Raw genomic sequence first — 111323 nt, 5'->3', positions numbered from 1 at the left:
GTGCAGTTCGCCGCCGATCACTTCGAAATGGGACACTGAAAGACTTCCTGTAGGAGCTTAGCGCGGCGGCAGGTCGAACGTGTCGGTGCGCCGCTGATCAGAGCTTTGGATGAGGTCGTCGCTGCGTGCCGGACGCGTCTGGACGGGGGCTTGGAGAAGGTCGCTCGGCGACGGCGTCGCTTTCGCACCATAGGGCGCGGCCGGCAGCGATGCCGTCGCCGCGGGTTTGAGCCCCTCGCGCGCGCCGCAGCCTGCCAGGGCGAGCCCGCCCATCAACGCAAATGCCAGCACCACCAGTCGCTTCATCGCCCTTCCTCCTGACGGCTCTTGCGCGCCGCCGCGATCGCCTCGCGCACCCGCTTGGGCGACGTGCCGCCAAAGCTGGTACGGCTCGACACCGAAGCGTCGACGCTGAGAACGCCATATACGCGCTCGTCGATCCGCGAGTCGATTTCCTTGAGTTGGGTGATCGATAGCTGATCGAGACGGATGCCCGCCTGTTCGGCCATCGCCACCGCGCGCCCAGTGATGTGATGCGCCTCGCGGAACGGGATACCACCCTCGCGCACCAGCCAGTCGGCCAGGTCGGTCGCGGTGGAGAAGCCCGCCTCGGCCGCCGCGCGCATCCGCTCCAGCCGGAAGGTCGCACTCTCGACCATGCCGGTCATCGCCGCGATCGACAGGCCGAGCAGGTCGTGCGCCTCGAACACCGGCGGCTTGTCGTCCTGCATGTCCTTCGAATAGGCGAGCGGCAGGCCCTTCATCGTGATCATGAGGCTGACGAGCGCACCGGTGATCCGCCCCGAATGCCCACGGACCAGCTCGGCCGCGTCGGGATTGCGCTTCTGCGGCATGATCGAGCTGCCGGTCGACCATTGGTCGCTCAGCGAGACGAAACCGAAGGGCTGGCTCGCCCAGATCACGAACTCCTCGGCCAGCCGGCTGAGGTGCAGCGCGGTCTGCGACGCCGCGGTGAGATATTCGATCGCGAAGTCGCGGTCGGAAACCGAATCGAGCGAGTTGCGCGTCGGCCCGTCGAAGCCGAGCGCCTTCGCCGTCGCTTCGCGGTCGAGGTTGAAGCCGGTGCCGGCCAGCGCCGCCGAACCGAGCGGGCAGAGATTGAGCCGCGCCCGGGCATCGGTGAAGCGCGAGCGATCGCGTCCGATCATCTCGAAATAGGCCATCAGGTGATGGCCCAGCGTCACCGGCTGCGCGACTTGCAGGTGCGTGAAGCCCGGCATCACGCTGTCGGCATGTTCCTCGGCGCGCGCCAGCAGCGCGTCCTGCAGCGCACCCAGCGCCGCCTCGGCCTGGTCGATCGCGTCGCGCACCCAGAGGCGGAAATCGGTCGCCACCTGGTCGTTGCGCGAGCGGGCGGTGTGGAGCCGCCCCGCGGTCGCCCCGATCTTCTGCGCCAGCCGCGATTCGGCGAGCATGTGGATATCCTCGAGCGCCAGGTCCTCGGGCACGCCCTCGGCCTCGAAATCCGCCGCGACCTCGCCCAGGCCGGCATGGATCGCCGCGGCATCCTCGGCCGCGACGATGCCCTGCGCGCCCAGCATGGTCACATGTGCCTGGCTCCCGCGCAGATCCTGGCGCCACATTCGCTTGTCGAAGGGAATGGATGCGTTAATCTCGCGCATGACTGCAGACGGGCCTTCGGCGAAGCGCCCACCCCACATGGCATTGGAGCTGTCCTTGCGCTCGGCTATCTCACTTCTCCTGCTCGGCACCCTGATGATCGCGGGGTGCGATAAGCGCTCCGGGCCCGGAAGCCAAGCAAACGAAACTATGCCGGCGGCCAATGCGGCCGCAGGTGCCCCTGCGGCGGCGGAAGCGCCCGCCGACAAGGGCAAGGTCGACCGCAGCCACAAGGGCGAGGCGGCGCCTTCGACGCCTTTCACCGATCCGGACGGCAAGAAGACGACGCTGGCCGCGTTCAAGGGCAAGCCGGTACTGCTCAACCTCTGGGCAACCTGGTGCATCCCCTGCCGCGCCGAGATGCCGACGCTGGACGCATTGGCCGGGCAGAAGGGCGATGCGCTGCCGGTGATCACGTTGAGCCAGGACTTCAAGGGACGCGAATCCGTCGATCCCTATTTCGCCAAGGCCGGCTTCAAGCATCTGAAGCCCTGGACCGACATCGACGCGGCATTCAGCCTCGGCATGGAAGCCAATTTGCCCACCACCATACTTTACGATTCCGCCGGCAAGGAAGTCTGGCGCGTCTCGGGCGAGATGGACTGGGCGGGTGCCAAGGCGGCGGCGCTGCTCGCGGAGGCGAGCTAGCTCACCTCACATCCAACCGTCATCCCCGCGAAAGCGGGGATGACGATGGTCGGTGTGGCTCTCTGCCAGTTCGACCTTGCAATGTAGGATTTCGCCTGCTCGGCTGCCGCGGTCGGAACCAATGCCGACCGCTCTTTGATACCGTAGGAAAAATAGGACCCCGCCCGCGCAAGGAAGTTGCGAGATACGCAGCGTTTGCGGGAAGTGTGTCAAATTTGGCGCCGCGAAACCCGCTCCAGGGATGAACTCTGGCGAGTCGGCGTGGCATCCGATGTAGGACTTGTGCGCCGCGCCATTCTCGGGAACACTCCCCGAAATGACAGGCGAACCCACGGTAGGCCGCGACCTTTCCGGCCCGCGCATCGTCACGCTTCCCGCCCGGCCCGAGCCGATCCGGGTCAGCGCCGATGAAACGGCGATCGTCGTGATCGACATGCAGAACGCCTATGCCTCACCCGGCGGCTATGTCGACCAGGCCGGGTTCGACATCTCCGGATCGGCGGGGACGATTCACAAGATCGCCGCGGTGCTCGACACTGCCCGCGCGGCGGGCATGCCGGTCATCTACCTCCAGAATGGCTGGGACCCCGATTATGTCGAGGCGGGCGGCCCCGGCTCGCCCAACTGGCACAAGTCCAATGCGCTGAAGACGATGCGCGCCAGGCCCGAGCTCAGCGGCAAGCTGCTCGCCCGCGGCACCTGGGATTACGAGCTGGTCGATGCGCTGGCGCCGAAGCCCGGCGACATCCGCCTGCACAAGACCCGCTACAGCGCCTTCTTCAACTCGCAGCTCGATTCGACCCTGCGCGCGCGGGGCATCCGCAACATCGTCTTCGTCGGCATCGCGACGAACGTGTGCGTCGAGAGCACGCTGCGCGACGGCTTCCACCTCGAATATTTCGGGGTGATGCTAGAGGATGCGACGCATCATCTCGGTCCGCCGATGATGCAGGAAGCCACGGTCTACAATGTCGAGAAGTTCTTCGGCTGGGTCTCCACCACCGCCGACTTCTGCGGCAGCTTCGGCCAATTGCCCCGGGAGTAAGCGCGATGCCGTTCGAACCGATCAACCCGCCCCAGTTCCCCACCCCGATCGCGCCCTATTCGGCCGGCGCCAAGGCGGGCAACACCGTCTATGTCTCGGGTGTGCTGGCGCTGGGCGAGGGCGGCATCGTCCTCCATGTCGGCGACGCCGCCGGGCAGACGCGGCACATCCTGGAAGTGATCAAGACCACGCTCGAGGCGGCCGGCGCCAGCCTCGAGGACGTGGCGATGAACCACATCTTCCTCAAGGACTTCGCCGACTATCCGGTCTTCAACCAGATCTATGCCGAGTATTTCCCCGGCGCCAAGCCGGCGCGCTATTGCATCAAGGCCGATCTGGTGAAGCCCGATTGCCTGGTCGAGATCGCCTCGGTGGCGCATATCGGCTGATGCCCGAGGCGGCTGGGCTCTATTATGAAAACCACGGCAGCGGCCCGCCGCTGATCCTCTCCGCCGGCATGGGCGGGTCGGGCAATTACTGGCGGCCCAACCTGCCCGCCTTGGCCGAGCGGCACCGGGTCATCCTCTACGATCACCGCGGCACCGCCCGTTCCGATCGCACCGTCACGCCGCGGATCGAGAGCATCGGCGAGGATATCGCCCGGCTGATGGACGAACTCGGCATCGAGAAGGCCTCGATCCTCGGCCATGCGATCGGCGGTATGGGCGGATTGAGCCTTGCGCTCGATGCGCCCGAGCGCGTGGAGAAGCTGGTGGTGGTCAATGGCTGGGGCAGGCTCGATCCCTATACGCGGCGCTGCTTCGATGCCCGGCTGGCGCTGCTGCGCGCCTATGGACCCGGCAAATATGTCGATGCCCAGCCGATCTTCCTGTTCCCGCCCCGCTGGATCTCGGAGAATCACGAGCGGCTGGAGGAAGAGGCGAGGCACCATGTCGCAGGCTTCCCCGCCAAGATGGTCGAGGCGCGCATCCTCGAGGCGCTGCAGTTCGACCTGATCGATAGGCTCGAAGCCACGCCGCTCGCCACGCCCGTGCTGCTGCTCGTCAGCGACGACGATGCGCTGGTGCCACCGGGCTGCTCGGAGCAGCTTGCGCAAGTCATGCCGCGGGCGCAGCTTGTCCGCATGCCCTGGGGAGGGCACGCCTGCAACGTCACCGATCCAACGGGCTTCGAAGCCAGGGTACTCGAGTTTCTGGGGGAATAAAAATGGAAGTCGGCGTCTTCGTTCCCATCAACAACAATGGCTGGCTGATCAGCGAGAACGCCCCGCAGTACATGCCGAGCTTCGATCTCAACAAGGAGATCGCGCTGCGGGCCGAGAAGCACGGCCTCGATTTCCTGCTCTCGATGATCAAGCTGCGCGGGTTCGGCGGCAAGACCGAGTTCTGGGAATATGGTCTGGAGAGCTTCACGCTGATGGCCGGCCTCGCCGCGGTCACCGAGAAGATCAAGATCTACGCCACTTGCCCGACGCTGGTGATCCCGCCGGCCTTTGCCGCGCGGATGTGCAACACGATCGATTCGATCAGCCATGGCCGCTTCGGCCTCAACCTGATCACCGGCTGGCAGCGCCCCGAGTACAGCCAGATGGGCCTGTGGCCAGGCGACGAGCATTTCCGCAACCGCTACCAGATGCTCGACGAATATGCCCAGATCCTGCGCGAGCTGTGGGAGACCGGTCGCAGCGACCTGAAGGGCGAATATTACCAGATGGACGATTGCCTCGTCCGTCCCACGCCCCAGGGCGAGATGAAGATCATCTGCGCCGGCTCGTCGGACGAGGGCCTCGCCTTCTCGGCCAAATGGGCGGACTATGCCTTCTGCCTCGGCAAGGGTGTCAACACGCCGACCGCCTTCGCCTTCAACAATGAACGCCTGGCGGAAGCGACGGCCAAGACCGGGCGCGACGTGAAGGTGTTCGTGCTGGTCATGGTCATCGCCGACGAGACCGACGAGGCGGCGATGGCCAAGTGGCAGTCCTACCGCGACGGGCTCGACATCGACGCGGTGCGCTGGCTGATCGACCAGGGCGCGGCCGACAAGAACAACCCGACCACCAATGTCCGCCAGCTCGCGGCGCCGGAAGGTGCGGTGAACATCAACATGGGCACGCTGGTGGGCAGCTATGAGAGCGTCGCGCGGATGCTCGACGAAATGGCCGAAGTGCCCAATACCGGCGGTGTGCTGCTGACCTTCGACGACTTCCTGGAAGGGGTCGAGAATTTCGGTACGCGCATCCAGCCGCTGATGAAGAGCCGCGCCGGGCGCTGAGCGCGCAGCCTTTCGGGCGGCAGATCGTTTCGGGGGTGGGATTTTCTCGAAGTCGGAGAAGCAAGCATGAAGAAGCTGACTTCCCTCGCCGCAATGGCGATTCTCCTCGCACCGGCGATCGCCGAGGCGCAGCAGCACCGACCGGGCGATCGTCCGCCTGGCCAGTCCGGCCAGCGACCGCCGTCCGGCGGCCATCATGGCGGTCCCGGTGGCCCCGGCGGCGGTCCGGGCCGGCCCAATCCGGGCCAGCCGGGTGTCCGCCCGCCCGCGCCGCGCCCGCCGGTGGTGCGTCCGCCGAACCCGCGCCCGCCCGTCGCACGCCCGCCGCACCGTCCCGGCATCGGGCGCCCGCCGCAGTTCCGGCCGATCCACCGCCCGCCGTTCCGCTATCCGCCCGGCTACCGCTACCAGCGCTGGTCGATCGGCGGGCTGCTCCCGCTGCTCTTCCTGTCGAACAGCTATTATTATGACGGCTGGTACGATCTCGGCCTTGGCGCGCCGCCGCGTGGGTATCGCTGGGTGCGCTACGGACCGGACCTGCTGCTGGTCAATGTCCGCACGCGCCGCGTGGTCGATGTGATCTACGGCGCCTTCTACTGAGACCCGAAAGGGCGCGGTCCGGGAGGAAACCAGGACCGCGCCCCTCTGGCACCGCGTGAACGCAGCGCGGTGCTCAGAATCGGATCGAGACGCCGCCGGTGAAGCTCTCGCGGCGGGTGCCCGAGAATTCGCCGGTATAGCCACCCTGGACGTGCACGCCCGGGGTGACGTCGAGCCCCAGGCCGAGCGCGACCCGGCCGGTGGTCGCCTTGCGGGCGACGCCATATGCTTCGATGCCGCCCGGCGCGTCCTTGAGCCCACCCCAGGCGATGACGTCGCCGCCGTTCAGCCGCTGCTGCACGCCCAGCTCGGCATAGGGAGTCACACCAACACCGCCGGCATCGAAATTGCCCGATACGGCCAGCGAGGCGCGGCCGAACAGGCTGTCCTTGTTGAGCCTGGCGACGTCGAGCGCGAAGCCATTGCCTTGCTCGCGCAGCCCCTCGCGGCTGGTGCCGACATAGAGCAGGTCGACCCGCGGGATGACCGAGAGCCTGCCCGTCCGCAGCTTGTAGTCGACGCCCACACCGGCAAGCCAGCTGGTCAGGTCATAGCTCGACTTGGCCGCGGTCGGCGCGGCTAGCAGGTGGCGCTTGGTCTCGGCCGTGCCCTTGCTCAGCGCGGCCACGCCGTGCAGCCCAAGGCCATATAGCTCGCCATCGGCGAAGATGCCGCCCGACAGATGATCCCATTCGGTCTTCGCACCCAGCCCAGCAATCGTCTGGCGAAGCTCGCCGCCGCCGAAGAACGCGCCAAGCTGCAGGCCCTGGCCAAAGCCATAGCCGATCCCGCCCTGGAAGCCCTGGCCGGCGCTGTGCGCCCTGGCCGCGCCGGTGGTGGCGTTGCCGTCCAGGTCGGCGGTACCGCCGGTGAAGCGGGCGAACGAGAAGAACCCTTCGCGCCCGATATTGGCCGCGCTGTCGGTCGACAGGCCGTCATAGAGCGCCAGGCTGTTCTCGATCCCGAGCTGCAGCGCCGAGGCATAGGCTTCGGGCGTCAGCTGGGCGAAGGCCCGTTGGTTCACCGCGCCCGCCGCATCGACCAGCACTGGCAGCGCCGCCGTATAGGCCTGTACCCCCTTGCCGGCGCCGAGCGTGGCGTTGGCATAGGCGATGCTCGCACGGGTGTTCAGTGGATAGGCGTCGCTGTTCAGGAACTCGCTCTGGATCTGCAGCTTGTTGCCGCTGGCCACGACGAAGCCGAAGATGTCGGTCGACTTGTTGATCGTGGTGAAGCGCCCCGAGATGCCGCCCGATGCCACCACCAGGTCCAGCCGCGCCCCGGGCGTGCCGTGCAGCGCGCCGGTAATGTCGATGGTGGCGCCATCGGCGATGACCAGCTTGCCCGCGATGTTGAGCAGGTCGCTCGCGGTCGGCGAAACTTCGAGCAGCAGGTTCGAGCCGGTGAGGAAATGCACGTCGCCATTCACCGTCATCGTCCCCGGCGATGCGCCCGGCGAGAGCGTGCCCCCGACCAGGATGTTGCCGTTGACCGTGCCCGCCGATCCGAAGGTGGCACCCCGGCCCACTTCGATCCCGCTGCTCGCATTGATCACGCTGCCGGCCTGGCCGATCAGGCGCCCGCCGGTCAGCGTGACCGCCGACCAGCTGCTGGTCCCGGTGGTCGAGATCACGCCACCAGCGACGTTGAGCGCCTCGAAGCCGAGATAGGCATTGGGATCGAGCAGGGTCGGTGCGGCATAGGTACCGGTGGTGTTGAAGATCAGCGTATCGGTGCCGGCGCCGCCATTGCGCATGCCGGTGATCAGCCCGGCGCCCGTGATGGTCAGATAATCATTGCCCGCACCCAGATCGAGACTGCCCTCGATCCGCCCCGCAACCACCATGCTGTCCCGGTTCGCGCCACCCACGACATTGGCCGTGAGCGTGTTGCCCGCGGTCACGTTCAGTACACCGCCGTCGATGCCGACACCATTGGCGAAGCCGGCATTCTGGTCGATCCGCAGTTCGCCCGAGATGCCGCCCGATGCCTCGAGCTGCTCGAAGCCGGTCTGGTGCAACGAACTCAACAGACGCACACTATTGTCGGCCTGGACGAGGACGAGCGTGTCGTTGCCCGCGCCGCCATCGACACCGCCCGTCACGGTCGCACCGCTGCCCAGGGTGAAGCGGTTGTCCGCACCGTCAAAGGTCACGCCGCTTGCCGAGCTCAGATGCGTGTTCGCGCCCAGCTCGAAATTGCCGCCATGCACCGCCACCGCATCGAAGCTGTAGTCACCACCGGTGAGCGCCAGCGTACCCGCGCCTTCGGAGACAAGCTTCTCGAACGAGACGATCTGCGAGGCGACCACGGTGCGGCTGTCCGCCGCGCCCGACTGGACGCGCAGCGTGTCGGTGCCCGCGCCGCCATTCACGGTGCCCTGGAACTTCACCCCCGCCGCGACGATCAGCTCATTGTCGATGGTACCGGTGAAATTGACCTGCTGGTTGGTGCCCAGATCCCCGGTCAGGGTCAGCGGCGAAGAGCCGGCGATGTTGGCGATCTCGAAACCGTACATACCGCCGATCGACGCAGCACCGTCCAGCATCAGGTTGAGCGTATCCGTGCCTGCCCCGCCATCCAGCGCCCCCTCGAGCAGACCGGACAGGTGCATCGACAACGCGTCGTCACCACCGCCCAGCGAGACGCCGCCGGTCAGCATGCCGTCGATGGTGACCGACTGGCTGCTGTCGTCGCCGATCACATTGGCGACCGAACCGTTGGTGCCCGAGAGCACCAGGTTCGCGCTCTCGAGGATCTCGATATTGTGATAGGTCTGGCCCTGGTCGAGGTTCACCGTCAGCGTGCCCGGCCCATAGGCGCCGAACGAGTTGAAGTTGACCACCGACCCCGGAATGTGCCCGTCCGCGCCGGCCAGGTTGAAGATGAAGCTGTTGTTGCCCGCGCCGCCATCGATCGTGCCGGTGACCAGACCGCCCGAGCGGGCGATGTAGCGGTCGTCGCCGTCCCCCAGCAGCACGTCGCCGGTGATCGTCCCGGCATTGATCACCGTGTCATCGCCGCCGCCCAGATCGACGGAGCCGTTCAGCTTCGCGCCGCTGTCGAGGGTCAGCTTGTCGGCCTGCCCGCTTCCATGCACCGGCGCGGTGAGCGTCACACCCCTCGCAATGTCCAGATTGCCGCCCTCGAGCAGCACCTGCTGGTAGGTCGCGTCCTGATCGACCACCAGCGCACCGGCCCCCGAGGTCGCCAGCTGCTGGAAGTTGGTGACGTTGCCCGCACTGCTCAGCGTCCGGTTGTTGGCATCGAGCTCGAAGGCGAGCGTGTTGGTGCCGCCGCCGCCATCGACCGGGCTGCCGATCTTGCCGTTGCCGCGCAGCGTCAGGCGATTGTCGCCTGCGCCGAAACGAATGCCATCGTCCGACGTGAGCGTGGCACCGGTGCCGATCGAGAGATCGCCCTCCACCTGTACGGTCTGGAAATGATAGGCTTCGCCCTGGAGCGCGAGCGTGCCCGCACCGCCGGCGACCAGCTTCTCGAACGACGTCAGCTGGCCCGCCACGATCGTGCGGTTGCTCGCCGCGCCGGTGTTGATCTCCAGCGTGTCGGTACCGGCACCGCCATTGGCGCTGCCTTCGAACACCGCGCCGGTATCGATCACGAAATGATTGTCGGCGGCATCGAAGTTGACCTGCTGCCCGGTGCCGAGATGGCCGGTCAGGGTCAGCGGCGCGGCGCCTGCCGCGTTGACGATCTCGAAGTTGAACAGGTCGTTGATCGTCGCGGCGCCGGTCAGATTCAGGTTGAGCGTGTCCCTGCCCGCGCCGCCGTCCAGCGCGCCGGCGAGCGGGCCCGACAGGTTGAGCGACAGCGTGTCGTCGCCGCCACCCAGCGAGACGCCGCCGGTGAAATCGGCATCCTCGATCGTCACCGCCTGCGCGGTGTCGTCGCCCCTGATCTGCCCGACCGTGCCCGCGCCGTCGCGCAGCGTGAGATTGGCGCCTTCCCACAGCTCGATCGTGTCATAGTCACGGTCGAGGCCGAGAGTCAGCGTGCCCTGGCCATAGGCGCCGAACGACTCGAAATTGGTGAAGCCGCCGGGGATGGCGCCGCCATTGCCGTTCATCCGGAAGACGAAGGTGTCGATACCGTCGCCACCGTCGATCGTGCCGGTCACGAGCCCGCCGTCCAGCGCCTCGTACCGGTCGTTGCCGATGCCGAGGTTCAGGCTGCCATTGATCGTGCCTGCATTGACGACATTGTCATTGCCCTCGCCCATGTCGACGTCGAAGCCGATCGTGCCGGTGTTGACCAGCGTGTCGTCGCCGCCGCCCAGCGCCACGCCGCCGACGATCGTGCCGTGGTTGGTCACCGATTCGACGCCGTCCTCGTTGCGGCTGTCGAAGGTGAAGCCATTGCTGCCCGAAGCCGAACCGACCGTGTCGCCGCCATCGATACGCAGCGCGATCGCGCGCAGGCGCAGCGACAGCTGGTCGATCGTGCCGAAGATCGAGACCGGGCCGATACCCGTGCGGCCCTCGAGCCTGGTCAGCACCTCGAAGCCGCGGAACTGGCTCATGTTGAGCCTCGGCGCGTTGCTGCCGTTCAGATCGGCCTGGATCATGTCGTCGCCGGCACCGCCATCGACGATGCCGGTGATCGTGGCGCCCGCGTCGGTGATGTAGATGTCGTTGTCGCGGCCGAGATCGACATTGCCGTCGAGCGTGCCGTAATTGGCGAGCGTGTCTTCCGCGTCGCCCAGATCGATGCTGCCGATGATCGTGCCGCGATTGGTAATCGTGTCCGCCGAGTTGCGGGTGTGGATCGCCCCGGCGATCGCCCTGTCTCCGTCACGGAAAAGGCGTAGGTTGTTCAGCCATTCGTCCTCGCCGAGCGCATAGCCGCTGCTGCCGCGGATCGTGCCGGTATTGATCAGGTTGAGGGCCGATTGCCGCTCATAGCCGCCACTGACGGCGACCGCGACGCCGCCCGCGCCAGCCTCGATCGTGCCCGCATTGGCGAGATTCGCATCGCCGCCCAGCGTCGAGCCCGAGAAATCGAACAGCACGCCATAGGATAGTCTGGTGCCGGTCTCGCCACCGATGAGCGCGCCCGAGCCGCCGGAGATCGTGCCGCGATTGGTGAGCGTGGCGCTGGTACGGGTGCCCGAGGCGACAAGGGGGAGATAGCGGTCATAGCTCGCCTGCAGGCGCACCGCGCCGGAACCCAGGTTGGTGCCGCGGATGATGTGCTCGTTCACCAGCTCGGTCTGCGGGCCGCTCATCTGCACGCCGGAAAGCCCTGCGCCCGTTGCTTCGATCGTACCGCTGTTGGTCAGCCGGATCAGGGCATTGTCCCCGCTTTCGCTGTCGAGGTTCGCCGTCATCGAGAGCGCGTAATTCTCCTCGTCATTGGCGTAGCGGACATGGCCGCTATGGCGGATCGTGCCCGAATTGACGGCATTGGCCATCACCTCGTCCGGGCCGGGACGGTAGAACATCAGCGACACGGCCGAATAACCGGCTGCGCTGCCTTCGATCAGGCCGGAATTCGCGAACTCGAATGGCCCCCGCTCTTCCCCGCCGGCCAGGATCGATATGGCGTAGGCCTCGCTCGCTCGGACTTGGCCTTCATTGACGACGCTGGAAAGGCCATCGCCATAGATGCCGATATAGCCGGCGACATTGCCCTTGTTGACGAGGCGACCGCCCGTGGGGAAATCATCGAAGCTGCGAATCCAGATGGCGATGTCGCTCGGATTGTCGATGTTGGCGGTATTCACCACCGTGCCGTCACCGATCATCATCAGCCCGTTGGTGAGCGTTTCGGGGCTCGCGAAGGTGACGACGGTATCCTTGCCCCGCGCTTCGACCCCGTGCAGCTCGAAGCCGGTGGTGTTGCCCTGGTTCAGGATCGAATTGCTGACGGTATAGGTCGCGCTCGCGCTGAATGACTTGCCATAGACGTCGTTCCCGTCGCCACCGTCGATAGTGCCGGTGACGCCATTGGTCGCCTCGGTATAGAAGAACATGTCATCGTTTTCGCCCAGCAGGACGTCACCGATGATCGTGCCCGAATTGACCACCACATCGCTTACGAAATTGTCGCTCTGATAGGCGATCTGCCGGTCTGCCACCGTTCCGCCCACGATCACCCCGGCCTGCGCGCCGCCGCCCTGGCTGAAATGGTGGATGGCGTTGCGGGTGAACAGGAAGCTGCCGGTGTTCCGGATCGTCGGCCCCACCACCGATTCGAGCCGGCCGACATTCTCGATATAGCCATATCCCTCAACGGCACTGCCGCTGGCGAGGACCGTGCCCAGGCCGCCTGCGGCCACGCCATCGCCCGTGTCGTTCTCGGTCAGCATGTTGTAGAGCTTGGCGCCTTCCAGATAGATGCCCCTGCCGCCCGCCGTCGATCCGCCATTCTCCGAGCCCACCCAGATCCTGGTCGAGTTGTAGACGCGGCCTCGGCTGGTGATCAGCTGGACCCCGCCGACCGACGGATCGGTCGAGGCGACGAGGGTGTTCCGATCGAGGAAGATGTCGCCGAGGCCTCCGACGATACCGACTCCGGTCTTGAACCGCACACGCGCGCCATCGGCGAGGCGAAGCGCGGCAGCATCGGATGCGTAGATCAGGCCGTAGCCCGCAGAGATTCCATCGACATCGGCGCCCACCACGATGTTGAGCCGCCCGTCGCCATTGCCGCCTTGCTCCAGCAGCGTGGAGCCCGGCGTCACATGGATGGCCCGCTGGCTCGCGCTATGCTGATTGCCGGCATCGAGCGCCGCACCGATATAGATCGTGCCATCGCCCGCCAGCACCAGCGGACCGGACTCCAGGTCGACCGGAGGATTGCCGCTCGAACGACCCCGGTTCTCCAGCCGCAATTCGGTGTCGTTGCCCGAGGCTTCGTAGACGGTGCCGCCCCGGAACTGTACGCCATCCGCGTTCACATATTGCTCCCCCATGCCGCTCGGCGGCGTGGTGAACACCAGGTTCGCGGTTCGATTGCGGGTCGCGCGCAGCCACACGGAGTCGTAGCCGCCGGCATTGGTGAGGGGGCCGGTGACCAGGCCGCTCAGATCGAGCCTGCCGGTATCGGCGTTGACGCGGCCGATATCCACCACCACCCGTTCGCTGCCCGCGCCGAGATGCACTTCGCGTGGCGCCTGGCCTTCCTCGAGGACCACCAGCTCGGGGCTGGACTGCGCATGGGCCGTACCGGCCAGGACGAGCGGCAGCAGGGCACTGCCGAGTAGGAGCCCCGCGCGACCCTGAAACCGGCGCGCGGACGTGCGATTCTGCAAGCTGTGGATCGATTTCACGAGATAAGCCCCTCTTTACTGGTTCGGACGGCCGGGCGCGGACGCGGCGCAGCGGCGGCTCCGTTGGGGGCTGGACGGCGCGAGAGCCCGCCCTTTGCGATCAAGCTGGATAACCGGGAGACGGAAGCGGCGATCCGGACGATGCCCGGTGATCCTGCGACGAAATGGCTACGACGAAAGCAATAGTCGGGATCGAAACTGCACGACTTCGCTCAGCCAGGCGCGCCCTGTTCAGGATTCTCGCCATGAGATCGTGCGCACCGGCACGCGTTCGAATGCGCGAATCCCTGCGCGTCGTTGCGGACTATTGCGCATGGGCGAATCTATTCTGTGCGGCGTGGGAAGATCGACACGCCAAGCGGCATGCGAATGGCGCGTCCCGCGCAAACTTCCGGTGCTGAAGGGAGAATTGGATGCCCCGTGAGGATTCGAACCTCAATTGACGGAGTCAGAGAACGTTTCTGACGCTAGGGCTCACAGGCTTTCTCGGCGTCATGTGCCATCCATGTGCCAATCAGCTTGCCAACTCAGCCTCGATCGCGCTGGCCACAACCGCATCCTGATCGATCGCTTCGAAAAGATGCCCATAGGTGTCGAACGTCACCTGGATTGAGCTGTGACCCATCCATGCCTGAACCCGCTTGGGCGGGACGCGCTGCTCAATCCATAGGGAGGCCGCCGCGTGGCGAAGATCGTGCAGGTTGTAGCCGGCGCCTTCGAGCTGGGCTTCCTTCAGCACTGGGGCGAGGATGTTGAGCGCCACGTAACGGTGCGGCATCGGCTTGCCGCCCTGTCCCTCGCGCCGGCCGACTGAAGGGAAAACCAGCCCGGCCTCTGTGGGCGGGCAAGCGAGCTTCCAGGCTTTGAGTGCCTTCACCGCGGAGGGCGGCAGAGGCACGGTGCGATGGCCGGCAGCGCTCTTCGGGTTGCCGATTGTGCCCGCCGCGTCCGCGCGCTGGTTCACGCTCACCGTCGCTGCTCTGAGATCGACAGCACCCCAAGCGAGCCCGCGAAGCTCGGACGCACGCAGACCAGCATAGAGCGCCAGCATGACCATCGGCAGCGCCATTGGCTCGGCACTCGCCTGAGCGGACCGCAGCAGCGCCTTGAGGTGCGCCTTCGAAGGGATGACAACCTTGGGCTTGTCTCGCTTCTGGCGCGCGATCCTGACGCCCTGTGCGACGTTCTGCGCGACATGACCGCGGCGCTGGGCTTCGGCCACGATCGCGGTGAAGGATCTCAGCACCCGCGCTGCCATAGGGCGCGATAGCGTCTCGACCCAATGGTCGCGGTATCCCTCGACCATCGGCTTGGTGAGCTGCGACAGCTTTCGCGCTCCGCAGTGCGGGACGATGTGCAGGCGCAGGTGCTGGCCATAAGCGGCAAGTGTCGTTGGCTCGAGCTGTTCGCGCTGGCCCCTCGCGATCCAATGGTCGCCGGCCTTTGCGATCGTGATCGACTGCGAATCGGGGGTATGGGTGCCCTGCGTCACGTCAAACGCCGCGCGCGTAAGCCACGCCTCCGCGTCTCGCTTTCGGTCGAATTGCTTGCGCCGGCGCTTGCCCGCAGCGTCGGAGTAATCGACCTGCCAGGCTGACTTTGCGGAACCGTCCGGCGCGACCCAGCTACGCTTCCGAATCGTCGCCATCGCGATCCTCGGGATAGCTTTCGAGCCACTCGCTCAAATCAGCGATGAACGGGACCGCAAGCTCCCGCCCGGTCCGCCGAAGCCAGATGTAGACACGGTTTATCACAGCGGAAACGTTGATGAGGGCGAGCCTAGAGAGGCTGAGCCCGAAGTGTTCAATGTGCTCCTTGATGACGCCGGTTCCGCCGTAAAAGAACGACTCGATTGCCGCGTCAGGAGCGTCGGGGGCCGATAGAATCTCAAGTGCGGACGGATCGAAGTACAGAAATGAGAGAAGCGGCGGGTCTTTTTCATTGATCGTTGAGAGTGCTAGCCGACCACCACTGGCAATCGGTAGCATGCCATCTTTCACGACGCCGATTGCGCGCTCTGGCGTTAGGCCGAGTTGCAGCAGCTCCAACGCGATTCCAAGCATGTAGACGTCACCAGCGCCATAGGCTGCCGTTCTGCCGCGCCCTTGCATGATTCCAGGCAGCAAGCCGAGCCGCAGCAGGGCTTTGATTCGGCCTTGGAAGGCGACGCGTTTGTCCGACGCGACCCCGTGCAGCTCCGCGAATATCGCTTCAACTTCCGAAAACCGCAGCGAAAAGGTCAATTGAGTGCCTCCGTTGAACGATATCATTCAATGCTTGACGCCAACCGGCGACAATCGTAGCAAATAGTTGAACGATATCGTTCAACGCTGTCAATCTTTGGGAATACACGAAAATGGAAAAGCTGTCAGAAGACTTGCTCAGCGGCGCCGAAGCCGCTGCTGAATATGCCGGCGTAAGCCGCAACATCATCTATCGTCTCACAGCATCCGGCGAGATCCCGGCGATCCGCAAGGGGCGACGCATCTACTATCGTAAGTCGGCGATCGAGCGAGCCTTCAGCACTGACGGCGGTAACGCCGTGCCGGCCAATGTCTGAAATGGGGGCCGAGGCAGCGGGTGGAGCCGCGCCCCGGCCATGTTCGAGAGGAAGCAATCCAATGAACATCACCACTCATACACCGCCCGCTCTCGAGCAGCAATCGGTCAGCGGGGCCGCTTCGCCGGCTGCGCAGTGGCAGAAGCTTCATGTTTAGGCCGTGGCCCTCAATCCTCGTCGCGCCTGAGCCCTTCGGTTGCGGCATCGACGTGCTTGTGATCCCGCCCCCTAGTGGAGTGGGGCACGACCGGGAGTTCCCAACCGCGATGCAGGCGCGGGCATACGCGGCGGATCTTAGCGCAGCTATGGGTTGGCCTGTGGTCGATCGCTGCGAAGCCGACGATGGCCAGGGCTAGGCCCAAGGCCGATAACCGTGCCGACACTCGTGGGGGAGGCTGGGCTGGCATCCCCCACGTCGTGATAGACAGCCTGGCGTACCGCCATCTGAGCATATGGGCGCGCGCGGTGCTGGTCGAGATCGTCCGCGAGTTCAACGGCTACAACAATGGCAAGATCGGGCTGAGCCAGCGTCAGCTTGCCGAACGCCTGCATACGACGAACTTCGGCAAAATCGGCAACGCGATCGCTGAGCTGATGGAGCATGGTCTCGTTGACGTTTCGACGGAGGGCAAATGGAAGCAGCGCATGGCGCGCGAATATCGTCTGACGTTCGTGACGAGTGGCGACCGAAACCACCTGCGCGCCGCGACGAACGAGTATCGCGACTGGGTGCGGGATAAATCTAGCGCTGACGACGTGTCAGCAAGAAGGCGCGTCTCTGCTGATGACGTGTCAGCAGGTAAGAGAACCCCTGCTGACGACGTGTCAGCAAAGATCGCTGCGCACCGACGCAAAACCATCGTTTCCCAAGATCTTCCTGCTGACGACGTGTCACCGCTTATAAGTAAGCCATCCCATGGCCCGGCAACGGGCAGCTCGAATGAGCACAAAACACCCTCAAAAGACCCTGAAAACACGGGCGGCGATTTTTCGGCCTCCGACCTGACCCCTCAAGGTCGGGCCTTTGCTGCGCGCGTCATGGGACGATGAACCTCATTTTCCTGACAGAGGATTGACGAAAGCTATGTCTCGCTCACAGCTCGGCAAAGACGTACAAGGCCACATTGTCCGCGGGCTTGCGTGCTTTGATACGCCCACAGAGGTCGCCAACTCCGTCGAAAAAGAGTTCGGCATCAAGCTCACGCGCCAGGCTGTCGAGGCGTATGATCCGACCAAGCGCGCCGGCGCGCGGATGGCGAAGAAATGGCGGGCGGTTTTCGAAGAGGCGCGCGCCAAGTTCCTCTCCGATGTCCGTAGCGTGCCGATCGCGTCCCGGACGTATCGGCTTCGCTCGCTTCAACGGATGCTTGAACGGTGCGAAGCGTCTGGCAACTTCAAGATGGCAGCCGAGCTGCTCGAGCAGGCAGCCAAAGAGGTCGGGGGCTGGTACCTACACCGCTGCGAGCCCTCGGGCCTCGGTGGGGGTTCATTCAACCCGCTACCGCAACCGAGCTACGTTCTGGTCCCCGCTCGGCCAGGGGTTCTCGCTCTTCCTCACAATCGACCGGATGGGCAACCGGCGTTGATCGACGTCTCATTGCCCACCCCACCTGTTAGTAAATGTTAGCATCCAAGCGGCGGTGCCTGCCAAGCGAGAGTCGGCCGGAGACGCCGACCTCGCCCATGGGCACGATCACTTGGCGACTGCGACCGGCACCGGCTCACGAGTAAACGCTTTGAACTCCGCACCCTGGCGCCACACCGAGTTCCTAGAAGCGCCCGTGATCATAGTCCGTGTCAAGTTCGCCTGCGGCTTGCTCAAACTTGTCTAGTTGACTCTTCGCACCGGTTTCAGATGTTGCGGTCATGTGGTTCGCCTACATCGATGAGTCGAAAGACGACGGTAAATTCTACATCTACACCGCCCTCATTATTAAGGGCGAACGGTGGGCCGACACCTTCGACAAGGTGAAAGATTTTCGCCGGCAACTCCGCGATGAGCATGGGATTTATATCGCCCAAGAGCTTCACGCTTGGAAGTTTGCCGCCGGCAAGGGCCAGATTGCTGACCATCCGATTCTGAAGCCAGAAAGAGCCGAAATTTTCCGTAAGGTGCTCCGGTTCATCGCGGACAGCAAGCGTTTCAATGTCATGAGCAGCTGCAATACGAATGAGCAGTATGCTTTCGAGCGGCTTATGAACCGACTGAACCGCACGGCGCAGGCGAAAAGAGAAAACGTTTTACTGTTCTTCGATCAAGGCGAAGAAGCGGAAATGACCCGTCGCATCCGGCGGATGCGTGTTCACAATCCTATCCCAAGCCGATTTGGAAGTTGGCTAGGGACGAACAAGGCGATGAAGAGCATCCCACTATCGAACTGCGTCGAAGATCCAATATTTAAGGATTCCAAGGCCTCATTCTTCATTCAGCTAGCAGATTTCTGCGCCTACGCGTTGCTCCGCATGGAGCGGCCAATCGCCAGCAGAACGGCTTTGGGGTACGATTCGATGTACGAAGAATTGAAGCCGTGCAGTCGGCGGATCACCAACGTTGCAGACCCGCGAGGCATGGGCATTATTAGATAAAGGGTGCCAGACCTACCCCAGCCTTCGCCGGATCAGACTGGCACGCATCTGCTAACATGAATCCCCAAGAGATTCAAAATCTTCGCGCAGATCCAAATTTCAGCTGGCCCCATCGCCGATCGGGCGGCCCATCTGCACAAAACAACAATATTGCTAAACGGCGCAATTTTATGTTGCTTAGTTGCGTCAAAAGCTTAGCCTCGATCTCGTCAGGGCACGGTTTGCCGGTGCCTGGACGCACCTCTCGCCGGTGACCCCGAACGGCGAGGGGTGCTGACCACGAGAAGCGCAACGGCGCCGATGCGCCGGCCAACGGGAGCTATCCATGAATATCCTTCAGCAATTCATCGCTGTGCGCGAACAACGCGCAAAGCAGGCGATCACCAACGAAGCCCAGCCGGCGATTACCCGCGCGGAGTTCGCCACGCTGGTCAAAGCCGTCGAAGGCCTCGTCCAAGACATGGAGGTGCTGACGTCACCGGAGAAGCTTGCCGGCGTATTCAACGCCGCTCTCAAGGAAGCGATGCCGGCCACGAACGGTCGCAGGCCTCTGGCGCTTCCTGCTGACCGACACGCCTACCTCGCGCCCCCGGGTGACGAACCCGAGCTGCGCACGAACGGGGGGCCCGCGGAGCGCAAACCCCTCGCGCTGTCCGCAGATCACGGCTTTCTCGCGCCGGCTGGGGAGTAACCAGCAATGTACCAGCAGCACATCCCCGTTGGCCCGGACGCCGGCAAGGCCCCCACCAGCAAGATCGATCGCACCCAGCTTCTCGACCCTGCCCAGTATTGGCCGGACGCGACGAAGTGCCCCGATTGGCCCCTCCTGACCGGCACCATGCGCTACGACGGCGAACGCGGGCAACGTGGCGCTGAGCGGCGCCTGGAGACCATCGGCCAGTACCTGAACCGTGCGCCCGGCGAACTTCGCTCCCCGACCGCTGAGGAGCGCGAGGAAGCGTTCGCCAAGATGTTCCGGCGCACCGGTTCGAACTGGCATGCGCTCGGCATTCTGAACCTCTCGCCGCTCGGCATGATGGTCGAGGCAGAGGCCGGCCTGATCGTCGAGGCCTGTCACCTGCGCGGCTATCTGCGGAAGCTGCAGGTGGCGGCTGACCACGCCGTGGAAGCGGCGCGGCGCGCCAAGCAAGCCGAGGCACGCCGCACGCTCGAGGATTACCGAGCCACGGCGCCGGCTGAGATCGAGGAATTCAGATCGCTGGCCGAAGCGGTCGCCAGGCACCAGCAGCGGCTCGACGACGAGCGGGCGTTCGATCGCTCTCGCGCGCTTCGCCAGCATGTGGAGACGCTGCACAGCGCTGCGGTGCAGGCAGCCCACACGCTCGGACTTGGCGTCCCTGATGCGCCGGACTTCCTCTGAGGTCGAAGGCCATGGACCTCGCCGCCCTCAATTTGTCGATCGACTCCAGCGATGTCGTCAAGGCGACGGAGAACCTGGACAAGTTCTCCGCAGCGGCGGCGAAGGCTGGGGCGTCGACAAAGCAGGGCAGCATCGCCCGCCTGGCGCAGGACTATACTCGGGCGGCCGAAAAGATCGGGCAATACTCGAACGCGGCGATGCGCGCGGCTGCGGCAAACGACAACGTGGCGGCGGCGTCGAAAGCCGCTGCTGCCGCGAACGATCAGGTTGCCGCCACCACGGCTCGGGCAACATCGGCGGCCAATCAGGCCGCAGCTGCTACCGAACGACACGCATCATGGCTCGACCGCCTGATCGCCAAGTTGCGAGGCATCAGACCAGCGGCAGATTCCGCGGCGGCGGGCATTCGAAGTACCGTCGTAGCAGCGAATGATAGTGCCGGCGCACTGAAGGCCAACGTCGGCAACATCGCATCGCAGTTCCAAGACGTCATTGTAACGGCAGGCATGGGCATGAACCCGCTCATGATCGCGCTTCAGCAGGGCACCCAGCTCGCATCCGTCTTCGCGCAGGCCGGCGGGAATGCGTTCAAGACGCTAGGCGGCGCGATCCTGTCGGTGATCAGCCCGACGAGCCTTCTCACGATCGGTCTGGTCGCACTGACAGCCGCAGGGCTTCAGATGGTCAACTGGACGAAGCTGGCGCAGTTCGGGCTTAACGGCCTGGCCAATGCGCTGCAGGCCGCGGCGCCATATGCTGCGGGTCTCGGAGCCGTCCTGACTCTCGCGTTCGCGCCGCAGATTCTTCGCGCTATCGTGACCGTCGCCGTGGCGATCGGTACGACGCTCTATGCGGCCATTGTCAAGGCGACCGCCGCGATGGTGGCCTTCGCACTCGCCAATCCTTTTACCGCGGTCGTCTTGGCAGTCGCCGCCGTAACTGCGGCTGTCGTGTTGGCCGGAAAGGCGTTCGGAAAAGATTTCGTCACTCCCATCCGAGACGGGATTAACTTCATCGTCGGTGGCTTCGTCGGCGCGTTCCAGGCCATCCAGAAGACTTGGAAGCTCCTGCCCGCCGCCATCGGCGATGCCGTGATTCAGGCCGCCAACACCGTGATCCGCACCGTTGACGACATGGTCAACAAGGCGGTGGACCGATTGAATGGTCTCATCGGCGGCCTGCCTTTCGGGATCGGTGGCAAGCTGCAGATCGGCTTTCGCGCCAACTCCGGCCAACTCAACAACCCCTATGGGGGCTCATTGACCAATGTGGGCGGCATCGCGAAGGACAGCATCACCGCGGCGCAGAAGATCGACTATGTCGGCAAGGCGATCGCCGGAGTAAACTCGCTCGCCGCTTCTGGCGCGGCTCAGTTGCGCGAATGGGCGAAGGCCCTCAGCGCCGGCGGAGACAAGAGCAAGACGGGTGGCGCCGGGGCAGACGCTGCGAAGATCAGCGAGGAAGCCCGGGCACTGCAGGAGCGCAATCGCGCGACCGAGCAGTACATCGCCAACCTCACGGAAGAGGTCGCCAAGATCGGTCTCAGCGACCAGGCGCTGCGTCAATATGAGGTCACCCAGGCTCTGGCCCGCGCGACGACGGACGCTCAGCGCGAGGCCATCACCAAACTCAGCGAAGCCCGGGAGAAGGCGCTCAAGACCTTGCGCCAACAGCAGGAGGTGGAGGCCGCGCAGAAGTCCTTGGACGATGCTCGCAGGAACATGGCGAGCGGCATCGACGTCGAGCTGCGCGTCATGGGCCTTGTGGGCGCCGAGCGTGAGCGCGAGATCCTGCGGATTCAGCGCCAGATCGCGATGTCGGATCTACTGGCCAAGATCAAGAAAGCGGAGGCGGACGGAAATATTGCGCTCGCTGATACCTACCGCCAGCTCGCCGAGGTCACGGACCAGGAGTTCTCGAAGCGCGTACGGGCGGTGGATGGTGCCGAGGCTATCGACCGGCAGCGGAAAGCCATCGAGTCCGCGCGCGAGGTGACGAAAGGCTTCTTCACGGATTGGTTCAACGGTGTCCGCGAGGGCGAGAACGTCTTCAAGTCGTTCGAGAGGGCCGTCACGAATGCCCTCAATCGCATCATCGACAAGCTGATCGAGGCCGCGATCGAGCAGATGTTCTTCAACTCGATCGCGGGTCTCTTCGGCGGCGGGGGCGCTGCGTCGGGGCTCGGCGCGCTGGGAAGCACTCTCGGAAAGCTCTTTGCCGATGGTGGGGCATTCGGCACCGCGCAGCGATATGCCCACGGTGGCGCGTTCGATCACGCCCAGCGTTTCGCGAACGGCGGCACTTTCACCAACCGCGTCATCACTGAGCCAACGCTGTTCCGCTTCGCCAAGGGCGCGAAGCTTGGCGAGATGGGCGAGGCCGGCCCTGAGGCCGTCATGCCGCTATCGCGCGACGGGAATGGGCGTCTCGGCATCGCCGCGCACGGTGGCGGGGGTAAGCCGGCGATCCGGATGGGCGACATCCATATCCACAACAGCCTCGCCGGCGCGATCGGTCCGGAGGGTCTGGCGGTCGCGCTGCGACAAAGCGGGGAGCACACCGTCGCGCAGATCAGACGCGACTTGGAGTCCATGCTCCACGAGCTCGACCAGAATGGCGTGTTGCGGTGAATCAAACTTTCGGGAGATGAACAATGGCCGATGACGATCTTCATCAGTGGCAGCTATTGGCTGCGCTGCGGGCGTTCAACACGAGCGCCATGAACGGCATCATCCTCCTTGCCGCCAGGCTTCGAGGCGCGGGATTGCTGGACGACGAACACCTTCGCGAATTTCATGAGGGTCTGTCGCTCCCGCTCGAGCACGCGGACGTTGCCGACAATCCGTTCATCGTTCCCATGCAGGAGATTATCGACAGCCGCCTCGCGGCCTTGGCGACCCTGACGAGATAGCGCGGTGGACCCGACCGCCGTGCAGGAGCCGGGAGGGATCTGCCTTGTCCCCCTCTCGGCTCCGAATCATTTACGCGGCGGCAGGAGCCCTGCGAACATCTGATCGAGGTAGCTCTGCGCCAGTTGCACGCCGGGATTGTTGGCCCGATTGGGCAGCTCCAGCGGCTTCGCCATCTGTTCGTGAATTACGCGGACGTGTCCGTCATTCAGCAAACCCTGCCCCTTGAGCATAGCGATCACGGAAATCAGGCCGTTGAGCAGGCTGGTGTCCATGGCGCTACGCGCTTCGTTCATTTGTTCATCGGTGAGGGGCCCGCTCGAAGTCATCATTTCGCAGTCCTATGAAGTGATCAGCCGCAACCTACCACACCGTCGCGCCAGACTCCTCGAGCCAGTCGCTCCAAGCCGGATCCTTGTAGAGCTCGTGACGCGAGCCGCCATTGAGGCGGGGAGCATCGATTGAAAACACGCGAGTCCTTTCCTGGCATATTGGAGGACATCGCGGCACGCCCAGCGATCGACGATACCTCCATGCGGTGTTGCGAGTGCATCCGACGATTCGAGCTATGACGGCGTCCGGGGCGCGGCCTAGATAGGAGACGACCCGCGGGTCGCGCAGGAGCGTGTAGATCAAGCGAATATGTGGTCGGAGAACGCCGCGGCGAACCAACTCAGCTCGAAGTGCGCTTCTACCTATATCAAATCGTCTTGCTGTACTCTGCATTGACGCGCCGGAGATGTACGCCGAGATCGCGGCATCGCTGACAAGTCGTGCAGGATATTTCGCCGGCGGCCGCAGCAGCCTTTGCCGAACCAGTTTATATCGAAGCGTGCTTCGACTTAAGCCGAAGCTTTCTGCGGCAGTCCATGTTGATTGCCCTGCCACATACGCTGAGATCGCGCTTGCCCACAGGGCCGGAGGCTTCTGTGTATGTGTAGTGCGCGGCGACTGGCGTCTTCGGGTACTGCGCGCCTTGGATTGCGATAGGGCCTCTCTCAGGCGCTCGCGTTTCGTCTGATATTCCGTCCAGAACTCAGTTTCGACCAGAACTGGTTTTCCAAAATTAGCCGGCAGGCAGCGCCTTTGCCTCCATCTGCCAATGGCCTGTTCGGTTCGTCCGACTATTCGCCCTATCCTGTCGTCACTGTAGCCCTTCCGATAAAGAGCATAGCGGTGACTATCTTCGTCCTGGGGCATCCAGCGATGCACAGCGGCCTCCGATCTGGTCGGCTCGATGGGCGGCAGCTCTTGAGTTCGTCGGTATGCCGCTAAGGGCTCGGATTACGCATGCACAGGTTGTCGAGCCACACCCGGCTCCGCATGTAAACGGATGTCGAGTGCACGGATTACCTTCAGGACGGTGTCGATCGTCGGGTTACCGTTCTCGCTCAGGGCCTTGTGAAGGGCCTGTCGGCTCAGACCCGTGTCGGCAGCGAGCTGCTGGATGCCACCGCGTGCCTTTGCGACAGTGCCAAGCGCTGATGCGAGGAAACGAGCGTCACCCTCTTCAAGGGCCTCGTTGAGAAGGCGCGCCTGCGCCTCCGGAGTGGTGAAGTACTTTGCGGCGTCAAACGCCCGAGTCTCGGTGGCCATGGGCACACCTCCTGTATCTGAGTGGGTCATTGGCCTCGCATTAGAGACCGCTCGCGTCCTTTTTGGCGTTCTTGATGTCCTTGTTCTGGCTGCTCTTGTCGCCGCCGCGCAGCATGAAAACCACCGTGCGGTTGCGGATCGTGTAATATGCCCGATAGCCGGGGCCGTAGTGGATGCGCATCTCGCTCACCCCACCGCCGACCGAGGCATGGTCGCCGAAGTTGCCAAGGCCGGCACGGATCAACCGAGACGCGACCCGCTCCCGCGCGATTTCGTCATCAAGGCCATCAAGCCAGGCGTCGAACTCAGGAGTGGTGCGGACTTCGTATTCCATGTGTCGCTTATAGGCGACAATGGTTGGCGTGTCAACCATAGGCGACAGTCTGCGACGGCTAGTCCGCCTTCAACGCCTTCTCGACAAGGCGACGGATCGCTTCGGGGCGACTGGGCTGTTCGAGTGCGTTGTTACGCCAGGCATCCACCTTCTCCAGAAGAGCGCGCTCCATGCGTACGTTGACGGCCTCGGAGTCTACCGTGGGCCGTCCCATCTTCTTCTTAGCGCCAGAAAGTGTTGACATGTGAACTTTATAGCGCCATAAAGTTCGGGCGGCAAGAGAGTTCGTACCTCCCGAGCCGCCCTAACCACCCACGCATATGGAGATGCGTCATGGCTGATATGACTTCTACCCGCCGAGGGGTTCTCGGCGCAATGGCGGTGGCATGCAGCGTTTCGGCTGTTCCCGCGATCGCTTCCCGCCGCCGGGATGCTGCGTCCTGGGACCAGTTCATCGCTGGAATGGCGATGGTCGATGCGAAGGCAGTTAAGAGCGCGCATAGCGCGAAGGCCGCCGGGATGCGCCCTGAATGGCTCTGTGGAATGACCAAGCGCTGCAGCGACGGTAATGTCGCCCTGCTCTTCGACAACGGCGACGCAATCCGCGTGTTCTCCCCGAGCGGAGAACGCTCGGACTCCAACGAGGGGAAGTGATATGGCATCCAAGGCTCGCATCACTTCCACATTCATCGCGGAACTATTGGCACCGCTGCCAGACGGCAGCGAGGCCGTAGATGACAAGGCCTACCTACGCACCCTCAAGGCGGACATGGAAGCCGTCTGGAGAAAGGGAATGATCCGCGTTCACATCGCGGGGCACGAGCGCAGTGCCGAGGATCTTCGCCGAGTGATGGCAGCAAGGGACGGCGTCAAGCTCGACAGCAGCGAATGTTTCCAGCGCTACCTCGAAGAGTGCAGTAGGCAAATGATGATACCAGCTCCTGGCAAAGCTGCGCTGGCATGGAAGATCGACACCCGCAAATTCGACGGTGGGCGCCAGTCTTGGGAAGATCAGATCGCCATCGATCAGGCCTGGGTGGACGGTTTGGCGGCGGCGGGCATTCGCATCTGATAATCCCGCTCTAGCGGTGGGGCGCTTAACCCTGCCGCAGTAATTCCCTCGCCCCCGCTTCGGCGGGGGTTTTCTTTGGCGAATCAGGGCGTCACCGCGCGCCGCGAGCATGTCTCGTGTGCCGTGCGTGTGCCACGGAAGCCCCGAAACTCGGCAGAAAGTCGCGGAAAACTGCGGGAAATGGCGGAAATCCCCCGCGCGCTAATTACGGCGGCGAATGCGCGCTAAGTGCTTGATCTTCAAAAAGAAAGCTGGATGCCCCGTGAGGATTCGAACCTCAATTGACGGAGTCAGAGTCCGTAGTCTTACCTTTAGACGACGGGGCATCACGCGGCATCACTACCGGCAGGCGGGGCGCAATACGGTGCTGATCCCGCGCTGTCAACGGCCTGTACCTTGCCCCGGCCCCCACTCTCCGCTAGCCTCGCATCCAAGCACCGGCGGCGAAAAAGCCGTGACGGAACAGAACATAAGCGAGTGATATGATGGGGGATGGCACCGCCAATATGCCCCGCGGCCGTGGTTCCGGAAAAGTCCGGAGGGGCGCGCCGCCCATGCAGCGGCCCCAGGAGCGGCCGGTACGCGGGCGACCGGGCGAAGCGCGCCACTATGCGGCGCTCGACCTGGGCACCAATAATTGCCGGCTGCTGATCGCGCGGCCCCAGGGATCGGGCTTCGCGGTGATCGATGCCTTTTCGCGAATCGTCCGCCTGGGCGAGGGGCTGGCGACCAGCGGCAAGCTCTCCGACGCCGCGATCGAGCGCACCATCGTCGCGCTCAAGATCTGCGCCGAGAAGCTCAAGCGCCGCAACGTGACGCTGGCCCGCTCGGTGGCGACCGAGGCGTGCCGCCAGGCGTCCAACGGCACCGAATTCATCGAGCGCGTCTATCGCGAGACGGGGATCGCGCTCGACATCATCACCGCCGAGGAGGAGGCGCGGCTCGCCGTGCTCGGCTGCCACGCGCTGCTCGAACCCGGCGACGGCCCGGCCCTGGTGTTCGACATTGGCGGCGGCTCGACCGAGCTGGTGCTGCTCGATTCGCGCGGCGGCGACGTGCCCCGCATCTTGGACTGGCACAGCGCGCCCTGGGGGGTTGTCTCGCTGACCGAGGCTTCGGGCCATGCCGAGAGCGCGGAGGATCGCGCCGCGCTCTATGCCAGCATGCGCGCCCGCGTCGCCGAGAGCTTCGCGCCCTTCGCCAAGCGCCTGCGGCCGCCGCGCGGGGTCCCGCGGCTGCTCGGCACCTCCGGCACGGTCACCACGCTCGCCAGCGTGCATCTCGGGCTCGCCGCCTATGACCGCTCGGTCGTGGACGGGCTGATCGTCCCCGCCCCGGCGATGCGCGAGGTGAGCCAGCGCATCTCGGGCATGAGCATGGCCGAGCGCAGCCAGGTGCCGTGCATCGGCTCCGAACGCGCCGACCTGGTCGTGGCCGGCTGCGCGATCCTGGAAACGATCCTCGACCTTTGGCCCGCCGAGCGGCTAGGGATCGCCGACCGCGGCATCCGGGAAGGAATCCTGCGCCGCCTGATCAATGGGAGAATCTTGTGAGTCGAGGCGGCGGACGCGGCCATACCCGCGTGCTGACGGCACGCAAGCGCACGGCACAGTCGACGCGCTGGCTCGAACGCCAGCTCAACGATCCGTACGTCAAGCGCGCCAAGGCCGAAGGCTATCGCAGCCGCGCTGCCTACAAGCTGATCGAGCTCGACGAGAAGTTCGGCTTCCTCAAGGGCAAGAAGCGCGTGCTCGACCTTGGCATCGCCCCGGGCGGCTGGACCCAGGTGGTCCGCCGGCGGCTGCCCAAGGCGCCGGTGGTCGGCATCGACCTGCTGCCGGTCGATCCGATCGACGGCGCGATCATCCTGATGATGGACTTCATGGACGACGCCGCGCCCGACCGGCTGATCGAGGAGCTGGGCGGCGCGCCCGACCTGATCGTCTCGGACATGGCGGCGAACACCGTCGGCCATCCGCAGACCGATGCGCTCAGGACCATGGGCCTGGTCGAGACCGCGCTCGATTTCGCGATCCAGGTGCTCGAGCCCGGCGGCGATTTCGTCGCCAAGGTGTTCGCCGGCGGCGCCGATTCGTCGCTGGTCGCCGAGATGAAGCGCAACTTCACCACGGTGAAGCACGCCAAGCCGCCGTCGAGCCGCAAGGGCTCGGTCGAGTGGTTCGTGGTGGCGCAGGGCTTCAAGGGTCGGAAGGCGGCGCCAGTAGAGGAATGAGCCCGCTCGCCGCCTCGCTCTGGGTCGTGGCGATCGCGCTGCTCGTGCTCAAGCTGGTGGCAACGATCATCCTGCTCCTCCGCCCGCGTGCGACACGGCTCGCCACCACCCAGGACAAGTGGCTGTGGTGGGCGACCAAGATCACGCCGGTCATCGCGGTGCCCTGCCTGATCATCGCGGCGCTGATCGAGCAGGATCGCACCGGGCTCTGGGTCTGGTCGCTGATGATGGTGTTCGTAGCGATCGCCGTGCCGATCAAGATCGGGCAGCGCTTCGGGCGTGCCTGACAAGCAAAAGGGTCCCGGAATCGCTTCCGGGACCCTTTTGGGTTCGTTCAGCGAATCGCCGGCTCAGCCGTCGTAGTCGCCGCCCAGATTCTGGTTGCGCGGCGGGGCAGCGGCGGTGAGGCGGAGTGCCTCGGCCGAAGCTGCGATCGAGCCGACCTCGTCCGGGGCCTCTTCGTCGTCGATCTGGACGCGCTGCAGGCTGGAGACCACGGCTTCCTCGAGGTGAGTCGGGCGCACCGTCTCCTCGGCGATCTCGCGCAGGGCGACGACCGGGTTCTTGTCACGGTCGCGATCGATGGTCAGATCGGCGCCGCCCGAGATCTGGCGGGCGCGCTGCGCCGCGAACAGCACGAGATCGAAACGGTTGGGAACCTTGTCGACACAATCTTCGACAGTGACGCGCGCCATCTACGCTTCCTTGAAAAACGGAGTATCCGGGAAAGGGGGCGATCTAGGGTCCGGCTGTGGAAAAGTCAAGAAAATGGGACCCGAGAACCGAATCCGGGTCCTGCGCGTTGGGAACGCTGCCGCAACGACAGGAACCCGACTTTGGAAGCGCTCGCCCCTCTTGCTCCCGTCCCGCGGCTCCCGCATCACCAGCCGATGCGCTTCAACCAGCCGAGCTACACCGTCGAAGGCAACCGGCTGACGCTGCTGCCCGACGGGCCGGAACGGCTCGAGGCGCTGCTCGACCTGATGCGCCGCGCCGAGCGGACGCTGCGCGTGCTCTACTATATCTATGTCGATGACGAGGCCGGCTCGGCGGTGCGCCAGGCGCTGATCGATGCGGCTGCGCGCGGGGTGAAGGTGAGCCTGATCGTCGACGGGCTGGGCAGCGAGCATGCCCAGAGCCGCCGCTTCTTCGATCCGCTCCACGAGGCCGGCGTCGATGTCTGCCGCTTCGTGCCGCGCTGGGGCCGCCGCTATCTGCTCCGCAACCACCAGAAGCTCGCGCTTGCCGACGAGGAGCGGGTGATCGTCGGCGGGTTCAACATCGAGGACAGCTATTTCGGCACGATCGCCGAAGCCGCCTGGCGCGATCTGGGCCTGCTGATCGAGGGACCGGCGGCCGGGCGGCTGGTCGGCTATTTCGATGCGCTGTCGAGCTGGGCCAAGCGACCGCGCGCCAGCTTGCGCAAGCTCGCCAAGACGCTGCGCACCTGGAGCGAACCCGAAGGTGCCACGCGCTGGCTGTTCGGCGGGCCGATGCGCCGGCTCTCGCCCTGGGCACGCGAAGTGAAGCGCGACATGGAGCGGGCGCAGTCGATCGACATCATCGCAGCCTATTTCGCCCCCAACCCGGCGATGCTCCGCCGGCTCGATCGCGCCGGCCAGCGCGGCCGGGTACGGCTGGTGCTGCCGTCCAAGCTCGATCACGGCGCGGCGATCTGGGCAGCGCGCTTCACCTACGCCGGACTGCTGCGCAAGAAAGTGCAGATCTACGAATACCAGCCGACCAAGCTCCATGCGAAGCTGTTCCTGCTCGACGATGTGGTGAACATCGGCTCGGCCAATTTCGACATCCGATCGATGTTCCTCAACCTCGAGCTGATGTTCCGCGTCGAGGATCCGGCCTTTGCCGCCTATGTCCGTGCGTTCGTCGATGGCGAGGTGGCGCGATCCGAGCAGATCACGCCCGAGCTCTACAAGGCGCGCACCGGCCCCTGGACGCGGGTGAAGCAGGCGGCGGCGTATTTCGTGATGGCGGTGCTCGACTATAACGTCACGCGCCGGCTGAACTTCGCACCGCGACGGCCGCGGCCCCGGGGCTAGTATTCCGCAACATCGCGGAGGCGATGTTTGCAAACTAATCCTTGATCGTCTCCATCGCGACGAAGGTCGAGGTGCTGGCGACGTGCGGCAGGCTGGAGATCTTCTCGCCCAGCACGATCCGGTAGCGGCGGATATCGGCGGTGCGCACCTTGAGCAGATAGTCGAAATTGCTCGCCAGCATGTGGCATTCCTCGACCTCGGGAATGCGCCGCACCGCTGCGTTGAACTCCTGCAATGCCTTCTCCCGCGTGTCGGCGAGCTTCACTTCGGTAAAGGCGATATGGTCGAGCCCCAGCCGCACCGGATCGATGATCGCGCGGAAGCCGCGGATCACACCGGTATCGATCAGCCGCTTGAGCCGCACCTGGGCGGGCGTCTTGGAAAGCCCCACCTGCTTGGCGAGATCGGTGACGGTCATCCGCCCGTCCGCGACCAATGCAGCGACGATCTTGCGGTCGAACTCATCCAATTCGACTGCCGCTGGAGCCTTTTTCATGATTTCCACGTAGCATATGCTCGACAATATGGCCAATTCGACCAAGATCGCTCACCGATAAGTCGGATCGACCGATACCAAGCGCATATATTGGCGCAATGACCCAGCCCGCGCCCTTCGCCACCTTCGCCCCGCCCGTCCGCGAGCCGACTCCGCTCCGCCAGGCGATCACCGCCGCCTATCGCCGCGACGAGCGCGAAGCGCTGGCGCCGCTGATCGAAGCGGCGACGCTCGACGAAGCGACCCGCGCCAGGATCCGCGAGACGGCGACCCAGCTGGTCACGGGCCTGCGCGCCCGGCGCCGCAGCGGCGCGGTCGAATCGCTGGTCCAGGAATATGCGCTGTCGAGCGAGGAGGGCGTGGCGCTGATGTGCCTCGCCGAAGCGCTGCTCCGCATCCCCGACGATGCCACCCGCGACGCGCTGATCCGTGACAAGATCGCCGATGGCGACTGGCGCGCGCATCTCGGCGGCAAGCCGCTGTTCGTCAACGCCGCGACCTGGGCGCTGGTCGTCACCGGCAAGCTGGTCGGCACCGCCGACGACAAGGGGCTGGGCGCCGCGCTGATGCGGCTGGTCGCACGTGCCGGCGAGCCGGTGATCCGCCGCGCGATCGACATCGCGATGCGGATGATGGGCGAGCAGTTCGTCACCGGCGAGACGATCGCGGAAGCCCTGAAGCGCGCCCGGCACGAGGAGGCCAAGGGCTTCCGCTACAGCTATGACATGCTGGGCGAGGCGGCGACCACCGGCGCCGATGCCGAGCGCTACTACCGCGATTACGAGAATGCGATCCACGCGATCGGCAAGGCATCGAACGGGCGCGGCGTCTATGAAGGCCCGGGCATCTCGATCAAGCTGTCGGCGCTTCACCCGCGCTATGCCCGCTCGCAGGTCGATCGGGTGATGGGCGAGCTGCTGCCGCGGGTTAAGACGCTCGCCGCGCTGGCCCGCAGCTATGACATCGGCCTCAACATCGATGCCGAGGAGGCCGACCGGCTCGAGCTTTCGCTCGACCTGCTCGAGAGCCTGGCGCTCGATCCCGATCTCGCGGACTGGGACGGGCTCGGCTTCGTCGTCCAGGCCTATGGCAAGCGCTGCCCCTTCGTGATCGACTGGATCATCGATCTGGCCGGTCGCGCCGGTCGCCGGATCATGGTGCGGCTGGTGAAGGGCGCCTATTGGGACGCCGAGATCAAGCGCGCCCAGGTCGACGGCCTGCCCGATTTCCCGGTCTACACCCGCAAGCTCCACACCGACGTTGCGTACATCGCCTGCGCCCGGAAACTGCTGGCGGCGACCGATCGCGTGTTCCCCCAGTTCGCCACCCACAATGCCCAGACGCTGGCGACGATCTACCAGCTCGCCGGCCCGGACTTCACGGTCGGCAAATACGAGTTCCAGTGCCTGCACGGCATGGGCGAACCGCTCTACGAGCAGGTCGTCGGCAAGGAGAAGCTGGGCCGGCCCTGCCGTATCTATGCGCCGGTCGGCACGCACGAGACCCTGCTCGCCTATCTCGTCCGTCGTCTGCTCGAGAACGGCGCCAACTCCTCCTTCGTCAATCGCATTGCCGATCCCGACGTCCCGGTGTCGGAGCTGGTCGCCGATCCGGTCGCCCAGGTGAAGACGATGCCGGATCCCGGCGCGCATCACGACCAGATCGCCCTGCCCTATGCGCTCTATCCCGATCGCCGGAACTCGGACGGCCTCGATCTCAGCGACGAGCACGCGCTCGCCGCGCTCGGCCAGGCGCTCCAGCATAGCGCGACCATCGACTGGCGTGCGGCGCCGGCCGACGGACAGGGCACCGAGCGCGCCGTCTACAACCCCGCCGATCACCGCGACACGGTGGGCGTGGTCGTCGAGGTCTCGCCCGAAGCCGCCGCCGCCGCGGTCACCCGCGCCGCCGCATCGAGCTGGGGCACCACCCCCGTCGCGCGGCGCGCCGCGATGCTCGAGGCCGCGGCCGACGCGATGCAGGCCCGCATGCCGGTATTGCTCGGCCTGATCGTGCGCGAAGCCGGCAAGTCGCTGCCGAACGCCATCGCCGAAGTGCGCGAGGCGATCGACTTCCTGCGCTATTATGCCGAGCGCGCCCGCGCGACCTTCGGCCCGGCCCAGGCGCCGATCGGTCCGGTCGTCTGCATCAGTCCGTGGAACTTCCCGCTGGCGATCTTCACCGGCCAGGTCGCCGCGGCGCTGGTCGCGGGCAATCCGGTGCTCGCCAAGCCAGCCGAGGAGACGCCGCTGATCGCCGCCCAGGCGGTGGCGCTGCTCCATGAGGCGGGCGTGCCCGCCGATGCGCTGCAGCTCGTCCCCGGCGACGGCCCGATCGGCGCGGCTCTGGTCGGCGCGCCCGAGACCGCCGGCGTGATGTTCACCGGCTCGACCGAGGTCGCCCGGCTGATCCAGCGCCAGCTCGCCACCCGCCTTTCGCCCAGCGGCAAGCCGATCCCGCTGGTCGCCGAGACCGGCGGCCAGAATGCGATGATCGTCGACAGCTCCGCGCTCGCCGAGCAGGTGGTGGCGGACGTCATCGCCTCGGCCTTCGACAGCGCCGGCCAGCGCTGCTCGGCGCTGCGTATCCTGTGCCTGCAGGAGGAAGTCACCGATCGCACGCTGGCGATGCTCAAGGGCGCGCTGAAGGAACTGCGCATCGGGCGGACCGATGCGCTCGCGGTCGATACCGGCCCGGTGATCACTGCCGAGGCCCGGGCCAATATCGAAGGCCATATCGCGACGATGCGCAGCCGTGGCCACCGCATCGAGCAGCAGGACCTGCCCGCCGCTGCCGGCCATGGCACCTTCGTCCCGCCGACGATCATCGAGATCGACCATATCGCCGATGTCGAGCGCGAGGTGTTCGGCCCCGTGCTCCATGTCCTGCGCTACCGTCGGGACGACCTGTCGGCGCTGATCGATGCGATCAACGCCACCGGCTATGGCCTCACCTTCGGCCTGCACACCCGCCTCGACGCAACGATCGCAGAGGTCACCAGCCGGGTGAAGGCAGGCAATCTCTATGTGAACCGCAACGTGATCGGCGCGATCGTCGGCGTGCAGCCGTTCGGCGGGCGCGGGCTCTCCGGCACCGGCCCGAAGGCAGGCGGACCGCTCTATCTCGGCCGGCTGGTCGGCGAGGCCCCCAGGGCAGTCGAACCCACCGGCGCGGCGGAGACTCCGCTGGGCGAGTTCGCCGCCTGGCTCGACGCGCGCGGCGAGGCGAAGGCCGCCCGGGCGGCACGGCATTATGGCACGGTCTCGGCGCTGGGTGCCGAGCGCACGCTGCCCGGGCCGGTCGGGGAGGACAATCTCTACGCGCTCCACCCGCGCGGCCGCGTCCTGCTGCGCCCGACAACCCAGCCCGGCCTCCATGCCCAGATCGCCGCGGTGCTGGCGACCGGCAACCGGGGCACGCTGCAGGGCATGGCGCTCCCCGCCGACCTGCCGCCGCGCGTCGCCGCCGCCTTCACGCCCGCTGGCGACGCGCCCTTCGTCGCCGCTCTGGTCGAGGGCGATGCCGCGCAGGTCGGAGCGGTGGCCCGCGAGCTCGCCGCACTCGACGGCCCGATCGTCACCCTGCTCACCCCGGGCGCCTCCGGCTATCCGACCGACCTGCTGCTCGAGGAAGTGTCGATCTCGATCAACACCACCGCGGCGGGCGGCAATGCCAGCCTGATGACGATCGGCTGAGGCGCTCGTAATTTTCTTGCGTAGCGGCGGTCCGGCTTTTAGATGCGGTGCAGCATCAAGAGTCGGGCCGACGTCCGACGCCAACCTGCTCCCGAGCAAGGTGGTGCCTCCAGCTGGAGGGATGTGGCCGGACCGGCAACAAACGGGACCCCAAGCCGCATGTCATACGTCGCTTCGAAGCCTGGTGCTGGTACCAGCGAGGATTTGACGATGACGACCCAGGCTCCCCAGCAATTCGCAAGCGACAATTATGCCGGCATCTGCCCCGAGGCGCTTGCCGCGATGATGGCGGCGAATGCGGGCTCGGCGGTCGCATATGGCGATGACGACTGGACGCAGCGCGCGGCGGATGCGTTCCGCCGGCTGTTCGAGGCAGAGTGCGAGGTTTTCTTCGTGTTCAACGGCACCGCCGCCAATTCGCTGGCGCTCGCTTCGCTCGGCCAATCCTATCACAGCGTGATCTGCGCGGCCTCGGCCCATGTCGAGACCGACGAGTGCGGCGCCCCCGAATTCTTCTCGAACGGTTCCAAGCTGCTCGTCGCGCCGACCTCGGGCGGCAAGCTGACCCCGGAGGCGATCCGCACGCTGGCGACCAGCCGCTCGGACATCCATTTCCCCAAGCCGCGCGTCGTCACCATCACCCAGCCGACCGAAACGGGTCAGGTCTATACGATCGAGGAAATCCGTTCGATCTCGTCAGTGTGCCGCGAACTCGGACTCAAGCTGCACATGGACGGCGCCCGCTTCCCCCATGCCTGCGCGACCCTGGGCTGTACGCCCGGCGAGATGACGCACGGCGCGGGCGTCGACGTGCTCTGCTTCGGCGGCACCAAGAACGGCATGGCGGTGGGCGAGGCGATCCTGTTCTTCGATCGCGCCCTGGCCGAGGATTTCGACTATCGCTGCAAGCAGGCCGGCCAGCTCGCCTCGAAGATGCGCTTCCTGTCGGCACCCTGGACGGGCGTGCTCGAAAGCGGCGCCTGGCTGCGCAATGCCGAGCATGGCAATGCATGTGCCCACCTGCTCGCCGACGAAGTCGCCCAGCTGCCCGGCGTGCGGCTGATGTTCCCGGTCGAGGCCAATGCGGTGTTCCTCGAAGCGCCGGTGGAGGTGCTCGACCGGCTGCGCGCGCGCGGCTGGCGCTTCTACACCTTCATCGGCGGCGGCGCCCGGTTCATGTTCGCCTGGGACGCCCAGCCGGAGCGCGTCGCCGAGCTGGCCCGCGACCTGCGCGAAGCCGTAGCCGATGCGGAAGATACCGCACTGGCGGCCTGATCCGGCGCAGACCGCATGATCCGGTGCTTGCCTCCCCGGCCGCCGCGCGGCATGGGGAGGCTCCACCGACAGGCAGTTTCAGTTCCGGGAAATAGGGCATGAAGGACAAACTCGTAGTGCTGATCGGCGGCGGCGGTTTCGTCGGCCGCTATGTCGCCCAGGAACTGCTCGCGGCGGGTGCCCGCCTGCGCATCGCCCAGCGCCGTCCGCGCGACGCCTGGTTCCTAAAGCCGCTCGGCGGCCTGGGCCAGACCCAGTTCGTCGCCGCCGATGTGACCCAGCCCGACACGATCGCGGCCGCGGTCGCCGGTGCCGATGCGGTGGTCAACCTCGCCGGCGTGCTCAAGGGCGACTTTGACGGCGTCAACGCCGCCGGCGCGCGCAACGTCGCCGCGGCCGCCCAGGCCGCAGGCGTCGAGACGCTGATCCATTTCTCCGCGCTCGGCGCCGATGCCGAGTCGGCCTCCGCCTATGGCCAGTCCAAGGCAGCGGGCGAAGCGGCGGTGCGGGCGACGTTCCCGAACGCCACGATCCTGCGCCCCTCCTTCGTGTTCGGCCGCGAGGACCAGTTCACCAACCGGTTCGCCGCGATGGTCGGCCTGGGCCCGGTCGTGCCGGTGCTGCGCGCCGATGTCCGCTTCCAGCCGGTCTATGTCGTCGACGTGGCGCGGGCCGTCGTCGCCGCACTCGTCGCCCCGGAGACACATGCCGGCCAGACCTATGCGCTGGGCGGCCCCGACACGCTGTCCATGCGCGGCCTGCTCGACTGGCTGGCCGGTGCGACCGGCCACAAGCCGGCCTTCGCCGAGCTGCCCGATCCGCTGGGCGCACTGATCGCGCTCCTTCCCGGCACCCCGATCACGCGTGACCAATGGCGGATGCTGCAGGCGGACAATGTCGTCGGCGATGCCGCCGGCCTTTCCGCGCTCGGCATCCCCGCGACGCCGCTCGCCAGCGTCGCGCCGGGCTGGCTGGTCCGCTATCGCCGCAACGGCCGCTTCGGCAAGCTGGCCGCCTGAACGCATTTCCCCGCCCCGGCGCATCGGAGCCTAGCCAAGCATGAGCGAAACCCTGGTCGCGATTCTCCTCGGCATCGTCGAGGGGATCACCGAATTCCTGCCCGTCTCCTCGACCGGCCACCTGATCCTCGCTTCCGAGCTGATGGGCTATGATTCCGCCACCTGGGGGATGTTCAACGTCGTCATCCAGCTCGGTGCCATCCTGGCGGTGGTGGTGCTCTACTGGCGGACCTTCTGGGCAGTGGCCGAGGGGCTGATCAAGCTGAACCCGGTTTCGATCCGCTTCGTGCGCAACCTGCTGATCGCCTTCATCCCGGCGGCGGTGATCGGCCTGGCGCTGCACAAGCATATCGAAGCGCTGCTCGGCGAGCCGATGGTGGTCGCCTGGGCGCTGGTGATCGGCGGCATCGCTATCCTGGTCGTCGAGCGGCTGGTGAAGAACCCGACGATCCACGGCATCGCCGAAATCCCACTGGTCCGCACGATCGGCATCGGCTTCATCCAGTGTATCGCGATGATTCCCGGTGTCAGCCGCTCGGGCGCGACGATCATGGGCGCACTGAGCCTGGGCGTCGAGCGTCGCACCGCCGCCGAGTTCAGCTTCTTCCTCGCCATCCCGACCATGCTGGGCGCAACCGTGCTCGAGCTGGCCAAGAATCACGACGCGATAGTTTCCGCCCGGGTGGGCTGGGACGAGATTGCCATCGGCTTCGTCACCGCCTTCATCGTCGCCATCGTGGTGATCAAGGCGTTCGTCGGAATCGTGTCCAAGCATGGCTTCGCGCCGTTCGCCTGGTACCGAATCGCCGCCGGTATCGCTGCCATTGCCTGGCTCTCGCTCCGGTAAGGTCCGGATCGGCCATAAATTGACGCAATAATCTTTCAAATTTCCGCTCGGAAGGCCGGAAAACTTAATATAGGTCAGCTTTGCTGACTTTTATCGACTCGCCGGCGGCGTTAGGCGCGCCCTATGGCGGAAACGATGCTCAAATTCGTTGGAACGGCGCAGGCTTATCCCGGCAAGCGCGAAGCGGAACTGCGCGCGGAGGACTTCCGCGAGATCGCGGACCGTTATGCGGTGCCCAGCGCCGAGGAACAGGCCAGCCGCTGCTCGCAGTGCGGCGTGCCCTATTGCTCGGTCCATTGCCCGCTCCACAACCACATCCCGGACTGGCTGCGCCTGACCGCTGAAGGTCGGCTGCGCGAGGCCTATCAGCTGTCGAACAGCACTTCGACCATGCCCGAGATCTGCGGCCGCATCTGCCCGCAGGACCGGCTGTGCGAAGGCAATTGCGTCATCGAATTCTCGGGCCACGGTGCCGTCACGATCGGGTCGGTCGAGAAGTTCATCACCGACACCGCCTGGGAAGAAGGCTGGGTCGAGCCGGTCGCGGTCGGCCCCGCACGCGGCCAGTCGGTCGGCATCGTCGGAGCCGGCCCCGCCGGTCTGGCCGCCGCCGAATACCTGCGCGAATATGGCTATGACGTGCACGTCTATGACCGGCACGACCGTGCCGGCGGCCTGCTTACTTATGGCATCCCGGGGTTCAAGCTCGAGAAGCAGATCGTCATGCGCCGCATCGAGCGACTCGAGCAGGGCGGTGTCGTCTTCCATCTCGGCTTCGAGGTCGGCCGGGAGGCGAGCCTCGACGATCTGCGCAAGCGCCACGATTCGCTGCTGATCGCCACCGGCGTCTACAAGGCACGCGGCATCCAGGCGCCGGGCGTCGGGGCCGAAGGGATCGTCGAGGCGCTCGACTATCTCACCGCCTCGAACCGCAAGGGCTTCGGGGATTCGGTGCCGGCGTTCGACGACGGCAGCCTCGACGCGAACGGCAAGCATGTCGTGGTGATCGGCGGCGGTGACACCGCGATGGACTGCGTCCGTACCGCGGTCCGCCAGGGCGCGACTTCGGTGAAGTGCCTCTATCGCCGCGACCGCGCCAACATGCCGGGCTCACAGCGCGAAACCGCCAATGCCGAGGAGGAAGGCGTCGAGTTCGTCTGGCTCTCGGCACCGGAAGCCTTTGATGGCGGCGACAAGGTCACGGGTGTCCGCGCCTCGCGCATGCGCCTCGGTGCACCCGACGCCTCTGGCCGCCGTGCTCCCGAGCTCGATCCGGGCGGCGCCTTCCAGCTCCAGGCCGACCTGGTCATCAAGGCGCTCGGCTTCGAGCCCGAGGACCTGCCGCGGATGTTCGGTGCCGAGGAACTTGGCGTCACCCGCTGGGGCACGCTGCGCACCGACGGTCGTACGATGATGACCAGCCTCGACGGCGTTTTCGCAGCCGGCGATATTGTCCGCGGCGCGAGTCTCGTCGTCTGGGCGATTCGCGACGGCCGCGACGTGGCGGCGCACATGCATGCCTGGATGCGCGCCCGCGCCGATGCGGCACGGGCTGCTTGATAAGGTTGACCCGATGAAGTCGTTCCTCGCCGCTCTAGCTCTCGGCACCGCGATGCTGGCCCAGGCACCGGCCTTTGCCGCCGGCCCGGTCGCCGCGCCCGTCGCCGACACCGATCTGCAGAAGCTGGTCGCGCTGATGGCGCCGGCCGACGCGATCACGCGTCTGGCCGGCAAGGCGTTCGATGCGGGGATGGAGCAGGAAGTCTCCACCAACGCCAAGCTCAAGGCAGCCTATGACGCCGATCCGGCGCTGCGCGCGCAGGTCGGCGGCACGCTCCGCGACCAGTTCACCGGCATCCTCGTCGCCGACCTGCCCGCGCTGCGCACCCAGCTCGAGACGATCCTCAAGGCCGAACTGACTCCGTCGGAGATCGCCGACACGCTGACCTTCTTCAACAGCCCGACCGGGCAGAAGGTGCGCGCAGAAGTCTACGAGACGATGGGCAATACGCCCGGCCAGTCCGAGCAGGAGATGCAGCAGGCGGCGATCGCCTCGGTGATGGGCAAGATGACCGCCGAGGATTACCCTGCGCTGATGGCGTTCGCGGGCAGCACCGCGTCGCAGAAGATGGGTACGGTCAACCCGAAGATCTCGGCGGCGAGCCAGGCCTGGGCGCAGAAGCTGGTCCAGGCCAACCGCCCGAAGATGGAAGCGCTCGCCGTCAAGCTGACCGCCGATTATCTGGCGAAGAAGAAGGGCGCCAAGTGATGCGCCGCCTTTCGCTTGCCGCCGCGCTGCTGCTTGCCGGAACCGGTACAGCCCAGGCGCAGACCGCGCCCAAGCCCGCCGCCGCGCTCGCTCCGGTGGATTCCGCCAGGCTGGCCGTTGCCGAGCGCGTCGTAGGGCGGCTGGTGCCGGCGGGAGTCTACCAGACGATGTTCGACACGGTCTTCACCGAGATGATGGACCAGGCGTTCGGCCAGGCCGGCGAGATGCCGGTGGCGCAGCTCGCCCGGCTCGGCGGCATCAGCGAGGACAAGGTCAAGGCGCTCGGGGGTGTGAAGCTGCGCGAGATCGTGGAAATCTACGATCCCGTCTGGCGCGAACGCCAGAAGCGGATGATGCAGGTGTTCGCCAAGGGCATGGGCGAAGTGATGGCGAAGCTCGAGCCCAATGTGCGCACCGCGCTCGCCAAGGCCTATGCGCGCGAGTTCACCGCCGCCGAGCTCGAGGATCTCGATCGCTATTTCGCCACCCCGGCCGGTGCGCATTACGCAGCGAAGTCGCTGATCATCTCGATGGGCCCCGACATGACCCAGGCAATGCAGGACATGATGCCCGAGATGATGTCGGCCATGCCCGTGCTGATGAAGCGCGCGGAAGAAGCCACCGCCGATCTGCCGCCCGAACGCAAGAAGGGCGACCTGTCGCCCGCAGAACGCAAGAAGCTCGCCGAACTTTTCGGCGTCGATCCCGAAACGCTGGAGGACGACGCGTCCTCCGCGACCGGCACGGAGTAAGTTGAGATGCAGTTGGACGAACGCGAACGGATGGCCCGCGAGGGCATGTACCGTCCCGAGTTCGAGGGCGATGCCTGCGGCGTCGGCATGGTCGCCGCGACCGACGGCCAGCCTTCGCGCCGCGTCGTCCAGTCGGCGATCGATGCGCTGAAGGCAGTGTGGCACCGCGGCGCGGTGGACGCGGACGGCAAGACCGGCGACGGCGCCGGCCTGCACGTCGACCTGCCCGTGCGCTTCTTCGACGACGCGATCGCCGCCGGCGGCCACCGCGTGCTGCCGAACCGCCTCGCCGTCGGCATGGTCTTCCTGCCGCGTACCGACCTCGGCGCCCAGGAGGCGTGCCGCACGATCGTCGAGTCCGAGATCATCGAGGCGGGCTATACCATCTATGGCTGGCGCCAGGTGCCGGTCGACGTGTCGGTCATCGGCATGAAGGCGCAGGCGACGCGGCCCGAGATCGAGCAGATCATGATCGCCGGCCCGCAGCCGGACGCGATGGATGCCGCCGAGTTCGAGAAGGAACTCTATCTCGTCCGCCGCCGCATCGAGAAGGCGGTGATCGCCGCGCAGATCAGCGGCTTCTACATCTGCTCGCTGTCGACCCGCTCGATCATCTACAAGGGCCTGTTCCTCGCGGAATCGCTGTCGGACTTCTATCCCGACCTCAAGGACGAGCGCTTCACCAGCCGCGTGGCGATCTTCCACCAGCGCTATTCGACCAACACCTTCCCGCAATGGTGGCTGGCCCAGCCCTTCCGCTGCCTGGCCCATAACGGCGAGATCAACACGATCCGCGGCAACAAGAACTGGATGCTCAGCCACGAGATCAAGATGGCCAGCATCGCGTTCGGCGAGCGCTCGGAAGACATCAAGCCGGTGATCCCTGCCGGCGCGTCGGACACCGCCGCGCTCGACGCCGTGTTCGAGGCGATCTGCCGTTCGGGCCGCGACGCGCCCACCGCCAAGCTGATGCTGGTGCCGGAGGCCTGGGACGAGCACACGCCCGCCAAGCATCTGGAGATGTACAAGTATCTCGCCTCGGTGATGGAGCCGTGGGACGGCCCCGCCGCGCTGGCGATGACCGATGGCCGCTGGGCAGTCGCCGGCGTCGACCGCAATGCGCTGCGCCCGTTGCGCTACACCCAGACCTCGGACGGCCTGCTGATCGTCGGCTCCGAGACCGGCATGGTCCAGATCCCCGAATCGACCGTCATCGCCAAGGGCCGGATGGGCCCGGGCCAGATGATCGCCGTCGATCTCGACCAGGGCGTGCTGCTCTGCGACAAGGCGATCAAGGACCAGATCGCCGGCGAGCACGATTATGCCGGGATGATCGGCGAGTTCATCACCGTCGAGGAGCTGCCCGCGCCCGCAGCCCCGTCGCTCCGCTTCGAGCGTGCCGACCTCACGCGCCGCCAGGTCGCGGCGGGGCAGACGCTCGAGGACATGGAGCTGATCCTCGCCCCGATGGTCGAGACCGCCAAGGAAGCGATCGGCTCGATGGGCGACGACACGCCGCTCGCCGTCATCTCGGACAAGCCGCGCCTGATCAGCCAGTTCTTCCGCCAGAACTTCAGCCAGGTCACCAACCCGCCGATCGACTCCCTGCGCGAACGCCAGGTGATGACGCTCAAGACACGCTTCGGGAATCTCGCCAACATCCTCGATACCGAGGGTGGCGGCTCCAAGGTGCTCGTGCTCGAGAGCCCGGTGCTGACCAATGGCGACTGGGACCGGCTGCGCGCCCATTTCGGCAGCCAGTCTGCCGAGATCGACTGCACCTTCGCCGCCGGCGGCACGCCGGAGGATCTGCGCGAGGCGATCAAGCGCATTCGCTACGAGGCCGAGCAGGCGGTCCGCGCCGGCTGCACCGAACTGTTCCTCACCGACGAGCATGTCTCGGAGGGCCGCGCGGCGATCGCCGGCGTGCTGGCGGCAGCGGCGGTGCACACGCATCTCGTCCGCCGCGGCCTGCGCAGCTACGCCTCGGTCAATGTCCGCTCGGCCGAGTGCCTCGACACGCATTACTACGCGGTGCTGATCGGCGTCGGCGCGACCACGGTGAACGCCTATCTGACCGAGGCCTCGATCGCCGATCGCCACAGCCGTGGCCTGTTCGGCGAGATCAGCATCGAGGAGTGCCTCAAGCGCCACCGCAAGGCGATCGACGAGGGCCTGCTCAAGATCATGTCGAAGATGGGGATCGCGGTGATCTCCTCCTATCGTGGCGGCTACAACTTCGAGGCCGTCGGCCTGTCGCGCGCACTGGTCAACGACCTGTTCCCCGGCATGCCCGCCAAGATCTCGGGTGAAGGCTATGCCTCGCTCCACCTCTCGGCGATGATGCGCCACCAGGCGGCCTATGACCGCGGCGTCGCGACGCTGCCGATCGGCGGCTTCTATCGCCAGCGCCACGGCGGCGAGACCCATGCCTATTCGGCGCAGCTGATGCACCTGCTGCAGACCGCGGTGTCGACCGACAGCTACTCGTCCTACATGGCCTTCTCGCGCGGCGTGCGCGATCTGCCGCCGGTCTATCTGCGCGACCTGCTCGAGTTCAACTTCCCGAACGAAGGGATCCAGATCGACCAGGTCGAGGCGATCACCGAGATCCGCAAGCGCTTCGTCACCCCGGGCATGTCGCTCGGCGCGCTCTCGCCCGAGGCGCACGAGACGCTGGCGATCGCGATGAACCGCATCGGTGCCAAGGCAGTGTCGGGCGAGGGCGGCGAGGACAAGCTGCGCTACACGCCGTACGAGAATGGCGACAACGCCAACTCGACGATCAAGCAGATCGCCTCGGGCCGGTTCGGCGTCACCGCCGAATATCTCAACGCCTGTGACGAGATCGAGATCAAGGTCGCCCAGGGCGCCAAGCCCGGCGAGGGCGGCCAGCTGCCTGGCTTCAAGGTCACCGAGTTCATCGCCAAGCTGCGTCACGCGACGCCGGGGGTCACCCTGATCTCGCCGCCGCCGCACCACGACATCTATTCGATCGAGGACCTGGCGCAGCTCATCTACGATCTGAAGATGATCAACCCGCGGGCGCGGGTGTGCGTGAAGCTGGTCAGCTCGGCGGGCATCGGCACGGTCGCCGCCGGTGTGGCCAAGGCGCATGCGGACGTCATCCTGGTCGCCGGCCATGTCGGCGGCACCGGCGCTAGCCCGCAGACGTCGGTCAAGTACGCCGGCACGCCCTGGGAAATGGGCCTGACCGAAGTCAACCAGACGCTGACGCTCAACGGCCTGCGCGGCCGGGTGAAGCTGCGCACCGATGGCGGCCTCAAGACCGGGCGCGACATCGTCGTCGCCGCGATCCTCGGTGCCGAGGAATATGGCATCGGCACGCTCAGCCTCGTCGCGATGGGCTGCATCATGGTTCGCCAGTGCCATTCGAACACCTGCCCGGTCGGCGTCTGCACCCAGGACGAGAAGCTGCGCCAGAAGTTCGTCGGCACGCCGGAAAAGGTCATCAACCTGATGACCTTCATCGCCGAGGAAGTCCGCGAGATCCTCGCCAAGCTCGGCTTCCGCAGCCTGGACGAAGTGATCGGCCGCACCGAGCTGCTCCGCCAGGTCAGCCGCGGCGCCGAGCATCTCGACGATCTCGATCTCAATCCGATCCTCGCCAAGGTCGATGCGGACGACGCCGAGCGCCGCTTCAGCCTGTCGACCTTCCGCAACGAAGTGCCCGACAGCCTCGATGCGCAGATGATCAAGGACGCAGCCCCGGTCTTCGCGCGCCGCGAGAAGATGCAGCTGACCTATAATGTGCGGAACACTCACCGCGCGGTCGGCACCCGGCTCTCGTCCGAGATCACCCGCCTCTACGGCATGTCGACGCTCGCCGACGGCCATGTCCATGTCCGCCTGCGCGGCTCGGCCGGCCAATCGCTCGGTGCCTTCCTGTGCAAGGGCGTGACGCTGGAAGTGTTCGGCGACAGCAACGACTATGTCGGCAAGGGCCTGTCGGGCGGCATCATCGTGGTGCGACCGCTGGTCAGCTCGCCGGTCGAATCGTGGAAGAACACGATCATCGGCAACACCGTACTCTACGGCGCCACCTCGGGCCGGCTGTTCGCCGCCGGCCAGGCGGGCGAGCGCTTCGCGGTACGCAACTCGGGCGCCGAAGTGGTGGTCGAGGGCTGCGGCGCCAATGGCTGCGAGTACATGACCGGCGGCACTGCGGTGCTGCTCGGCCAGGTCGGCATGAACTTCGGCGCGGGCATGACCGGCGGCATGGCCTTCGTCTATGACGAGGACGGCAGCTTCGAGCAGCGCGCCAATCCGGAGAGCATCGTCTGGCAGCGCCCCGCCACGCCGCATTGGGAAGCCAAGCTGCGCGACCTGGTCGAGGCCCATGTCGCCGCGACCGACAGCAAATGGGCCGCCGGCCTGCTCGAGGACTGGGACCGCGCGATCGGCAGCTTCTGGCAGGTGGTGCCGAAGGAAATGCTGACGCGCCTGCCGATGCCACTCAACGACGACGCGGTCGAGGCCGTGGCGGCAGAGTAGGGATGCCGGCCCGGTTCGTCCGATTCCTCCTTTGGGAGTATCGGCGCGACTGGGCCGCCGCCTTGCTGTTGCTCGTCGTCGTGGCACTCGCCTGCTGGTGGGCCTGGGAGAAGCTCCCGCGCCCCGGCACCACGGCCGTCGTGGCGACAGGCACCATCTTCGATCTGCGGCAGGGCCTACCTTCGGGGGGCAAGTACACTCTCGCAAATGGTCCGATAGCGGCGATCGACGTCACGATGCCGGGCGGCGGCGTACAGCGGTTCACGGGTGATAGACACCTGATCGGACGATGCCGCCGCGGTGACCCGGTTCGCCTGACGCGCAAGGAAAACAGCCTAGGGCAGTCCGAATGGGTACTGACCGCCGATTCCTGTGGCACCGCTTTCTGATTCCACCTTCCGGGGGAAGAGAACGGCTCGTCGCAATGGGCTCCGCAAGCGCCAACTATCTGTGATATAAGGCACCGCTATCCGATCCGACTCCGGAGCCTGTCATGCGTCTCGTCCTCACCGCCGCCCTGTTCTGCGCCGCCGCCACGCCGGCGCTTGCCCAGACCCAGCCGGAACCGAGCACCCGCGACAGGACCGAGGCGCTCGCCCGCGCGCTCAACAACCCGATGGTGCAGGAAGGGGCGGCCGCGATGCTGACCAACCTGGCCGGCATCGTGCTCGACACCCGCGTCGGCCCGGTCGCCCATTATGTGGATCCGACGGTCGACGAGAACGAGACGCTGGGCGACATCCAGCGCCGCCGCGATCCGGACTTCGACCGGAATTTCCACAAGAACGCGCGCAGTGCCGTCGTGGTCGCCGGCAAGCTGACCGAGGGGGCGCTCCAGATGCAGGACTCGCTCGCCGAGACCGCCGCACGCCTGCGCGCGGCGCTTCAGCCACTGCGCGGCGCGCTCGACCCCAAATAAGCGGCTTTTATCGACCAGCCGGTCGGCAATCGCTTTACGCGGGCGCGCGGCGAGTCCTAAAGCGGCCTCATGTGGCAGCTTTATCAATTCCCCCTCTGTCCCTTCTCGCGCAAGGTCCGGCTGCTGCTGGCCGAGAAGGGCGTCGGCTATGAGCCGGTGCGGGAATCGCCCTGGCTGCGGCGCGACGAATTCCTCGACCTGAACCCCACCGGGCAGGTGCCGGTGATGGCCGATACCGAGCGCGGCGTGACCCTGATCGATTCCTCGGTGATCTGCGAGTTCTTCGAGGAGACGGTGAACAAGGCGCCGATGCTCAACGGCACGGCGACCGATCGTGCCGAGATCCGCCGCCTGACGATCTGGTTCGACACCAATTTCTATGCCGAGATCACCGCACCCCTGCTCCACGAACGCATGCTGAAGCGCATCGTCTACAAGCAGTCGCCCGACGGCCAGGCGCTGCGCACCGCGATGAAGGCGGCAGTCAACCATCTCGACTACATCGATTATCTGCTCGATCACCGCACCTGGCTGGCCGGCCCGACGATGAGCCTGGCCGATCTCGCCGCGGCCGCGCAGATCTCGATCGCCGACTATCTCGGCGGGATCGACTGGAAGAGCCATGAGCAGGCCAAGGGCTGGTACGTCCGGATGAAGAGCCGCCCGAGCTTCCGCCCGCTGCTAAGCGAGCGGATGGAAGGCATTCCGCCCCCCGCCGACTACGAGAAGCTCGACCTTTAATGGGGGAGTTGCGAGAGACTGCCGCGCTGCTTGGCTTCTACGGTGACGATCTCGATCCCGAAGAGCTGACTGCAGGACTAGGCAGCGCTCCGACAGTGGGTGTGCGGAAGAGAGGTATTTGGCGTACGTCGCTCGGCGCCGAGAAGATTGCCCCGACGGGTTCGTGGCGTATCGAGGCGGATCGCTGTTCGCCTGGCGACCTCGACGGTCAGATACGCGCGTTGCTGGAGCCGTTGACTCGGGATTTCGGCGTCTGGCGCGGTTTCTCCAAGCGTTTCGGTGGCAGAATCTTTGCGGGTGCGTTTCTCGGCAGCGGGAATGACGGGCTGAAGTTAGAGGCCGATACGATCGCCGCGCTCGCCGAACGCGGATTGTACCTCGATCTCGACATCTATGCTCCCGAAGACACGGCCGAATGAAACTACCCGGCGCCGTCATGCGCTTTTCCGGCAAAGGCCTGATCATCCCGATCGGCCGGCCAGCGGAGCGCTTATGCTCGAACATCTCCCCCATTGGCTCGGCAAGGCGCTGAGCCCCTTTCGCGCCGGCGCCGACAAGTTGGCGATCGTCCGGCCCGAGCTCGCCGCCGAGGGCGTGATCCATCTCGCCAGCCCTGCCTTTGCGAATGGCGCGCGGTTGCCCGAGCGCTTTACCGCCGATGGCGAGGGCGTGTCGCCACCGCTTTTCTGGACCGGCGTGCCCGAAGGCACGTCGCGGCTGGTGCTGATCGTCGAGGACGCCGATGCGCCAACCCCGCAGCCGGTGGTGCATGCGATCATATGGGGCCTGCCGCTCGAAGGCGATCTCAAGGAAGGCGAGATCGCGCCCGATGGCGAAGGCGACGCGGACGGCGAGGATGTCGGCCGCAACAGCCGATTCGTCGAAGGTTGGCTGCCGCCCGATCCGCCCAATGGCCATGGCGAGCACAATTACGCGTTCCAGATCTTCGCGCTGAGCGAAGGCGAGGACCCGGGCGAGAATCCGGGCCGCGGCGCGGTGCTGCGCGAAATGGAGGGCCGGGTAATCGCTGCCGGCCTGCTCATCGGCACCTATTCCCGCGGCGAGGAAGCGCCAACCGGCACGATCGGAGCGGGCGCCACCGCCTGATCTCGGCCCGGTTCGAAAGGCGCTTGCCCCGCCGGCGGGCGCCTGCCACCTGATGCTCGCCTGGCGGGGAGCATCATGCGGAAACGGTTCGCGCGAACATTTGCATTGGCGCTCGCCGTCCTGCTCGGCGGCTGCTGGGCGCATTCCTATCCGGTCAGCGAGCGATTCCTCGCCCCGGCCAACCTCGATCCGGCGGCGGCGCGACGGGCAGAGCTGTTCGTCGACATGAACGGCACCTTCTACCCCGATGGCTGGCGCAGCTATGCCGATGGCAAGAAGCTGAAGGCGGACAGCCTGCTCAACGAGGCAGTGGGCAAGCCCGGGCTCGATTCGCTGATCGCCCGCGAGGAAGCGCGGCAGCTCGCCGATATCGAGGCGTTCGCGCGCGGCAAGAAGCGGATCTTCGTGCTGATCCACGGCTTCAACAGCGCGATCGACGACAGCGAGCCCCCCTATGACACGATCGAGGCGCAGCTCGATCTCGGGCCGGACGACGGCGTGATCCGCTTCAACTGGGACGGGCTCACCGGCAAGCTGCTCGGCGCCGGCAAGATCTGGTTCCACGCCACCGCGACCAGCCAGCTCGCCGGATCGCGCGGCCTGCGCCGGGTGCTGGCAAGGATCCAGGGCAAGCAGATCTACCTGATCAGCCACAGCCGCGGCGCTTCGGTGATCCTGAGTGCGCTGGGCAATCCGGTCTATCATCCCGGCTTCATCGCCAGGACGCGGAAGGTCACCGCGGCCTGGCAGGGCGATTATTCCGCGTTGCTCACCCCGCCGCCACTGCCCGACCGGCACAACCGCATACACGCACTGATGCTGGCACCGGCGATCGGGCGGATCGACTTCTGCGACCAGTCGCAACAGACGGCGATCGATCGAGGCCAGCCCTGCGCTAAGCTGCGCGACCTGGGGCCGCAGCTTGCGAGCCTGCGCTACACGGTCAATCGCGGCGATCCGGTGCTGGACAAGTTCATCGGGCTGAGCGGCAGGTTCAACCCCACCGATTTCGGGCTGAAGCCGGAGCTGGGCGAGGCGATCCAAGCGGAGGGCGGCTATTGCGGCATGTTGGGCTACGGCTTCCGCGAACCCGAGCCGTTCCACGCCTTCCGCCGCTATGCGCGGCACGAAGCGTTCACGGCGATGCTCGAGGACGAAGGCATATTGAAGCCGGGCGTATTCCACCCGTTCAAGCTGGTGCCCTCACCGGGGTGGAGACCCTGCCCGGCGCAATAGCGGTCTTCGCTGCGTCGTCATGCGCGCAGAGATGGAAGATGCCAGTCCGGCTTCGAAACGCGCGCGCTCTCCCGTCCGGGTAGCGCGTCTTCGTGGATCATCCCGGCGGTTTCGCTCATCATATCCTCCTGGGATATCCGGGAAACCTGTGTGGGCGCGCCGAGGTCCGCCATTGGAGGCCGCCGCCGGGCGGCTCGGCAGGGGTTCAGCCGAAGTGGCTGAAACCCTGCAGGCCGACCGTGGCGATCGTCATTGCGGTGAAGGCGAATGATGCCACACCGATCATCAGGCTACGTGTCATGCTTATCCTCTCCCTTCCGTCGGTTCCGCCGGCGATCATGCGACCGGGAAGGCGGAGGACGAGAAGAGCAGGATGCCATAGCTGAGGACGACTGCGCCGATGACGGCAACGCTGTGCTGGAACGAGCTGATACGGACGGCCATTTGAGTAACTCCCTGTCTGTGTTCGGCTGCCGGACCACCCGGCTGCCGATGCCAGATGAATTGCAGGGAGCGTGCCAGTTTTCTAAGTACTTGATTTTACTGGAGGCGCGTTAGAAAGTTACGTGTGGTTGGGAAATTTCACACCAAGCTATGGTGTATTTTCCCAATCAAAGGCGGACAGTCAGTGTCCGATTCCGGTCAGTCGATGCGGACGCAGTTCCGGCCGCCATTCTTGGCGGCGTAGCAAAGCTGGTCGGCCCGATGGAACACGGTGCCGAACACTTCGCCATGCTGGGCCGGGCTGAGGCCGGCGGAGAAGGTTATCTCGCCGAGCGGCGCATCGGTCTCGCGCAGGCGGTAGCGCTTTGCGGAAACGGCGAGGCGGGCACGGTCGAGCACTTCGCGGGCGCCCTTGAGGTCGAGCCCGGTGAACAGCACGACGAACTCCTCGCCGCCATAGCGCGCGACGAGATGGTTCTTGCAGGTGTCCGACAGCGCCTCGCCGAGCGCCTTGAGCACGCGGTCGCCGACGACGTGGCCGAAGCGGTCGTTGACCGACTTGAAGTGATCGACGTCGCACACCGCCATGCAGATCTTCGCACCAGCCGCGGCCTGGGCGGCATAGGCTTCCTCGAAGGCGCGGCGGTTGGGCAGGCCGGTCAGCGGATCCTTGCGGGCATTGTCGCGGGCTTCCTCGAGCTTGGTGCGCAGCTCATTGGCCTCGCGATTGGCGCTTTCGAGCCGCTCCTCGGCATTGCGGACCCGCTCGAGCATCGTCGCGGTGATCCGGCTGATCTCGTTCCCGTCGCCCCCCGAAGTGCGCATCGCCTGCGCGCTGGCGGCAAGGTCGCGGCCGAAATCCTTGGTCTCGGCGCGCATCGCGGTGACCATGTCCTGGAAGCCCTCGACCTGCATCTGGGTCTGGGCGACCAGGCCCTGGGCCTTCTCGATCGTGGCGGTCGGCGTACCGGCGGCCGGCGCGTCGCAACCCAGGCTCTCGATGTCGCGCCGGGTCAGCCGCACGCCGCCATCGGTCAGCGCGTGCACCGCGCGGGCCAGCGGACCGTCGGGATTGGCGAGGAGCTGATAGGCGAACGCATAATTGGCCGGATCGGGATCCAGCCGCTGGTCCACCAGAAATTCTCCGATTCGGTCGTACAGGTCACGTGCGGCCTGAGAACCGCTTGCTGCCCGGACGGCCTTGGCCGCGACCATCTGCTTCACTGCCTCACCCAAATTGGCCAGACGATGTCCCTCAACACCGTCTCGCCGGGCAAATTAGGGCGCAACTGCTAACATCCGGTGAGCAAAGCCTGCGGAGTTCTGAAAATATCAGTGCTTGTGGGCAGCCTTGTACTTCTGCACCGCCTCGAGCGAGAGCCGGATATGGCCCGCCGGGCTCATGTCCGAATGGGCGAAGATGATCTTGCCGTTCGGCGCGATCACATAGGAGGTCCGGCTGGTGATCTTGGTGGCGGTGCCGTCCGGCTTGGTCAGCTGCACGTCATAGCCCTTGACGATCTCGGGGCTGGCGGCGGCGACGGCGAACTTGCCCGCGCACTTCTCGGCCGAGAAGGCTTCGAGCTTGTCGATATTGCCCGCGGTCATGCCGATCACGCTGGCGCCGGCCTTCTGGAAATCGGGCAGCGCCTCGGCGAACGCATGGGCCTCCGCATTGCAGCCCTCGGTGAAGGCGGCGGGGAAGAAATAGAGGACGACCGGGCCCTTCTTGAGCGCGGCCTTGAGGTTCACCGTGAACGGCTTGCCCGCCATCGCGCCCGGCGCGGTGAAATCGGGGGCGACCTGGCCGGTGTTGAGCGCGGCGGTGGCCGGCACGGCGAGCGACAGAACAGCGGCGGTGGCGATCAGCAGTTTGCGCATGGCGATCCTCCTTGAATCCTCTACCCGGCCTATCGCGTCAGTGCGATGCCGATCCGGGCATGGGTGTCGTTCTTGCGATAGTCGTCCAGTGCCTCGCCATAGCCGGTGAAGGCCTGGCCGAAGATATAGAAGCCCACACCCTTGGCAATCCGCGCGAGGGGGTAGGAGACGAACAATTCCGCCGCGCCCTTGCCCGTATCGAAATTGCCGCGGCCGGTGAGCGACAGCTTGAGCCCGTCGCGCTGGCCGATCGCCGCGGTGAGGCTGGTATAGCCGAAATAGTCCTTCACATCGGGCGCGGTGCCGAGCCGGCCGACATAGAACCAGGCCTGGGGCGCGATATCGACATGCCAGTCGCCGCCGAGGTCGAACGTCTTCTCGGCGCGCAGATAGACCCGGTTGAGGTCCACCGAATCGAGTTCGCCGCGCCCGTTCGAATCATGACGATAGCCGAGCGCGACCTTGGTGGTCTCGTCGAACGGGATATCGGCATAGATTTCGGGGCTGTAATTGGTCGAGCGGAACGGGCCCGAGGGCTGGTTCAAAGCCCAGAACATCGTCTGGGTATAGGCGAAGCGGAGGTTGCCGAGCTTGAGCGGCGCCTTCTCGGCGAACGGGCGGAAGGCGAAGCTCACCTGCAGCTTGCCACCGGCATCCTTCAATCCGAACGCGCCATAGATCGGCTCGTGCGCTTCGAACCGGTCGGCGAAGGCGGCCGAGCTGCCGGTCGAGCTCTGCACCACCGTCTCGCCCTCGGGGATATCGGCGGCGGCGGCATGCTGCTCGGACGGCGGCACGGCGCGACCGGCGACGCTGACCGGCACGTAGCGCGCCTTGGCGAAGCCGTGCGGGGCGACGGTGGGCAGGGGCCCGGGCGCACGCTCCAGCACCAGCCGGGTCCCATCGACCGCGGTGATCTCGATCTGGCGCGGACCGGCATCGGTGACCGGCACCTCACCCTCGTTGACCAGGAACACCTCCACGCCGCGCAGCGCCTCGGTCTCGGAGGCGGGTTGGGCGGGGACGGCGCGCAGGCTCTGCGCCGCAGCGGGCGTGGCGGCGAGCAGCGCGGCAGGGATCAGCAGGCGGCGCGTGGACATTGGCGCGTGGAGTGGCAGGGGTTTGTGACCTTGGCGAGTCAGAATCTGAAGTCTAGGGCAGGCACCATGCCAGTAACCGCCGCAGACATCGCCCTCGCCGAACGCCTTGCCGATGCGGCAGGCGCCGCGATCCTTCCCTATTTCCGCTCGGAGCATGGGCTCGAGGCCAAGGAGGACCAGTCCCCGGTCACGCTCGCCGACCGCGCCGCCGAAGAGGCGATGCGCAAGCTGATCATCGCCGAGCGGCCGATGGACGGCATCCAGGGCGAGGAGTTCGGCGTGCGCGAAGGCACGAGCGGGCGTATCTGGGTGCTCGACCCGATTGACGGCACCCGCGCCTTCATCGCCGGCCGCCCGATCTTCGGCACGCTGATCGCACTGGTCGAGGAAGGCTGGCCGCTGCTCGGCATCATCGACCAACCCGTGACCAAGGAGCGCTGGCTGGGCGTTGCCGGCCGGCCGACCCTGTTCAACGGCAAGCCCGCCGAGACGCGCCGCTGCCGCGAGCTCAACCAGGCGGTCCTCGCCACCACCAGCCCGGCGCTGTTCGGCGACGACCAGCTCCATGCCTTCGAGCATCTCGACGCTTCGGTGATGAGCGTGGTGCTGGGCGGCGACTGCTACAATTATGGCTGCGTGGCGAGCGGCTGGCTCGACGTGGTGGTCGAGGCCGGACTCAAGCTCCACGACTTCGCCGCGCTGGTACCGATCGTCGAGGGCGCAGGCGGGCGGATGTGCGACTGGCAGGGCGATCCGCTGCACGCCGGCAGCAACGGCGAAGTGATCGCGGCCGGCGACCCGGCGCGAATCGACGACATCCTCGAGGCGCTGGCCTGCCGCGGCGGCCATGGGCAGGGCCATGACCACGGGCACTGAGCACGGCGCGGAAGTTTACTAAGTTTATACTACGGGGCCCCGGTTCTTCCCCTCCGCACGGGTTCCCGGCGCGGGTGCGATCGACGGGGAAGGAAGCAATGGCCTGCATCCGCCAGTATGGAGCAGGCGAAATCCTACATTGCAAGGATCGGATCCCCTGGCCGAGAAGAGGCCGGGGGGCCTATTCCTTTACCGGCGCGCCGATCGACCAGGTGAAGCCATAGGGATCGTCGACCTGGCCGTAGCGATCGCCCCAGAACTGGTTGTCGAGCGGCAGGCGGACGACGGCTCCGGCATCGAGCGCGCGCTGCCACCAGGCATCGGGATCGTCGACCTGGAGATGAAGCGTCACGCCCGCAGGCGGAGCAATGCCGCCGGTCCATTCGGGGAAATCGTCGTTGAGCATCAGATGGCCGCCATTGACCAGCAGGTGCGCATGCATCAGCCGCTTGCCGTCCTCGGCGAGGTGGCGCGCAAGCTCCTCGGCGGCAAAGGCTGCCTTGTAGAAGGCGATCGCCTCGCCCGCCTTGCCCTCGCGCACGGTGAGATGCGCGGTGACGCCACCCTTGGGTCCTTCCTGTCCGGCCATGTTCCTGCTCCTTCGAGTCGGTTGTCGCGAATCTAGGCGGGTTCGCCGGCTGCGGACAGCGGGCCCGCACGCGAAGGACTCAATCCCTCTTCGCGCGCTTGCCGCTCCCCGACTTGGCGGTGGTGCCGCGACCGACATCGTCGCGCGGCTTGCCCTTGCTGGTGCGCTGGGCGACGGCGCGGGCACCCTCGAGGACCGGGCCGCAATCCGCGGCCTTGGCATCGCCGACATCGACGAATGCGATGATCGCGGCGAACGGGCTGGCGAATACGCCCAGGCCAAGCCCCACGCCGGCGCGCGCGACCAGCTCGGGCGAGATCACGTCCAGGCCCGGCCGGGCGAAATAGCCGTTCAGGCCGACCGGCGACTGGCCGGAGAACAGGCTGAACTTCTTGCCGTCGGCGCGGATGGCGAGATCGATGCTCTCGTTGCGGAAGCTGAACCCGCCGCGGCCGAGCACGACGTTCTTCTGGGTGTCGATCAGGATCGGGTCCGCCGCGGCGATGCCGTCCCGCACCGTGAAGCCGATCAGCCCGCAATTGATCTGCACCGGCTCCTTGAGCTTCTTCTCGAACATCTTCTGGACGAAGGTGCCGATATCGATCTCCGACAGCTGGATGTTGCGCGTCCACATGCTGCCGCGCGGCAGGATCACCGCGATGCGACCGTTCGAATTGGCGAGCGATTCGCGCACACTGTCACCCGCGCCGGTCATCTTCACCCGCGCCTTGATCGTGCCGCTGGTGCCGCTCTGCTCGACGCCGAAACCCGCCAGCAGCGTTCCCATCGGGGTGGGCGAGAGGCGCACGTCGTAGTCGGTGAAGACCGGCTGCTTACGCGCATCGATCGTGATGTCCGAGCTGACCGTGCCGCGCGCCATGCTGAAGTTGAACGGGCTGAGCCTGAGCAGCATGTTGTCGAGGTCGAGACCCAGCTCGATGTTCGAGACCGGGAAGCTCGGCGCCCGCACGTCGCGCACCGTCCAATGGACCTTGGCGTCGAAGTTGCGCAGCGCCTCCACGCGCAGCTTCGCGTCGGGCAGGATGCGCGGCGTGCCGGAGACCTGGGTGATCGCACCGGCAGCGCCCTTTGCCGCCAGCGTGTTGGGATTATAGCCGATGAACGGGCCGGCATCGACGATATCGAGCGTGTCGGTGGCGAGCTGCGCGGTGAGCAGCATGCGCGGGCGCGTCATCTTCACGGTCATCTTGCCGGCAATGTCCGAATCGCCGAATCGGCCCTTGAGCCCGGTGAAGCGCCACTCGTCGCCCTGCTTGGTCAGCGCCGAGGTGAGGCGATAGGTGCGCGTATCGGGCACGGCGATGCCGGCGAGCATGAAGATGTCCGCCAGGTTCTGGCCGCGCACGTCCATGTGCAGATCGGCGCCCTCGATCTCGGTGGCGCCGGGCAGGGTGCCCGCAACATCCAGCTGGGTGCGCACGCCCTCGGCATGGAGCTCGAGCTGGTTCCTGCCGCCCGAGACGGTGGCATTGGGGGTGAGCAGCGCGCCGTCCAGGACGAAGCGGGTGCCACGCGCCGTGCCGCTGCCGTCGAACGAGATGGTCGAGGCGAACTGGGTATCCTTGGCCTCGACGGTGTGGACGCGGATGGTGGCCTCGATCTGCATCCGCGGATCAGCATAGCGGATCAGCGTGCCCTGGAGCAGCGCGCGGCGGATGGCGGGCAGGTCGAGTGGCTCGCCCTTTTCCTCGCTGAAGGTCCATGTGTTGCGCTTGCCGGCCTTGTCCCATTGCAGGTCGACCTGACCATTCTCCAGGCTCAGCCAGTTGATCCGGCGATTGCCGGTGATCAGCGACCAGGTGGAGATGCGCGAATCGATGCGCCGGGCCTCGAAGAAATTGCCCTTGCCGGCCCATGCCGGGTTGGCGATCGTCATCCGTTCGGCGACGAACTTCACGTTGAAGGGATCGAGATAGAGCTGGAAGTCGCCGGCGACCTTCACTTCGCGGTGGGTCTGGCCCGCGACGATGCGCTCGAAACTGTGCTTGAGGAAGCGGCCCTTGGTGACGAACAGGATCGTCCAGGCGAGGACGAGCAGGCCGAGGAACGTGGCGATGACCGCGATGACGCCGGCGAGCGGCGTGCCGAGCGCGCGAATCGGCCTGGCCGGGGCGCCAGCGGAGGCCGTATCGGCGGCTTTTATGGGCGTGTCGCGATCGGCCATGCGGTAGAAAAAGCCCCGCAACACCATGGAGTTCCCTTTCCTCCTCCGCTTGCCGGAGCGGTCTCCCGAGACTCAGGTTGCGCTGCAGCGGCGTTTGGGCTAGGGGCCCCGCTTTCCGCGATCGTAGGGATGCGCCGGCTGAATGGGCTGCCGCGCGTGTCCGCAATCGTCGAACTATAAGGAGACGAAAATGCCCAAGCTCAAGACGAAGAGCGGCGTCAAGAAGCGCTTCAAGCTCACCGCCACTGGCAAGGTGAAGCACGGAGTCGCCGGCAAGCGCCACCGCCTGATTTCGCACAACGCGAAGTACATCCGCCAGAACCGCGGCACCTCCGTGCTCGCCGACGCCGATACCGCCCGCGTTATCGCGTGGGCGCCGTACGGCCTGAAGTAAGGAGGGCCTAGAAAATGGCACGAGTTAAGCGTGGTGTAACCACCAAGGCCAAGCACAAGAACATTCTTGAGCAGGCAAAGGGCTATCGCGGTCGTCGCAAGAACACGATCCGCATCGCCCGTCAGGCCGTCGAAAAGGCCGGCCAGTACGCGTATCGCGACCGTAAGGTTAAGAAGCGGACCTTCCGTGGTCTGTGGATCCAGCGCATCAACGCCGGTGTCCGCGCCGAGGGCCTGACCTATTCGCAGTTCATGCACGGGCTGAAGCTCGCCGGCATCGAGCTGGACCGCAAGGTCCTGGCCGATATCGCGATGAACGAAGGCGAAGCCTTTACCGCCATCGTCGCGCAGGCGAAGGCGGCTCTGCCCCAGGCCGCCTGAGCGACCTGACGCGTAGAAGAAAATGGGGCGTCGGTGGCAACACCGGCGCCCTTTTTCTTTGGCGCCGTCACCGCTAGAGGCTCCCTCGACGAAATGAGGATTTGATGACGACCGATCTGGATCAGCTGCGAACCGACCTGCTCGGCTCCATCGAGGCAGCCGCGGGGCTCGACGCCGTGGAAGCGGTGCGCGTGCAGGCGCTCGGCAAGCAGGGCGTGGTGACGGGCCTGCTCAAGACGCTGGGCGGGATGAGCCCCGAGGCGCGCCAGGTCGAGGGGCCGCGCATCCACGCGCTGCGTGAGGCGGTGACCGAGGCGCTGGCCGCCCGCAAGGCCGGGCTGGAGAAGGCGGCGCTCGACGCGCGGCTCGCCAGCGAGACGATCGACATGACCCTGCCGGTCGATGGCGTGCCCGCGGGCAGCGTGCATCCGGTCAGCCAGGTGATGGACGAGCTGGCGGAGATCTTCGCCGATCTCGGCTTCGCAGTCGCCACCGGTCCCGAGATCGAGGACGATTGGCACAATTTCACCGCGCTCAACATCCCCGAGACCCATCCGGCCCGGGCGATGCACGACACCTTCTATTTCCCGCGCGAGGAGGACGGCAGCCAGAAGTATCTGCTGCGCACCCATACTTCGCCTGTGCAGATCCGCACCATGGTGCAGGACAAGCCGCCGATCCGGATCATCGCGCCGGGCCGCGTCTATCGCTCGGACAGCGATGCGACGCACACGCCGATGTTCCACCAGATCGAAGGTCTGGTGATCGACAAGGGGATCACGCTCGGCCACCTGAAGTGGACGCTGGAGACCTTCCTCAAGGCGTTCTTCGAGCGCGACGACATCGTGCTGCGCCTGCGCCCGAGCTATTTCCCGTTCACCGAGCCTTCGGCCGAAGTCGATGTCGGCTTCACCTGGCAGAACGGCAAGCGCGTGATCGGCGGCGATCCGCGCAAGAGCGACAATGGCGGCTGGATGGAAGTGCTCGGCTCCGGGATGGTCCACCGCAAGGTGATCGAGAGCTGCGGCCTCGATCCGAACGAATGGCAGGGTTTTGCATTCGGCACCGGGGTCGACCGGCTGGCGATGCTCAAATATGGGATGGACGACTTGCGCGCCTTCTTCGACGGCGATCTGCGCTGGCTCAGGCACTACGGCTTCTCGGCGCTCGACATTCCCACGCTGAGCGGGGGAGTGGGCGCATGAAGTTCACCCTGAGCTGGCTCAAGGAGCATCTCGACACCAACGTCTCGGTCACCGACATCGAGGAGGCGCTGACCCGTGTCGGCCTCGAAGTGGAAGGCGTGGAGAATCCGGGCGAGAAGCTGAACGGCTTCCGCGTCGCCAAGGTGCTGACCGCCGAGCGCCACCCCCAGGCGGACAAGCTGCAAGTGCTGACCGTCGATACCGGCGAGCAGGTGCTCACCGTGGTCTGCGGCGCGCCCAATGCAAGGGCAGGGCTGGTCGGCGTGCTCGGCACCCCGGGCGCGGTGGTGCCGGCCAATGGCATGCAGCTGAAGGTCGCCGCGGTGCGCGGCGTCGAATCGAACGGCATGATGTGCTCGACGCGCGAGCTCGAGCTGGGCGACGATCATGACGGCATCATCGAGCTGCCGGCCGATGCGCCGGTCGGCACGGCGTTCGCCGATTATGCCGACCTCAACGATCCGGTGTTCGACATCTCGATCACCCCGAACCGCCAGGACTGCATGGGCGTGCGCGGCATCGCGCGCGACCTCGCCGCGGCCGGCCTCGGCACGCTCAAGCCGCTTGCCGCCGATCCGGTGGCGGGCGAGGGCGCGGGTCCCGAGGTGAAGATCGAGGCGCCCGAGGGCTGCCCGGCCTATTACGGCCAGACCGTTTCGGGGGTCACCAATGGCGCGTCGCCCGAATGGATGCAGCGCCGGCTCAAGGCGATCGGCCAGCGGCCGATCTCGGCGCTGGTCGACATCACCAACTATGTGATGATCGATCTCGGCCGCCCGCTCCACGTCTATGACAAGGCCAAGCTGTCGGGCGCGCTGACCGTGCGCAAGGCGAAGGCCGGCGAGCAGGTGCTGGCGCTCAACGAGAAGACCTACACGCTCGACGAGACGATCACCGTGATCGCCGACGCCAACGGCGTGCACGATATCGGCGGCATCATGGGCGGCGAGGACACCGGCGTGTCCGAGGCGACCACCGACGTCGTGATCGAATGCGCCTATTTCGATCCCGACCATATTGCCCGTGCCGGCCAGAAGCTGATGCTGACCAGCGATGCCCGCTCGCGCTTCGAGCGCGGCGTCGATCCGGAATTCCTCGAAGACGGCATCGCGATCGCGACACGGCTGGTGATCGAGCTGTGTGGCGGCAAGCCGAGCGAAGTGACCCGCGCCGGCACGCTGCCCAAGGTGGGCGTGACCACCGGCTACGACCCGAAGCTCGCCGAGACGCTGGGCGGCCTCGCCGTGCCGGCGGCGCGCCAGGTCGAGATCCTCGAGAGCCTGGGCTTCACCGTCCAGCCGCTCGACGGCAATGGCGATCCCGTGGACCTCGACAAGGGCTTCGACGCGCTGCGCGTCACCGCGCCGAGCTGGCGCCGCGATGTCGACGGCCCGGCCGACCTGGTCGAGGAAGTGATCCGCATCGAGGGCATCGACAATGTCCCCTCGACGCCGCTGTCGCGCGTGCCCGGCGTGGCCAAGCCGACCGCGACGCCCGAGCAGAAGATCGAGCGCAAGCTGCGCCGCAACGCCGCCGCGCGCGGTCTCAACGAGGCGGTGACCTGGAGCTTCGTCTCCGAAGCCGAGGCGGCGCCGTTCGGCGGCGGTGCCTGGACGCTGGCCAACCCGATCAGCGAGGACATGAAGGTCATGCGGCCTTCGCTGCTGCCGGGCCTGCTCGCGGCGGCGGAGCGCAACCTGAAGCGCGGCGCGACCTCGGTGCGCCTGTTCGAGCTGGGCCGTCGCTATCTGGCCGAGGGCGAGCGCCCGACGCTGAGCGTGCTGCTCGGCGGGGCGAAGAGCCCGCGCGGCTGGCAGGGCGGCAAGGCGCAGCCCTTCACCGCGTTCGACGCCAAGGCCGAGGCGATCGCGCTGCTCGAGGCCGCTGGCGCGCCGGTGGCGAACCTGCAGGTGATGGGCGAGGCGGGCGACGTCTGGCACCCGGGCCAGTCGGCAACGCTGCGGCTCGGGCCGAAGACGGTGCTGGCGGCGTTCGGCATGGTCCACCCGAGCGTGCTCAAGGCGTTCGACCTCGACGGCGATGTCGCCGCGGTCGAGCTCTATCTCGATGCGATGCCCGCCAAGCGGGGCGGCACGGGCTTCATGCGTACGGCCTATACGCCGCCGGCGCTGCAGGCGGTGACGCGCGACTTCGCCTTCCTGGTGCCGGCCACGCTGGCGGCGGGCGACCTGGTGCGCACCGTGAAGGGCGCGGACAAGGCGACCATCGTCGACGCACGGCTGTTCGACCTGTTCACCGGCACCGGCGTGCCGGAGGGGCAGAAGAGCCTGGCCATCGAAATCACGCTGCAGCCGGGCGAGAAGAGCTTCACCGACGAGGAGCTGAAGGCAGTCGCCGACAAGGTGGTCGCCGCCGCGGCGAAGCTCGGCGCCACGCTGCGGGGCTGATGCAATGATCGACCGGTTCCTCCCCGGCCTGGACGGCAAGATGGAGGACCCGGTCGACTTCACCTGCATGACGGTGTCGATGCCCGGCGACCTCGATCCGTTCGAGCGCCATGGCCGCTTCGCCATCCATCTCGATGCCGAGCTGCGGCTGGCGGGGCTCGGCTGCTGCTCGGGCGGCGGCACGCTCTACACCCATGTCGATTTCGACGCCGAGGACCCGACCGAGGGCGCCGACGCCGCCACCATCCTCGACATCGACGCCACCGATGTGGAGCGCGCCCGGGCGCTGCTCCGCCTGCATCTGCCCGAACTCGGCGCGCCGGCGGGGACGCTGGTCCAATATGGCCCGCACGAGGACCGGTTCGACGGGGAGGGCTGGCAGCTGCACGAGCCGCGCGGCGACCTGCAACAGGAATAGCCGAGCGCGACCAATCACTTCCCCGCTTGCCCTATAAGAAAGCGTAGCAGCGAAAAATGCAGGTGCGCCGTGCACCTGACGGGTGCAGACGCGTTGGCGGATCATGACGGATACAGGGACTGAACCTGGCGGCCATGTCCGCGGCACTCCGGGCTATCGGCGCCTGACGCTGGCGATGCTGTTCGCGGGCTTCTCCACCTTCTCGCTGCTCTATTCGGCCCAGCCGCTGCTGCCGCTGTTCGCCAGCGAGTTCCATCTGAGCGCCGAAGTGGCGAGCCTGGCCATATCGATCGCCACCGGACCGCTCGCCGTGGCGATCGTCATCGCAGGCATGCTTTCGGACAAAATCGGGCGGCGGCCGCTGATGGTGGCCGCGATGTTCGGCGCGGGGCTGCTGACCATGCTCACCGGGCTGGCGCCGGGCTGGGACAGCCTGCTCGCGCTCCGCCTGCTCACCGGCATCGCGTTGGCCGGCATGCCCGCGGTCGCCATGGCCTATGTCAGCGAGGAGATCGACCCGCGCTCTGTGGGGCCGGCAATGGGGCTCTACATCGCCGGCAGCGGGATCGGCGGCATGGCCGGGCGGCTGGGCGTGAGCCTGCTGACCGAGCTGATCGACTGGCGCTGGGGACTGGTCGGCGTCGGGCTGGTCGGCCTGTTGATGGCCGAGGGATTCCGCCGCCTCGCTCCGCCCTCGCGCCGCTTCGTGCCACAGGCGGTGCACCCGGGTGCGGTGCTCGCCGCCGGGCGCGCGCTGCTCAAGGACCGCGCCATGCCTTTGCTCTATGCCGAGGCGTTCCTGCTGATGGGCGTGTTCGTCACCATCTATAACTATGTCGGCTTCCGGCTGCTCGCACCGCCCTTCGGGCTGAGCCATGCGGCGATCGGGGCGATCTTCCTGCTCTATCTGCTCGGCTCGGTGAGCTCGACCTGGTTCGGGCATCTCGCCGAAAAGCGCGGGCGGCGGCTGGTCTTCTGGATTCCCACCGCGATGCTGCTGGTCGGCGTGGCCCTGACCGCCTCGATGTGGCTGGCGCTGGTGGTGGCAGGGATCGGCATCGTCACCATCGGCTTTTTCGGCGCGCATTCGATCGCCTCGAGCTGGGTCGGAAGGCGCGCCCGGGCGAGCCGGGGGCAGGCGGCAGCCTTCTATCTGTTCTTCTACTATCTCGGTTCGAGCGTTCTCGGCTCTGCAGGCGGCGTCGCCTGGACCGGCTGGGGATGGACCGGCGTGGCGCTCTATTGCGGAGTGCTGACGGTGCTGGCGCTCGCGATCGCGGCGAAGCTTTCGACCATCCCGCCATTGCCGCTTCCCGAAGTCACCCCGCCGCGGCCGATGGGAGCCGATTGACGCACCGGCGGAGCCTCAATCGCCCGGGGTCACGCGCCTGATTCGGAACCGTCGCTATTCCAGTAGCGCCAGATGCCCGTCTCGACGCCATCGGTATACACACCTTCCGCAGCGATCTGGCCATTGTCGTGATAATCGCGCCAGCTGCCGCTCTCGACACCCTGTACGTAATTGCCTTCGGAAGCGATCTCGCCGTTCGGGTGGTAGGCGACGAAGCTGCCATGCCGGATCCAGCGGCTGCCATCGTCGGACAGGAAGCGCGAATAGCGGTATCGGATCTTGCCGTCCTCGAACGGTATCTCGGCGATGTTGAGCGCATCCATGCGCCGAAACTATGCGAGGCGCGGGGTATCTCGCAACATGCCACGGCGCTCACACGCCCAGCCACTCCAGGCCGTGGGGCAGCATCTCCGCGGAGAAATCCACCTGCAGCACCCGGCGGTGCCGCGCGCCGCTGCTGGCGGCGGAGGCGTGGACGATCGGGGTGGCGCAAAGCCAGACATCGCCGGCCTCTGCCAGGCAGGCCGCGGTGCCGCGGCGTTCGACCACCGCCGCCAACTCGGTTTCGGGAATCCGCCCGAGCCGGTGCGAGCCCGGCGCGATCAGCAAGGGCGCATTGTCCTCGGGCACCGGATCGAGATGGACGCGGATCGTGCGCATCGATTCGATCAGCGCGAAGGGCGGCTCCACGTGGAACATGCCCTGTTTTATCGACCAGGGGCCGAAGCCGGGCGCCTCGCGACGCTCCCGCACCGCGATCGTCCGGTCCTGATGCCAGCCGAGCGCCCAGTTGGTGCCCGGGCTCTTGTCGAACAGGATCGCGCGGACCGGGCGCATGCCGGGGACCAGCGCGCCGAGCGCATCGGGGTCGAGCAGTTCGACCAGGCCGGGCACGCCGTGGAGGCGAAGTCCCGCACGGTCCGCCGGCTGGCCTTCTGCCAATGCCGACAGCGCGCCAAGAAAAGGGGCGGCCGCACCCGGAAGGTGCGCCGCCCCATCTTCGTTCAGCGAAAGCGCCAAGCTCAGAGCTTCTCGGTCAGCTCCGGCACGATCTTGAACAGGTCGCCGACCAGGCCGATGTCCGCCACCTGGAAGATCGGGGCGTCCTCGTCCTTGTTGATCGCGATGATCGTCTTGGAGTCCTTCATGCCCGCGAGGTGCTGGATCGCACCCGAGATGCCGATCGCGACATAGACTTCCGGGGCGACGATCTTGCCGGTCTGGCCGACCTGATAGTCGTTCGGCGCATAGCCCGCGTCCACGGCAGCGCGCGAAGCGCCGACGGCGGCACCGAGCTTGTCCGCCAGCGGATCGATCAGCGCATGGAACTGCTCCTGCGAGCCGAGCGCACGGCCGCCCGAGACGATCACCTTGGCGCTGGTCAGCTCCGGACGCTCGGACTTGGCGATCTCGGCACCGGCGAAGGTCGAGAGACCCTTGTCGCCTTCGCCCGACACTGCCTCCACGGTGCCCGAACCGCCGGTGGCCGCAGCCTTGGCGAAGGCGGTGCCGCGCACGGTGATCACCAGCTTCTTGTCGCTGGTCTGCACGGTGGCGATCGCGTTGCCGGCATAGATCGGACGGGTGAAGGTGTCGGCACCCTCGACCGAGAGGATGTCCGAGATCTGCATCACGTCGAGCGCGGCAGCCACGCGCGGCGCGATGTTCTTGCCGGTGGTGGTCGCCGGGAAGAGGACCGCGTCGTGCGAACCCATCAGCGACACGATCAGCGGCGCGACGTTCTCGGCGAGGAAATGCTCATAGGCAGCGTCGTCGGCGACATGGACCTTGCCCACGCCTTCGATCGCCGCCGCCTGGCTGGCGACGCCGTCGACGCCCTTGCCGGCAACGAGGAGATGGACTTCGCCGACCTTCGCCGCGGCGGTGACCACGGCGAGGGTGGCGTCCTTCAGGCTCTGATTGTCGTGCTCGACCCAAACCAGCGTCTTCATTTCGCGACTCCCAGACCCTTGAGCTTCTCGACCAGCTCGTCGACCGAGCCCACCTTGATGCCGGCCGTGCGCTTGGCCGGCTCGACGACCTTGAGCGTCTTGAGGCGCGGGGCGGTGTCGACGCCGTAGTCCGCGACGGTCTTCTTCGCGACCGGCTTGGACTTGGCCTTCATGATGTTCGGCAGCGTCGCGTAGCGCGGCTCGTTGAGGCGGAGATCGGTGGTGACGATTGCGGGGAGTTTCAGATCGACCGTCTCGAGGCCGCCATCGACTTCGCGGGTGACCTGCATGCCATTGCCGCCCAGCTCGACCTTCGAGGCGAAGGTGCCCTGGGGCCAGCCGAGCAGCGCGGCCAGCATCTGGCCGGTCTGGTTGCTGTCGTCGTCGATCGCCTGCTTGCCGAGGATGATCAGCCCGGGCTGCTCCTCTTCGGCGACCTTGGCGAGGAGCTTGGCGACGGCCAGCGGCTCGATCTCGTCATCGGTCTGGATCAGGATGCCGCGATCGGCGCCCATGGCGCGCGCGGTGAGCAGCACATCGGTTTCCGCCTTGGCGACGCCGATCGTGACGACGACCACCTCGGTCGCGGCGCCCTTTTCCTTCAGGCGCACGGCTTCCTCGATCGCGATCTCGTCGAACGGGTTCATGCTCATCTTGACGTTGGCGAGATCGACCCCCGTCCCATCCGCCTTCACGCGGGGCTTCACGTTATAGTCAAGCACGCGCTTGACCGGCACCAGAACTTTCATCGAAATCCTCTCCATCGCTGGAAGAACGGCTGTGCGAACCGCTAATGCCCGAGATTCCGGCCAAGTCCACCCCAAACAGTGATAGGGCATACCCAATCATCGAAAAACCCGCGCGGATGGTCGTTTTGCCGAGGTGCCGCGGGTTCACCCGAAATTCAGACACGAACCTTCAACTTCATGCAGGAAGGGAGAGGACAGATGGGGAAGTACCAGCTGATCATCGGAGCAGCCCTGGCGGCAAGCGTCGCCACGGCACCCGCGTTTGCGCAGGACGCGCCGGTTGCTGCCAAGGACAAGGCGCCACCCAGGACCGTCACCAGGCCAAGCGGGGCGGTCTCGTCGAGCTATGCGCGCTGCGCACCCGGCAGCCCGATCGGCGGCATCGTGGTGAAGGGCGGAGTCAATCCGACCAAGCGGGAGGGCGCGGCCGAGCCGGAATGCCCGTCCTCCGATCCTGCGGAAGCCGCGGAGGGCAAGGGCCGGACCTATACCGGCGGCCGGCGCACGGAAGACGCGGCGCCTGCTGCGGCCGAAGCCGCCAAGCTCCCGGCAACCGGGAACATGCCCTCGCGCCTCTCGATGACGCCGACCACCGCCAGGACGGCCGAACCGCCGGCGCCAGCGGACAAGAGCATCAGCGAGAAGGGTGTGGCGGCGTCGAAGCCGCGCTGACGAAAAAGGGGCGGAAGAGACCCGGTCTCCTCCGCCCCCTTATCGGTTCAGCCAGTCAGGTCGCTCAGGCGGCGAGCTTCTTGACCTCGGCCACGATCTTCTTCGCGGCATCGCCCAGGTCGTTCGCGGGAACGATGGCGAGGCCCGAATTGGCGAGGATTTCCTTGCCCTCGGCGACGTTGGTGCCCTCGAGGCGCACGACCAGCGGCACCGAGAGGTTCACTTCCTTCGCCGCGGCGACGATGCCGGCGGCGATGATGTCGCACTTCATGATGCCGCCGAAGATGTTGACCAGGATGCCCTTCACGTTCGGATCGGCGAGGATGATCTTGAACGCCGCGGTGACCTTCTCCTTCGAAGCGCCGCCGCCGACGTCGAGGAAGTTGGCCGGGAACATGCCGTTGAGCTTGATGATGTCCATCGTGGCCATCGCCAGGCCGGCGCCGTTGACCATGCAGCCGATGTCGCCATCGAGCTTGATGTACGCCAGGTCGTACTTCGAGGCTTCGAGCTCGGCGGGATCTTCCTCCGACTCGTCGCGCAGCTCGGCCAGGTCCTTGTGGCGGAACATCGCGTTCGAATCGAAGCCGACCTTGGCGTCGAGGACGAGGAGGTTGCCCTGCTCGGTCAGCGCCAGCGGGTTCACTTCGATCTGCGCGGCGTCGGTTGCGACGAAGGCGGCGAACAGCGACGACGCGACCTTGGCGGCCTGCTTGCCCTGGTCGCCGGTCAGGCCCAGCGCGGCAGCGACGGCGCGGCCGTGGTGCGGCATGAAGCCGGTCGCGGGATCGACGTCGAAGGTGTGGATCTTCTCGGGCGTCGAGTGGGCGACTTCCTCGATGTCCATGCCGCCCTCGGTCGAGACGACGAAGGCGACGCGGCCGGTGGCGCGATCGACGAGGAGCGCGAGGTAGAATTCCTTGGCGATGTCGGCGCCGTCGGTGACGTACAGGCGGTTGACCTGCTTGCCGTGCTCACCGGTCTGGATCGTCACCAGCGTGTTGCCGAGCATGTCGGTCGCATGGGCGCGGACTTCGTCGAGCGAGAAGGCGAGGCGGACGCCGCCCTTCGCATCGGGGCCGAGCTCCTTGAACTTGCCCTTGCCGCGGCCGCCGGCATGGATCTGCGACTTCACGACGAAGAGCGGCCCGGGCAGCTTCTTGGCGGCCTCGACGGCCTCCTCGACGGTGAAGGCGGCAAAGCCCGCGGCGATCGGCGCGCCGTACTTCGCCAGCAGTTCCTTGGCCTGATATTCATGGATGTTCATGGGAACGCGCCCTCATGGTTATGGCGGGAAGGAGTTTGCGCGTGCCTTAAGCACGACGCGCGCGCGAATCCAAATCTTTTCGCTTTAATTGCGAGTGCGACGTACTCGCAATAAGAAGATGGAAGAGCCGGTATGGCTTGGCGATCGGCGCGTGGCTAGGAAAGGCGCATGTCCCTTGCCCTTGCCGCCGCACTGCTCCTCGCTCCCGAGACCGCCCATGCCGCACTCGACCGGCTGGCGGGCTGCTGGGACGCGCCGGGCGAGGTGATGGGCAAGCGAGTCGCGACTCGCGTGCGCGGCGCCTGGCATCTGGGCGGCCGCTACCTGCTGCTCGAGTCGCACGGGCTCGACCCCGCCGATCCCTATGACGCGGCAATCGCGATCGGCGACCATGACGGCGACAGGCTCAGCGCCTGGTGGATGGACAGCTTCGGCGCCGGCTACAGCGCCGCCGGCAAGGGCCGCGCCGACAGGGAAGGCGTGCTGTCGATCGACTATGCCTATCCCGACGCGCTCTATGCCAATCGCCTCGAGCCGCTGAGCAAGGGCTGGCGCTGGACGATCACCGCCCGCAAGCCCGACGGCAGCGAGAGGCCCTTCGCCAGCTACGTGCTGACTCCGACCAAATGCGACGGCACGGCCTTCGCCTTCTGAGCGACAACGCCTATCTAACGACCATGTCCCCCTGGTTCGGCCTTGCCCTGTTCCTCGCCACCATCGCCGCGATGGAGGTCTTCGCCTGGGCGATGCACCGCTGGGTGATGCACGGGCCGGGCTGGTTCCTGCACGAGAGCCATCACCGGGCCCGCACCGGCTGGTTCGAATGGAACGACCTCTATGCCGTGATCTTCGCCATCCCTTCGATCGTCCTGCTCTATGGCGGGGTGCAGGCGGGCTGGTGGCCTGGTTTCACGTGGATCGGTGCCGGAATCGCCGGTTATGGCGCGATCTATTTCGGGTTCCACGACGTGATCGTCCACCAGCGGGTGGCCCATCGCTACGTCCCCCGCTCGACCTATATGAAGCGAATCGTCCAGGCGCACCGGCTCCACCATGCGGTCGAATCGAAGCACGGCGCGGTCAGCTTCGGCTTTCTCTGGGCGCCACCCGCCGAGGAATTGAAGCGCCAGCTCAAGGTCAATGCCGGTTTGGGCCGCTTCCGCGCGAACGCGGATTGACGCCGGCCCCGGTGCCGGACACATGCTTGGGTTTATGGAGCATCTGAACCTCTCCGAGTCCGAGTGGCGCAAGCGCCTGAACCCGGAACAGTTTCACGTGCTGCGCGAGGCGGGAACCGAACCCGCTTTCTCCGGCCGCTTCACCGACAACAAGGCCGATGGCCTCTATCTCTGCGCCGGCTGCAAGCTCGAGCTGTTCGACAGCGCCGACAAGTTCGATTCGGGATCGGGCTGGCCGAGCTTCACCCGGTCGATCAGCCCGGAGAACGTCACCGAGCATGCCGATGTCAGCCATGGCATGCGCCGGGTCGAGCTGCGCTGCGCGCGCTGCGACGGGCACCAGGGCCATGTCTTCCCCGACGGTCCGCCGCCGACCGGCCTGCGCTACTGCATAAACTCGGCCAGCCTCGATTTTCGTTCACGTGGTGGCAACCACAATGCCGCTAGCGAGCAGGGCTGAGCGCCTGATCCTTGTGAGCGGGCCGAATAGGGCTTAATCGCACTCCCCCGATGCCATCGAAAAACCTGCCAGCCGTGATCCGCACGCCCAAATGGCGTGATTTCTCCTTTTGGAAGCGTGTCGCCTTCTGGACGCTGATCAGCGGAGGCAGCCTGGCGCTGCTCGCTTTCATCGCGCTCCTGATCGCGGTCTATTCGACCAAGTCGACGCTGCCGAGCTTCGACGAGCTGAAATCCTCGCCCAACGGCCAGATGATCCGCGTCCATGCCGCGGACGGCACGGTGCTGGTCTCGCTCGGGCCGAGCTATGGCGAGTGGATCAAGTACGACCGGATTCCGCAGGTGATGAAGGACGCGATCATCGCGACCGAGGATCGCCGCTTCGAATCGCACTGGGGCGTCGATCCGGTCGGCGTCGCCCGCATGTTCTGGCGCGCCAAGCAGCTGCACGACGAGGGCCGGCGCCTGCAGGGCGGCTCGACCATCACCCAGCAGGTGGCACGCACCATCTTCCTGTCGAACAAGTACGATCTCGGCCGCAAGGTGCGCGAAGGCATCATCGCGCTGTCGATGGAGCGCAAGTTCAGCAAGGACGAGATCCTCGAGCTCTATCTCAACAAGGTCTATTTCGGCGGCGGCGCATACGGCATCGACGCGGCGAGCCGGAAATTCTTCGGCCATCCGGCGACCAACCTGACGCTGGCCGAGGCCGCGGTGATCGCCGGCCTGGTCAAGGCGCCCTCGCATTATTCGCCCACCGCCGATGCCGAGGCCGCGATTGGCCGCGCCAGCGTGGTGCTCGACCTGATGGCCGAGACCGGCAAGATCACCGAGGCCCAGGCCAGGGCGACCGATCCGCGCACCGTGGCGCTCGCGCCCGAGCCGCAGCAGAACAGCGTGCGCTACTTCACCGACTGGGCGCTGCCCCAGCTCGAGGTGCTGATCGACGAGACCGAGGCGCCGCTCGAGGTGTGGACCACGCTCGACCTGAACATGCAGCGCGCCGCCGACGACGCGATCCGTGCCAATGCGCCCAAGAACGCGCAGGGTGCGCTGGTCAGCCTCGACCGCGACGGCGCGGTGCGCGCGATGGTCGGCGGCAAGGATTATGTCGCGTCGATCTACAATCGCGCGACCCAGGCGACCCGCCAGCCGGGCTCGGCATTCAAGCTGTTCGTCTATCTCACCGCGCTGGAATCGGGCCACAAGCCCGACGACCTGGTGGTCGACGAGCCGGTGACGATCGCCGGCTGGAGCCCGCGCAACAGCTCGGGCGCGTTCCGCGGCGAGATGAACATCCGCACCGCCTTCGCCTATTCGGTCAACACGATCGCGGCGAAGCTCGGCCAGGAAGTCGGCTTCGGCGCGATCGCCGACATGGCCCGCCGCTTCGGCATCACCACCCCGGTCGACACGCATCCCGCAATGGTGCTCGGCACTTCGGACGTACGCCTGATCGACATGACCCGCGCCTTCGCCTCGGTGGCGAACAAGGGCGTTGCAGTGACGCCGTACGGCATCACCCGGGTGACCGCGAACGGCGCGGTGATCTACCAGCACGAGGTCGATACCAGCCACGTCCTCGTTGCCCCCTATGTGGCGGCGCAGATGACCGACCTGATGCAGACCGCCGTCGCCACCGGCACCGGCCGTGCCGCGCAGATCGGCCGCCCGGTCGCCGGCAAGACCGGCACCACCACGTCGAACAAGGACGGCTGGTTCGTCGGCTTCTCCTCGGGCCTCACCACCGGCGTGTGGATGGGCCGCGACGATGCCAAGGTCGTCCCCGGCCTGCAGGGCGGCACCGCGCCGGCGCGCGCCTTCCATGATTTCATGATCAAGGCGGTGGCGAAGCGTCCGGTCGAGCAGTTCGACACCCAGGTGACCTTGCCCGAATATCAGCTCGACGAAGAGAATGCGGCCTATGGCGAGCCGGATAATGGCGTGTTCGTCGACGAGGACGGCAATCCGGTTGCCGAGGACCAGCAGCCGCGTAGCGACGGCAGCGAGGTCGTCCAGCCGGTTCCGAGTCAGCAGGGCGGGCAGGGCGACGAGCAGCTCGACCAGGACTGGATCGACCGGATGACGGGCAAGCGGGCACCGGCGCCCGCCCAGCCGCAGCGCGACCAGCGCGAGGCCCCGCGCGACGTTCCCCGGCAGACGGCCCCGCAGCCGCGCGACGGGGCGCCGCGCGGCGAGCAGCAGTAATCCATTATCGTCACCCCCGCGAAAGCGGGGGCCCATCTCCCGGATGGGCAACGAGCACATCGGTTGTGATTTTGGGGTAGCGCACGAGATGGCCCCCCGCTTTCGCGGGGGTGACGGCCATCATTTGCCGTACCAGTGCAATCCCGCACCATTGCGCTTCAGCCAGGCGCGCGCACGATCCGGATCGCCTTCGTACAATTCCGCCACCACGCGGTGGAACGCCGGCGAGTGGTTCATGTGGATGCGGTGCGCGACCTCGTGCGCCACCGTCGAGCGGCGGACGAAGCCCGGCGCCAGGAGCAGCCGCCAGCTGTAGCGGATCTGCCCCGAAGAGGCGCAGCTCCCCCATCGGCCGCGCGGATCGCCGATCGAGACCTTGGTGACGCTCACCCCGGCCCGTTCGGCATATTCGGCGGTCTCTTCGCTGAGCAGGTCGAGCGCCGCCTGGCGGAGCCAGCGCTCGATGCGCTTTTCCAGCCCCTCGCGCGGGCCGCCGCAGAGCAGCTGGTCGCCGACCAGCCTCGGCGTGCGCCCGGCCCCGGTCGCGGGCCAGACGATCTCCACCTCGGCATCGCCGATCGGAATCCGGGCACCCGGCGCGAAGGGCCGCGCCTCGGGCATCTTGGCCTGTTGCAGCGCGATCCAGCCCTGCTGCTCACGCGCCCAGTCCATGCCCTTCTTGAGCGAGGCGCGGGGCGGCAGCGTGAGCTTCACCTTGCCCGACCGGGGATCGACCGAGAGCCGCATCCGCCGCGCTCGGGCGTGACGGACCACCTCGATCTCCGGGTCGCTCAAAGCTCGCGGTCCACCAGGTGATGCTCGAAATCCACCACATCGTCCTCGCTGACCGTCCAGCCGCGGGTCGACTCGCCGGCCTTGTGGACCGACTCCGGATCGCCGCTGACCAGATAATGCCAGTCGGGCAGCGGCTTGCCTTCGCCGCGCAGGCGATAGGCGCAGGTGGAGGGCAGCCACTCGATGTCGCGCACGTTGCGCGCGGTCAGCCGCACGCATTCGGGGACATAGGCATGGCGATGCTTGTAGTCCGAACAACGCCCCATCCGCCGGTCGAGCAACCGGCACGCGACGTTGGTCGCATGGAGCTCGCCGGTCTCCTCATCCTCCAGCTTGTGGATGCAGCACTTCCCGCAGCCGTCGCACAGGGCTTCCCATTGTGCGCGGTCCAGCTTCTCCAGCGGCAGGTCTTCCCAGAATTTACCGGTCATTTCACCCAATGGTCGAGCTGCTCCAGCAGGGCAGCGGCGTCCTTCTCGATCGGCAGCGACGTGATTGGCTTGCCGTCCTTGTCCATCAGATAGGCAATCTGGCTGTGTCCTACCAGATAGGCGCCGCCCGGACCGGGCGCTTCCTTCTTGGCATAGACCGCATATTGCTTCTCGACCGCCTGGATCGCCGCCGGCGTGCCGGTCAGCCCGACGATGCGATCGTCGAAATTCCGGACGAACTCGCCGACCACCTTGGGCGTGTCGCGCTCGGGATCGACGGTGACGAAGATCGGCACGATGGCCTTCGCCTTGGCCGGCGCGCGCTTGTCGAGCAGCTTCATCGCCTGGCCGATCTTGAGCATGTCGTTCGGGCAGATGTCCGGGCAATAGGTATAGCCGAAATAGACGATGCGATATTTGCCGGCGAAATCGCCGTCGCGCACCGTCTTGCCGTTCTGGTCGGTGAGCGCGAAGGGCCCGCCGATCCGGGCACCGGCGAGCGGCGGCTCCTCGCTCGTACCGCCGCTGCAGCCCGAGACGATCAGTAGCAAAGGCGCAAAGGCCTGAAATATCCTGCTCATGGTATCGCCAGCCATGATCTGATAGTTCGGGGCTTGCAAGCACTGCCGCTATGGGGTTTGGGCAAACACATGACCGTTCGCGTATTGGGCGCCGCCGGCGCCGCCCTGCTGATGCTCGCCGCCGTGCCCGCATCGGCCCAGCAATTCTCCGACAGCTACAATTTCCTCAATGCCATCCGCGAGACGGACGGCAGCAAGGTGAACAAGTATCTGGAGAACAAGTCGCTCCGCATCGTCAACACCAAGGATCGCAACACCGGCGAGGGTGCGCTGCACATCGTCACCAAGCGCAGCGACTCGACCTATCTGCGCGTGCTGCTCCAGCAGGACGACATCAACGCCAACCTGCAGGACGGCCGCGGCAACACCGCGCTGCTCATCGCCGCCGAGCGCGGCTGGGACGAGGGCGTGCAGATCCTGATCAAGTACGGCGCCAATGTGAATCTCGCGAACATGAGCGGCGAGACGCCGCTGATCCGCGCGGTGCAGGTCCATGACATCAATGTGGTGCGCGAGCTGCTCGACGCGGGCGCCAATCCGGACCGCACCGACAACGTCACCGGCAAGTCGGCCCGCGACTATGCCCGGGACGAGGCACGCTATCCGCAGATCGCCAAGCTGCTCGCCGAAGCCGCCAAGGGCGGCAAGGCCAGCGGCAGCGCGGCGCCGGCCGGCCCGAAGCTCTAGAAGCCGGACTCGGCTTCCGGATCGAGGATCTGGATGACCCGGCGCGCGGCGCGCCGGGCGAAGGCCAGGGTGCATTTCCTGCGCGTCGGCGCGGGCAGGGGCATTGTCGCCGCCTCGCGCATCACCGCCGCGTCATAACGGTCCGCAACGATCAATCCGGCACGCGAGGGCAGGAAGTTTTCCTGCTCGAACGGGCGCAGATCGAATCCCTCCGGCACCGCCCAAAAGAACCGGTCGCAATGCGCGAGATAATCGGTCCACTTCCCGTCGCCGAGCAGATCTGCACGCGAGACCTTGATCTCGACGATGACGATGTTGCCGCGGGAATCGATCGCCATCAGGTCGGCGCGACGACCGCCTTCGAGCGGCACTTCGGCCAGGGCCACGCAGTCGTGGCGGAGGAGGAGCCGCGTTACTCCGCGCGCCACATCGGCGGCGATCAACGGGTCTGGCTGAATCGAAACGGCCGGAGAGTTCATCCCCGGCGGTTTAGAACATTAGGCGAACGCAGGAAACCCCGCGACTCGGCTCAGCGATAGAAAACGTGGTTGCCCACCGAGCCGACACGGGCACGCTTCCAGCTCGGATTCACATAACGAGCATGGAAATAGAGCGCCTCGGGGACCGGTGAATCCCACTGCTCCTTCATCGCGACCTGGGCCACGGCGAGTGCCTTCTTCCACTGGCCATTGGCCGGCGGGGTCGGCAGCTTGCCGCCGCGCACGAAGGAGAACTGGCCGCGCTGGGTGACGACCCCGCAGACCGAGCGCGGGAAGCGGCCGGATTCGGTGCGGTTGAGGATCACGTCCGCCACGGCAAGCTGGCCGGCAAGCGGCTCGCTCTTGGCTTCGTAATAGACGCTGACGGCAAGGCAATTGAGCTCGCTGTCGAGCGACGCGGGCGCATCCTGGGCGGCGACGGCTTCGGAGAGGGATTCGAAATCTTCTTCGTCCGTATCCGCATCGGGGATCTGCTGGACGATTTCGCCCTTCGGAAGGGCGACCGGCGCGGCCTGGGGGGCCGGCGTGGGAACAACCTGGTGTTCCAGCGTGTTGACCGCCTGAATGGGCGCATCCTGCGCGTTCAGGGTCACATCGAGCGTGGCGGCATTCGCAAGTGCGCCAGCGCAGAAAGTCACGGCCGCGAAGCACGCGGCGCGATGGATGAACTTCATTAGGCTTCGTTGCTGTGCGGTTGGTGCGCGGCCGGCCCGTTTTCTTCTCAGGACCGCCGGGCTTCCCCCCCGACTGCGTAACCGACCGACTTCACACCCCGGGCAGCACAACGCGATTGATGTAGCGCGGGCCTTTCGCCGCTAGGCGCCCATATGTCAATTGATCGTGAATGTTTCAGCGGCGAACCGTTCCGCCTGCGCGATATCCAGTTCCACCACCCAGAGATCGGAATCGCGCGCGCGACGCCGCCTCCAATAGGCAGTAACTTCGCCGTCATCGGCGAATTCGCGAGGTCCGGAAGCGATCAGCGCAGCACTTCCGTCCGGCCCCAGGCCACGTTCGACGAAGCGCGGATTGGCGCCGCGCTCGACCAGCAGGAGCAACACCGCCCCCGCCGTCGCATCGCCTTTGGCGAGCACCATCGCGCTGCCACCCGCGCCCTCGGCACGGCGGATCAGCGCATTGACGAGCAGCCCGGTGGCGAGCCGTGCCATCAGCCCTGGGCGTAGCCGGGCAGCGAGGCGAGCGGGATGCGCGAGCGCATGAAGGTGCCCGTGCCGCGTGCGGCTTCCTCGCCGGTCGCATCGATCAGCCGCGCTTCGCCGACGAACACGCGCCGCTGGCCGCTCACCCAACGCCCCTCCGCCACCACCGGCCCGGGACCGAGCGGCTTGGTGAGCAGCAGGTTGAACTGGGTGGTCAGCACGAAGCGATCGGTGACCAGGCTGTTGACCGCGTAGAAGGCGGCATCGTCGAGCATCTTGAAATAGCTCGTGCCGTGCGCCGCACCGGCCGCGTGGAAATAGCGCTCGTCTATCGTGAAGCGGATACGCGCAAGGCCAGGCTCGGGAATCTCGAGCACGGACTCGAACAACCGGTTGATCGGCGCCGCCGCATAGAGCGATTCCAGGGCGCGGAAATGAGCCTCCGCGCCACTGACTTCGGGCCCGATCGGTTCAGGCAGCGTCACGCGCCTCCACGCCGGCGAGCAGCGCATAGAGCGCATCGTGCGAGCCGGCACCGCGCAGCTTGGCGGCCACGCCCTTGTCGCGCAGCAGCCGCGAGACGCAGGCCAGGGCCTTGAGATGCTCGGCACCCGCGCCCACCGGCGAGAGCAGCATGAAGACGAGATCGACGGGCAGTTCGTCCACCGCGCCGAAATCGACCGGCTTCTCCAGCCGCACGAACACGCCGCAGACGCGGCGGATCGCATCGAGCTTGCCGTGCGGGATGGCGATACCCGCGCCGAAGCCGGTCGAACCGAGCTTCTCGCGGGCGGTCAGGGTCTCGGCGACAGCGCGCGCGTCGAGGCCATAGGCCTCGGCGGCGGCTGCCCCCAGCGCTGCGAACAGCGCCTTCTTGCTGGCAACACTCACGCCGGAAAGCACTGCCTCCGGCACGAGCAATTCATGGATCGTCGTCATCGATATTCCAGTTAGGTCCGCCCCAGACCCTACTACTCAGGCGGCGCGATTGGGTTCCACCCAGCCGATCGTCCCGTCGCCGCGCCGATAGACCATGTTATGGGCACCTGTCGCGCTATTTCGGAACAGCAGCGCGTTGGTGTTGCGGAGGTCGAGCATCATAACTGCATCCGAAACGGTGGCATCCGGCACATCGACCCGGGTCTCGGCGATGATCAGCGGCGCATCCGAGGGCTCGGCCTCTTCTTCCGCTTCCTGGAACAGCGTGTAGCCGGCGTTGTTGTCATAGGCGCCATTCTCGGCGAACGCGTTGACCACGCCATTCTGCCGGTCCTTGAGCCGGCGCGTGTAGCGGCGCAGCTGCTTGTCGATCCGGTCGGCGGCACCGTCGAAGGCGCCATGCGCCTCCATGCCCTTGTTGGTGGCCTTGAGGACGAGGCCCTGCATCACGTGCATCACGATGTCGCAGGTGAAGCCATTGTCGTGCGGCCCCTTGCCGAAGGTCGCCTGGGAGGAGAGCGCCCGCGAGAAATATTTGTCGGCTATCCCCTGGAGTCGTTCGTTGACCTGCGCCTTGAGCGCGGCGCCGGTCTCGACCTGATGCCCAGAAACCCGGATGTCCATTTTTCACCTCCACTTGTTCGAGGAGTTTAGCTGGGCCGAAGCCCGAACCGATTGACCGCGGTCAACTGCCGGGGATCAATTGGTCGGGGCGGCGCCCCAGAGTGGCTCCTCCATCTTAGAGAGAAAGGCCGCGTGGCGTTCGAGTTCCGCCGCACTGGCCGCAAACTGGCGCGCGGGACGCACATGTACCCGCGTTGGGGCCTCCGCGGCGGTCTCGCGCATCACCGGCGCGTCGACCGCGAGGCCCAGAGTGATCTGCCGACCGCCGGTCAGCTCGACATAGACCTGCGCAAGCAGCGAGGCGTCGATCAGCGCCCCGTGCAGGGTGCGCTGGGTGAGATCGATGCCATAGCGCGTGCAAAGCGCGTCGAGTGTGTGCTTGGCGCCGGGATGCTTGACCCGAGCGATCGCCAGCGTGTCGACCATGCGGCCGAGATCGACGATCGGCCGACCGCTGCGCTTCAGCTCGCCGTTGATGAAGCCGAAGTCGAAATTGGCGTTGTGCGCGATCATCGGGCTGTCGCCGATGAACTCGAGCATGCCCTCGACCACATCCTCGAACAGCGGCTTGTCCGAGAGGAACACGTCCGACAGGCCGTGGACGTTGAACGCCTCGATCGGCATCGGCCGCTGGGGATTGATATAGGCGTGGAAATTGCGCCCGGTCATCACCCGGTTGACCAGCTCGACACACCCGATCTCGACCAGCCGATCGCCACCCGAGAAGCTGAGCCCGGTGGTTTCGGTGTCGAACACGATTTCACGCATTTGTCACTTATCCTACTGCCGGGCCGACTAGGCAAGCAGTGACATCACGTACTGCCGCACGGGTCTCCCCGATCGGCACGCCGGTGGGGATCACGAAGTCGGCGCGGGCGCGTTTCTCCGCATCGGGAAGCTGGCGGGCGAGAATCGCCTCGAATCGTGCAACCGTCATGCCCGGCCGGGCGAGCACGCGTTCGCGCTGGACCTCGGGCGGGGCCGAGACCACCGCGATCTTGTCGACATGCTTCCAGCCGCCGGCTTCGAACAGCAGGGGCACGTCGAGCACGACCAGCGGCCGGTCGCGATTCGAATCGAGAAAGGCATTGCGCGCATCGGTCACGGCGGGGTGGATGATCGCCTCGAGCCGGGCAAAGGCAGTGGGATCGGCGAGCACCGCCTCGCGCAACAGGGTGCGATCGACCCCCAGCGCGGTGGTGGTGTCGGGGAATTCCGCCTCGATCTCGGCGACCAGCGCGCCGCCCGGGCCCTGGAGCTTGTGGACCTCGGCATCGGCGTCGAACACCGGCACGCCAAGCTCGGCGAACATCGCCGCCACGGTCGACTTGCCCATGCCGATCGACCCGGTGAGGCCCAGAACAATCATCGGCGCACGATCATGACGTCAGCAGCGCGCGCAGTTCGTCGTCGCGGTCGCGCGGCGGCTCGGCACCGAAGAACAGCTCGAAGGCAAGGGCGGCCTGGCCGACCAGCATCTCGAGACCGTCCACCGTATCGAGCTCGCGATCGCGCGCCTGGGTGAGCAGATCGGTCTCGAGCGGGGCATAGACCGCGTCATAGACGACGGCGTCCTCGGGCAGGGGCGACAGGTCGACCTCGAGCGGCGGCTGGCCGACCATGCCGAGCGCGCTGGCGTTGACCAGCAGCTGGGCGGCGGGGAGCCTGGCATTGAGCGGCAGCGCCTCGCCCTTGATGCCGAAGCTGGAAAGCAGCGCCGCGCCCTTCAGGACATTGCGGTTGAGCAGTGTCACCCGGCCGATGCCGACCTTGGACAGCGCGAACAGGATCGCCCGCGCCGCGCCGCCGGCACCGATCACCACGGCATGCTTGCCGTCGAGATCGAGCCCGGCGATCGGCGCATAGAAGCCACCGGCATCGGTATTGGTGCCGACCAGCGCCCCGTCCTCGGCGCGCACCACCGTGTTGATCGCACCGATCGATTCCCGGATGCCGCCACGATCCTCGACGAATTCGAGCGCCGCCTGCTTGTGGGGAATGGTGATGTTGCAGCCGCGCCAGTCGGGATCGGCCTTGCGCGCTTCGAAATAGCCGGCCAGCGCCTCCGGCTTCACGTGCGCGCGCCTGTACTCGGCCTCGATGCCGAGCTGCTTCAGCCAGAAGCCGTGGATCAGCGGCGACTTGGACTGGGCGATCGGGTCGCCGATCACTTCGGCATGGACAGTCATGACGTCAGAACTCCGCGGGTACGCAGATAAGAGAGGATCGGCAGCAGCGGCATGCCGAGGATGGTGAACTGGCTGCCATCGGTGCGGCTGAACAGCTGGACGCCGGGCCCTTCGATGCGGAAGCAGCCGACACAGCCGGCGATCGCGGGCCATTCCACATCGAGATATTCCTCGATGAACTTTTCGGAGAGCGGGCGAACGTGCAGCTTGGCGCGGTCGACATGGCGCCACACCGCGCGGCCGCCCTCGGCGATCACCGCGGCGCTGTAGATATCGTGCGTCCTGCCCGACATGCGGCGGAGATGGTCCGCAGCCTGTTCGCGGCTCTCCGGCTTGTCGAGCAGCGTGCCGTCGTCGAGCGCGACCAGCGAATCCCCGCCCAGGACCAGGGCAGCCGGCACCAGGCCGGATACCTTCAAAGCCTTCAGCTCGGCCAGCGCGTCGGCAAGATCGCGCGGCGAGATGCCGGAGGCGAGCAGGGATTGCTTGGCCGAGGCTTCGTCGACCTGTGCCGTCACGGCTTCATGCGGCACACCGGCATCATTTAGCATCGCGCGGCGCGATGCGCTTTGCGAAGCGAGTACGAGTTTCACTGGGCGCCTTTCTCTAGGGTCCGTTCGTTGCACAGCTGGATGATCGCCGCCGCGGTCTCCTCGATCGAGCGGCGCGTCACGTCGATCACCGGCCAGCCATTGTCGGCGAACATCCGCCGGGCAAAGGCGACTTCGCGCGTCACCGCGTCCTGCTCGACATAGCTCGTCTCGGTCGCCTGGTTCAGCGAGAGCAGCCGGTTGCGGCGGATCTGGATCAGCCGGTCGGCGCTGGTGGTAAGGCCGACGATCAGGGGATGCTTGAGGCCGAACAGCTCGGCCGGCGGCGGGGATTCCACCACGATCGGGATGTTGGCGGTCTTGTAGCCGCGATTGGCGAGATAGATCGACGTCGGCGTCTTGGACGAGCGCGAGACGCCGGCGAGGAGGATGTCGGCCTCTTCCCAATCCTCGGCGAGCAGCCCGTCGTCATGCGCGATGGTGAACTGGATCGCATCGACGCGGGCGAAATAGGCTGCGTCCAGGGTATGTTGCCGGCCGGGCCGCGCCTTCGCCTCCTGGCCGAGCAGGTTGGACAGGGCGTGGTTGACAGGATCGAGCGGGGCGATCGCGGGCAGGCCCATCGCCCTGCAGCGGCTTTCCAGCGTGCGGCGGATCTCGGGGTTCACCAGCGTGTAGAGCACCAGCCCGGGATTCTGGGCGATCTCCTGGAGGATGCGCTCGAGATGCGCTTCGCTGCGCACCATCGGCCAGAAATGGCGGAGCGTTTCGACATCGTCATATTGGGCGAGCGCCGCCTTGGCGATGTTCTCCAGCGTCTCGCCGGTGGAATCGGAGAGGAGGTGGAGGTGAAGCCGCATTCAGTGACCCTTGGGGAAGGCGCAGAGCGCCACTGGGGGTGAATCTGTGGAAAACATGGCTGACAGCCACTAGCGCAACCCGGCGCACGAACCAATCGGGTCAGTTTGATGACTCCGCTGGTGATTCGTCCACACCCGCATCCCCAGCTTGTGATTCCAATCCACAGGCTGTTGATATCGGGGACGGCGATCCCGAATCCGAGGATTCCCGCGGGACAGCGAGAGTCAAACTGTTGGCAACGCGCGGACGATTCCATAAGCCCCGGTTTCCACGCGCCAACAGACTCCAACAATCTCTAGATTCATTCTTTATTGTTTTAGGAACGGGCCCTGACCGACTCCCATCCCAAGCCGCTGCTCGAGACGCTCAAGGGCGCTCGACAGGAGATTCCGCCGGTCTGGCTGATGCGTCAGGCGGGTCGCTATCTGCCCGAATATCGCGCGCTCCGGGCCGAGAAGGGCGGATTCCTCGAACTCGCGCTCGATCCCGAAGCCGCGGCCGAGATCACGCTGCAGCCGATCCGGCGCTTCGGCATGGACGGCGCGATCCTGTTCTCCGACATCCTGATGGTGCCGATGGCGCTGGGCCAGCGACTCTGGTTCGAAACCGGCGAAGGCCCGCGCCTGGCACCGATCGTGACGACCCGTGCCGTGCTGGATGGCCTTGAATCGGGTTCTGAGGCCCTGGAGGCGGTCTATTCGACGGTCCGGCAGGTGAGATCCCAGCTCGACCCTCGCGTGACCTTCCTGGGCTTTGCAGGGAGCCCCTGGACCGTCGCCACCTATATGATCGCGGGGCAGGGGAGTCGCGAGCAGGCCGAGGCGCGGCGGCTTGCCTACCAGGATCCGGGACTCATGCAGGCGCTGGTCGATCGCATTGCCGACTGCACGATCGACTATCTGACCGCGCAGATCGATGCCGGAGTCGAGGCGGTGCAGCTTTTCGACAGCTGGGCAGGCAGCCTCTCGCCCGAGCAGTTCGAGCGCTGGGTGATCGCGCCGACCGCGCGGATCGCCGCGGCGGTGAAGGGCAAGGCGCCGGTGATCGGATTCCCCAAGGGCGCAGGCGGCAAGCTCGCCGCCTATGCGCGCGAGACCGGCGTCGATGCGATCGGGCTCGACGAGACGGTCGATCCCGCCTGGGCCGACCAGGTGCTGCCGGAGAAGCTCCCCGTGCAGGGCAATCTCGATCCGCTCGCGCTGATCGCGGGCGGCGAGACGCTCGATCGCGCGGTCGACCGGATCCTTTCGGCCTTTCCAAGCCGCCCGCATGTGTTCAATCTCGGGCACGGCATCCAGCAGGATACGCCGATCGCACATGTCGAGCGGCTGCTGGCGCGCATCAGGAGGGGTTGATGGCAGGCTGGCTGGGTGGGGCCTATCTCTGGGTCAAGGCATTCCACATCATCTTCGTGATCTTCTGGATGGCCGGCCTGTTCCTGCTGCCGCGCTATCTGGTCCATCATCAGGAATCGCTCGGAACGCCCGAGGCCGCAGCCTGGGAGAAGCGCGAGGCGCTGCTCCGCAAGATGATCCTGGGTCCCTCGATCGGCATCGTCTGGCTGCTCGGCCTGGCGCTCGCCGCCAATGTCGGGCTGTTCGACGGGGGCGCCGGACTCGGCTGGCTTCATGCCAAGTTGCTGATCGTGTTCCTGCTTTCCGGCTACCAGGGCTGGGCGGTCGGCTATTCGAGGAAGCTCGCCGCGGGGCAGGGCAACATTCCGGCGCGGCGGCTGCGCATGCTCGGCGAAGTGCCGGCGCTGGCGGTGATCCTCGTCGTGATCCTGGCGGTGGTGAAACCCTTCTAGGAGCCCGCGCAATTAAGTTGCGCCATTTCGGTTGGTCGCCGCAATTTACCGATTGCCGCAAAAGCGCATCCCAGACCGCGGAGACCGGTTGACTTGGGGGTAGGCCACTCCTAATTCCACGCTGTGGACCGGGTCACCGGCCCATCCCTCCTCCAAGCATCGTTATTCGCGCGCGATCCTACCCGCCGACCGACGCTCCCCCCAGCATCCAAGCACCCGGACTCCCAATGCATCTCAAGGACCTCAAGAAGAAAGCCCCCGCCGAACTGGTCTCGATGGCCGAGGAGCTCGGCGTGGAGAGCGCTTCGACGCTGCGCAAGCAGGACCTGCTGTTCGGCATCCTCAAGGCAGAGGCCGAGAATGGCGAGCAGATCCTGGGCCTGGGCACGATCGAGGTGCTGCCGGACGGCTTCGGCTTCCTGCGCAGCCCCGAGGCGAACTATCTCGCCGGCCCGGATGACATCTATGTCTCGCCCAACCAGGTCCGCAAGTTCGGCCTGCGCACCGGCGACACGGTGGAAGGCGAGATCCGCGCGCCCAAGGACGGCGAGCGCTATTTCGCCCTGGTCCGCCTGGTCTCGGTCAATTTCGACGATCCCGACGCGGTCCGCCACCGGGTCAATTTCGACAACCTCACGCCGCTCTACCCCGAGAGCAAGCTGACGCTCGACCAGCTCGATCCGACCCAGAAGGACAAGTCGGCCCGCGTCATCGACATCGTCTCGCCGCAGGGCAAGGGCCAGCGCACGCTGATCGTGGCGCCGCCGCGCGTCGGCAAGACGGTGATGCTGCAGAACATCGCCAAGGCGATCACCGACAACCATCCCGAAGTCTTCCTGATCGTGCTGCTCATCGACGAGCGCCCCGAGGAAGTCACCGACATGCAGCGCTCGGTGAAGGGAGAGGTGATCTCCTCGACCTTCGACGAGCCGGCCCAGCGCCACGTGCAGGTCTCTGAAATGGTTATCGAAAAGGCCAAGCGCCTGGTCGAGCACAAGAAGGATGTCGTCATCCTGCTCGACTCGATCACCCGCCTCGGCCGCGCCTACAACACCGTGGTGCCGTCGTCGGGAAAGGTGCTGACCGGCGGTGTCGACGCCAACGCGCTGCAGCGCCCGAAGCGCTTCTTCGGTGCCGCGCGCAACATCGAGGAGGGCGGCTCGCTCTCGATCATCGCCACCGCGCTGATCGACACCGGCAGCCGCATGGACGAAGTCATCTTCGAAGAGTTCAAGGGCACCGGTAACTCGGAAATCGTCCTCGACCGCAAGGTGGCCGACAAGCGCATCTTCCCGGCGCTCGACGTTGGCAAGTCGGGCACCCGCAAGGAAGAGCTGCTGGTCGACAAGGCCAAGCTCACCAAGATGTGGGTCCTGCGCCGCATCCTCATGCAGATGGGCACGATCGACGCGATGGAGTTCCTGCTCGACAAGATGAAGGACTCGAAGACCAACGAGGATTTCTTCGACTCGATGAACCAGTAAGCTTCACGCTCCACGTGAAACAAAGGCCGGGCCCAGCGCCCGGCCTTTTTCGTTGTGGGGCAGGACAAGCGAACCTTCAGGCGCTTGCATGCGGCCCCGAGCGCGTTAGGGCTTAGCCGATGCTCGACATGCTCCTCAGCGCCGCCGCAGCCGGAATCGGCTCTCCCGCCGATATCTGGCAGCATATCCTCGCCGATTTCTCGAACCTGGGTGATCCGTCCGCGCTTGCCGCCTTTGGCTCGGTGCTGATGATCGACCTGGTGTTGGCAGGCGACAACGCGATCGTTGTCGGCGCGCTTGCTGCGGGACTGCCGGCGGAGCAGCGCAAGAAGGTCATCCTGATCGGCATCGGCGCCGCGCTTGTCCTGCGCATCGCCTTCGCGCTGATCGTCAGCTGGCTGATGGGCATTGTCGGCCTGATCTTCGCCGGCGGCCTGTTGCTGCTCTGGGTGAGCTGGAAGTTCTGGCGTGAGATCCGCGAGGGCGGTCCGCACGCCGATGAAGTGGAATCGGGTCTCAAGCCTGCAAAGAGCTTTGCCGCGGCCGCCTGGGCGGTCGCGGTCGCCGATGTCTCCATGAGCCTCGACAACGTCCTGGCGGTCGCCGGTGCCGCGCGCGAGCATCCCGGCATCCTCGTCGTCGGCCTGCTGCTTTCGGTAGCGCTGATGGGGATCGCGGCGAACCTGATCGCCAAGCTGATCAACCGTTATCCCTGGATCGCCTATATCGGCTTGGCGGTGATCATCTTCGTGGCATTCCGCATGATCTATGAAGGCTGGGTCGGCACCCACGAGACTCCGGGGATCACCAGCTTCTTCTGAGGCTCAGCCGGCCCGGCAGTGGCCGGCACCGACTTCGGCGGCAAGGACCGCCTTGAGGATCGCTTCCGACCGCCGCTGGCCATAGCCGCGGCCATAGGCGGCGGAAGTGATCCCGACGACCAGATCGCAGCCCGGCACGACATAGATCTTGTTGCCGCCATTGCCCGAGGCGAAGGACACGGTGACGGCGGTGCCGTCGACCTGATGGGTCTTGCGGTACCAGAAATAGCCATAGTGATCGGCATAGGGATCGCTGTCCGCGATGCCGACAAGGGGTGCCGTCATCGCCGATACCCAGCGCGCGCTGACGATCCGGCGGCCGCCCAGCTGGCCCTTGTTCCGCACCATCTCGCCGATCTGCGCCAGGTCGCGCGTGGTGAGCCGGAGATTGCCCTGGCCCTTGGTGATGCCCGCAGCGTCGGAATCCCAGCGCCAGCGCGCAATGCCGAGTGGCGCGAAGAGCCGCTGCCGGGCGAAATCCGCCATCGATCCATGGGTAGCCTTGGCCACGACCACGCCTGCGACATAGGTGGTCGTGGAATTGTAGCGATAGCGGGTGCCTGGATTGGTCTCACGCGGCACAGCGAGGACAAAGGCCAGCGGATCCGCCGCCTCGTCCATCCGGTCTTCATTGCCGGGGGAAGCGGGATCCTCGTCGAACGCGGCGAGGCCAGAGCGCATGCTCAGCACGTCGCGCAGCGCGACCGGCCCGATCGCACTGCCGGCGGCATCGGTCCAATAGCGCGAAACCGGATCGTCCACCGATCGGATCGCACCGCGATCGATCGCGATGCCGACGAGCAGCGCAGTGATGCTCTTGCCCGCCGAGCGGATGTCGTGGAGCTCGTCGGCGGTGGCGCCATTGTAGTAGCGCTCGGCGACGCGCTGGCCGCGATGGATCACCACCACGCCGCGCAGGTCGGGATGTTCGTCCCGGTCCCAGTGCGCGAGCACCGGGCCAAGATCGGGGGACGGGGAGGCGGCGCCGGCAGGCAATGCCAGCAAGGCAATGAGCGCGCATGTCGACCGGCGCAGTGCCCTGACTCCCCGCATGTCTTTCCCCCTTGTCGTTCGGTGCCTGCAGCTTAGCCGAGATTCTTTACAAAAAACTCGGCGGTCCGGGCATCGGCGAGTTTTGCCGCTTCGTCGGAGCGGCGCTTGCCGAAGGTGTCGGCAAAGCCGTGATCCTCGCCGGCATAGTCGAACAGTGTCACCCTGGGGTGATCGTCCAGCCCGTCATGCATCGCCGCCTGGGCTTCCGGGCTGACGAAGTGATCGGCCTGGGGGATGTGGAGCAGCACCGGACGCGAAATGCCGTGCTTCTCGCCAAGCAGATTGTCGATGCCCACGCCGTAATAGCCGACGCTCGCATCGCTGTCGGTGCGGGTCGCGGTCATGAATGCCAGGCGGCCGCCCAGGCAGAAGCCCACCACGCCGACCTTGCCGCCTTCGCCCAGCTGGGCGCGGGCCGCACGGATGGTCGCTTCGATGTCGCGGATGCCGGCGTCCTGGTTGAACTTGCCCATCAGCTCCAGCGCCTGCTGGAACTGCTCGGGGACGTCCGCATCGAGCTGAATGCCCGGCTCGAGCCGCCAGAACAGATCGGGTGCGAGGCTGAGATAGCCCTTGGCCGCCCAATCGTCGCACTTCTGGCGGATGCCGGGGTTCACGCCGAAGATCTCCTGGATCACGATCACCGCGGCCTTGGGCGTGCCCTCGGGCCGGGCGACATAGGCGTGGAAGCTGCCGCTGCCGTCGATCGTGTCGATGCTGATCATCTCGCTCACAATAAGGTCCTTCCAGAGAAGCGCCGCTCATGATCGAGCAGCCAGGATTTGGTCTTGGGCCCGTCGCCGCCCGAATAATTGCCGAGCTTCCCGCCCTGGCCGAGCACGCGGTGGCAAGGGACGAGGATGGGAAAGGGGTTATTCGAGCAGATCTGGCCGATCGCTCGCGCACTCGATCCGGTGATCTGGGCGAGCTCGCCATAGCTCATCGTCTCGCCATAGCCGATGCCGATCATCGCCTGGCGCAGCTCTGTTCCACGTGAAGTGGGCAGGGGCAGGAGCGGAAGATCGAAATCCTGGCGATCGCCGGCGAACCATTGCTCCAGCTGATCGACGGCGGTGCGGACCGTGGTGGCGGCAGCTGGCGTGGGTGAACCTTCGCCGATCCGGACCGAAACCAGCACGTCTTCACAGCCTTCGACCCGGACTGGACCGATGGGCGTTGCGATCACCGCATGGTCGCGCGCATACATGGCTTCGAACTAGCAGCCGTAACCCGGCGTGCGCAACGGAGACGGCCATGAAGATCAATGTCGAGGTGGAGTGCACGCCGGAGGAAGCGCGGCGTGCCATGGGCCTGCCCGATCTGGCGCCGGTGCACGAGCGTTACATTGCGATGATGGTCGATGCGATCGACAAGCAGGGCAGCCCGGAGGCGTTCCAGAAGATGCTGCAGAGCTGGGCCCCGATGAGCGAGGCGGGCATGGGATTCTGGCGTGCCCTGTTCGATCCTTCGAAGTTCGATACCGGGAGCAAGACCGAGAAGTAATGGACACGATCTACGCGGTATCGAGCGGCGCGCCACCCGCTGCGATCGCGGTGCTGCGCGTCAGCGGGCCGCAGGCATTCGCGGTGGTGCGGGAGTTTGCGGGTGACGTGCCGGCACCGCGCCGGGCGACCGTTCGGGCCTTGCACGATCCTGCCGATCGCGCGCTGCTCGATCGCGCACTGGTCCTCTGCTTCCCGGGCCCGCGCAGCGCGACGGGGGAGGACCTTGCCGAGTTCCATCTCCATGGCGGCCGGGCCGTGGTTCGCGCGGTCGAAGCGGCGCTGGCTGCCCGACCCGGGCTCCGGTCCGCGGAGCCGGGGGAGTTCACGCGGCGCGCGCTTCAGCATGGCCGGATCGATCTGAGCGAGGCCGAGGGGCTGGGCGACCTGCTGATGGCCGAGACCGAGGCGCAGCGCCGGTCCGCCATCCGGTCGGCGGAAGGCGCGGTGCGTCGGGCGGTCGAGGGTTGGACCGATCGGCTGCTTGGCCTGGCCGCACGGGTCGAGGCCGAACTCGATCATAGCGACGAGGATGATGTCGCGGACGCTGCGCTGCTGCCGGCGATCCGGTCGGGCGCGGTCGCGTTGGCCGTGGATATCGAAGCCGTGGCCGATCGGCCGCCGGTCGAACGGTTGCGCGACGGCATCCGCGTGGTGCTCGCCGGGCCGCCCAATGCCGGCAAGTCGTCGCTGCTCAATGCGATGGCGGGGCGCGATGCTGCGATCGTCTCACCGATCTCGGGCACGACGCGGGACCGGATCGAGGCGCCGGTGGTGCGTGGCGGGATCGCCTGGTTGCTGATCGATACCGCCGGGCTGGCCGAGCTGCCGGGCGACGAGATCGAAGCGATCGGTATCGCACGGGCGCAGGCGGCACAGGCCGAGGCGGACATTCTGCTGTGGCTCGGCGATGAGACGCCGCCGGTGCACGAGCATCTTCTGTGGCTCAACCCTCGTGCCGACCTGCCGGAGCGGGGGCTGGGTGCGGGTCGATTGTCGCTATCGTCGCGCACTGGTGCCGGCCTGGACGCGCTCTGGGAGGCGATGGCTGGACTGGCGGGCGAACTGCTTCCCCCGCCCGACTTGATGGCGCTCAATGCCCGGCAGCGGGCGTTGTGCCAGTCCGCCGCGGCTTCGCTTCAGGCGATCGCTCATGAAAGCGACCTGCTGCTGATTGCCGAGCAGCTGCGCAGCGCGATGCGCGCGTTCGATGCGATCACTGGGCGGGCCGGGGTCGAGGCGATGCTCGATGCGCTGTTCGGGCGTTTCTGCATAGGTAAGTAGATGTTCCACGTGGAACGGTTTTGACGGCGGGCCTGCGATTCTGTAGCGCGCGGGCAATGGATTTCGATGTCATCGTCATCGGCGGCGGGCACGCCGGCACCGAAGCGGCCGCCGCTTCGGCACGCCGGGGCGCGCGCACCGCGTTGCTCAGCTTCGACCTGACGAAGCTCGGGGCGATGTCGTGTAACCCGGCAATCGGAGGGCTGGGGAAGGGCCATCTGGTCCGTGAGGTCGATGCGTTCGACGGACTGATGGGTCGCGCGACCGATGCCGCGGGCATTCATTACCGCATGCTCAACCGGTCCAAGGGCACCGCGGTCCAGGGGCCGCGGGTCCAGGCCGACCGGGTGCGCTATGCCGCGGCGATCCAGAAGCTCCTGGCCGAACAGCCCGACCTGCACCTGGTCGCCGGCGAGGCCGAGGGACTGGAGCTGGAAGGCGGCGCGGTCGCGGGTGTCCGGTTGGCCGATGGCAGCCTGATCACATGCCGGGCCGTGGTGCTCGCCACCGGTACCTTCCTCGGCGGCCGCATCTTTCGGGGCGAGGAGCGGGAGACTGGCGGCCGGGTAGGCGAGGGCTCTGCCATCCGCCTCGCCGAGCAGCTGCGCGCGCTCAACCTGCCGATGGCCCGGCTGAAGACCGGCACCCCGCCGCGCCTCGACGGCCGCACGATCGACTGGGCACGGATCGAGGAGCAGCCCTCGGACGCCGAGCCCTGGACGATGTCGCCGCTCACCCCGCGCCGGACTCTCCCGCAGCTCCATTGCGGTGTCACGCGCACCACCCATGCGACGCATGACGCGATCCGCTCGGGGCTCGATCGCTCGCCCTTGTTCACCGGGGCGATCGATGCGCAGGGGCCGCGCTATTGCCCGTCGATCGAGGACAAGATCCACCGCTTCGGCGACCGCGACGGGCACCAGATCTTCCTCGAGCCCGAGGGCCTGGATACGCACCTGATCTATCCGAACGGCATGTCGACCTCGTTGCCGGTCGATATTCAGGTGGCGATGGTCAATTCGATCCCAGGGCTCGAGCAGGCGGCGATCGTCACGCCGGGCTATGCGGTCGAATATGACCATATCGATCCGCGCGCGCTCGACGCCACGCTGGCGCTGCCGGCGATCCCGGGCGTGTGGTGTGCCGGCCAGATCAACGGCACCACGGGCTATGAGGAAGCGGGCGGGCAGGGGCTGGTCGCCGGGCTCAACGCGGCTGCGCGTGCCCGGGGCCTCGCCCCGCTGGTCCTGGATCGCGCGACGTCCTATCTTGGTGTGATGGTCGATGACCTGGTGCTGCAGGGCGTCACCGAGCCTTATCGCATGCTCACCGCCCGTGCAGAATTCCGTCTTCGCCTGCGTGCCGACAATGCCGGGACGCGCCTGGGCCCGATCGCTGCGGAGCTGGGTTGCCTTGGTGCGGAGCGGTTGGCTTGGCTGCAGGCGCGGGCCGAGGGCAGGGCGAAGCTCGACGAGAGTTTCGCCGTAATTCGCACGGCATCGGCGCTTGGTGCGCGTGGTGCCCCGGTCGCCCAGGACGGCGCCAAGCGTCCGGCGCGCGACTGGCTGCGTTTCCCCGGCATCGAGCTCGACCATCTCGAGGTGCATCCCGAGGCCGATCCGGCATTGCTTGCCGAATATGTCGAGGATGCCCGCTACGCACCCTATCTCGAGCGGCAGGAGGCTGAGGTTGCGCAGCTGCGCAGCAATGATGCCGTGAAGCTGCCTGCCGATATGGACTTCGCCGCCATCGCAGGCCTCTCCAACGAGATGGTCGAGAAGCTGGGGGCCTCGCGCCCCGAGACGATCGGGGCGGCGGCGCGCATCCGTGGCATCACCCCGGCGGCGCTTTCCGCCATCCTCCTTCACGCACGGCGGCGCGCAGCATGACCGAAGACGAAGCACGCGAGTGGATCCGTGCACATTTCAATGTTTCACGTGAAACGCAGCTACAGCGCTTCGGCGAGATCCTGCGGGAGGAATCGACCCGGCAGAACCTGATCTCCGCCGCGAGCTTCGATGAACTCTGGACCCGGCACTTCGTCGATTCGGCCCAGCTGATCCCGCTGGCCGAGGGTGCCGGGGAGGGGGCCTGGCTCGACGTCGGTACCGGCGCCGGCATGCCCGGCCTGGTCGTCGCGCTGCTGGTCGATCGCCCGGTGGTGATGATCGAGCCGCGTATCCGCCGTGTCGAATTCCTGCGCGGCGCGGTCGAGGCACTCGGTATCGGGGATCGCGCCAGCGTCGAGCATTGCAAGGTCGAAGGCTATCAGCCGAAGCAGAAAGCCGCGATCGTCTCCGCCCGGGCAGTCGCCGCGCTGCCCGATTTGTTCAGGTCCACGGCACATTGCACAGACTCGTCCACAATATGGTTGCTTCCAAAGGGGCGAAGCGCGCAATCGGAGGTGGAAGCCGCCCGCGCGAAATGGCAGGGTGCGTTTCACGTGGAACCCAGCATCACATCGCCTGAATCGGGTATCGTGGTCGCGCGAAAGGTACGCCCCAGATGATCTGCATCGCTATCGCCAACCAGAAGGGCGGGGTGGGTAAGACCACCACGGCGATCAATGTCGGCACCGCGCTCGCCGCGACCGGCCAACGCGTCCTGCTGATCGACTTCGATCCGCAGGGCAATGCCTCGACGGGCCTCGGCATCGGCCGGGCCGAGCGCGAGCATTCGACCTATGACCTGCTCGTCAGCGACGTGAACCTGGAAGATGTCGCGGTGCCGACCAAGGTGCCCGGCCTCGACATCATCCCGGCGACGCAGGACCTGTCGGGCGCCGAGATCGAGCTGATCGAGTTCGAAGCGCGCACGCATCGGCTCGACAGCGCGATCGCCCGCCATCATGCGCAGCGCTGGGACGTGATCCTGATCGATTGCCCGCCTTCGCTCGGGCTGCTGACGATCAACGCGATGGTCGCCGCGCACGCCTTGCTCGTGCCGCTGCAGTGCGAGTTCTTCGCGCTCGAAGGGCTCAGCCAGCTGCTCAGCACGGTCGAGCGTATCCGCGGCCGCTTCAATCCCGGTCTGTCGATCCTCGGCGTGGTGCTGACCATGTACGATCGCCGCAACCGCCTGACCGATCAGGTTTCGGACGATGTCCGCGCCGTCCTCGGCCGCGTCGTGTTCGACACGGTGATCCCGCGCAACGTCCGCCTTTCCGAAGCGCCGAGCCACGGGCTGCCGGCGCTGATCTACGATCATCGCTGCCCAGGCTCCGAGGCCTATATCGCGCTCGCCCGCGAAGTGATCGATCGCCTGCCCAAGCTCAAGAAGGCCGCATGACCGAAGCATCCCGCAAGCCTCGTCCCGGCCTTGGCCGCGGGCTCTCGTCGCTGCTCGGCGACGCCGTCCCCGAAGCGCCGGTCTCGGGCACGCCCGATATGGGCTCGGGCCTGCGGATGCTGCCGGTCAGCTCGCTGGTGCCGCACCCCGACCAGCCGCGCCGTCATTTCGACGAGGACGCGCTGGAGGAACTCGCCCAGTCGCTCAAGCAGCGCGGGCTGATCCAGCCGATCGTCGTCCGCCCGACCGGCCACAATTACCAGATCGTCGCCGGCGAGCGCCGCTGGCGCGCGGCGCAGCGCGCCCGGCTGCACGAAGTTCCGGTCATCGTCCGCGACTTCAACGAAGCCGAGACGATGGAAATCGCGCTGGTCGAGAATATCCAGCGGCAGGACCTCAACGCGATCGAAGAGGCCGAGGCCTATGCCCGCCTTATCCGCGAGTTCGGCCACAGCCAGGAAGCGCTGGGCAAGCTCGTCCACAAGTCGCGCAGCCACATCGCCAATTTGCTCCGCCTGCTCGACCTGCCTGAGGGCGTGCGCAACATGGTCCTGGTCGGCGAGCTCGACATGGGCCATGCTCGCGCGCTGATCGGCGCGCCCGAGGCGGAGAAGCTCGCCCGCGAGGTCGCGAACAAGGGCCTGTCGGTGCGCGAGACCGAGAAGCTGGCGCGCCACGCCAAGCCGAACAGCAAGCGCAAGCCCGAGCCGAAAATCCGCGATGCCGATATCTCGGCGCTCGAGCATCAGCTGGGCGATGTGCTGGGCCTCAACGTTCGCATCGCGCACGGCGCCAAGGGCGGCACGCTGACGCTCTCCTATTCGACGCTCGACCAGCTCGACATGGTCTGCCAGCGGCTGAGCGGCGAGCGGATCTAGCCACCTTCAAAGCCGTCGGCCGAGTTACCGTCATCCCGGCGAAAGCCGGGATCTCGTCCGGCTCCTTTCCCGCCATCGCCTGAGATCCCGACTTTCGTCGGGATGACGATTTGGGCGGGGTACGGCGATTTGGGGCTTAGCCCTTCGCCCGCGCCGCCTGTCGCGCGATCGTCACCGCTTCGGCTTCCGCCAGAACCTCGCCCGCGCTGCCCGAATGCATCAGTGCGCGTTCGGCTTCGCGGACGCGATCGATCGCGCGGACAAGCTGGGTGCCATTCCAGCGGCGCAGAGCGCGGCCGGTCGCCGCTTTCTCGCGGAAGAAAACCCGATGTTTCTCAAGCACTTCATCCATGTCGCCACCGCGATCCAGGTCGATCCGCATTTCGGCCATGCCCTGTAGCCGCCGGGCGAGCTGGCGCATCAGCGGTACGCCGATGCCTTCGCCCAGCCGGGCCAGTTCGAGGCCGATATCGCCGACCCGGCCATCGACCACCGCGGTGATCGCGTCGCTCAGGTCGGAGTCGCCCAGATCGGCGCCGATCGCGTCGAGCGCGGCGCTGTCGGCGTCCTTGGGCCGGTCCGGAGCGGCGTCGAGGAAAAGGGCGAGCTTCTCGATCTCGCGGGCCAGGATCGCCCGATCGCCAGCGGTGGCGGCGGCCAGGCGTTGGGGAACGTCGCCCATCAGGCGCAGGCCATGTTCGCGGGCGACATTGGAGGCGAGGCGCGTCGCATCGACGCCCTCGGGTACGTAGCAGGCATGCGCCCAGGCGTTCTGCGCGGCGATCACCGCCTTGACCAGCTTGCCGCTCGCCTTGAGCCCTGGACCGATCGCGACCACCGGGTTTCCGGCTGTCTGGGCGGTCAGCAGCAGCGAAATAGCCTCCGCGGCACCTTCCTCCACGCCGAGGACACGGACATAGCGCGTGCCGCCGAACAGGGAGAGCGAGGCCGCCTCGTCGGCGAGCCTGCCAGGCTGCTCGCGCAGGGCCTTCATGTCGAGATCGATGCGTTCGGCTTCGGGCCCCAGCGCCTTGCCGAGCCGCGATGCCAGGTCCGCGGCGCCCGCTTCATCGGGGCCGTGGAACAGGTAGAGCCGCGTATCGGGGTTGAGCTTGTCGATCGCGGCGCGGATTTGCGTCGCGTTGGCCTTCACTGGCCGCCCGCGGGCGCGGTCTGCGCGTAGCGGGCGACGCGCGCGACGATCTGGTCGGCGACGATGCCCGAAAGCCGCTCGAGCGCGCTCTTCTCGGCCGCGATCGTGGCATATTCGCTGCCGACCACGTCGATGCCGGCGTCGGAGCCGGCGGTGGCGTCGAGCACGACATTGCCGTTGCTCAGGTCGACCAGCTGGTAGCGCGCGCGCAGCATCCGTCGTTCGCGCGACACCGAGTCGTCGCGGCGGACGCCAAGGCCGCTGATCTGGTCGTCGAGCTTCACCTCGAGCCGGAAGCGGGCAGGGGCATCGTTATGGTCGAGCCGGTCCTTGAGCGCATTGGCGACCAGCCAGCCGGACTGGCCCTGGATCGGCGCGACCTCGACCGCGGAGAGAGTGGAGCGCACCGCGCCATCGGGACCGCCGCCATAGAGCGGACGAAGCCCGCAGCCGGACAAAGCCAGCCCTGCGGCGGCGAGGAGCGCTATCCGCTTCATGCGACGATATTCACCAGACGATCGGGCACGACGATCACCTTCTTCGGTTGCTTGCCTTCGAGCGCCCTAACGATCTTCTCGCTGGCAAGTGCCGCCGCCTCGGTAACATCCTTGGCCGCGCCCTTCGGCATTAGCAGCGTATCGCGCAGCTTGCCATTCACCTGGACGGCGATCGTCACTTCATCGTCGACGAGCAGGGCGGGATCCACGACGGGCCATTCGGCATCGGCGATCAGACCGGGATTGCCCCAATCGGCCCAGGCCTGCTCGGCGATGTGCGGCACCATCGGCGCGACGATGCGGGCCAGGGCGCGGATCGCCTGGGTGCGCGAGGCAGAGGGCTGGGCCTTCTCGATCGCCCCGACCAGCTCATAGAGCTTGGCGACGGACTTGTTGAAGGTCAGCGCCTCGACATCCTCGGCAACGCCCGCGATCGTGCGGTGCAGGCGCTTGTCGAGATCCTTGTCCTCGCCCGTGCCGGCTTCGTCTTCGGTGACGCTGTGGAAGAGCCTCCAGAGGCGGTTCACGAAGCGCCAGGCGCCCTCGATGCCGTTCTCGCTCCACTCCAGGTCGCGCTCGGGCGGGCTGTCGGAGAGCATGAACCAGCGCACCGCGTCGGCGCCATACTGGTCGACGATCGGCTCGGGATCGACGGTGTTCTTCTTCGACTTGGACATCTTCTCGATGCGGCCGATCTCGATCGGCTCGCCCGAGGCGAGTTCCACCGCGCCGGCGCTGTCCTTGCGGATCTCCTGCGGGGAGAGCCAGCGGCCGTCGAGGCTCTTGTAGGTCTCGTGCGTCACCATGCCCTGGGTGAACAGGCCGGCGAAGGGCTCCGCCACGTCGAGCTTGCCGATATGGCGCAGCGCCCGGGTGAAGAAGCGCGCATAGAGCAGGTGCAGGATCGCATGCTCGACGCCGCCGATATACTGGCCGACCGGCAGCCACTGCTCGGCAACCGCCTTGTCGAATGGCTTGTCCTTGGGCTGGCTGGCGAAGCGGATGAAATACCAGGAGGAATCGACGAAGGTGTCGAGCGTGTCGGTCTCGCGGCGGGCAGGTGCACCGCACTTGGGGCAGTCGACGTGCTTCCAGGTCGGATGGCGGTCGAGCGGGTTGCCGGGGATGTCGAACGACACGTCCTCGGGCAGCACGATCGGCAGCGATTCACGCGGGGCGGGGACCACGCCGCAGCTCTCGCAATGGATGATCGGGATCGGCGTGCCCCAATAGCGCTGGCGGCTGACGCCCCAGTCGCGCAGGCGCCACACCGTCTGGCCCTTGCCCCAGCCGCCATCCTCGGCGCGCTGGATGACGGCGCGCTTGGCGTCCGCCACGTCCATCCCGTCGAGGAAGTGCGAGTTCACCAGCGTGCCGGGGCCGGTATAGGCTTCGGTATCGTGGAACGCGGCCTCGGTCTTGTCGCCTTCGGAGACGACGCGGCGGATCGGCAGCTTGTATTTGGTGGCGAACTCGAAGTCGCGCTGGTCGTGCGCCGGCACGCCGAACACGGCGCCGGTGCCATAGTCCATCAGCACGAAATTGGCGATGTAGACCGGAATTTGCCAAGTAGAATCAAAGGGATGCGTGGCAGTGATGCCGGTATCATAGCCCAGCTTCTCCTGCGTCTCCAGCTCGGCTGCGGTGGTGCCGCCCTGCTTGCAGCGCTCGATGAACGCCTGGACGTCCGGATTACCCTCCGCCAGCTTCTGGGCGATCGGATGGTCCGCCGCGATCGCGACGAAGCTCGCGCCGAAGATCGTGTCCGGCCGGGTGGTGTAGACGGTCAACTGCTCGCCGTCGGACAGGGTCCAGTGGAACTCCAGGCCCTCGGACTTGCCGATCCAGTTCTCCTGCATCAGCTTGACCTTGTCCGGCCAGTGCTCGAGCCCCTGGACGCCGGTCAGCAGGTCATCGGCGAACTCGGTGATCTTGAGGAACCATTGGGAGAGCTTGCGCCGCTCGACCAGCGCGCCCGAGCGCCAGCCGCGCCCGTCGATCACCTGCTCGTTGGCGAGCACGGTCATGTCGACCGGGTCCCAGTTGACCGCCGATTCCTTGCGATAGACCAGGCCGTTCTCGAAGAAATCGAGGAAGATCGCCTGTTCGTGCCCGTAATATTCGGGTTCGCAGGTGGCGACCTCGCGGGTCCAGTCGAGCGCGAAGCCGAGGCGCTTCAGCTGCGCCTTCATCGTCGCGATATTGGCACGGGTCCAGCTGCCCGGATGGACCTTCTTCTCCATCGCGGCATTCTCGGCCGGCATGCCGAATGCGTCCCAGCCCATCGGGTGGAGCACTTCCATGCCCTTCATCCGCCGGAACCGGGCGAGCACGTCGCCCATCGTGTAGTTGCGGACATGCCCCATATGGATGCGCCCCGAAGGATAGGGGAACATCTCGAGGACATAGGACTTGGGCTTGGACGAATCGTCACGCGCGGCAAAGGTGCGGTTCTCTTCCCACACCTTCTGCCACGCGGCGTCCGCCTTCAACGGGTTGAAGCGAGACAAGTCAGTTCCTGCTGTTTTAGTCGCGGTGCCGGCCCGCTCCCCCATCCGGCCTCCCATAGAATGCTGCCGTTGGGAGGCCGGGTGGGGGAGCGGGCCGGTGCCGCCCGAATTAATCAGTGGCGACCGCAGCGCGACGCAGGTCGCGGGCGCGGGTGAGGATGATGTCCTCGAGCTTCTGCACCGTCGCGGCCTGGACGGGTGCTGCGACCCAGGCGCCGCTGCGGTTGACTTCGCGGAGTGCCGCGACGCGCAGCGCATCGGCGCGCAGATCCTGGTCGAGGATCGTCACGGTCACCTTCATCCGCTCGGTCTGGACGTTCGGGTTCACGTACCAGTCGGTCACGATCACGCCGCCGTTGGAGTCGGTCTGGAGCAGCGGCATGAAGCTCAGCGTGTCGAGGCTGGCGCGCCACAGATAGGAATTCACGCCGATCGTGGTCACCTTCGAAGCGGCGAGATCGGCCTCGGGGCGCTTGTTGTGACCGCCGCACGCGGTGATCGAGAGAGCGAGCGACCCAAGGATCGCGGTGCGCAACAGGCGGTTCATCGTCACATTCCTACCAGGCGAGAAAGTCGGTGAGCATCTATAGTGGCGCTTGTGGCGGGAGCAAGGCGGGAAGCCATGACCCGATTCGCACGTTTGAAACACTTCTGGTGCAACGGCCCGCAACCGGATTCTGTGGGTATGATGCAACACCGGCACGAAATTTATGCCACCGGTGGAACGGCGTCTCGGAATCGTGGTAGGACAAATTATCTAGGGGTGCATGAAGATGCGAGTCGGGCGGACAAAGGCGGGAATTGGACTGGGGGTGCTCTGCGCTGCCGGCCTTCTGCTTGCGCCGGCGATTCAGGCCCAGACCAGCAAGGGTGATCGCGCTCTTGCCGCTAAGCGCAGTTCCATTCCGGCGCGCGCTGGCGTCGGCATCTTCACGCCGGCGGCCGCAGATCCCAAGCTCGCCGCGGTGCTCGCCCGTTCGGGCCTGCCCGAAGGCACCTTCCGTTTCACTCCGGCCGAATCGCGTGGCACTGCCCGTGGCGTGACGGTCGCGGTCCGTGCCAGCTCAAGCCGTGCGCTCCGCAGCCGTGACGTGACGCGTGACGTCGCCGATGCGGCGACGCCGGTCAATCTGGCCCCGATCTCGTACAATCTCGGCGTCTCGGTCGGCTGGAAGCGCCTTGCCGTCTCGGGCGACGTGACTCGCGTCGAGCTGGTCGACCAGCCTGGCAGCCGCGAGCGCGCCGATATCGGCGTCAGCTATACCGGCAAGCGTCTGAGCGGCCGTCTGAGCGCGACCTCGGATCGTCCGCTTGCCAACACGCCGGTGCTGATCGGCGACAAGCCGAGCTACTCGATCGACGTCGGCGGCAGCTATTCGCTGACCCGCAACCTCGATGTGACCGCCGGCCTGCGCTATCGCAGCGAGGAAGATCGCCTGCCCAAGCTCAACGAGGGCCGCCGCGAGAGCCAGGCGGTCTATGTGGGCACCGCCTTCCGCTTCTGACGGCGTAGCCGTCATCCCGACGGAAGTCGGGATCTCGGACCACTAGCCTTTCCCCTTCGTCCAGGCGTCGATCGCCGCCCAGCCATGGATCCCGAGCCGCCCGAGGCTCCTCGCCCGGCGTGCGTCCATGCCGCCCAGCGCGATCACCGGCACGTCGAGCCCGCGCACCAGCAGCCCGAAGCGGGACCGCCCCAATGCCGTTGCGCCCGGATGCGAGCGGGTAGGGAAGGCCGGCGAGACGAACAGGGCATCGGCACCCGCGCGGATCGCCGCCATCGCCTCGCGCCGGTCATGCGCCGGCGCCGTGCGCAGACCCCGTCCGCGCCCGCCATGCACGCCGGCTTCGCCGCGCATCGGTTCGTTCCCGGCGCGGATCATCACCAGACGCCGCCGCCGTGCCACCTTCAGCACCCTGGCGAACAATGCGCGTCTCTCGGCCGGGGGCAGCCCATAGTGCCGGAACACCACCCCGCCACCAGGCGGCAGGTGCTCGAGCGCATCCCATAGCGCATCGCCCATCCGTTCGTCGGTCATCAGCCAAAGGCGCGGCAGGGGGTGGCGGCGGGGCATCGCCCTGCCTATAGCGCGCACCATGCCGATAGAAGAAGCCAGCCAGCGCCTCGCCGATGTGCGTGCGCGCATCGCGCATGCCGCGAAGATCGCCGACCGCAAGGCCGATGCTGTCACGCTGATCGCGATCTCGAAGACGCACGACGCCGATGCCATCCAGCCGCTGATCGATGCGGGCCAGCGCGTGTTCGGCGAGAATCGCGTGCAAGAGGCCGAGGGCAAGTGGCCGAAGTTGCGCGAGACGACTCCCGATGTCGCGCTGCACCTGGTGGGCCAGCTCCAGTCGAACAAGGCCGAGGATGCGGTCGCGCTGTTCGACGCGATCCATTCGGTCGACCGGCTCTCGCTGGTCGCCGCGCTGGCCAGGGCGATGGACAAGGCCGGCAGGCGCCCTGCCTGCTTCATCCAGGTCAATATAGGCGGTGAGGCGCAGAAGGGCGGCTGCTCGGTCGCCGATCTGCCCAGCCTGCTCGCCGAGGCGCGTACCGCCGATCTGCCGGTGCAGGGGCTGATGTGCGTGCCTCCGCTCGAGCTGGAGCCGGCCCCCTATTTCGCGCTGCTCGCCAAGATCGCGCGGGACCATGGCCTGGACGGGCTCAGCATGGGCATGTCGGGCGATTTCGAGACCGCGGTGACGATCGGCGCGACGCATGTCCGCGTCGGCACCGCGCTGTTTGGAGCACGCGCATGAAGTACGACGCCATTCTCTTCGATTTCGACGGCGTGCTGCTCGAGAGCGAATATGCCGGCAACAAGCAGATCGCCGCGTACCTCACCAGCATCGGCCACCCGACGAGTCCCGAGGATTCGATGGCCAATTTCATGGGCCTTTCCGGCGCCGACTTCCTCGGTGCGATCGAGAACTGGATCGGCCGCGCGATTCCCGACGACTTCCATGCCACCCGCGCCGAAGAGGATGCGCGCGTGCTGGAGGAAGGGCTTCCCGCGGTTGCCGGCGCGATCCGATTCGTCGAGGGGCTGCCCGCCGGCCTGCCGCGCGCTATCGCCTCGTCGAGCCGCACCGAATGGATCGACCGGCATCTCCGCCATCTCGGCATCCGCGATGCGTTTGGCGACCATATCTATAGCGGCCGCGAGCATGTGACGCGCGGCAAGCCGGCGCCCGATCTCTATCTCCATGCCGCTGCCGCGCTCGGGGTGCCGATCGAGCGCTGCGTGATCCTCGAGGATTCGCCGGTTGGCGTCACCGGCGCGGTCGCCTCGGGCGCGGACGTGATCGGCCTGTGCGCCGGCGCGCATTGCGCGCCCGACCATGCCGAACGGCTGCGCGCTCTGGGGGTGAAGCTGATCGCGCACGACTTCGACGAGGTCGCGCGCCTGGTCGCCTAGAAGCCGCGCGCTTCCCGGGCGAGCAGGTAGTCGCGCAACGCCATGGCGTCACTCAGCGCATTGTGCGGGCGTTTGCTCAGCGCGGCGCTGTCGAAGCCGAAGGCGTCGCACAGCTCGAAGCGGATCCGGTCGATCGGATAGCGATGGCCGGGCGCCGCGATCAGCAGGGTCGCGGCATGGGCGATGTCCTCCGGCCAGTCGGCAACGAGCAGCGGATCGGGATCATTGCCCAGATAGGCGGCGAAGGCCCGCCCCATCGCCTCGCGCGACACCGGCGTCACGTCGAGTACCGGCAGGATATGCTCGGCCACCCAGGGCGTCGGATCGGGACAGGGGAGCGCCGCATAGAAAGGCGCGCCGCCATCCTCGGGCACCAGCGCCAGCGCGATCAGCGGCCCGCCGAACCCGTTGAACTCGGTGTCGAGGAAATATCTCAGAGCTGGTGTCCTGTCCGGTCGCGCTTGGTGGCGAGATAGCGCTCGTTGTGCGGGTTGGGCGGGAGGAAATGCGGCACGCGTTCGACCACCGTCACGCCGGCGGTCTCCAGCGCGGCAACCTTCTCCGGATTGTTGGTGAGCAGCCGGATGCGGTGCTGGCCGAGCAGCGACAGCATCTTCGCCGCGGTGGCGAAGTTGCGCGCATCGATCGCGAAGCCCAGCCGGGTGTTGGCATCGACCGTGTCGAAGCCCTGGTCCTGCAGCGCATAGGCGCGCAGCTTGTTGATCAGCCCGATCCCGCGCCCTTCCTGGCGCAGATAGAGCAGGATCCCCCAGCCGCTCGCCCGGATCTCGCGGATCGCCGCCTGGAGCTGCGGCCCGCAATCGCACTTCAGCGAGCCGAGCACGTCGCCGGTCAGGCATTCGCTGTGCAGGCGGACGAGCGGCGGCTTGCCATTCGGTTCGCCGATCAGCAGCGCGACATGCTCGCCGGGCATCTCGTCGGTGCGGAAGGCGACGATCTCGCTGTCCTCGGCATCGAGCACGGGGAGGCGCGCGCGCGCGACGATGCGCAGCCGGTCGGCATCCTCGTGCGCGTCGATATCTTCGGGGGTGATCGTCTCCTCGCCGGCGGCCGGCCGCACGAAGAAGGCGGGCAGCAGCCCCGCGACCCGGGCGAGGCGCAGTGCCGCTGCGGAAAGCGCGGGCTCAACCAGCGGAATCGCGCGGAACGGGCCCTTCAGCGGCGTGGCCAGATCGAATTGCGGATCGGCCAGCGCCGTCGCGGTGTCGAAATCGAGCCAGGGCGCGCGCTGCACCAGCACCGGGGCATCGGGCGTCGCGGCATCGCGCTGGTTGGCGAGCTTGAGCGTCGCGGCGCGCCCGGCGGAGAGGAGCAGATCGGCCTGGCCGGCCTCGTCGAACGCGGCGAGGCGGCGGGCATCGGCGGTCTCGACCGCGAGCAGGGCGAGGTCACCGATGGCGATCGGCCAGCCCCGGCGCAGCGCATCGACGGCGCGGGCAGCGGCGTGTGCGCTCAAAAGTCGAACTCCGTCACGATGGGGACGTGGTCGGACGGCTTGAGCCAGGAGCGGCAGGGCTCGCAGACCTTGTGGCTGGTCGCCTTCTCGGCGACGTCGCGGCTGGCCCACATGTGATCGAGCCGGCGGCCGCGGTCCGAAGCGGCCCAGTCCTTCGCGCGGTAGCTCCACCAGCTGTAGTAGCGGGCAGGGGCGGGGACGAAGTGGCGGCCGAGATCGACCCAGTCGTTCGCCGCCTGCAGCCGGCCGAGCGTTTCTACTTCGATCGGGGTGTGGCTGACCACGTCGAGCAGCTGCTTGTGGCTCCACACGTCGCTCTCCAGCGGCGCCACGTTGAAGTCGCCGGTCAGGATCGAGGGCACGTTCAGGTCCTTCGACCAGGCGATCATCCGTTCGAGGAAATCGAGCTTCTGGCCGAACTTGGGGTTCAGCTCGCGGTTGGGGATGTCGCCGCCGGCGGGGACATAGACATTCTCGACCCGCACGCCGTTCGGCAGCCGGATGCCGACATGGCGCGCCTCGCCATTGGCCTGCCAGTCGAACCGGTCGTCCTCGACCACCGGCACGCGGGCGATGATCGCCACGCCGTGGTGCATGCGCTGGCCGTGCTTGATGATGTGGTCATAGCCGAGCGCGCGGAAGGCGCCTTCGGGGAAGTCCCCGTCGATCACCTTGGTTTCCTGGAGGCAGAGTACGTCCGGCGCTTCCTCGCGCAGGAACTGCTCGACGATCTCGATGCGGAAACGGACGGAGTTGATGTTCCAGGAGGCGATCTTCATCGCCCGGGATTTAGGAGGTGTTTGGCCTGTGCACCAGTGCCACAGCCCGCGCAGCGCGCAAAACGCGCCGGACATGGAAAGGCCCTCGTCCCGGGGGCAATGGAACGAGGGCCGACCTAGCGTTCGTCACGCAGGCGGGAAGTGAAGATCTCGGGTAACAGGGGGAAAATCCCGAGTACGCCTCCACATCCGCAAGACTGGTTCTAGGGTAGCCTACCTGTCGCCAGCATGAACGATGTTCAGCTTAGCGCGGGCCCTGCTTCCGCGGGTCGTTCCAGCGGAACGCTCCATCGCTGACATTGGCGTTGAACTGCTGATTCGAAAGGCGAATCGTCGTGCGATAATTCTGCGAATCCAGTGCCACCCAGCCCTGCAGCATCAGCCCGGCCGGGGCCGAGGGGTTCTTCTGGAAGATCAGGGTGATCCGGCCATATTCGGGGTGCGAATCGTCGCGCACTTCGACCGACACGACATTGTCGCTGCCCGTCGGCACCACCTTGGCGAACTTGGCGATGTCCTTTTTCGGGTTGAGCAGCACGGCGAGCGGCGAGTTGCCGATCGGCCAGCGCTCGACCTGGCGCACCTGGTAGTCGATGAAATAGAGACTGCGCCCGTCCGCGACGATCAGCTGGGGCACGCCCTTCTGATACTGGAAGCGGATCTTGCCGGGGCGCTTGAGCGTCATCGTGCCGGTGAGCGTGCGGCCGTTGCGGTCGGTCTGCGCGAAGCCGGCGGTCATCGAGCTCACCGATTCGAGATGCTGCTGCACCTGCGCGAGCTCGTTGGCCGGCGCGGGGGCGGCGGCCGAGACCAGCGCCGGCGCAGCAAGGGCGAGGCTGAAGGCGAGGGGCCGTGCAAACACGTGTCGTTTCTCCAAATTGCGGGGAAATGCCCTGGGAGACGGGGCTTGAATGTCCCCTGAACCCCCAAGACCGGCGTTTCGATCCCGTTACAGCTGCCGCCCGTCGGTATCCATCAGCACTTCGCGGCGGCCGACATGGTCGGGGCGCGAGACCAGCTCGTCCTTCTCCATCCGCTCGACCAGCCGCGCGGCCGAGTTGTACCCCACGCGCAGCTGGCGCTGCAGCCACGAGGTCGAGGCCTTCTGGCTCTCCGCCACCAGCTGGATCGCCCGGCGATAGAGCTGGTCCTCGGGCGAATCGTCGCCTTCGGGCGCGCCGTCCAGGCTGAACCCGCCATCCTCGGGCTCCTCGGTGACCGCCGAGATATAGTCGGGCGTGCCCTGCGCGCGCCAGTGATCGGCCACCGCCTGGACTTCGTCGTCGCTGACGAACGGCCCGTGCACGCGGACCAGCTGCTTGCCGCCGGGCATGTAGAGCATGTCGCCCTTGCCGAGCAGCTGCTCGGCGCCCTGCTCGCCCAGGATGGTGCGCGAATCGATCTTGCTGGCGACGTAGAAGGAGAGGCGCGTCGGCAGGTTCGCCTTGATCACGCCGGTGATGACGTCGACCGAGGGGCGCTGCGTCGCCATGATCAGGTGGATGCCGGCCGCACGCGCCTTCTGCGCGAGCCGCTGGATCAGAAATTCGACTTCCTTGCCCGCGGTCATCATCAGGTCGGCGAGCTCGTCGACGATCACCACGATCTGCGGCAGCGGATTCAGCTCGAGCGCTTCCTCCTCGTAGATCGGCTTGCCGCTGTCGGGGTCGTAGCCAACCTGCACCTTGCGCCCGATCTTCTGGCCCTTCGCCTTGGCCTGGCGCACCTTGTCGTTGAACGAGGCGAGGCTGCGGACATTGGCATAGGCCATCATCCGGTAGCGGTCCTCCATCTGCTCGACCGCCCATTTGAGCGCGCGCACCGCCTTGGCGGGCTCGGTGACGACGTCGGCGAGGAGGTGGGGAATGTCCTTGTACATGCTCAGCTCGAGCATCTTCGGATCGATCATGATCATCCGGCATTGCTCGGGCGTCAGCCGGTAGAGCAGCGACAGGATCATGCAGTTGAGGCCCACCGACTTGCCCGAGCCGGTGGTGCCGGCGACGAGCAAATGCGGCATCGGCGCCAGGTCGGCGATCACGGCGTCGCCGGCGATGTTCTTGCCGAGCACGAGGGGCAGGGTGGCGCCCTGGTCCTCGAAGGTCTGGCTGGCGACCAGCTCGTGCAGGTTGACCGGCTCGCGCACCGCATTGGGCAGCTCGATGCCGATCACGCTGCGCCCCGGGATCGTCGCGATGCGCGCCGAGGTGGCGGACATGTTGCGCGCCACGTCGTCGGCCAGCTGGATCACCCGGCTCGCCTTGATGCCGGCGGCCGGCTCCAGCTCGTACATGGTGACGACCGGGCCCGGGCGGACCTCGACGATCTGGCCCTTCACGTTGAAATCGTCGAGCACGCTTTCGAGTAGCCGGGCGTTGCGCTCGAGCGCCGCCTTGTCGATCCCGGCATTCTTGTTGACCGGCGGCGGCTTGAGCAGGTCGATCGAGGGCAGCTGGTAGCTGTCCTTGAAGTCGAGGCTGGTCTGGGTCGGCGGCTTGGTGCGCACCGGCGCGGGCGCGACGTTGCGCTCGGCGATCACCGGGCCCGGGCGATTGTCCGGGACCACCGTCTTGCGCGGCTCGCGGCCCTCGCGGATCCGGGGTTCCTCGATGTCGCGCTCCCGCTCGCGTTCCCTGGGCTCGCGGGGCTCGGGGCCGCCGAGCAGCGCGGTCTTGGCCGGTCCCTTCAGGTTCGGGATGCTCGGCAGGCTCACCCGCTCGGGCAGCGAGAAGTCGAGGCTGCGCCACCAGATGAACAGGCCAGCCAGGCCGCATAGGACGCCAAGGCCGCGCCCGGCCCACAGGCTGATCACGGGATCGCCGGCCAGGCCGATCAGCCAGTTGAACAGCGCCGCGATCGTCAGGCCGGCCACGCCGCCCAGGCCGCCGGGCAGGGTCAGCACCGCGTCGGAGGAGAAGAAGGAAAGGGCGGTTGCCACGAAGAGCACGCCGATGCCGACGCCGCGGAACATCGTCCCCCAAGTGCCGACGGGCCGGTCCTTGAGCAGGCGATAGGCGACGATCAGCCCGACCGGCAGGAACAGCCATACCGCGGGCCCGACCAACGCATAGAGCAGGTCGGAGACCCAGGCGCCGGGATCGCCCATCCAGTTGCGCGCCGGGCCGGCGGCGGCGGTGTTCAGCGAGGGATCGGTCGCATGATAGCTGCCCAGCGCGACGCCGAGCGCGAGCATGCCCAGGAACAGGGCCGCTCCGCCGATCACCGCGCCGCTGCGGCGCGCGCCGGCCTTCATGGTTTCGCGCCAAAGCGGCGCTTGTGCCCGGGACGCCATGCCCAGCCTCCAGATTTTCAGGGGTGCGACGCGGTTAATCGCGCGAGCGGACTCCTGCGTCAAGCGTTCCCGGCACGTTCCGGCGCATCTGGTCACGCAACTTATTCCCGTCATCCCCGCAAAGGCGGGGATCCAGGGTTTCCATGCCGCCTCGCCTATGACTCTGGATCCCTGCCTTCGCGGGGATGACGAATGAAGAGACACGCGCTACGGCACCCCTATGGATCGCGCAGATGTCCTCATCCTTGGCGGCGGGCTGGTAGGCTCGGCGCTGGCCACCGCGCTCGACGCGCACGGCATTTCCTCGATCGTCGTCGATCCGGCGGATCCCGAACAGATCCTCGCCGCCCGGCACGATGGCCGCGCCTCGGCGATCGCCAGCGCACCGATGCGAATGTTCGAGGCGATCGGCGTGTCGCCGCGGCTGGCGGGGAAGGGCTGCCCGATCGAGGGCATCCGCGTCTCCGACGGGCTGGAGCCCGGCAAGCTCGATTTCGCCCCGCAGGAGGGCGATGGCGCGCTCGGCCACATGTTCGAGAACCGCATCCTGCGCACCGCGCTCTACGAGGCGGCGGTCGCGGCACCGCTGGCCGATGTCCGCATGCAGACCCGCGCGCTTCACGTGGAACGTGGCGAGTTCGGCGTCACCGCCCGGCTCAGCGACGGGACCACGGTCACCGCCCAGCTGCTGGTCGGCGCCGAGGGCCGCAATTCGCCGACGCGCGAGGCCGCGAATCTCAGCACCGCGCGCTGGAGCTATGATCACGCTGCCATGGTCGCCACGCTCGGCCATGAACGCAGCCACGAGAACATCGCCTTCGAGATCTTCTATCCCGAGGGGCCCTTCGCGATCCTGCCGCTGCTCGACGACGAGAACGGACATCGCTCGGCGGTGGTGTGGACGGTCAATGCCCGCGACGCCGTCGGCATGATGAAGATCTCCGAGCGCGCCTATCTGGCCGAGGCCGAGAAGCGGATGGGCGGCTTCCTGGGCAAGCTCGGGCCGCTCACCGCGCGCTTCAGCCACCCGCTCGGCTTCCACCACGCCGCCTGGATCACCAGCGACCGGCTGGCCCTGGTCGGCGATGCCGCGCACGGCATCCACCCGATCGCCGGCCAGGGCGTCAATGTCGGCTTCCGCGACGTCGCCACGCTGGTCGAGGTGCTGGTCGACGGCAAGCGGCTGGGCCTCGACATGGGCGATCCCCAGCTGCTCGCGCGCTACCAGCGCTGGCGCGGGCTCGACACCTTCATGGTCGCCGCCGCCACCGACGGGCTGACCCGGCTGTTCGGCATCCCCGGCAAGACCGCCAGCGCCGTCCGCCGCTTCGGCCTTTCGGCGGTCGACCGGCTGCCGCCCTTGAAGCACTGGTTCATGGCCGAAGCGCGCGGCGAGAGCGGCGACGTGCCCAAGCTGCTCCAGGGCATCACCGCGTGATCGCCGCGCTCGCGCTGCTGCTCGCCGGCCCGGGCGAGACCTTTCCCGATCCGATTGGCCCGGCGGCGGAGGGCAAGCTGCAATGCCATGTCCCCGATCGCGCGCGCCGCACCTGCCAGTCGCTGGCCAGCTATCGGCCCGACGGCAAGGGCGGCCTCCTGAATACCGCCGAAGTGCTGATCGCGCCCCAGGCGTCGCTGGTGATGCGTACTGTCACGCCGGTAGCCATCCGCGATGGCGCGATCTGCGGCCCGCTCAGCCGCGAAGCGATCGGAAAGGCCGAGTTCCTCGTCGATGGGGCGGTGCTCGATGCCGAGAAGACGGCGTCGCTGCGCGCCACCATCCTCGACAGTTGGGCGGCGATGCTCGATCACGAGGTCTGCACCCGCTACACGGTGAGCGGTGATCATCTCGTCGCGCACCCGGCGGTGGACGGCAAGCCGGACGCGGCGACGATGGACCTGATCTGGGTGAGCCCGGCCGAGGACTATCGGGTCGCGCCGTAGCGCATAGCCGGGGAGATCAAGCGGTGTTCCTTCTCCTGGCAATGTTCCTCCCGCAATCAGACGCGGCACCGGAGCCCGTGGCGGCCGAGCTGGTCGAGATCGTCGCCGGCCCCAGGCGCTATTTCCATGCCGGCGAGGAGCGGGAAGGGTGCCCGGCGCCGACCGCCGCCTGCCGCCGCAAGGGCTATGTCGTCGGCGGCGACCGGCTGGTCGCCTGGGAAGCCAGGGGCGCGTTGACCCGCGTCACCTATCTCGCCCCCGGCTCGGATCGGCCGAGCGAAGGCTGGGTCGAGAGCGCGGCGCTGCGCCGCGTGCCGCTTGTCTCGCCGCGCGCATCCGACTGGATCGGCGGCTGGACCGGCTGGGAATCGGAGATCGACATCACCCGCGGTGCGAAGCCGGGCACGTTCCACATCGGCGGCAATGCCACCTGGGGCGCGCATGATCCGGACCGGGTGAAGCGCGGCGGCGTCAATTTCGGCATGCTCGGTGCCGATCTGCCCGCACCCAAGGGTGACAGCCTGGCCTTTGCCGATTCGGAAGAGGCCGATTGCCGCGTCACGCTCCGCCTGCTCGGCCCCTATCTGGTTGCCCGCGACAATGGCCGCTGCGGCGGGATGAACGTCACCTTCACCGGCACCTATCGGCGCTGAGCCTATCAGGGGGAATATCCATGCGTCTGCCGTTCCTGTTGGCCGGGCTGTTGTGCGCCTCGCCGGCGCTGGCCGATACCACGGCCGTCTATGCGTTCCCGAACGATGCCGCGATCGTGACCGTCGAGATCGCCTCGGGCGGCAACCTGCGTATCACGATCAGCGGCAAGGTGATCGAGGAAGCTCGGCAGAAGCTTCCCACGGCACAGCAGGACGATGTCGGTCTCTATGGCCTGATCGTGCGCGATGGCGAGGGCTATATCGTCGAGCCGGGCCAGGATGGTTCGCTCGCCGTGGTGCGCCAGGGAGACATGGAGCGGGCAATCCGCGAGATTCTCGAAGAGCGCCAGAATGTTCCGCCTTCGGACGACGAATCGGGCGGATCGCCGTTCGTCGAGCAGGGGACCGTCACGATCGGCGGTCGCATCGGGCGCGCCTTCTATCGCGGCACTGATCGCGCCACGCCGGCGGTGGTGGTCACCACCGATCCCGACCTCGCCGAGCTGGCGGCGGCGATGCAGCGTCAATATTCCAGCCGGGCCAGGGGGATCGGCGTGATCGGCCTGCCCAATGTGAGCGGCCCGATGCGTGCGGCCCTCGCACAGGGTGCGCCGATCGCCCTGGGCGGCATGCAGCTCAGGAGCGTGAAGCACGATCCGATTCCTTCCGCGCGATTCGCCTTGCCGCAGCCGCCGCGGACGCTGGATCAGGTGCGGGCGATGGTGGCGCCGAGGAAGATTCTCGACCTGCCCTGAGGCCTATTGCAGCGTGCCGCTCTCGTCGCCGTCGTGGCGGCCGTAGAATTGCATCAGCTGGACGATCAGCTCGGATCGTTCGCTCAGCGTATCCGCCTCCAGCAGCGCCTGTTTCGAAGCGGCGTCGAAGGGTGCGATCTGGGCGATGCCGTTGACCAGCGATTCGTCATCGAGCCGCGAGACCGCTTCCCAGTCGACCGCATAGCCCAGGCCATCGGCGAATCGGCGCGATTCGATCTCGAGCGCGGCGCGCTCGGCAAGGGCGAGGATCTCGCTCTCGCCTACCGTTTCCAGCTCGGCCTCGACCTGGCGGAACGGCGTCGTGACGTCGAGTTCGCGCAGCACGGCGAAACGGGCCAGCCCCTCGAGCACGATGTCGAATCGCCCGTCGTCCAGCGCCTCCACCTCGGCGATCCGGCCGACACAGCCGATGTCGAACAGGGCGGGCGGGCTGGCGGTGTCGCGCGGCTGAATCATGCCGATTCGCCGGTCCCGGGCGAGGGCATCCGATATCATCGCCCGGTAGCGCGGCTCGAAGATGTGCAGTGGCAGATGCATTCGCGGGAAGAGCAGCGCGCCCCCGAGCGGGAACACCGAAAGGCGCGCGATCTTCCCCGAGCGGATCATCCGAACAGGATCGCCGACAGCTTGCGGCGCTGTGCCGAGACCCAGGGATCCTCGAGGCCGACCGCCTCGAACAGCTTGAGCAGGCGCTGACGCGCGGCGCCTTCGTTCCACTCGCGGTCGTCCTGCACCATGGCGAGCAGGGTCGTGGCGGCGGCGTCGCGGTCGCCCGAGGCCATCTGGCCGCCGGCGAGCTCGTAGCGCGCTTCCATGTCGCCGGTGGCCGCCTGGGCGGCCAGGCCGCTGAGGTCCTCGACCGGCGTCGCTTCCCTGGCGAGCGCGATCGCAGCGCGGGCCTGCTCGATCTCGGCGCCCTTGGCGTCCTCGGGCAGCGCTGCGAGTACCGCCTCGGCTTCGTCGGCCCGGCCCAGCGCGAGCAGCGCACGGGCGCGGCCGGCGGCGATCTGCGGGTGCTCGGGGGCAAGCTCGGCGATCTGCTCGAAGACCGAGAGGGCGCGCTCGGCATCGCCCTCGGCCAGCACCTGCTCGCCCATGGCGATCAGCGGCTCGAGTTCGGCCTCGGCCTGCGCGTCGGCGCTCTCCACCGGCAGCTGGCGGAGAATCTGGTCGAGCATCGTGCGCAGCTGCGATTCGGTGCGTGCGGACGAGAGATCGGCGACCAGCTGGCCCTGGAACATCGCATAGACGGTCGGAATCGAGCGGACCTGGAACTGGCTGGCGATGAACTGATTCGCGTCGACGTCCACCTTGGCGAGCAGCACGCCCTTGCCGGCATAGTCCTCGGCGACCTTTTCGAGCACCGGGGCGAGCGCCTTGCAGGGGCCGCACCACTCCGCCCAGAAATCGATGATGACCAGGCTGGTCATCGAGGGCTCGACGACGTCGCGGCGGAACGCGTCGACGGCTTCCTTCTCCGCGGGGGTGAGTCCAAGCGTGGCCAAGATGGTGCTCCTGAAATGCACTGTTACGGTTGTGCGCTTATGTGGGCTTTCCGGGCGAAAGCGCCAAGCCTCTAAAAAAACTGCACGCATGGGGTTGCCGGCCCCAAAAGCCGGTGCTAGTGGCCGCGCCTCACCCAGCCCGGTGGCGCTTCGCTGCCCCGGACTAGAACGCCAGAGCGGGCGTAGCTCAGGGGTAGAGCACGACCTTGCCAAGGTCGGGGTCGAGGGTTCGAATCCCTTCGCCCGCTCCAGCGTTTCCTGCCGGATTTCCGGCACTTTTCCAGGAAACTTGAGAGAACGCTCTGGCTCGCGGTGATGCGTGCCTGCGCTATGCCATGGGATGGCTTGCGCAGCCCCGGGTCGCGGTGACAAAGTGTTGCCGATGATGATCGCACGGCTCGCTCTGGCGCTTGGCGCCGCTCTCCTCGCCTCCGCTGCCCCGCTTCCCGATGGAATCGAGGGCGTCTGGCGCAATCCGCACAACAGCGTGCACATCCGCTACGAATCCTGCGGCAAGGGCGCGATCTGCGGCACGGTCGTCTGGGCCAGCGACAAGGCAATCGCCGACGCGAAGCGCGGCGGCACCGAGAATCTCATCGGCACCTCGATCTTCCGCAATCTCTATCCGGCCGGCGCGAATCGCTGGAAGGGTAGCGTGTTCGTGCCGGACATCAAGAAGACCTTCTCCGGCACCGTGACGATCGAAGGCGACAGGATGATCGGCCGTGGCTGCCTGTTGCTCGGCGTCGGCTGCAAGTCGCAGACCTGGTCGCGGGTGGCCGAGTGAAGCCGTAAGGCCCTGCCGATTCGCGCGGACTGATTCGCGAACGCTGCGTTTCCGGAACGACCCCTTGTCCGGAGCGGCACCGCTTTCCACTTCAGCGGGCATACAGGTTCCAACCGCAAGAAGTCCCGCCATGTTCGGTAAAATGCTTCGGGCGATTCTGCCCGCCTTCATGTTGTTCCCGCTCGCCGTCCCCGCGTCCGCTTCCCCGCCCGACGCGCCGATCGCCAGCGAATGGCGCAACCCCAGCAACAGCGTCCATGTCCGCATCGACCAGTGCGGCGGCGCGGTGTGCGGCACGATCACCTGGGCCAGCGA

117 protein-coding genes, 2 tRNA genes and 1 riboswitch (2 of these 120 cut by a window edge) are annotated in these 111323 nt (G+C 66.6%); of the genes, 67 read left to right on the top strand and 52 right to left on the bottom strand.

The genetic code is table 11. The features are described from left to right. The 3 genes in view from lysA to argH are tightly spaced (at most 21 nt apart) and all read right to left on the bottom strand, a layout consistent with a single transcriptional unit that may run on beyond the window. Positions 1–36: the start of a diaminopimelate decarboxylase gene (gene lysA, locus GGR46_RS16700; protein ID WP_183999162.1), read on the bottom strand. The gene continues 1224 nt to the left of window position 1, outside the view; only the first 36 of its 1260 coding nucleotides appear in the window; it begins with the start codon at positions 34–36; the stop codon falls past the left edge of the window. A gap of 21 nt (positions 37–57) precedes the next feature. Then, positions 58–306: a hypothetical protein gene (locus GGR46_RS16695; protein WP_183999161.1), complete on the bottom strand. Its 249-nt coding sequence runs from the start codon at positions 304–306 to the stop codon at positions 58–60. Next, a complete protein-coding gene (argH, locus tag GGR46_RS16690; protein ID WP_183999160.1) occupies positions 303–1682 on the bottom strand; it encodes an argininosuccinate lyase in 1380 nt (459 codons plus the stop codon). The genes GGR46_RS16695 and argH overlap by 4 nt, the downstream gene beginning before the upstream one ends. A gap of 109 nt (positions 1683–1791) precedes the next feature. Between argH and GGR46_RS16685 the strand changes: the two genes are divergently transcribed. The 6 genes from GGR46_RS16685 to GGR46_RS25735 all read left to right on the top strand — a co-directional run bounded on the left by GGR46_RS16685 (position 1792) and on the right by GGR46_RS25735 (position 6166). Continuing rightward, positions 1792–2289, top strand: a complete 498-nt coding sequence (locus tag GGR46_RS16685) for a TlpA family protein disulfide reductase (RefSeq protein WP_343058213.1) — start codon at positions 1792–1794, stop codon at positions 2287–2289. A gap of 316 nt (positions 2290–2605) precedes the next feature. Beyond that, positions 2606–3334, top strand: a complete 729-nt coding sequence (gene rutB / locus GGR46_RS16680) for a pyrimidine utilization protein B (protein WP_183999158.1) — start codon at positions 2606–2608, stop codon at positions 3332–3334. Between the two features lie 5 nt (positions 3335–3339). Then, positions 3340–3723, top strand: coding sequence for a pyrimidine utilization protein C (rutC, locus tag GGR46_RS16675; RefSeq protein WP_183999157.1), 384 nt, complete (start codon positions 3340–3342; stop codon positions 3721–3723). After that, positions 3723–4499, top strand: coding sequence for a pyrimidine utilization protein D (gene rutD / locus GGR46_RS16670; protein ID WP_183999156.1), 777 nt, complete (start codon positions 3723–3725; stop codon positions 4497–4499). Before rutC ends, rutD begins: the two co-directional genes overlap by 1 nt. Before the next feature lie 2 nt (positions 4500–4501). Next, positions 4502–5566, top strand: a complete 1065-nt coding sequence (rutA, locus tag GGR46_RS16665) for a pyrimidine utilization protein A (RefSeq protein WP_183999155.1) — start codon at positions 4502–4504, stop codon at positions 5564–5566. A 66-nt stretch (positions 5567–5632) separates the two neighbouring features. Further along, complete coding sequence (locus GGR46_RS25735) at positions 5633–6166, top strand: RcnB family protein (protein WP_183999154.1); 534 nt, start codon at positions 5633–5635, stop codon at positions 6164–6166. Positions 6167–6239: 73 nt separating this feature from the next. Here GGR46_RS25735 and GGR46_RS25500 read toward each other — a convergent pair whose 3' ends face one another. The 3 genes from GGR46_RS25500 to GGR46_RS16645 form a co-directional block, all read right to left on the bottom strand. Then, complete coding sequence (locus tag GGR46_RS25500) at positions 6240–13457, bottom strand: autotransporter outer membrane beta-barrel domain-containing protein (protein ID WP_246426196.1); 7218 nt, start codon at positions 13455–13457, stop codon at positions 6240–6242. Positions 13458–13971: 514 nt separating this feature from the next. Beyond that, complete coding sequence (locus GGR46_RS16650) at positions 13972–15105, bottom strand: tyrosine-type recombinase/integrase (RefSeq protein ID WP_183999153.1); 1134 nt, start codon at positions 15103–15105, stop codon at positions 13972–13974. Further along, positions 15083–15700 (bottom strand): hypothetical protein, encoded by a 618-nt coding sequence (locus GGR46_RS16645; protein WP_183999152.1) that lies wholly within the window; start codon positions 15698–15700, stop codon positions 15083–15085. The genes GGR46_RS16650 and GGR46_RS16645 overlap by 23 nt, the downstream gene beginning before the upstream one ends. A 113-nt stretch (positions 15701–15813) precedes the next feature. Between GGR46_RS16645 and GGR46_RS16640 the strand changes: the two genes are divergently transcribed. From GGR46_RS16640 to GGR46_RS16605, 8 genes are all read left to right on the top strand, one after another. Continuing rightward, the gene (locus GGR46_RS16640; RefSeq protein WP_183999151.1) at positions 15814–16017 is read left to right on the top strand and encodes a helix-turn-helix domain-containing protein; all 204 of its coding nucleotides are present in this window, start codon (positions 15814–15816) and stop codon (positions 16015–16017) included. Positions 16018–16482: 465 nt separating this feature from the next. After that, positions 16483–17067, top strand: coding sequence for a hypothetical protein (locus tag GGR46_RS16635; protein ID WP_183999150.1), 585 nt, complete (start codon positions 16483–16485; stop codon positions 17065–17067). 34 nt (positions 17068–17101) lie between these two features. Further along, positions 17102–17644, top strand: coding sequence for a DUF2280 domain-containing protein (locus tag GGR46_RS25930; protein WP_184000064.1), 543 nt, complete (start codon positions 17102–17104; stop codon positions 17642–17644). A gap of 239 nt (positions 17645–17883) precedes the next feature. Beyond that, positions 17884–18603, top strand: a complete 720-nt coding sequence (locus tag GGR46_RS16625; RefSeq protein WP_183999149.1) for a DUF3800 domain-containing protein — start codon at positions 17884–17886, stop codon at positions 18601–18603. 325 nt (positions 18604–18928) lie between these two features. Further along, positions 18929–19294, top strand: coding sequence for a hypothetical protein (locus GGR46_RS16620; protein WP_183999148.1), 366 nt, complete (start codon positions 18929–18931; stop codon positions 19292–19294). A gap of 6 nt (positions 19295–19300) precedes the next feature. After that, positions 19301–19984 (top strand): hypothetical protein, encoded by a 684-nt coding sequence (locus GGR46_RS16615; protein ID WP_183999147.1) that lies wholly within the window; start codon positions 19301–19303, stop codon positions 19982–19984. Between the two features lie 11 nt (positions 19985–19995). Then, positions 19996–22614 (top strand): phage tail length tape measure family protein, encoded by a 2619-nt coding sequence (locus tag GGR46_RS16610; RefSeq protein WP_183999146.1) that lies wholly within the window; start codon positions 19996–19998, stop codon positions 22612–22614. Positions 22615–22637: 23 nt separating this feature from the next. Beyond that, on the top strand, positions 22638–22895 hold the full coding sequence (locus GGR46_RS16605) for a hypothetical protein (protein ID WP_183999145.1): 258 nt from the start codon (positions 22638–22640) through the stop codon (positions 22893–22895). A gap of 66 nt (positions 22896–22961) precedes the next feature. On the opposite strand, the gene GGR46_RS16600 is transcribed toward GGR46_RS16605, so the two are convergent. From GGR46_RS16600 to GGR46_RS16585, 4 genes are all read right to left on the bottom strand, one after another. Then, complete coding sequence (locus GGR46_RS16600; protein ID WP_221262830.1) at positions 22962–23189, bottom strand: hypothetical protein; 228 nt, start codon at positions 23187–23189, stop codon at positions 22962–22964. Between the two features lie 988 nt (positions 23190–24177). Beyond that, the gene (locus tag GGR46_RS16595; protein ID WP_183999143.1) at positions 24178–24489 is read right to left on the bottom strand and encodes an addiction module antidote protein; all 312 of its coding nucleotides are present in this window, start codon (positions 24487–24489) and stop codon (positions 24178–24180) included. Between the two features lie 40 nt (positions 24490–24529). Then, positions 24530–24823 carry a type II toxin-antitoxin system RelE/ParE family toxin gene (locus GGR46_RS16590; protein ID WP_183999142.1) on the bottom strand — a complete coding sequence of 98 codons (294 nt, stop codon included), beginning with the start codon at positions 24821–24823 and terminating at the stop codon, positions 24530–24532. Positions 24824–24881: 58 nt separating this feature from the next. Further along, positions 24882–25067, bottom strand: coding sequence for a hypothetical protein (locus tag GGR46_RS16585; RefSeq protein WP_184000137.1), 186 nt, complete (start codon positions 25065–25067; stop codon positions 24882–24884). An 89-nt stretch (positions 25068–25156) separates the two neighbouring features. Here GGR46_RS16585 and GGR46_RS16580 point away from each other — a divergent pair, with 89 nt between their 5' ends. Further along, the gene (locus GGR46_RS16580) at positions 25157–25477 is read left to right on the top strand and encodes a hypothetical protein (RefSeq protein WP_183999141.1); all 321 of its coding nucleotides are present in this window, start codon (positions 25157–25159) and stop codon (positions 25475–25477) included. Position 25478: 1 nt separating this feature from the next. After that, the gene (locus GGR46_RS16575) at positions 25479–25895 is read left to right on the top strand and encodes a hypothetical protein (RefSeq protein WP_183999140.1); all 417 of its coding nucleotides are present in this window, start codon (positions 25479–25481) and stop codon (positions 25893–25895) included. 252 nt (positions 25896–26147) lie between these two features. On the opposite strand, the gene GGR46_RS16570 is transcribed toward GGR46_RS16575, so the two are convergent. After that, a tRNA-Gln gene (locus GGR46_RS16570) sits at positions 26148–26221 on the bottom strand. Between the two features lie 228 nt (positions 26222–26449). On the opposite strand from GGR46_RS16570, the gene GGR46_RS16565 reads away from it, so the two are divergent. The 3 genes from GGR46_RS16565 to GGR46_RS16555 are packed head-to-tail and all read left to right on the top strand — an operon-like array spanning position 26450 to position 28415. Further along, the gene (locus GGR46_RS16565) at positions 26450–27448 is read left to right on the top strand and encodes a Ppx/GppA phosphatase family protein (protein ID WP_246426194.1); all 999 of its coding nucleotides are present in this window, start codon (positions 26450–26452) and stop codon (positions 27446–27448) included. After that, positions 27445–28128, top strand: a complete 684-nt coding sequence (locus GGR46_RS16560) for an SAM-dependent methyltransferase (RefSeq protein WP_183999138.1) — start codon at positions 27445–27447, stop codon at positions 28126–28128. Before GGR46_RS16565 ends, GGR46_RS16560 begins: the two co-directional genes overlap by 4 nt. Beyond that, positions 28125–28415 (top strand): hypothetical protein, encoded by a 291-nt coding sequence (locus GGR46_RS16555; protein ID WP_183999137.1) that lies wholly within the window; start codon positions 28125–28127, stop codon positions 28413–28415. Before GGR46_RS16560 ends, GGR46_RS16555 begins: the two co-directional genes overlap by 4 nt. Before the next feature lie 63 nt (positions 28416–28478). On the opposite strand, the gene rpoZ is transcribed toward GGR46_RS16555, so the two are convergent. Further along, on the bottom strand, positions 28479–28823 hold the full coding sequence (rpoZ, locus tag GGR46_RS16550) for a DNA-directed RNA polymerase subunit omega (RefSeq protein WP_116839672.1): 345 nt from the start codon (positions 28821–28823) through the stop codon (positions 28479–28481). A 195-nt stretch (positions 28824–29018) separates the two neighbouring features. Between rpoZ and GGR46_RS16545 the strand changes: the two genes are divergently transcribed. After that, positions 29019–30188, top strand: coding sequence for a phospholipase D-like domain-containing protein (locus tag GGR46_RS16545; protein WP_183999136.1), 1170 nt, complete (start codon positions 29019–29021; stop codon positions 30186–30188). 34 nt (positions 30189–30222) lie between these two features. On the opposite strand, the gene GGR46_RS16540 is transcribed toward GGR46_RS16545, so the two are convergent. After that, a complete protein-coding gene (locus tag GGR46_RS16540) occupies positions 30223–30684 on the bottom strand; it encodes an Lrp/AsnC family transcriptional regulator (protein WP_183999135.1) in 462 nt (153 codons plus the stop codon). A 98-nt stretch (positions 30685–30782) separates the two neighbouring features. Here GGR46_RS16540 and putA point away from each other — a divergent pair, with 98 nt between their 5' ends. The 14 genes from putA (at position 30783) to GGR46_RS16470 (ending at position 49059) form a co-directional block, all read left to right on the top strand. Beyond that, positions 30783–34379, top strand: coding sequence for a trifunctional transcriptional regulator/proline dehydrogenase/L-glutamate gamma-semialdehyde dehydrogenase (gene putA / locus GGR46_RS16535; protein ID WP_183999134.1), 3597 nt, complete (start codon positions 30783–30785; stop codon positions 34377–34379). A 47-nt stretch (positions 34380–34426) separates the two neighbouring features. After that, positions 34427–34532: riboswitch (SAM-I-IV-variant riboswitch) on the top strand. A gap of 57 nt (positions 34533–34589) precedes the next feature. Next, a complete protein-coding gene (locus tag GGR46_RS16530) occupies positions 34590–35654 on the top strand; it encodes a threonine aldolase family protein (protein WP_183999133.1) in 1065 nt (354 codons plus the stop codon). A 98-nt stretch (positions 35655–35752) separates the two neighbouring features. Beyond that, a complete protein-coding gene (locus GGR46_RS16525) occupies positions 35753–36673 on the top strand; it encodes a complex I NDUFA9 subunit family protein (RefSeq protein ID WP_183999132.1) in 921 nt (306 codons plus the stop codon). Positions 36674–36713: 40 nt separating this feature from the next. After that, positions 36714–37520: an undecaprenyl-diphosphate phosphatase gene (locus GGR46_RS16520; protein WP_183999131.1), complete on the top strand. Its 807-nt coding sequence runs from the start codon at positions 36714–36716 to the stop codon at positions 37518–37520. Between the two features lie 123 nt (positions 37521–37643). After that, entirely contained in the window at positions 37644–39080 is a 1437-nt protein-coding gene (locus GGR46_RS16515) for an NAD(P)-dependent oxidoreductase (protein WP_183999130.1), read from the top strand. A 13-nt stretch (positions 39081–39093) separates the two neighbouring features. After that, positions 39094–39789: a DUF2059 domain-containing protein gene (locus GGR46_RS16510; RefSeq protein WP_183999129.1), complete on the top strand. Its 696-nt coding sequence runs from the start codon at positions 39094–39096 to the stop codon at positions 39787–39789. Further along, positions 39789–40541: a DUF2059 domain-containing protein gene (locus GGR46_RS16505; protein WP_183999128.1), complete on the top strand. Its 753-nt coding sequence runs from the start codon at positions 39789–39791 to the stop codon at positions 40539–40541. Before GGR46_RS16510 ends, GGR46_RS16505 begins: the two co-directional genes overlap by 1 nt. Before the next feature lie 6 nt (positions 40542–40547). Beyond that, positions 40548–45056, top strand: coding sequence for a glutamate synthase large subunit (gene gltB / locus GGR46_RS16500; protein ID WP_183999127.1), 4509 nt, complete (start codon positions 40548–40550; stop codon positions 45054–45056). Between the two features lie 2 nt (positions 45057–45058). After that, entirely contained in the window at positions 45059–45445 is a 387-nt protein-coding gene (locus GGR46_RS16495; protein ID WP_183999126.1) for a hypothetical protein, read from the top strand. Between the two features lie 104 nt (positions 45446–45549). Further along, positions 45550–45975, top strand: coding sequence for a hypothetical protein (locus GGR46_RS16490; protein WP_183999125.1), 426 nt, complete (start codon positions 45550–45552; stop codon positions 45973–45975). Positions 45976–46044: 69 nt separating this feature from the next. Next, on the top strand, positions 46045–46716 hold the full coding sequence (locus GGR46_RS16485) for a glutathione S-transferase family protein (RefSeq protein ID WP_183999124.1): 672 nt from the start codon (positions 46045–46047) through the stop codon (positions 46714–46716). Then, on the top strand, positions 46716–47135 hold the full coding sequence (locus GGR46_RS16480; protein ID WP_183999123.1) for a DUF4279 domain-containing protein: 420 nt from the start codon (positions 46716–46718) through the stop codon (positions 47133–47135). The genes GGR46_RS16485 and GGR46_RS16480 overlap by 1 nt, the downstream gene beginning before the upstream one ends. A gap of 73 nt (positions 47136–47208) precedes the next feature. Continuing rightward, entirely contained in the window at positions 47209–47823 is a 615-nt protein-coding gene (locus GGR46_RS16475) for a YbhB/YbcL family Raf kinase inhibitor-like protein (protein ID WP_183999122.1), read from the top strand. A 75-nt stretch (positions 47824–47898) separates the two neighbouring features. Beyond that, entirely contained in the window at positions 47899–49059 is a 1161-nt protein-coding gene (locus tag GGR46_RS16470) for an alpha/beta hydrolase (RefSeq protein WP_183999121.1), read from the top strand. 642 nt (positions 49060–49701) lie between these two features. On the opposite strand, the gene GGR46_RS16465 is transcribed toward GGR46_RS16470, so the two are convergent. From GGR46_RS16465 to GGR46_RS16455, 3 genes are all read right to left on the bottom strand, one after another. Beyond that, positions 49702–50637 carry a GGDEF domain-containing protein gene (locus GGR46_RS16465; protein ID WP_343058206.1) on the bottom strand — a complete coding sequence of 312 codons (936 nt, stop codon included), beginning with the start codon at positions 50635–50637 and terminating at the stop codon, positions 49702–49704. 198 nt (positions 50638–50835) lie between these two features. Next, positions 50836–51384 (bottom strand): peroxiredoxin, encoded by a 549-nt coding sequence (locus tag GGR46_RS16460; RefSeq protein ID WP_183999120.1) that lies wholly within the window; start codon positions 51382–51384, stop codon positions 50836–50838. 29 nt (positions 51385–51413) lie between these two features. Continuing rightward, positions 51414–52484: a phospholipase A gene (locus GGR46_RS16455; RefSeq protein WP_183999119.1), complete on the bottom strand. Its 1071-nt coding sequence runs from the start codon at positions 52482–52484 to the stop codon at positions 51414–51416. Between the two features lie 66 nt (positions 52485–52550). Between GGR46_RS16455 and hisN the strand changes: the two genes are divergently transcribed. Beyond that, positions 52551–53360, top strand: a complete 810-nt coding sequence (gene hisN / locus GGR46_RS16450) for a histidinol-phosphatase (RefSeq protein WP_183999118.1) — start codon at positions 52551–52553, stop codon at positions 53358–53360. Between the two features lie 181 nt (positions 53361–53541). On the opposite strand, the gene GGR46_RS16445 is transcribed toward hisN, so the two are convergent. Both GGR46_RS16445 and GGR46_RS16440 read right to left on the bottom strand, forming a co-directional pair. Next, a complete protein-coding gene (locus GGR46_RS16445) occupies positions 53542–53949 on the bottom strand; it encodes a VOC family protein (protein ID WP_183999117.1) in 408 nt (135 codons plus the stop codon). A 79-nt stretch (positions 53950–54028) separates the two neighbouring features. Continuing rightward, entirely contained in the window at positions 54029–56134 is a 2106-nt protein-coding gene (locus GGR46_RS16440; RefSeq protein ID WP_184000062.1) for an AsmA family protein, read from the bottom strand. A gap of 190 nt (positions 56135–56324) precedes the next feature. On the opposite strand from GGR46_RS16440, the gene rpmI reads away from it, so the two are divergent. From rpmI to GGR46_RS16410, 6 genes are all read left to right on the top strand, one after another. Next, on the top strand, positions 56325–56528 hold the full coding sequence (gene rpmI, locus GGR46_RS16435) for a 50S ribosomal protein L35 (protein ID WP_056616276.1): 204 nt from the start codon (positions 56325–56327) through the stop codon (positions 56526–56528). Positions 56529–56542: 14 nt separating this feature from the next. Continuing rightward, positions 56543–56908, top strand: a complete 366-nt coding sequence (gene rplT, locus GGR46_RS16430) for a 50S ribosomal protein L20 (RefSeq protein ID WP_183999116.1) — start codon at positions 56543–56545, stop codon at positions 56906–56908. Between the two features lie 104 nt (positions 56909–57012). Continuing rightward, positions 57013–58113 carry a phenylalanine--tRNA ligase subunit alpha gene (gene pheS / locus GGR46_RS16425; protein ID WP_183999115.1) on the top strand — a complete coding sequence of 367 codons (1101 nt, stop codon included), beginning with the start codon at positions 57013–57015 and terminating at the stop codon, positions 58111–58113. Next, a complete protein-coding gene (pheT, locus tag GGR46_RS16420) occupies positions 58110–60521 on the top strand; it encodes a phenylalanine--tRNA ligase subunit beta (protein WP_183999114.1) in 2412 nt (803 codons plus the stop codon). The genes pheS and pheT overlap by 4 nt, the downstream gene beginning before the upstream one ends. 4 nt (positions 60522–60525) lie before the next feature. Beyond that, positions 60526–60939 carry a hypothetical protein gene (locus GGR46_RS16415; protein ID WP_183999113.1) on the top strand — a complete coding sequence of 138 codons (414 nt, stop codon included), beginning with the start codon at positions 60526–60528 and terminating at the stop codon, positions 60937–60939. A gap of 103 nt (positions 60940–61042) precedes the next feature. Next, on the top strand, positions 61043–62290 hold the full coding sequence (locus GGR46_RS16410; protein WP_183999112.1) for an MFS transporter: 1248 nt from the start codon (positions 61043–61045) through the stop codon (positions 62288–62290). A gap of 29 nt (positions 62291–62319) precedes the next feature. Here the strand turns inward: GGR46_RS16410 and GGR46_RS16405 are convergent, their stop codons facing one another. Genes GGR46_RS16405 through GGR46_RS16390 form a run of 4 tightly spaced genes read right to left on the bottom strand, consistent with a single transcriptional unit; the run spans position 62320 to position 64991 of the window. Continuing rightward, positions 62320–62613 (bottom strand): toxin-antitoxin system YwqK family antitoxin, encoded by a 294-nt coding sequence (locus tag GGR46_RS16405; protein ID WP_183999111.1) that lies wholly within the window; start codon positions 62611–62613, stop codon positions 62320–62322. A 49-nt stretch (positions 62614–62662) separates the two neighbouring features. Then, on the bottom strand, positions 62663–63310 hold the full coding sequence (locus tag GGR46_RS16400) for a phytanoyl-CoA dioxygenase family protein (RefSeq protein WP_221262828.1): 648 nt from the start codon (positions 63308–63310) through the stop codon (positions 62663–62665). 2 nt (positions 63311–63312) lie between these two features. Then, the gene (locus GGR46_RS16395) at positions 63313–64242 is read right to left on the bottom strand and encodes an electron transfer flavoprotein subunit alpha/FixB family protein (RefSeq protein ID WP_183999110.1); all 930 of its coding nucleotides are present in this window, start codon (positions 64240–64242) and stop codon (positions 63313–63315) included. Next, positions 64239–64991 carry an electron transfer flavoprotein subunit beta/FixA family protein gene (locus tag GGR46_RS16390; protein ID WP_183999109.1) on the bottom strand — a complete coding sequence of 251 codons (753 nt, stop codon included), beginning with the start codon at positions 64989–64991 and terminating at the stop codon, positions 64239–64241. Before GGR46_RS16390 ends, GGR46_RS16395 begins: the two co-directional genes overlap by 4 nt. 198 nt (positions 64992–65189) lie before the next feature. On the opposite strand from GGR46_RS16390, the gene GGR46_RS16385 reads away from it, so the two are divergent. Continuing rightward, entirely contained in the window at positions 65190–65663 is a 474-nt protein-coding gene (locus GGR46_RS16385; protein WP_183999108.1) for a hypothetical protein, read from the top strand. Between the two features lie 64 nt (positions 65664–65727). On the opposite strand, the gene sucC is transcribed toward GGR46_RS16385, so the two are convergent. Further along, entirely contained in the window at positions 65728–66930 is a 1203-nt protein-coding gene (sucC, locus tag GGR46_RS16380; RefSeq protein WP_183999107.1) for an ADP-forming succinate--CoA ligase subunit beta, read from the bottom strand. Positions 66931–67098: 168 nt separating this feature from the next. Here sucC and GGR46_RS16375 point away from each other — a divergent pair, with 168 nt between their 5' ends. Genes GGR46_RS16375 through GGR46_RS16360 form a run of 4 tightly spaced genes read left to right on the top strand, consistent with a single transcriptional unit; the run spans position 67099 to position 70775 of the window. Next, positions 67099–67584, top strand: a complete 486-nt coding sequence (locus GGR46_RS16375) for a hypothetical protein (RefSeq protein WP_183999106.1) — start codon at positions 67099–67101, stop codon at positions 67582–67584. 23 nt (positions 67585–67607) lie between these two features. Next, positions 67608–68108: a sterol desaturase family protein gene (locus GGR46_RS16370; RefSeq protein ID WP_183999105.1), complete on the top strand. Its 501-nt coding sequence runs from the start codon at positions 67608–67610 to the stop codon at positions 68106–68108. Between the two features lie 34 nt (positions 68109–68142). Beyond that, positions 68143–68568 carry a peptide-methionine (R)-S-oxide reductase MsrB gene (gene msrB, locus GGR46_RS16365; RefSeq protein ID WP_183999104.1) on the top strand — a complete coding sequence of 142 codons (426 nt, stop codon included), beginning with the start codon at positions 68143–68145 and terminating at the stop codon, positions 68566–68568. Positions 68569–68618: 50 nt separating this feature from the next. Beyond that, positions 68619–70775 (top strand): transglycosylase domain-containing protein, encoded by a 2157-nt coding sequence (locus tag GGR46_RS16360; protein WP_183999103.1) that lies wholly within the window; start codon positions 68619–68621, stop codon positions 70773–70775. 120 nt (positions 70776–70895) lie between these two features. On the opposite strand, the gene GGR46_RS16355 is transcribed toward GGR46_RS16360, so the two are convergent. Genes GGR46_RS16355 through GGR46_RS16345 form a run of 3 tightly spaced genes read right to left on the bottom strand, consistent with a single transcriptional unit; the run spans position 70896 to position 72582 of the window. Further along, on the bottom strand, positions 70896–71570 hold the full coding sequence (locus GGR46_RS16355) for a M48 family metallopeptidase (RefSeq protein WP_246426193.1): 675 nt from the start codon (positions 71568–71570) through the stop codon (positions 70896–70898). Continuing rightward, positions 71567–72001 (bottom strand): YcgN family cysteine cluster protein, encoded by a 435-nt coding sequence (locus tag GGR46_RS16350; protein ID WP_183999102.1) that lies wholly within the window; start codon positions 71999–72001, stop codon positions 71567–71569. The genes GGR46_RS16355 and GGR46_RS16350 overlap by 4 nt, the downstream gene beginning before the upstream one ends. Then, on the bottom strand, positions 71998–72582 hold the full coding sequence (locus GGR46_RS16345) for an SCO family protein (RefSeq protein ID WP_183999101.1): 585 nt from the start codon (positions 72580–72582) through the stop codon (positions 71998–72000). The genes GGR46_RS16350 and GGR46_RS16345 overlap by 4 nt, the downstream gene beginning before the upstream one ends. 69 nt (positions 72583–72651) lie before the next feature. Here GGR46_RS16345 and GGR46_RS16340 point away from each other — a divergent pair, with 69 nt between their 5' ends. Further along, entirely contained in the window at positions 72652–73269 is a 618-nt protein-coding gene (locus GGR46_RS16340) for an ankyrin repeat domain-containing protein (RefSeq protein WP_183999100.1), read from the top strand. Here the strand turns inward: GGR46_RS16340 and GGR46_RS16335 are convergent. The 11 genes from GGR46_RS16335 to GGR46_RS16285 all read right to left on the bottom strand — a co-directional run bounded on the left by GGR46_RS16335 (position 73266) and on the right by GGR46_RS16285 (position 80092). Further along, positions 73266–73748 carry an MmcB family DNA repair protein gene (locus tag GGR46_RS16335; RefSeq protein ID WP_183999099.1) on the bottom strand — a complete coding sequence of 161 codons (483 nt, stop codon included), beginning with the start codon at positions 73746–73748 and terminating at the stop codon, positions 73266–73268. The two genes, GGR46_RS16340 and GGR46_RS16335, sit on opposite strands and share 4 nt — an antisense overlap. A 50-nt stretch (positions 73749–73798) precedes the next feature. Beyond that, positions 73799–74407, bottom strand: coding sequence for a cell wall hydrolase (locus GGR46_RS16330; protein WP_343058202.1), 609 nt, complete (start codon positions 74405–74407; stop codon positions 73799–73801). Between the two features lie 192 nt (positions 74408–74599). Further along, the gene (locus GGR46_RS16325; RefSeq protein WP_184000059.1) at positions 74600–74941 is read right to left on the bottom strand and encodes a DUF1491 family protein; all 342 of its coding nucleotides are present in this window, start codon (positions 74939–74941) and stop codon (positions 74600–74602) included. Continuing rightward, the gene (locus GGR46_RS16320; protein WP_183999097.1) at positions 74938–75441 is read right to left on the bottom strand and encodes a PaaI family thioesterase; all 504 of its coding nucleotides are present in this window, start codon (positions 75439–75441) and stop codon (positions 74938–74940) included. Before GGR46_RS16320 ends, GGR46_RS16325 begins: the two co-directional genes overlap by 4 nt. Beyond that, on the bottom strand, positions 75401–75868 hold the full coding sequence (locus GGR46_RS16315; RefSeq protein ID WP_183999096.1) for a PTS sugar transporter subunit IIA: 468 nt from the start codon (positions 75866–75868) through the stop codon (positions 75401–75403). Before GGR46_RS16315 ends, GGR46_RS16320 begins: the two co-directional genes overlap by 41 nt. Positions 75869–75904: 36 nt before the next feature. Next, complete coding sequence (gene hpf, locus GGR46_RS16310) at positions 75905–76492, bottom strand: ribosome hibernation-promoting factor, HPF/YfiA family (protein WP_183999095.1); 588 nt, start codon at positions 76490–76492, stop codon at positions 75905–75907. Positions 76493–76567: 75 nt separating this feature from the next. Beyond that, positions 76568–77260 (bottom strand): DNA polymerase III subunit epsilon, encoded by a 693-nt coding sequence (dnaQ, locus tag GGR46_RS16305; RefSeq protein ID WP_183999094.1) that lies wholly within the window; start codon positions 77258–77260, stop codon positions 76568–76570. Positions 77261–77267: 7 nt separating this feature from the next. After that, complete coding sequence (gene coaE, locus GGR46_RS16300; protein ID WP_183999093.1) at positions 77268–77861, bottom strand: dephospho-CoA kinase; 594 nt, start codon at positions 77859–77861, stop codon at positions 77268–77270. 10 nt (positions 77862–77871) lie between these two features. Beyond that, positions 77872–78681: a shikimate dehydrogenase gene (gene aroE / locus GGR46_RS16295; RefSeq protein WP_183999092.1), complete on the bottom strand. Its 810-nt coding sequence runs from the start codon at positions 78679–78681 to the stop codon at positions 77872–77874. Next, positions 78678–79274, bottom strand: a complete 597-nt coding sequence (locus GGR46_RS16290; protein WP_183999091.1) for a Maf family nucleotide pyrophosphatase — start codon at positions 79272–79274, stop codon at positions 78678–78680. Before GGR46_RS16290 ends, aroE begins: the two co-directional genes overlap by 4 nt. Continuing rightward, positions 79271–80092, bottom strand: a complete 822-nt coding sequence (locus GGR46_RS16285) for a pyruvate, water dikinase regulatory protein (protein WP_183999090.1) — start codon at positions 80090–80092, stop codon at positions 79271–79273. Before GGR46_RS16285 ends, GGR46_RS16290 begins: the two co-directional genes overlap by 4 nt. 330 nt (positions 80093–80422) lie before the next feature. On the opposite strand from GGR46_RS16285, the gene hemE reads away from it, so the two are divergent. The 4 genes from hemE to GGR46_RS16265 all read left to right on the top strand — a co-directional run bounded on the left by hemE (position 80423) and on the right by GGR46_RS16265 (position 84205). Beyond that, the gene (gene hemE / locus GGR46_RS16280; RefSeq protein WP_184000058.1) at positions 80423–81448 is read left to right on the top strand and encodes a uroporphyrinogen decarboxylase; all 1026 of its coding nucleotides are present in this window, start codon (positions 80423–80425) and stop codon (positions 81446–81448) included. Next, entirely contained in the window at positions 81448–81900 is a 453-nt protein-coding gene (locus GGR46_RS16275) for a CopD family protein (RefSeq protein WP_183999089.1), read from the top strand. Before hemE ends, GGR46_RS16275 begins: the two co-directional genes overlap by 1 nt. A gap of 227 nt (positions 81901–82127) precedes the next feature. Next, positions 82128–83384 (top strand): transcription termination factor Rho, encoded by a 1257-nt coding sequence (gene rho, locus GGR46_RS16270; protein WP_183999088.1) that lies wholly within the window; start codon positions 82128–82130, stop codon positions 83382–83384. A gap of 119 nt (positions 83385–83503) precedes the next feature. Then, positions 83504–84205, top strand: a complete 702-nt coding sequence (locus GGR46_RS16265; protein WP_183999087.1) for a TerC family protein — start codon at positions 83504–83506, stop codon at positions 84203–84205. Positions 84206–84208: 3 nt separating this feature from the next. On the opposite strand, the gene GGR46_RS16260 is transcribed toward GGR46_RS16265, so the two are convergent. From GGR46_RS16260 to GGR46_RS16250, 3 genes are read right to left on the bottom strand one after another with little or no spacing between them, the layout of a single operon-like run. Continuing rightward, entirely contained in the window at positions 84209–85258 is a 1050-nt protein-coding gene (locus GGR46_RS16260; protein ID WP_183999086.1) for a serine hydrolase domain-containing protein, read from the bottom strand. A gap of 32 nt (positions 85259–85290) precedes the next feature. Further along, the gene (locus GGR46_RS16255) at positions 85291–85992 is read right to left on the bottom strand and encodes a dienelactone hydrolase family protein (protein WP_183999085.1); all 702 of its coding nucleotides are present in this window, start codon (positions 85990–85992) and stop codon (positions 85291–85293) included. Then, a complete protein-coding gene (locus GGR46_RS16250; protein ID WP_183999084.1) occupies positions 85989–86465 on the bottom strand; it encodes a methylated-DNA--[protein]-cysteine S-methyltransferase in 477 nt (158 codons plus the stop codon). The genes GGR46_RS16255 and GGR46_RS16250 overlap by 4 nt, the downstream gene beginning before the upstream one ends. Positions 86466–86512: 47 nt before the next feature. Between GGR46_RS16250 and GGR46_RS16245 the strand changes: the two genes are divergently transcribed. From GGR46_RS16245 to GGR46_RS16220, 6 genes are read left to right on the top strand one after another with little or no spacing between them, the layout of a single operon-like run. Then, on the top strand, positions 86513–86761 hold the full coding sequence (locus GGR46_RS16245; protein ID WP_183999083.1) for a DUF6489 family protein: 249 nt from the start codon (positions 86513–86515) through the stop codon (positions 86759–86761). Continuing rightward, positions 86761–88044, top strand: a complete 1284-nt coding sequence (mnmE, locus tag GGR46_RS16240; RefSeq protein WP_183999082.1) for a tRNA uridine-5-carboxymethylaminomethyl(34) synthesis GTPase MnmE — start codon at positions 86761–86763, stop codon at positions 88042–88044. Before GGR46_RS16245 ends, mnmE begins: the two co-directional genes overlap by 1 nt. 56 nt (positions 88045–88100) lie before the next feature. Further along, positions 88101–89933 carry a tRNA uridine-5-carboxymethylaminomethyl(34) synthesis enzyme MnmG gene (mnmG, locus tag GGR46_RS16235; RefSeq protein WP_183999081.1) on the top strand — a complete coding sequence of 611 codons (1833 nt, stop codon included), beginning with the start codon at positions 88101–88103 and terminating at the stop codon, positions 89931–89933. Next, positions 89930–90553 carry a 16S rRNA (guanine(527)-N(7))-methyltransferase RsmG gene (rsmG, locus tag GGR46_RS16230; protein WP_183999080.1) on the top strand — a complete coding sequence of 208 codons (624 nt, stop codon included), beginning with the start codon at positions 89930–89932 and terminating at the stop codon, positions 90551–90553. Before mnmG ends, rsmG begins: the two co-directional genes overlap by 4 nt. Then, positions 90550–91332 (top strand): ParA family protein, encoded by a 783-nt coding sequence (locus GGR46_RS16225; RefSeq protein ID WP_183999079.1) that lies wholly within the window; start codon positions 90550–90552, stop codon positions 91330–91332. The genes rsmG and GGR46_RS16225 overlap by 4 nt, the downstream gene beginning before the upstream one ends. Next, positions 91329–92210 carry a ParB/RepB/Spo0J family partition protein gene (locus tag GGR46_RS16220; protein WP_183999078.1) on the top strand — a complete coding sequence of 294 codons (882 nt, stop codon included), beginning with the start codon at positions 91329–91331 and terminating at the stop codon, positions 92208–92210. Before GGR46_RS16225 ends, GGR46_RS16220 begins: the two co-directional genes overlap by 4 nt. Before the next feature lie 136 nt (positions 92211–92346). Here the strand turns inward: GGR46_RS16220 and holA are convergent, their stop codons facing one another. The 4 genes from holA to GGR46_RS16200 form a co-directional block, all read right to left on the bottom strand. After that, complete coding sequence (gene holA, locus GGR46_RS16215) at positions 92347–93363, bottom strand: DNA polymerase III subunit delta (protein WP_183999077.1); 1017 nt, start codon at positions 93361–93363, stop codon at positions 92347–92349. Next, positions 93360–93860: an LPS assembly lipoprotein LptE gene (gene lptE, locus GGR46_RS16210; protein WP_183999076.1), complete on the bottom strand. Its 501-nt coding sequence runs from the start codon at positions 93858–93860 to the stop codon at positions 93360–93362. Before lptE ends, holA begins: the two co-directional genes overlap by 4 nt. Continuing rightward, complete coding sequence (leuS, locus tag GGR46_RS16205; RefSeq protein ID WP_246426191.1) at positions 93857–96370, bottom strand: leucine--tRNA ligase; 2514 nt, start codon at positions 96368–96370, stop codon at positions 93857–93859. Before leuS ends, lptE begins: the two co-directional genes overlap by 4 nt. Before the next feature lie 109 nt (positions 96371–96479). Continuing rightward, the gene (locus GGR46_RS16200) at positions 96480–96917 is read right to left on the bottom strand and encodes a DUF3576 domain-containing protein (RefSeq protein ID WP_183999074.1); all 438 of its coding nucleotides are present in this window, start codon (positions 96915–96917) and stop codon (positions 96480–96482) included. Positions 96918–97137: 220 nt separating this feature from the next. Between GGR46_RS16200 and GGR46_RS16195 the strand changes: the two genes are divergently transcribed. After that, a complete protein-coding gene (locus GGR46_RS16195; RefSeq protein WP_183999073.1) occupies positions 97138–97875 on the top strand; it encodes a hypothetical protein in 738 nt (245 codons plus the stop codon). A gap of 42 nt (positions 97876–97917) precedes the next feature. Here GGR46_RS16195 and GGR46_RS16190 read toward each other — a convergent pair whose 3' ends face one another. After that, complete coding sequence (locus GGR46_RS16190) at positions 97918–98409, bottom strand: thiamine phosphate synthase (RefSeq protein WP_246426190.1); 492 nt, start codon at positions 98407–98409, stop codon at positions 97918–97920. A 58-nt stretch (positions 98410–98467) separates the two neighbouring features. Here GGR46_RS16190 and GGR46_RS16185 point away from each other — a divergent pair, with 58 nt between their 5' ends. Then, entirely contained in the window at positions 98468–99136 is a 669-nt protein-coding gene (locus tag GGR46_RS16185) for a YggS family pyridoxal phosphate-dependent enzyme (protein WP_183999071.1), read from the top strand. Further along, the gene (locus GGR46_RS16180; RefSeq protein ID WP_183999070.1) at positions 99133–99795 is read left to right on the top strand and encodes an HAD family hydrolase; all 663 of its coding nucleotides are present in this window, start codon (positions 99133–99135) and stop codon (positions 99793–99795) included. The genes GGR46_RS16185 and GGR46_RS16180 overlap by 4 nt, the downstream gene beginning before the upstream one ends. Here the strand turns inward: GGR46_RS16180 and GGR46_RS16175 are convergent. The 5 genes from GGR46_RS16175 to GGR46_RS16155 all read right to left on the bottom strand — a co-directional run bounded on the left by GGR46_RS16175 (position 99792) and on the right by GGR46_RS16155 (position 105343). Next, positions 99792–100169, bottom strand: coding sequence for a hypothetical protein (locus GGR46_RS16175; protein WP_343058199.1), 378 nt, complete (start codon positions 100167–100169; stop codon positions 99792–99794). The two genes, GGR46_RS16180 and GGR46_RS16175, sit on opposite strands and share 4 nt — an antisense overlap. Positions 100170–100228: 59 nt before the next feature. Then, positions 100229–101272 (bottom strand): GTP cyclohydrolase II, encoded by a 1044-nt coding sequence (ribA, locus tag GGR46_RS16170; RefSeq protein ID WP_183999069.1) that lies wholly within the window; start codon positions 101270–101272, stop codon positions 100229–100231. Next, positions 101269–102051 carry an exodeoxyribonuclease III gene (locus GGR46_RS16165; RefSeq protein ID WP_183999068.1) on the bottom strand — a complete coding sequence of 261 codons (783 nt, stop codon included), beginning with the start codon at positions 102049–102051 and terminating at the stop codon, positions 101269–101271. The genes ribA and GGR46_RS16165 overlap by 4 nt, the downstream gene beginning before the upstream one ends. A gap of 244 nt (positions 102052–102295) precedes the next feature. Then, positions 102296–102913: an outer-membrane lipoprotein carrier protein LolA gene (locus tag GGR46_RS16160; protein ID WP_183999067.1), complete on the bottom strand. Its 618-nt coding sequence runs from the start codon at positions 102911–102913 to the stop codon at positions 102296–102298. Positions 102914–103000: 87 nt separating this feature from the next. Beyond that, positions 103001–105343, bottom strand: coding sequence for a DNA translocase FtsK (locus GGR46_RS16155; protein ID WP_183999066.1), 2343 nt, complete (start codon positions 105341–105343; stop codon positions 103001–103003). A 220-nt stretch (positions 105344–105563) separates the two neighbouring features. Here GGR46_RS16155 and GGR46_RS16150 point away from each other — a divergent pair, with 220 nt between their 5' ends. From GGR46_RS16150 to GGR46_RS16135, 4 genes are read left to right on the top strand one after another with little or no spacing between them, the layout of a single operon-like run. Then, positions 105564–106781, top strand: coding sequence for a UbiH/UbiF/VisC/COQ6 family ubiquinone biosynthesis hydroxylase (locus tag GGR46_RS16150; RefSeq protein WP_183999065.1), 1218 nt, complete (start codon positions 105564–105566; stop codon positions 106779–106781). Then, the gene (locus GGR46_RS16145) at positions 106778–107287 is read left to right on the top strand and encodes a hypothetical protein (RefSeq protein ID WP_183999064.1); all 510 of its coding nucleotides are present in this window, start codon (positions 106778–106780) and stop codon (positions 107285–107287) included. The genes GGR46_RS16150 and GGR46_RS16145 overlap by 4 nt, the downstream gene beginning before the upstream one ends. A 23-nt stretch (positions 107288–107310) precedes the next feature. Beyond that, positions 107311–107940 carry a hypothetical protein gene (locus tag GGR46_RS16140; RefSeq protein WP_183999063.1) on the top strand — a complete coding sequence of 210 codons (630 nt, stop codon included), beginning with the start codon at positions 107311–107313 and terminating at the stop codon, positions 107938–107940. Positions 107941–107960: 20 nt separating this feature from the next. Next, positions 107961–108695: a hypothetical protein gene (locus GGR46_RS16135; RefSeq protein ID WP_183999062.1), complete on the top strand. Its 735-nt coding sequence runs from the start codon at positions 107961–107963 to the stop codon at positions 108693–108695. A 3-nt stretch (positions 108696–108698) separates the two neighbouring features. On the opposite strand, the gene GGR46_RS16130 is transcribed toward GGR46_RS16135, so the two are convergent. Further along, positions 108699–109322: an LON peptidase substrate-binding domain-containing protein gene (locus GGR46_RS16130; protein WP_183999061.1), complete on the bottom strand. Its 624-nt coding sequence runs from the start codon at positions 109320–109322 to the stop codon at positions 108699–108701. Next, entirely contained in the window at positions 109319–110221 is a 903-nt protein-coding gene (locus tag GGR46_RS16125) for a tetratricopeptide repeat protein (RefSeq protein WP_246426189.1), read from the bottom strand. Before GGR46_RS16125 ends, GGR46_RS16130 begins: the two co-directional genes overlap by 4 nt. Positions 110222–110397: 176 nt before the next feature. Here GGR46_RS16125 and GGR46_RS16120 point away from each other — a divergent pair. The 3 genes from GGR46_RS16120 to GGR46_RS16110 form a co-directional block, all read left to right on the top strand. After that, positions 110398–110472 (top strand) — tRNA-Gly (locus GGR46_RS16120). Between the two features lie 131 nt (positions 110473–110603). Further along, entirely contained in the window at positions 110604–111008 is a 405-nt protein-coding gene (locus tag GGR46_RS16115; RefSeq protein ID WP_183999059.1) for a DUF2147 domain-containing protein, read from the top strand. Positions 111009–111150: 142 nt separating this feature from the next. After that, positions 111151–111323: the 5' end (the start) of a DUF2147 domain-containing protein gene (locus tag GGR46_RS16110; protein WP_183999058.1), read on the top strand. It continues 235 nt past the right edge of the window; only the first 173 of its 408 coding nucleotides appear in the window; it begins with the start codon at positions 111151–111153; the stop codon falls past the right edge of the window.

The sequence above is a fragment of the Sphingomonas kyeonggiensis genome (assembly GCF_014196745.1).
GTDB lineage: Bacteria > Pseudomonadota > Alphaproteobacteria > Sphingomonadales > Sphingomonadaceae > Sphingomonas > Sphingomonas kyeonggiensis.
Note: the sequence above shows the minus strand (reverse complement) of the source record. Positions and strands in the feature narration are given on the sequence as shown.

Bases quoted from the DNA above. Each gene is read 5' to 3' on its own strand.
- GGR46_RS16695 (WP_183999161.1), bottom strand. From the start codon at position 306: ATGAAGCGACTGGTGGTGCTGGCATTTGCGTTGATGGGCGGGCTCGCC.
- argH (WP_183999160.1), bottom strand. From the start codon at position 1,682: ATGTGGGGTGGGCGCTTCGCCGAAGGCCCGTCTGCAGTCATGCGCGAG.
- GGR46_RS16685 (WP_343058213.1), top strand. From the start codon at position 1,792: ATGCCGGCGGCCAATGCGGCCGCAGGTGCCCCTGCGGCGGCGGAAGCG.
- rutB (WP_183999158.1), top strand. From the start codon at position 2,606: ATGACAGGCGAACCCACGGTAGGCCGCGACCTTTCCGGCCCGCGCATC.
- rutC (WP_183999157.1), top strand. From the start codon at position 3,340: ATGCCGTTCGAACCGATCAACCCGCCCCAGTTCCCCACCCCGATCGCG.
- rutD (WP_183999156.1), top strand. From the start codon at position 3,723: ATGCCCGAGGCGGCTGGGCTCTATTATGAAAACCACGGCAGCGGCCCG.
- rutA (WP_183999155.1), top strand. From the start codon at position 4,502: ATGGAAGTCGGCGTCTTCGTTCCCATCAACAACAATGGCTGGCTGATC.
- GGR46_RS25735 (WP_183999154.1), top strand. From the start codon at position 5,633: ATGAAGAAGCTGACTTCCCTCGCCGCAATGGCGATTCTCCTCGCACCG.
- GGR46_RS16650 (WP_183999153.1), bottom strand. From the start codon at position 15,105: ATGGCGACGATTCGGAAGCGTAGCTGGGTCGCGCCGGACGGTTCCGCA.
- GGR46_RS16640 (WP_183999151.1), top strand. From the start codon at position 15,814: ATGGAAAAGCTGTCAGAAGACTTGCTCAGCGGCGCCGAAGCCGCTGCT.
- GGR46_RS25930 (WP_184000064.1), top strand. From the start codon at position 17,102: ATGTCTCGCTCACAGCTCGGCAAAGACGTACAAGGCCACATTGTCCGC.
- GGR46_RS16625 (WP_183999149.1), top strand. From the start codon at position 17,884: ATGTGGTTCGCCTACATCGATGAGTCGAAAGACGACGGTAAATTCTAC.
- GGR46_RS16620 (WP_183999148.1), top strand. From the start codon at position 18,929: ATGAATATCCTTCAGCAATTCATCGCTGTGCGCGAACAACGCGCAAAG.
- GGR46_RS16615 (WP_183999147.1), top strand. From the start codon at position 19,301: ATGTACCAGCAGCACATCCCCGTTGGCCCGGACGCCGGCAAGGCCCCC.
- GGR46_RS16610 (WP_183999146.1), top strand. From the start codon at position 19,996: ATGGACCTCGCCGCCCTCAATTTGTCGATCGACTCCAGCGATGTCGTC.
- GGR46_RS16605 (WP_183999145.1), top strand. From the start codon at position 22,638: ATGGCCGATGACGATCTTCATCAGTGGCAGCTATTGGCTGCGCTGCGG.
- GGR46_RS16600 (WP_221262830.1), bottom strand. From the start codon at position 23,189: ATGAACGAAGCGCGTAGCGCCATGGACACCAGCCTGCTCAACGGCCTG.
- GGR46_RS16595 (WP_183999143.1), bottom strand. From the start codon at position 24,489: ATGGCCACCGAGACTCGGGCGTTTGACGCCGCAAAGTACTTCACCACT.
- GGR46_RS16590 (WP_183999142.1), bottom strand. From the start codon at position 24,823: ATGGAATACGAAGTCCGCACCACTCCTGAGTTCGACGCCTGGCTTGAT.
- GGR46_RS16585 (WP_184000137.1), bottom strand. From the start codon at position 25,067: ATGTCAACACTTTCTGGCGCTAAGAAGAAGATGGGACGGCCCACGGTA.
- GGR46_RS16580 (WP_183999141.1), top strand. From the start codon at position 25,157: ATGGCTGATATGACTTCTACCCGCCGAGGGGTTCTCGGCGCAATGGCG.
- GGR46_RS16575 (WP_183999140.1), top strand. From the start codon at position 25,479: ATGGCATCCAAGGCTCGCATCACTTCCACATTCATCGCGGAACTATTG.
- GGR46_RS16565 (WP_246426194.1), top strand. From the start codon at position 26,450: ATGCAGCGGCCCCAGGAGCGGCCGGTACGCGGGCGACCGGGCGAAGCG.
- GGR46_RS16555 (WP_183999137.1), top strand. From the start codon at position 28,125: ATGAGCCCGCTCGCCGCCTCGCTCTGGGTCGTGGCGATCGCGCTGCTC.
- rpoZ (WP_116839672.1), bottom strand. From the start codon at position 28,823: ATGGCGCGCGTCACTGTCGAAGATTGTGTCGACAAGGTTCCCAACCGT.
- GGR46_RS16545 (WP_183999136.1), top strand. From the start codon at position 29,019: ATGCGCTTCAACCAGCCGAGCTACACCGTCGAAGGCAACCGGCTGACG.
- GGR46_RS16540 (WP_183999135.1), bottom strand. From the start codon at position 30,684: ATGAAAAAGGCTCCAGCGGCAGTCGAATTGGATGAGTTCGACCGCAAG.
- putA (WP_183999134.1), top strand. From the start codon at position 30,783: ATGACCCAGCCCGCGCCCTTCGCCACCTTCGCCCCGCCCGTCCGCGAG.
- GGR46_RS16530 (WP_183999133.1), top strand. From the start codon at position 34,590: ATGACGACCCAGGCTCCCCAGCAATTCGCAAGCGACAATTATGCCGGC.
- GGR46_RS16525 (WP_183999132.1), top strand. From the start codon at position 35,753: ATGAAGGACAAACTCGTAGTGCTGATCGGCGGCGGCGGTTTCGTCGGC.
- GGR46_RS16520 (WP_183999131.1), top strand. From the start codon at position 36,714: ATGAGCGAAACCCTGGTCGCGATTCTCCTCGGCATCGTCGAGGGGATC.
- GGR46_RS16515 (WP_183999130.1), top strand. From the start codon at position 37,644: ATGGCGGAAACGATGCTCAAATTCGTTGGAACGGCGCAGGCTTATCCC.
- GGR46_RS16510 (WP_183999129.1), top strand. From the start codon at position 39,094: ATGAAGTCGTTCCTCGCCGCTCTAGCTCTCGGCACCGCGATGCTGGCC.
- GGR46_RS16505 (WP_183999128.1), top strand. From the start codon at position 39,789: ATGCGCCGCCTTTCGCTTGCCGCCGCGCTGCTGCTTGCCGGAACCGGT.
- gltB (WP_183999127.1), top strand. From the start codon at position 40,548: ATGCAGTTGGACGAACGCGAACGGATGGCCCGCGAGGGCATGTACCGT.
- GGR46_RS16495 (WP_183999126.1), top strand. From the start codon at position 45,059: ATGCCGGCCCGGTTCGTCCGATTCCTCCTTTGGGAGTATCGGCGCGAC.
- GGR46_RS16490 (WP_183999125.1), top strand. From the start codon at position 45,550: ATGCGTCTCGTCCTCACCGCCGCCCTGTTCTGCGCCGCCGCCACGCCG.
- GGR46_RS16485 (WP_183999124.1), top strand. From the start codon at position 46,045: ATGTGGCAGCTTTATCAATTCCCCCTCTGTCCCTTCTCGCGCAAGGTC.
- GGR46_RS16480 (WP_183999123.1), top strand. From the start codon at position 46,716: ATGGGGGAGTTGCGAGAGACTGCCGCGCTGCTTGGCTTCTACGGTGAC.
- GGR46_RS16475 (WP_183999122.1), top strand. From the start codon at position 47,209: ATGCTCGAACATCTCCCCCATTGGCTCGGCAAGGCGCTGAGCCCCTTT.
- GGR46_RS16470 (WP_183999121.1), top strand. From the start codon at position 47,899: ATGCGGAAACGGTTCGCGCGAACATTTGCATTGGCGCTCGCCGTCCTG.
- GGR46_RS16460 (WP_183999120.1), bottom strand. From the start codon at position 51,384: ATGCGCAAACTGCTGATCGCCACCGCCGCTGTTCTGTCGCTCGCCGTG.
- GGR46_RS16455 (WP_183999119.1), bottom strand. From the start codon at position 52,484: ATGTCCACGCGCCGCCTGCTGATCCCTGCCGCGCTGCTCGCCGCCACG.
- hisN (WP_183999118.1), top strand. From the start codon at position 52,551: ATGCCAGTAACCGCCGCAGACATCGCCCTCGCCGAACGCCTTGCCGAT.
- GGR46_RS16445 (WP_183999117.1), bottom strand. From the start codon at position 53,949: ATGGCCGGACAGGAAGGACCCAAGGGTGGCGTCACCGCGCATCTCACC.
- GGR46_RS16440 (WP_184000062.1), bottom strand. From the start codon at position 56,134: ATGGCCGATCGCGACACGCCCATAAAAGCCGCCGATACGGCCTCCGCT.
- rpmI (WP_056616276.1), top strand. From the start codon at position 56,325: ATGCCCAAGCTCAAGACGAAGAGCGGCGTCAAGAAGCGCTTCAAGCTC.
- rplT (WP_183999116.1), top strand. From the start codon at position 56,543: ATGGCACGAGTTAAGCGTGGTGTAACCACCAAGGCCAAGCACAAGAAC.
- pheS (WP_183999115.1), top strand. From the start codon at position 57,013: ATGACGACCGATCTGGATCAGCTGCGAACCGACCTGCTCGGCTCCATC.
- pheT (WP_183999114.1), top strand. From the start codon at position 58,110: ATGAAGTTCACCCTGAGCTGGCTCAAGGAGCATCTCGACACCAACGTC.
- GGR46_RS16415 (WP_183999113.1), top strand. From the start codon at position 60,526: ATGATCGACCGGTTCCTCCCCGGCCTGGACGGCAAGATGGAGGACCCG.
- GGR46_RS16410 (WP_183999112.1), top strand. From the start codon at position 61,043: ATGACGGATACAGGGACTGAACCTGGCGGCCATGTCCGCGGCACTCCG.
- GGR46_RS16405 (WP_183999111.1), bottom strand. From the start codon at position 62,613: ATGGATGCGCTCAACATCGCCGAGATACCGTTCGAGGACGGCAAGATC.
- GGR46_RS16395 (WP_183999110.1), bottom strand. From the start codon at position 64,242: ATGAAGACGCTGGTTTGGGTCGAGCACGACAATCAGAGCCTGAAGGAC.
- GGR46_RS16390 (WP_183999109.1), bottom strand. From the start codon at position 64,991: ATGAAAGTTCTGGTGCCGGTCAAGCGCGTGCTTGACTATAACGTGAAG.
- GGR46_RS16385 (WP_183999108.1), top strand. From the start codon at position 65,190: ATGGGGAAGTACCAGCTGATCATCGGAGCAGCCCTGGCGGCAAGCGTC.
- sucC (WP_183999107.1), bottom strand. From the start codon at position 66,930: ATGAACATCCATGAATATCAGGCCAAGGAACTGCTGGCGAAGTACGGC.
- GGR46_RS16375 (WP_183999106.1), top strand. From the start codon at position 67,099: ATGTCCCTTGCCCTTGCCGCCGCACTGCTCCTCGCTCCCGAGACCGCC.
- GGR46_RS16370 (WP_183999105.1), top strand. From the start codon at position 67,608: ATGTCCCCCTGGTTCGGCCTTGCCCTGTTCCTCGCCACCATCGCCGCG.
- msrB (WP_183999104.1), top strand. From the start codon at position 68,143: ATGGAGCATCTGAACCTCTCCGAGTCCGAGTGGCGCAAGCGCCTGAAC.
- GGR46_RS16360 (WP_183999103.1), top strand. From the start codon at position 68,619: ATGCCATCGAAAAACCTGCCAGCCGTGATCCGCACGCCCAAATGGCGT.
- GGR46_RS16350 (WP_183999102.1), bottom strand. From the start codon at position 72,001: ATGACCGGTAAATTCTGGGAAGACCTGCCGCTGGAGAAGCTGGACCGC.
- GGR46_RS16345 (WP_183999101.1), bottom strand. From the start codon at position 72,582: ATGAGCAGGATATTTCAGGCCTTTGCGCCTTTGCTACTGATCGTCTCG.
- GGR46_RS16340 (WP_183999100.1), top strand. From the start codon at position 72,652: ATGACCGTTCGCGTATTGGGCGCCGCCGGCGCCGCCCTGCTGATGCTC.
- GGR46_RS16335 (WP_183999099.1), bottom strand. From the start codon at position 73,748: ATGAACTCTCCGGCCGTTTCGATTCAGCCAGACCCGTTGATCGCCGCC.
- GGR46_RS16320 (WP_183999097.1), bottom strand. From the start codon at position 75,441: ATGCGCTGCTCGCCGGCGTGGAGGCGCGTGACGCTGCCTGAACCGATC.
- GGR46_RS16315 (WP_183999096.1), bottom strand. From the start codon at position 75,868: ATGACGACGATCCATGAATTGCTCGTGCCGGAGGCAGTGCTTTCCGGC.
- hpf (WP_183999095.1), bottom strand. From the start codon at position 76,492: ATGGACATCCGGGTTTCTGGGCATCAGGTCGAGACCGGCGCCGCGCTC.
- dnaQ (WP_183999094.1), bottom strand. From the start codon at position 77,260: ATGCGTGAAATCGTGTTCGACACCGAAACCACCGGGCTCAGCTTCTCG.
- coaE (WP_183999093.1), bottom strand. From the start codon at position 77,861: ATGATTGTTCTGGGCCTCACCGGGTCGATCGGCATGGGCAAGTCGACC.
- aroE (WP_183999092.1), bottom strand. From the start codon at position 78,681: ATGACTGTCCATGCCGAAGTGATCGGCGACCCGATCGCCCAGTCCAAG.
- GGR46_RS16285 (WP_183999090.1), bottom strand. From the start codon at position 80,092: ATGCGGCTTCACCTCCACCTCCTCTCCGATTCCACCGGCGAGACGCTG.
- GGR46_RS16275 (WP_183999089.1), top strand. From the start codon at position 81,448: ATGGCAGGCTGGCTGGGTGGGGCCTATCTCTGGGTCAAGGCATTCCAC.
- rho (WP_183999088.1), top strand. From the start codon at position 82,128: ATGCATCTCAAGGACCTCAAGAAGAAAGCCCCCGCCGAACTGGTCTCG.
- GGR46_RS16265 (WP_183999087.1), top strand. From the start codon at position 83,504: ATGCTCGACATGCTCCTCAGCGCCGCCGCAGCCGGAATCGGCTCTCCC.
- GGR46_RS16260 (WP_183999086.1), bottom strand. From the start codon at position 85,258: ATGCGGGGAGTCAGGGCACTGCGCCGGTCGACATGCGCGCTCATTGCC.
- GGR46_RS16250 (WP_183999084.1), bottom strand. From the start codon at position 86,465: ATGTATGCGCGCGACCATGCGGTGATCGCAACGCCCATCGGTCCAGTC.
- GGR46_RS16245 (WP_183999083.1), top strand. From the start codon at position 86,513: ATGAAGATCAATGTCGAGGTGGAGTGCACGCCGGAGGAAGCGCGGCGT.
- mnmE (WP_183999082.1), top strand. From the start codon at position 86,761: ATGGACACGATCTACGCGGTATCGAGCGGCGCGCCACCCGCTGCGATC.
- mnmG (WP_183999081.1), top strand. From the start codon at position 88,101: ATGGATTTCGATGTCATCGTCATCGGCGGCGGGCACGCCGGCACCGAA.
- rsmG (WP_183999080.1), top strand. From the start codon at position 89,930: ATGACCGAAGACGAAGCACGCGAGTGGATCCGTGCACATTTCAATGTT.
- GGR46_RS16225 (WP_183999079.1), top strand. From the start codon at position 90,550: ATGATCTGCATCGCTATCGCCAACCAGAAGGGCGGGGTGGGTAAGACC.
- GGR46_RS16220 (WP_183999078.1), top strand. From the start codon at position 91,329: ATGACCGAAGCATCCCGCAAGCCTCGTCCCGGCCTTGGCCGCGGGCTC.
- lptE (WP_183999076.1), bottom strand. From the start codon at position 93,860: ATGAAGCGGATAGCGCTCCTCGCCGCCGCAGGGCTGGCTTTGTCCGGC.
- GGR46_RS16200 (WP_183999074.1), bottom strand. From the start codon at position 96,917: ATGAACCGCCTGTTGCGCACCGCGATCCTTGGGTCGCTCGCTCTCTCG.
- GGR46_RS16195 (WP_183999073.1), top strand. From the start codon at position 97,138: ATGAAGATGCGAGTCGGGCGGACAAAGGCGGGAATTGGACTGGGGGTG.
- GGR46_RS16190 (WP_246426190.1), bottom strand. From the start codon at position 98,409: ATGACCGACGAACGGATGGGCGATGCGCTATGGGATGCGCTCGAGCAC.
- GGR46_RS16185 (WP_183999071.1), top strand. From the start codon at position 98,468: ATGCCGATAGAAGAAGCCAGCCAGCGCCTCGCCGATGTGCGTGCGCGC.
- GGR46_RS16180 (WP_183999070.1), top strand. From the start codon at position 99,133: ATGAAGTACGACGCCATTCTCTTCGATTTCGACGGCGTGCTGCTCGAG.
- GGR46_RS16165 (WP_183999068.1), bottom strand. From the start codon at position 102,051: ATGAAGATCGCCTCCTGGAACATCAACTCCGTCCGTTTCCGCATCGAG.
- GGR46_RS16155 (WP_183999066.1), bottom strand. From the start codon at position 105,343: ATGGCGTCCCGGGCACAAGCGCCGCTTTGGCGCGAAACCATGAAGGCC.
- GGR46_RS16150 (WP_183999065.1), top strand. From the start codon at position 105,564: ATGGATCGCGCAGATGTCCTCATCCTTGGCGGCGGGCTGGTAGGCTCG.
- GGR46_RS16135 (WP_183999062.1), top strand. From the start codon at position 107,961: ATGCGTCTGCCGTTCCTGTTGGCCGGGCTGTTGTGCGCCTCGCCGGCG.
- GGR46_RS16130 (WP_183999061.1), bottom strand. From the start codon at position 109,322: ATGATCCGCTCGGGGAAGATCGCGCGCCTTTCGGTGTTCCCGCTCGGG.
- GGR46_RS16115 (WP_183999059.1), top strand. From the start codon at position 110,604: ATGATGATCGCACGGCTCGCTCTGGCGCTTGGCGCCGCTCTCCTCGCC.